Source organism: Salsuginibacillus halophilus, assembly GCF_003014715.1.
Taxonomy (GTDB): Bacteria; Bacillota; Bacilli; order Bacillales; family Marinococcaceae; genus Salsuginibacillus; species Salsuginibacillus halophilus.
This window is the reverse complement of record NZ_PYAV01000003.1, coordinates 1-115,343: the sequence shown is the minus strand read 5'-3', so window position 1 is coordinate 115,343 and position 115,343 is coordinate 1. Positions and strand designations below refer to the sequence as shown.

General features: G+C 46.2%; 117 protein-coding genes, 2 riboswitches and 1 other annotated feature (1 of these 120 running past the window's edge). Of the genes, 19 read left to right on the top strand and 98 right to left on the bottom strand.

Going from position 1 to position 115,343, the window contains the following annotated elements; translation table 11 throughout:
- The 46 genes from B0H94_RS03365 to yhfH all read right to left on the bottom strand — a co-directional run.
- A protein-coding gene (locus B0H94_RS03365) for a tetratricopeptide repeat protein (RefSeq protein ID WP_106587834.1) crosses the window boundary here: on the bottom strand, positions 1 to 1,248 show its 5' portion. 144 nt of this gene lie to the left of the window's left edge; only the first 1,248 of its 1,392 coding nucleotides appear in the window; it begins with the start codon at positions 1,246 to 1,248; the stop codon falls past the left edge of the window.
- 830 nt (positions 1,249 to 2,078) lie between these two features.
- Positions 2,079 to 3,371 (bottom strand): 3-phosphoshikimate 1-carboxyvinyltransferase, encoded by a 1,293-nt coding sequence (gene aroA, locus B0H94_RS03360; protein WP_106587833.1) that lies wholly within the window; start codon positions 3,369 to 3,371, stop codon positions 2,079 to 2,081.
- Positions 3,372 to 3,388: 17 nt separating this feature from the next.
- Positions 3,389 to 4,495 carry a prephenate dehydrogenase gene (locus tag B0H94_RS03355; protein WP_106587832.1) on the bottom strand — a complete coding sequence of 369 codons (1,107 nt, stop codon included), beginning with the start codon at positions 4,493 to 4,495 and terminating at the stop codon, positions 3,389 to 3,391.
- A gap of 30 nt (positions 4,496 to 4,525) precedes the next feature.
- On the bottom strand, positions 4,526 to 5,635 hold the full coding sequence (hisC, locus tag B0H94_RS03350) for a histidinol-phosphate transaminase (RefSeq protein ID WP_106587831.1): 1,110 nt from the start codon (positions 5,633 to 5,635) through the stop codon (positions 4,526 to 4,528).
- 3 nt (positions 5,636 to 5,638) lie between these two features.
- Positions 5,639 to 6,466 (bottom strand): tryptophan synthase subunit alpha, encoded by an 828-nt coding sequence (gene trpA / locus B0H94_RS03345; protein WP_106587830.1) that lies wholly within the window; start codon positions 6,464 to 6,466, stop codon positions 5,639 to 5,641.
- Entirely contained in the window at positions 6,463 to 7,668 is a 1,206-nt protein-coding gene (gene trpB, locus B0H94_RS03340; protein ID WP_106587829.1) for a tryptophan synthase subunit beta, read from the bottom strand. Before trpB ends, trpA begins: the two co-directional genes overlap by 4 nt.
- Positions 7,646 to 8,302: a phosphoribosylanthranilate isomerase gene (locus tag B0H94_RS03335; protein ID WP_106587828.1), complete on the bottom strand. Its 657-nt coding sequence runs from the start codon at positions 8,300 to 8,302 to the stop codon at positions 7,646 to 7,648. Before B0H94_RS03335 ends, trpB begins: the two co-directional genes overlap by 23 nt.
- Positions 8,283 to 9,065, bottom strand: a complete 783-nt coding sequence (gene trpC, locus B0H94_RS03330) for an indole-3-glycerol phosphate synthase TrpC (RefSeq protein WP_106587827.1) — start codon at positions 9,063 to 9,065, stop codon at positions 8,283 to 8,285. The genes B0H94_RS03335 and trpC overlap by 20 nt, the downstream gene beginning before the upstream one ends.
- A complete protein-coding gene (gene trpD, locus B0H94_RS03325; protein WP_106587826.1) occupies positions 9,055 to 10,083 on the bottom strand; it encodes an anthranilate phosphoribosyltransferase in 1,029 nt (342 codons plus the stop codon). The genes trpC and trpD overlap by 11 nt, the downstream gene beginning before the upstream one ends.
- Positions 10,084 to 10,100: 17 nt before the next feature.
- Positions 10,101 to 11,591 carry an anthranilate synthase component I gene (trpE, locus tag B0H94_RS03320; protein ID WP_106587825.1) on the bottom strand — a complete coding sequence of 497 codons (1,491 nt, stop codon included), beginning with the start codon at positions 11,589 to 11,591 and terminating at the stop codon, positions 10,101 to 10,103.
- Between the two features lie 191 nt (positions 11,592 to 11,782).
- Entirely contained in the window at positions 11,783 to 12,142 is a 360-nt protein-coding gene (aroH, locus tag B0H94_RS03315) for a chorismate mutase (RefSeq protein ID WP_106587824.1), read from the bottom strand.
- Position 12,143: 1 nt separating this feature from the next.
- A complete protein-coding gene (gene aroB / locus B0H94_RS03310) occupies positions 12,144 to 13,232 on the bottom strand; it encodes a 3-dehydroquinate synthase (protein WP_106587823.1) in 1,089 nt (362 codons plus the stop codon).
- A complete protein-coding gene (gene aroC / locus B0H94_RS03305) occupies positions 13,229 to 14,407 on the bottom strand; it encodes a chorismate synthase (protein WP_106587822.1) in 1,179 nt (392 codons plus the stop codon). The genes aroB and aroC overlap by 4 nt, the downstream gene beginning before the upstream one ends.
- Before the next feature lie 106 nt (positions 14,408 to 14,513).
- Positions 14,514 to 15,305, bottom strand: coding sequence for a CheR family methyltransferase (locus B0H94_RS03300; RefSeq protein ID WP_106587821.1), 792 nt, complete (start codon positions 15,303 to 15,305; stop codon positions 14,514 to 14,516).
- Positions 15,306 to 15,422: 117 nt separating this feature from the next.
- Entirely contained in the window at positions 15,423 to 15,866 is a 444-nt protein-coding gene (gene ndk / locus B0H94_RS03295; protein WP_106587820.1) for a nucleoside-diphosphate kinase, read from the bottom strand.
- Between the two features lie 138 nt (positions 15,867 to 16,004).
- Complete coding sequence (hepT, locus tag B0H94_RS03290; protein WP_106587819.1) at positions 16,005 to 16,976, bottom strand: heptaprenyl diphosphate synthase component II; 972 nt, start codon at positions 16,974 to 16,976, stop codon at positions 16,005 to 16,007.
- A 53-nt stretch (positions 16,977 to 17,029) separates the two neighbouring features.
- Positions 17,030 to 17,737 carry a demethylmenaquinone methyltransferase gene (locus tag B0H94_RS03285; RefSeq protein ID WP_245893889.1) on the bottom strand — a complete coding sequence of 236 codons (708 nt, stop codon included), beginning with the start codon at positions 17,735 to 17,737 and terminating at the stop codon, positions 17,030 to 17,032.
- 5 nt (positions 17,738 to 17,742) lie between these two features.
- Entirely contained in the window at positions 17,743 to 18,537 is a 795-nt protein-coding gene (locus B0H94_RS03280; protein ID WP_181315235.1) for a heptaprenyl diphosphate synthase component 1, read from the bottom strand.
- Positions 18,538 to 18,653: 116 nt separating this feature from the next.
- Complete coding sequence (gene mtrB / locus B0H94_RS03275; protein ID WP_106587816.1) at positions 18,654 to 18,872, bottom strand: trp RNA-binding attenuation protein MtrB; 219 nt, start codon at positions 18,870 to 18,872, stop codon at positions 18,654 to 18,656.
- 28 nt (positions 18,873 to 18,900) lie between these two features.
- Positions 18,901 to 19,485 (bottom strand): GTP cyclohydrolase I FolE, encoded by a 585-nt coding sequence (gene folE, locus B0H94_RS03270; protein WP_106587815.1) that lies wholly within the window; start codon positions 19,483 to 19,485, stop codon positions 18,901 to 18,903.
- A gap of 631 nt (positions 19,486 to 20,116) precedes the next feature.
- A complete protein-coding gene (gene spoIVA / locus B0H94_RS03265) occupies positions 20,117 to 21,598 on the bottom strand; it encodes a stage IV sporulation protein A (protein WP_106587814.1) in 1,482 nt (493 codons plus the stop codon).
- A gap of 116 nt (positions 21,599 to 21,714) precedes the next feature.
- Positions 21,715 to 22,467: a hypothetical protein gene (locus B0H94_RS03260; RefSeq protein WP_181315234.1), complete on the bottom strand. Its 753-nt coding sequence runs from the start codon at positions 22,465 to 22,467 to the stop codon at positions 21,715 to 21,717.
- Positions 22,468 to 22,494: 27 nt separating this feature from the next.
- Positions 22,495 to 22,695 (bottom strand): DUF2768 domain-containing protein, encoded by a 201-nt coding sequence (locus tag B0H94_RS03255; RefSeq protein ID WP_106587813.1) that lies wholly within the window; start codon positions 22,693 to 22,695, stop codon positions 22,495 to 22,497.
- 117 nt (positions 22,696 to 22,812) lie between these two features.
- On the bottom strand, positions 22,813 to 23,085 hold the full coding sequence (locus tag B0H94_RS03250; protein ID WP_106587965.1) for a stage VI sporulation protein F: 273 nt from the start codon (positions 23,083 to 23,085) through the stop codon (positions 22,813 to 22,815).
- A 55-nt stretch (positions 23,086 to 23,140) separates the two neighbouring features.
- On the bottom strand, positions 23,141 to 24,175 hold the full coding sequence (locus tag B0H94_RS03245; protein ID WP_106587812.1) for an NAD(P)H-dependent glycerol-3-phosphate dehydrogenase: 1,035 nt from the start codon (positions 24,173 to 24,175) through the stop codon (positions 23,141 to 23,143).
- Between the two features lie 11 nt (positions 24,176 to 24,186).
- Positions 24,187 to 24,831, bottom strand: coding sequence for a glycerol-3-phosphate 1-O-acyltransferase PlsY (gene plsY / locus B0H94_RS03240; protein WP_106587811.1), 645 nt, complete (start codon positions 24,829 to 24,831; stop codon positions 24,187 to 24,189).
- A 129-nt stretch (positions 24,832 to 24,960) separates the two neighbouring features.
- Complete coding sequence (der, locus tag B0H94_RS03235; RefSeq protein ID WP_106587810.1) at positions 24,961 to 26,274, bottom strand: ribosome biogenesis GTPase Der; 1,314 nt, start codon at positions 26,272 to 26,274, stop codon at positions 24,961 to 24,963.
- 86 nt (positions 26,275 to 26,360) lie between these two features.
- On the bottom strand, positions 26,361 to 26,963 hold the full coding sequence (locus B0H94_RS03230) for a YphA family membrane protein (protein ID WP_106587809.1): 603 nt from the start codon (positions 26,961 to 26,963) through the stop codon (positions 26,361 to 26,363).
- 98 nt (positions 26,964 to 27,061) lie between these two features.
- A complete protein-coding gene (gene fni, locus B0H94_RS03225; protein WP_106587808.1) occupies positions 27,062 to 28,090 on the bottom strand; it encodes a type 2 isopentenyl-diphosphate Delta-isomerase in 1,029 nt (342 codons plus the stop codon).
- A 12-nt stretch (positions 28,091 to 28,102) separates the two neighbouring features.
- A complete protein-coding gene (gene rpsA / locus B0H94_RS03220; RefSeq protein ID WP_106587807.1) occupies positions 28,103 to 29,257 on the bottom strand; it encodes a 30S ribosomal protein S1 in 1,155 nt (384 codons plus the stop codon).
- Positions 29,258 to 29,339: 82 nt separating this feature from the next.
- The gene (locus tag B0H94_RS03215) at positions 29,340 to 29,945 is read right to left on the bottom strand and encodes a lysophospholipid acyltransferase family protein (RefSeq protein WP_106587806.1); all 606 of its coding nucleotides are present in this window, start codon (positions 29,943 to 29,945) and stop codon (positions 29,340 to 29,342) included.
- Positions 29,945 to 30,622: a (d)CMP kinase gene (gene cmk, locus B0H94_RS03210; RefSeq protein ID WP_106587805.1), complete on the bottom strand. Its 678-nt coding sequence runs from the start codon at positions 30,620 to 30,622 to the stop codon at positions 29,945 to 29,947. Before cmk ends, B0H94_RS03215 begins: the two co-directional genes overlap by 1 nt.
- An 85-nt stretch (positions 30,623 to 30,707) precedes the next feature.
- Positions 30,708 to 31,421 (bottom strand): flagellar brake protein, encoded by a 714-nt coding sequence (locus B0H94_RS03205; RefSeq protein ID WP_106587804.1) that lies wholly within the window; start codon positions 31,419 to 31,421, stop codon positions 30,708 to 30,710.
- A gap of 172 nt (positions 31,422 to 31,593) precedes the next feature.
- Complete coding sequence (gene ypeB, locus B0H94_RS03200; RefSeq protein WP_181315232.1) at positions 31,594 to 32,958, bottom strand: germination protein YpeB; 1,365 nt, start codon at positions 32,956 to 32,958, stop codon at positions 31,594 to 31,596.
- A 14-nt stretch (positions 32,959 to 32,972) separates the two neighbouring features.
- The gene (gene sleB / locus B0H94_RS03195; protein WP_427909925.1) at positions 32,973 to 33,914 is read right to left on the bottom strand and encodes a spore cortex-lytic enzyme; all 942 of its coding nucleotides are present in this window, start codon (positions 33,912 to 33,914) and stop codon (positions 32,973 to 32,975) included.
- Positions 33,915 to 34,446: 532 nt separating this feature from the next.
- Positions 34,447 to 37,896, bottom strand: a complete 3,450-nt coding sequence (gene metH / locus B0H94_RS03190) for a methionine synthase (RefSeq protein WP_106587802.1) — start codon at positions 37,894 to 37,896, stop codon at positions 34,447 to 34,449.
- Entirely contained in the window at positions 37,893 to 39,737 is a 1,845-nt protein-coding gene (locus tag B0H94_RS03185) for a bifunctional homocysteine S-methyltransferase/methylenetetrahydrofolate reductase (protein WP_106587801.1), read from the bottom strand. Before B0H94_RS03185 ends, metH begins: the two co-directional genes overlap by 4 nt.
- A 22-nt stretch (positions 39,738 to 39,759) precedes the next feature.
- The gene (locus B0H94_RS03180) at positions 39,760 to 40,881 is read right to left on the bottom strand and encodes a methionine biosynthesis PLP-dependent protein (protein ID WP_106587800.1); all 1,122 of its coding nucleotides are present in this window, start codon (positions 40,879 to 40,881) and stop codon (positions 39,760 to 39,762) included.
- A gap of 252 nt (positions 40,882 to 41,133) precedes the next feature.
- A riboswitch (SAM riboswitch) is annotated at positions 41,134 to 41,233 on the bottom strand.
- Positions 41,234 to 41,301: 68 nt separating this feature from the next.
- The gene (locus B0H94_RS15085) at positions 41,302 to 41,466 is read right to left on the bottom strand and encodes a hypothetical protein (RefSeq protein ID WP_181315231.1); all 165 of its coding nucleotides are present in this window, start codon (positions 41,464 to 41,466) and stop codon (positions 41,302 to 41,304) included.
- Between the two features lie 148 nt (positions 41,467 to 41,614).
- Entirely contained in the window at positions 41,615 to 42,592 is a 978-nt protein-coding gene (locus B0H94_RS03175) for an asparaginase (protein ID WP_106587799.1), read from the bottom strand.
- Positions 42,589 to 43,581, bottom strand: a complete 993-nt coding sequence (locus B0H94_RS03170; RefSeq protein WP_106587798.1) for a YpdA family putative bacillithiol disulfide reductase — start codon at positions 43,579 to 43,581, stop codon at positions 42,589 to 42,591. Before B0H94_RS03170 ends, B0H94_RS03175 begins: the two co-directional genes overlap by 4 nt.
- A 23-nt stretch (positions 43,582 to 43,604) precedes the next feature.
- Positions 43,605 to 44,873, bottom strand: coding sequence for a Glu/Leu/Phe/Val family dehydrogenase (locus B0H94_RS03165; RefSeq protein WP_146139904.1), 1,269 nt, complete (start codon positions 44,871 to 44,873; stop codon positions 43,605 to 43,607).
- 247 nt (positions 44,874 to 45,120) lie between these two features.
- Complete coding sequence (locus tag B0H94_RS03160) at positions 45,121 to 45,693, bottom strand: adaptor protein MecA (RefSeq protein ID WP_106587796.1); 573 nt, start codon at positions 45,691 to 45,693, stop codon at positions 45,121 to 45,123.
- Between the two features lie 97 nt (positions 45,694 to 45,790).
- A complete protein-coding gene (locus tag B0H94_RS03155) occupies positions 45,791 to 46,711 on the bottom strand; it encodes a MerR family transcriptional regulator (RefSeq protein ID WP_106587795.1) in 921 nt (306 codons plus the stop codon).
- A gap of 57 nt (positions 46,712 to 46,768) precedes the next feature.
- Positions 46,769 to 47,566, bottom strand: a complete 798-nt coding sequence (locus B0H94_RS03150) for a metallophosphoesterase (protein WP_106587794.1) — start codon at positions 47,564 to 47,566, stop codon at positions 46,769 to 46,771.
- A gap of 68 nt (positions 47,567 to 47,634) precedes the next feature.
- Positions 47,635 to 47,763 (bottom strand): protein YhfH, encoded by a 129-nt coding sequence (gene yhfH, locus B0H94_RS03145; RefSeq protein WP_106587793.1) that lies wholly within the window; start codon positions 47,761 to 47,763, stop codon positions 47,635 to 47,637.
- A 200-nt stretch (positions 47,764 to 47,963) separates the two neighbouring features.
- On the opposite strand from yhfH, the gene B0H94_RS03140 reads away from it, so the two are divergent.
- Together B0H94_RS03140 and B0H94_RS14960 are read left to right on the top strand one after the other, a co-directional pair.
- Complete coding sequence (locus tag B0H94_RS03140) at positions 47,964 to 48,179, top strand: hypothetical protein (protein ID WP_106587792.1); 216 nt, start codon at positions 47,964 to 47,966, stop codon at positions 48,177 to 48,179.
- Positions 48,180 to 48,983: 804 nt separating this feature from the next.
- Complete coding sequence (locus B0H94_RS14960) at positions 48,984 to 49,196, top strand: hypothetical protein (protein WP_146139903.1); 213 nt, start codon at positions 48,984 to 48,986, stop codon at positions 49,194 to 49,196.
- Between the two features lie 62 nt (positions 49,197 to 49,258).
- Here the strand turns inward: B0H94_RS14960 and B0H94_RS03135 are convergent, their stop codons facing one another.
- The 3 genes from B0H94_RS03135 to B0H94_RS03125 are packed head-to-tail and all read right to left on the bottom strand — an operon-like array spanning position 49,259 to position 52,105.
- Positions 49,259 to 49,492, bottom strand: coding sequence for a hypothetical protein (locus B0H94_RS03135; protein ID WP_106587791.1), 234 nt, complete (start codon positions 49,490 to 49,492; stop codon positions 49,259 to 49,261).
- On the bottom strand, positions 49,485 to 51,029 hold the full coding sequence (locus B0H94_RS03130; protein WP_106587790.1) for a RecQ family ATP-dependent DNA helicase: 1,545 nt from the start codon (positions 51,027 to 51,029) through the stop codon (positions 49,485 to 49,487). Before B0H94_RS03130 ends, B0H94_RS03135 begins: the two co-directional genes overlap by 8 nt.
- Positions 51,030 to 51,031: 2 nt before the next feature.
- Complete coding sequence (locus B0H94_RS03125; protein ID WP_106587789.1) at positions 51,032 to 52,105, bottom strand: YpbB family protein; 1,074 nt, start codon at positions 52,103 to 52,105, stop codon at positions 51,032 to 51,034.
- A 271-nt stretch (positions 52,106 to 52,376) separates the two neighbouring features.
- On the opposite strand from B0H94_RS03125, the gene B0H94_RS03120 reads away from it, so the two are divergent.
- Together B0H94_RS03120 and B0H94_RS03115 are read left to right on the top strand one after the other, a co-directional pair.
- On the top strand, positions 52,377 to 52,625 hold the full coding sequence (locus tag B0H94_RS03120) for a ferredoxin (RefSeq protein WP_106587788.1): 249 nt from the start codon (positions 52,377 to 52,379) through the stop codon (positions 52,623 to 52,625).
- Between the two features lie 64 nt (positions 52,626 to 52,689).
- A complete protein-coding gene (locus B0H94_RS03115) occupies positions 52,690 to 53,181 on the top strand; it encodes an inorganic diphosphatase (protein WP_106587787.1) in 492 nt (163 codons plus the stop codon).
- Between the two features lie 526 nt (positions 53,182 to 53,707).
- Here B0H94_RS03115 and B0H94_RS03110 read toward each other — a convergent pair.
- Entirely contained in the window at positions 53,708 to 54,742 is a 1,035-nt protein-coding gene (locus tag B0H94_RS03110) for a M14 family metallopeptidase (protein WP_106587786.1), read from the bottom strand.
- Between the two features lie 112 nt (positions 54,743 to 54,854).
- Positions 54,855 to 55,077, top strand: a binding site (T-box leader).
- A gap of 146 nt (positions 55,078 to 55,223) precedes the next feature.
- On the opposite strand from B0H94_RS03110, the gene serA reads away from it, so the two are divergent.
- Complete coding sequence (serA, locus tag B0H94_RS03105) at positions 55,224 to 56,795, top strand: phosphoglycerate dehydrogenase (protein ID WP_106587963.1); 1,572 nt, start codon at positions 55,224 to 55,226, stop codon at positions 56,793 to 56,795.
- Between the two features lie 700 nt (positions 56,796 to 57,495).
- On the top strand, positions 57,496 to 59,376 hold the full coding sequence (gene htpG, locus B0H94_RS03100; RefSeq protein WP_106587785.1) for a molecular chaperone HtpG: 1,881 nt from the start codon (positions 57,496 to 57,498) through the stop codon (positions 59,374 to 59,376).
- Between the two features lie 17 nt (positions 59,377 to 59,393).
- Here the strand turns inward: htpG and B0H94_RS03095 are convergent, their stop codons facing one another.
- From B0H94_RS03095 to B0H94_RS03045, 11 genes are all read right to left on the bottom strand, one after another.
- Positions 59,394 to 59,837 carry a helix-turn-helix domain-containing protein gene (locus B0H94_RS03095; RefSeq protein ID WP_106587784.1) on the bottom strand — a complete coding sequence of 148 codons (444 nt, stop codon included), beginning with the start codon at positions 59,835 to 59,837 and terminating at the stop codon, positions 59,394 to 59,396.
- A gap of 71 nt (positions 59,838 to 59,908) precedes the next feature.
- A complete protein-coding gene (locus B0H94_RS03090) occupies positions 59,909 to 61,006 on the bottom strand; it encodes a Ger(x)C family spore germination protein (RefSeq protein ID WP_106587783.1) in 1,098 nt (365 codons plus the stop codon).
- Positions 60,993 to 62,099: a GerAB/ArcD/ProY family transporter gene (locus tag B0H94_RS03085; protein WP_181315230.1), complete on the bottom strand. Its 1,107-nt coding sequence runs from the start codon at positions 62,097 to 62,099 to the stop codon at positions 60,993 to 60,995. The genes B0H94_RS03090 and B0H94_RS03085 overlap by 14 nt, the downstream gene beginning before the upstream one ends.
- Before the next feature lie 14 nt (positions 62,100 to 62,113).
- Positions 62,114 to 63,634: a spore germination protein gene (locus B0H94_RS03080; protein WP_106587781.1), complete on the bottom strand. Its 1,521-nt coding sequence runs from the start codon at positions 63,632 to 63,634 to the stop codon at positions 62,114 to 62,116.
- A 114-nt stretch (positions 63,635 to 63,748) separates the two neighbouring features.
- A complete protein-coding gene (locus B0H94_RS03075) occupies positions 63,749 to 64,339 on the bottom strand; it encodes a cob(I)yrinic acid a,c-diamide adenosyltransferase (RefSeq protein ID WP_106587780.1) in 591 nt (196 codons plus the stop codon).
- Positions 64,340 to 64,360: 21 nt separating this feature from the next.
- Positions 64,361 to 65,089 (bottom strand): class I SAM-dependent methyltransferase, encoded by a 729-nt coding sequence (locus B0H94_RS03070; RefSeq protein ID WP_106587779.1) that lies wholly within the window; start codon positions 65,087 to 65,089, stop codon positions 64,361 to 64,363.
- Positions 65,086 to 66,888 (bottom strand): ATP-binding protein, encoded by a 1,803-nt coding sequence (locus tag B0H94_RS03065; RefSeq protein WP_106587778.1) that lies wholly within the window; start codon positions 66,886 to 66,888, stop codon positions 65,086 to 65,088. Before B0H94_RS03065 ends, B0H94_RS03070 begins: the two co-directional genes overlap by 4 nt.
- A complete protein-coding gene (locus tag B0H94_RS03060) occupies positions 66,888 to 67,607 on the bottom strand; it encodes a response regulator transcription factor (protein ID WP_106587777.1) in 720 nt (239 codons plus the stop codon). Before B0H94_RS03060 ends, B0H94_RS03065 begins: the two co-directional genes overlap by 1 nt.
- A gap of 146 nt (positions 67,608 to 67,753) precedes the next feature.
- Positions 67,754 to 68,956 carry a c-type cytochrome biogenesis protein CcsB gene (ccsB, locus tag B0H94_RS03055; RefSeq protein WP_106587776.1) on the bottom strand — a complete coding sequence of 401 codons (1,203 nt, stop codon included), beginning with the start codon at positions 68,954 to 68,956 and terminating at the stop codon, positions 67,754 to 67,756.
- A gap of 3 nt (positions 68,957 to 68,959) precedes the next feature.
- Positions 68,960 to 70,639, bottom strand: coding sequence for a cytochrome c biogenesis protein ResB (resB, locus tag B0H94_RS03050; protein ID WP_106587775.1), 1,680 nt, complete (start codon positions 70,637 to 70,639; stop codon positions 68,960 to 68,962).
- Between the two features lie 217 nt (positions 70,640 to 70,856).
- Positions 70,857 to 71,597: a pseudouridine synthase gene (locus tag B0H94_RS03045; protein ID WP_106587774.1), complete on the bottom strand. Its 741-nt coding sequence runs from the start codon at positions 71,595 to 71,597 to the stop codon at positions 70,857 to 70,859.
- Between the two features lie 242 nt (positions 71,598 to 71,839).
- Between B0H94_RS03045 and B0H94_RS03040 the strand changes: the two genes are divergently transcribed.
- The 3 genes from B0H94_RS03040 (at position 71,840) to B0H94_RS03030 (ending at position 74,479) form a co-directional block, all read left to right on the top strand.
- Positions 71,840 to 73,174, top strand: a complete 1,335-nt coding sequence (locus B0H94_RS03040) for a YjiH family protein (protein ID WP_245893886.1) — start codon at positions 71,840 to 71,842, stop codon at positions 73,172 to 73,174.
- Between the two features lie 55 nt (positions 73,175 to 73,229).
- Positions 73,230 to 73,733, top strand: a complete 504-nt coding sequence (locus B0H94_RS03035; RefSeq protein WP_245893885.1) for a GNAT family N-acetyltransferase — start codon at positions 73,230 to 73,232, stop codon at positions 73,731 to 73,733.
- Between the two features lie 212 nt (positions 73,734 to 73,945).
- Positions 73,946 to 74,479, top strand: coding sequence for a hypothetical protein (locus tag B0H94_RS03030; protein WP_106587773.1), 534 nt, complete (start codon positions 73,946 to 73,948; stop codon positions 74,477 to 74,479).
- A gap of 55 nt (positions 74,480 to 74,534) precedes the next feature.
- Here the strand turns inward: B0H94_RS03030 and B0H94_RS03025 are convergent, their stop codons facing one another.
- Complete coding sequence (locus B0H94_RS03025) at positions 74,535 to 75,197, bottom strand: haloacid dehalogenase type II (RefSeq protein WP_106587772.1); 663 nt, start codon at positions 75,195 to 75,197, stop codon at positions 74,535 to 74,537.
- A gap of 12 nt (positions 75,198 to 75,209) precedes the next feature.
- Positions 75,210 to 75,722: an acyl-CoA thioesterase gene (locus B0H94_RS03020; protein ID WP_106587771.1), complete on the bottom strand. Its 513-nt coding sequence runs from the start codon at positions 75,720 to 75,722 to the stop codon at positions 75,210 to 75,212.
- 185 nt (positions 75,723 to 75,907) lie between these two features.
- Between B0H94_RS03020 and B0H94_RS03015 the strand changes: the two genes are divergently transcribed.
- A complete protein-coding gene (locus B0H94_RS03015; RefSeq protein ID WP_106587770.1) occupies positions 75,908 to 76,099 on the top strand; it encodes a hypothetical protein in 192 nt (63 codons plus the stop codon).
- A 105-nt stretch (positions 76,100 to 76,204) separates the two neighbouring features.
- On the opposite strand, the gene B0H94_RS03010 is transcribed toward B0H94_RS03015, so the two are convergent.
- The 9 genes from B0H94_RS03010 to B0H94_RS02975 form a co-directional block, all read right to left on the bottom strand.
- Entirely contained in the window at positions 76,205 to 77,518 is a 1,314-nt protein-coding gene (locus B0H94_RS03010) for a helix-turn-helix domain-containing protein (protein ID WP_106587769.1), read from the bottom strand.
- Between the two features lie 15 nt (positions 77,519 to 77,533).
- Positions 77,534 to 78,772: a M20 family metallo-hydrolase gene (locus tag B0H94_RS03005; protein ID WP_106587768.1), complete on the bottom strand. Its 1,239-nt coding sequence runs from the start codon at positions 78,770 to 78,772 to the stop codon at positions 77,534 to 77,536.
- Complete coding sequence (locus tag B0H94_RS03000; protein WP_106587767.1) at positions 78,773 to 80,098, bottom strand: amidohydrolase; 1,326 nt, start codon at positions 80,096 to 80,098, stop codon at positions 78,773 to 78,775. It abuts the gene before it with no gap.
- A complete protein-coding gene (locus tag B0H94_RS02995) occupies positions 80,095 to 81,297 on the bottom strand; it encodes a M20 metallopeptidase family protein (RefSeq protein ID WP_245893884.1) in 1,203 nt (400 codons plus the stop codon). The genes B0H94_RS03000 and B0H94_RS02995 overlap by 4 nt, the downstream gene beginning before the upstream one ends.
- Before the next feature lie 36 nt (positions 81,298 to 81,333).
- Positions 81,334 to 82,881 (bottom strand): AbgT family transporter, encoded by a 1,548-nt coding sequence (locus B0H94_RS02990; protein WP_106587765.1) that lies wholly within the window; start codon positions 82,879 to 82,881, stop codon positions 81,334 to 81,336.
- A gap of 214 nt (positions 82,882 to 83,095) precedes the next feature.
- A complete protein-coding gene (locus tag B0H94_RS15400; protein WP_282432528.1) occupies positions 83,096 to 83,224 on the bottom strand; it encodes a hypothetical protein in 129 nt (42 codons plus the stop codon).
- Positions 83,225 to 83,271: 47 nt separating this feature from the next.
- Positions 83,272 to 84,978, bottom strand: coding sequence for a thiol reductant ABC exporter subunit CydC (cydC, locus tag B0H94_RS02985; RefSeq protein ID WP_181315229.1), 1,707 nt, complete (start codon positions 84,976 to 84,978; stop codon positions 83,272 to 83,274).
- A 4-nt stretch (positions 84,979 to 84,982) separates the two neighbouring features.
- Positions 84,983 to 86,701 (bottom strand): thiol reductant ABC exporter subunit CydD, encoded by a 1,719-nt coding sequence (cydD, locus tag B0H94_RS02980; RefSeq protein WP_106587763.1) that lies wholly within the window; start codon positions 86,699 to 86,701, stop codon positions 84,983 to 84,985.
- Between the two features lie 235 nt (positions 86,702 to 86,936).
- Complete coding sequence (locus tag B0H94_RS02975; protein WP_106587762.1) at positions 86,937 to 87,833, bottom strand: glycine betaine ABC transporter substrate-binding protein; 897 nt, start codon at positions 87,831 to 87,833, stop codon at positions 86,937 to 86,939.
- Between the two features lie 247 nt (positions 87,834 to 88,080).
- Here B0H94_RS02975 and B0H94_RS02970 point away from each other — a divergent pair, with 247 nt between their 5' ends.
- Entirely contained in the window at positions 88,081 to 88,320 is a 240-nt protein-coding gene (locus tag B0H94_RS02970) for a hypothetical protein (protein ID WP_106587761.1), read from the top strand.
- A gap of 44 nt (positions 88,321 to 88,364) precedes the next feature.
- On the opposite strand, the gene htpX is transcribed toward B0H94_RS02970, so the two are convergent.
- From htpX to B0H94_RS02925, 9 genes are all read right to left on the bottom strand, one after another.
- Positions 88,365 to 89,273, bottom strand: a complete 909-nt coding sequence (gene htpX / locus B0H94_RS02965; RefSeq protein ID WP_106587760.1) for a protease HtpX — start codon at positions 89,271 to 89,273, stop codon at positions 88,365 to 88,367.
- 66 nt (positions 89,274 to 89,339) lie between these two features.
- Positions 89,340 to 89,633, bottom strand: a complete 294-nt coding sequence (locus B0H94_RS02960) for a hypothetical protein (RefSeq protein ID WP_106587759.1) — start codon at positions 89,631 to 89,633, stop codon at positions 89,340 to 89,342.
- Between the two features lie 27 nt (positions 89,634 to 89,660).
- Entirely contained in the window at positions 89,661 to 90,203 is a 543-nt protein-coding gene (locus B0H94_RS02955; protein WP_106587758.1) for a GNAT family N-acetyltransferase, read from the bottom strand.
- Between the two features lie 15 nt (positions 90,204 to 90,218).
- Positions 90,219 to 91,388: an aminotransferase class I/II-fold pyridoxal phosphate-dependent enzyme gene (locus B0H94_RS02950; RefSeq protein WP_106587757.1), complete on the bottom strand. Its 1,170-nt coding sequence runs from the start codon at positions 91,386 to 91,388 to the stop codon at positions 90,219 to 90,221.
- Positions 91,378 to 91,725: a hypothetical protein gene (locus tag B0H94_RS02945; protein WP_106587756.1), complete on the bottom strand. Its 348-nt coding sequence runs from the start codon at positions 91,723 to 91,725 to the stop codon at positions 91,378 to 91,380. The genes B0H94_RS02950 and B0H94_RS02945 overlap by 11 nt, the downstream gene beginning before the upstream one ends.
- 234 nt (positions 91,726 to 91,959) lie before the next feature.
- The gene (tlp, locus tag B0H94_RS02940; protein ID WP_106587755.1) at positions 91,960 to 92,196 is read right to left on the bottom strand and encodes a small acid-soluble spore protein Tlp; all 237 of its coding nucleotides are present in this window, start codon (positions 92,194 to 92,196) and stop codon (positions 91,960 to 91,962) included.
- A 72-nt stretch (positions 92,197 to 92,268) separates the two neighbouring features.
- The gene (locus tag B0H94_RS02935) at positions 92,269 to 93,003 is read right to left on the bottom strand and encodes an SDR family oxidoreductase (protein ID WP_106587754.1); all 735 of its coding nucleotides are present in this window, start codon (positions 93,001 to 93,003) and stop codon (positions 92,269 to 92,271) included.
- Between the two features lie 79 nt (positions 93,004 to 93,082).
- Positions 93,083 to 93,799 carry a class I SAM-dependent methyltransferase gene (locus B0H94_RS02930; RefSeq protein ID WP_106587753.1) on the bottom strand — a complete coding sequence of 239 codons (717 nt, stop codon included), beginning with the start codon at positions 93,797 to 93,799 and terminating at the stop codon, positions 93,083 to 93,085.
- 193 nt (positions 93,800 to 93,992) lie between these two features.
- Entirely contained in the window at positions 93,993 to 94,304 is a 312-nt protein-coding gene (locus B0H94_RS02925; protein WP_106587752.1) for a hypothetical protein, read from the bottom strand.
- A gap of 345 nt (positions 94,305 to 94,649) precedes the next feature.
- On the opposite strand from B0H94_RS02925, the gene B0H94_RS02920 reads away from it, so the two are divergent.
- The 4 genes from B0H94_RS02920 to B0H94_RS02910 are packed head-to-tail and all read left to right on the top strand — an operon-like array spanning position 94,650 to position 98,250.
- Positions 94,650 to 95,027 (top strand): MerR family transcriptional regulator, encoded by a 378-nt coding sequence (locus B0H94_RS02920; RefSeq protein ID WP_106587751.1) that lies wholly within the window; start codon positions 94,650 to 94,652, stop codon positions 95,025 to 95,027.
- 2 nt (positions 95,028 to 95,029) lie between these two features.
- Positions 95,030 to 96,103 (top strand): class I adenylate-forming enzyme family protein, encoded by a 1,074-nt coding sequence (locus B0H94_RS02915; protein ID WP_345789029.1) that lies wholly within the window; start codon positions 95,030 to 95,032, stop codon positions 96,101 to 96,103.
- Between the two features lie 12 nt (positions 96,104 to 96,115).
- On the top strand, positions 96,116 to 96,550 hold the full coding sequence (locus tag B0H94_RS15445) for a class I adenylate-forming enzyme family protein (RefSeq protein ID WP_345789028.1): 435 nt from the start codon (positions 96,116 to 96,118) through the stop codon (positions 96,548 to 96,550).
- Positions 96,547 to 98,250, top strand: coding sequence for an acyl-CoA dehydrogenase family protein (locus B0H94_RS02910; RefSeq protein ID WP_106587750.1), 1,704 nt, complete (start codon positions 96,547 to 96,549; stop codon positions 98,248 to 98,250). The genes B0H94_RS15445 and B0H94_RS02910 overlap by 4 nt, the downstream gene beginning before the upstream one ends.
- Positions 98,251 to 98,525: 275 nt before the next feature.
- Here the strand turns inward: B0H94_RS02910 and B0H94_RS02905 are convergent, their stop codons facing one another.
- The 5 genes from B0H94_RS02905 to B0H94_RS02885 form a co-directional block, all read right to left on the bottom strand.
- On the bottom strand, positions 98,526 to 99,398 hold the full coding sequence (locus B0H94_RS02905) for a DMT family transporter (protein ID WP_106587749.1): 873 nt from the start codon (positions 99,396 to 99,398) through the stop codon (positions 98,526 to 98,528).
- Positions 99,399 to 99,506: 108 nt separating this feature from the next.
- Entirely contained in the window at positions 99,507 to 99,806 is a 300-nt protein-coding gene (locus B0H94_RS02900) for a hypothetical protein (protein WP_106587748.1), read from the bottom strand.
- 110 nt (positions 99,807 to 99,916) lie between these two features.
- On the bottom strand, positions 99,917 to 100,456 hold the full coding sequence (locus B0H94_RS02895) for a spore maturation protein (protein ID WP_106587747.1): 540 nt from the start codon (positions 100,454 to 100,456) through the stop codon (positions 99,917 to 99,919).
- 20 nt (positions 100,457 to 100,476) lie between these two features.
- Positions 100,477 to 101,070 carry a nucleoside recognition domain-containing protein gene (locus tag B0H94_RS02890; RefSeq protein WP_106587746.1) on the bottom strand — a complete coding sequence of 198 codons (594 nt, stop codon included), beginning with the start codon at positions 101,068 to 101,070 and terminating at the stop codon, positions 100,477 to 100,479.
- 4 nt (positions 101,071 to 101,074) lie between these two features.
- Positions 101,075 to 102,181: a D-alanyl-D-alanine carboxypeptidase family protein gene (locus tag B0H94_RS02885; protein WP_106587745.1), complete on the bottom strand. Its 1,107-nt coding sequence runs from the start codon at positions 102,179 to 102,181 to the stop codon at positions 101,075 to 101,077.
- Positions 102,182 to 102,301: 120 nt separating this feature from the next.
- Between B0H94_RS02885 and B0H94_RS02880 the strand changes: the two genes are divergently transcribed.
- Positions 102,302 to 103,000 (top strand): DUF421 domain-containing protein, encoded by a 699-nt coding sequence (locus tag B0H94_RS02880; protein ID WP_181315228.1) that lies wholly within the window; start codon positions 102,302 to 102,304, stop codon positions 102,998 to 103,000.
- A 5-nt stretch (positions 103,001 to 103,005) separates the two neighbouring features.
- On the opposite strand, the gene spoVAE is transcribed toward B0H94_RS02880, so the two are convergent.
- From spoVAE to B0H94_RS02860, 4 genes are read right to left on the bottom strand one after another with little or no spacing between them, the layout of a single operon-like run.
- Complete coding sequence (gene spoVAE, locus B0H94_RS02875) at positions 103,006 to 103,356, bottom strand: stage V sporulation protein AE (protein ID WP_106587743.1); 351 nt, start codon at positions 103,354 to 103,356, stop codon at positions 103,006 to 103,008.
- A complete protein-coding gene (gene spoVAD / locus B0H94_RS02870) occupies positions 103,353 to 104,378 on the bottom strand; it encodes a stage V sporulation protein AD (protein ID WP_106587742.1) in 1,026 nt (341 codons plus the stop codon). The genes spoVAE and spoVAD overlap by 4 nt, the downstream gene beginning before the upstream one ends.
- Positions 104,378 to 104,833, bottom strand: coding sequence for a stage V sporulation protein AC (spoVAC, locus tag B0H94_RS02865; protein ID WP_106587741.1), 456 nt, complete (start codon positions 104,831 to 104,833; stop codon positions 104,378 to 104,380). Before spoVAC ends, spoVAD begins: the two co-directional genes overlap by 1 nt.
- A 6-nt stretch (positions 104,834 to 104,839) precedes the next feature.
- Complete coding sequence (locus B0H94_RS02860; RefSeq protein ID WP_106587740.1) at positions 104,840 to 105,247, bottom strand: hypothetical protein; 408 nt, start codon at positions 105,245 to 105,247, stop codon at positions 104,840 to 104,842.
- Positions 105,248 to 105,348: 101 nt separating this feature from the next.
- On the opposite strand from B0H94_RS02860, the gene B0H94_RS02855 reads away from it, so the two are divergent.
- Positions 105,349 to 105,885 (top strand): hypothetical protein, encoded by a 537-nt coding sequence (locus tag B0H94_RS02855; protein ID WP_106587739.1) that lies wholly within the window; start codon positions 105,349 to 105,351, stop codon positions 105,883 to 105,885.
- 762 nt (positions 105,886 to 106,647) lie between these two features.
- Here the strand turns inward: B0H94_RS02855 and scpB are convergent.
- Together scpB and B0H94_RS02845 are read right to left on the bottom strand one after the other, a co-directional pair.
- Entirely contained in the window at positions 106,648 to 107,220 is a 573-nt protein-coding gene (gene scpB, locus B0H94_RS02850) for an SMC-Scp complex subunit ScpB (protein WP_106587738.1), read from the bottom strand.
- A 1-nt stretch (position 107,221) separates the two neighbouring features.
- A complete protein-coding gene (locus tag B0H94_RS02845) occupies positions 107,222 to 107,986 on the bottom strand; it encodes a segregation and condensation protein A (RefSeq protein WP_106587737.1) in 765 nt (254 codons plus the stop codon).
- A 165-nt stretch (positions 107,987 to 108,151) separates the two neighbouring features.
- Between B0H94_RS02845 and B0H94_RS02840 the strand changes: the two genes are divergently transcribed.
- On the top strand, positions 108,152 to 108,691 hold the full coding sequence (locus tag B0H94_RS02840) for a DUF309 domain-containing protein (RefSeq protein WP_106587736.1): 540 nt from the start codon (positions 108,152 to 108,154) through the stop codon (positions 108,689 to 108,691).
- A 14-nt stretch (positions 108,692 to 108,705) separates the two neighbouring features.
- Here the strand turns inward: B0H94_RS02840 and B0H94_RS02835 are convergent, their stop codons facing one another.
- The 6 genes from B0H94_RS02835 to B0H94_RS02810 all read right to left on the bottom strand — a co-directional run bounded on the left by B0H94_RS02835 (position 108,706) and on the right by B0H94_RS02810 (position 114,651).
- On the bottom strand, positions 108,706 to 109,083 hold the full coding sequence (locus B0H94_RS02835; protein WP_106587735.1) for a GNAT family N-acetyltransferase: 378 nt from the start codon (positions 109,081 to 109,083) through the stop codon (positions 108,706 to 108,708).
- Positions 109,084 to 109,164: 81 nt separating this feature from the next.
- Positions 109,165 to 109,632, bottom strand: a complete 468-nt coding sequence (ribH, locus tag B0H94_RS02830) for a 6,7-dimethyl-8-ribityllumazine synthase (protein WP_106587734.1) — start codon at positions 109,630 to 109,632, stop codon at positions 109,165 to 109,167.
- A 30-nt stretch (positions 109,633 to 109,662) separates the two neighbouring features.
- The gene (locus tag B0H94_RS02825; protein ID WP_106587960.1) at positions 109,663 to 110,856 is read right to left on the bottom strand and encodes a bifunctional 3,4-dihydroxy-2-butanone-4-phosphate synthase/GTP cyclohydrolase II; all 1,194 of its coding nucleotides are present in this window, start codon (positions 110,854 to 110,856) and stop codon (positions 109,663 to 109,665) included.
- A 46-nt stretch (positions 110,857 to 110,902) separates the two neighbouring features.
- Positions 110,903 to 111,550, bottom strand: a complete 648-nt coding sequence (ribE, locus tag B0H94_RS02820) for a riboflavin synthase (protein ID WP_106587733.1) — start codon at positions 111,548 to 111,550, stop codon at positions 110,903 to 110,905.
- A 4-nt stretch (positions 111,551 to 111,554) separates the two neighbouring features.
- Positions 111,555 to 112,646 carry a bifunctional diaminohydroxyphosphoribosylaminopyrimidine deaminase/5-amino-6-(5-phosphoribosylamino)uracil reductase RibD gene (gene ribD / locus B0H94_RS02815; RefSeq protein ID WP_181315227.1) on the bottom strand — a complete coding sequence of 364 codons (1,092 nt, stop codon included), beginning with the start codon at positions 112,644 to 112,646 and terminating at the stop codon, positions 111,555 to 111,557.
- Between the two features lie 168 nt (positions 112,647 to 112,814).
- A riboswitch (FMN riboswitch) is annotated at positions 112,815 to 112,962 on the bottom strand.
- Between the two features lie 63 nt (positions 112,963 to 113,025).
- Positions 113,026 to 114,651: a methyl-accepting chemotaxis protein gene (locus B0H94_RS02810; protein WP_106587731.1), complete on the bottom strand. Its 1,626-nt coding sequence runs from the start codon at positions 114,649 to 114,651 to the stop codon at positions 113,026 to 113,028.
- Positions 114,652 to 114,811: 160 nt separating this feature from the next.
- On the opposite strand from B0H94_RS02810, the gene B0H94_RS02805 reads away from it, so the two are divergent.
- Positions 114,812 to 115,018, top strand: coding sequence for a YwbE family protein (locus tag B0H94_RS02805; RefSeq protein WP_106587730.1), 207 nt, complete (start codon positions 114,812 to 114,814; stop codon positions 115,016 to 115,018).
- Positions 115,019 to 115,343: the final 325 nt, after the last annotated feature.

The following is a 115,343-nucleotide window of genomic DNA, read 5'->3' as shown; positions in this document are numbered from 1 at the left end:
TGCATCTTCGAGAAACGATGGAGACGCCTGCTGAAACGCTTCAAGCGCTTTAGACACGTCATCCTCCTCAAGGTGAGCCCGTGCCTCGTACCAGCTGAATAACGGAGCGTCCTCACTCATTTCCCGCAAGTAGGAAACCAGCTCAAGCACACCTTCTGCGTCTTCCTGGTTATCAAGGGCGCTAAGCAGGCTTAATGCGGCATCAACATTGCCTGGGTTCATAGATAAAGCTTCACGCAGTGAAGTTATTGCTGCTTCTTCGTTTCCGAGTTTCAACTGAATTTTTCCGGCTTCTGCATACAACGCATCGTTAAATTCGTCAACCCGCATGCCGTCCTGACAAACCGCTAATGCCTTGTCAAACTGTTCCTTACCTTCATAAGCACGCGCTAAAAATGGATATAAACTTGCATACTCGTAATCAAGGTTACGCAGTTCTTCAAGCTGTTTAACCGCGGTTTCGTAGTCACTAATCTGCAGCGCTGTATAGCCGTAACCAAATAACGCATTTAACTCCGTTTTTTCAGCCAGGCCGTCCTCATAGTATTTCATCGCTTCTTCAAACTGGCCTGTTGCACTATAAGCTTCTGCAATTCGTAAGTAAATTGAACTTTCAGGGTGCTCAAAACCGTGTTGCTCTGCCTGCTTTAAAAAGGGGATACTTTTTTGATAGTCGCCGCGCTCTAAGTAAAATTCGCCGAGCCCTGCAAGAAGAACCGGCTCTTCCGGTGCGCTTTCAAGCGCGTTTTTCAGTTTCTGCTCCGCAACTTCTTCAAGCCCTTGCAGCTGATACAAATCGGCAAGGAGCATCTGCGCTTGAATGTAGCTTTCGTCTTCTTCAGAAATTTCAAGCAGCCACTCGATCGCTTCATCTTCTTCTTCAAGATCAATGGAGAGCTCCGCTGCCAGTATATAAAGCTCACCTTCGTCTGGATAATCCATCAGCAGGCGCTTCACAAGCCTTGATGCTCGCCCGGCGTGACCAAGCTGCTGATAAATCATCGCAATATCATACATCTCTTGGTGATCAGCTTCACTTTCAAGCCGTTCAAGTTCCTCAAGTCCTTTTTCTACCTCACCTTGTTCAATCATTTTCACTGCTTTTTCGAGCGCTTCCACAACCAAAGCCCCTTTCTTGTGCCTCGTACGCATATTTTCAAACTGGCCTGCACTAGCAGATGTCTGTTGAAAATGTACTTGATGCAGAGCCGCCACGTCAAGATAAGGCGATTGCGCACCTACATACAAAAAAAGCCCGCTTGTAAGAAAACGCTTACAAAGCGGGTCAGTCAAAAGTACTGGCAAGTTCACTCAATAGGAGTAGAGAAACCATACGCTACATATTATTATAGCGCTTTCATATAAAATGTCAACGTTTTGCTGACGATTTTCCAGCGTATGTTATGTAACGTTGCAACATATATGCCCTGTCATGAGTGAACCCACCCATGACAGAGGCTGCATATGTGATAAACATACAACTTTTCAGCGTGTAGACAAACTTTTAAGAAAAGCGAAGGCTGACGTCGCTTTTCAGCGGACGCTTGCACCCGGAGGGCACAAGTGCGACATCGGTTTGATCGGCGCTAACGCTTGATCTCACCGTGTCTTCTTAGCCCCCGTCACCGACTCAACTTCCTCGGCAGAAAGTCACTGCCTGCAGGATTTTCGGCTCGCGCTGTTCCTGGTGGCGTCGCCGCCGACGCTTGTCAGCCTTATGTAGTTTGAAGGTCACCAATTGTAAAGATTCTTTTGATTAAGCAATATCTACATGAATCCTTTTCATCATGACGCTTTATGAGTGATCAAACGAACCATATACAAATGTAAAAGTGACCGAAACGAAAGACGGCGACTCCCAGAGGATCAAGCGCAGGCCTCGGGAAAGCCTCCGTCGGTAGTGTTGGTCACGTTCATAATTCGGTTTTTATCCTCTTTATGCAACAGCCCGGAACTTGAGGAAGTAAGCTGTCCATAAATGTTTGGCTTTATACTTTGTCAACAGTCTGAAACATACAATGTTTCAATAATTACTGTTTTTTATATCAACAAACCTTTACTGCACCTCAAGCACTATCTTAAGAATCCGTCCGAAGCGATGTTAAATCTTCAAAAAATAATGGATAACTAACAGCTGCTGCTTCACTTTCATGAATGCGCGAAGGTCCATCTGCAGCAAGCGATGCCACCGCCATAGCCATCCCGATTCGATGATCACCATATGTTTTTGTGTCAGCACCTGTTAAAGGGGTCGGACCATCAATGATCATTCCGTCTTTAGTTGCTTCAATCGATGCACCAAACTTTTTCAATTCCTGAACAACAGTATCGATCCGATTTGTTTCTTTAACTTTCAATTCTTCAGCATCTTGAATGACAGTACGGCCATTTGCCTGTGTCGCAAGAACTGCAAGCACTGGAATTTCATCAATTAGCCGCGGAATTAAAGCCCCGTCAATCGTTGTTCCTTGAAGCTCACTGCCGCGGATCACAATGTCAGCTGCTGGTTCGCCGCAATCCGTTCGTTCATTGATGATTTCAAAGTCTGCCTCCATCGCCGTAAGTACATCAAGAATGCCTGTCCGGGTCGGATTAATCCCTACGTTTTCTAACGTCACTTCGCTTCCTTGAAGCATCGCTGCAGCAGCAAGAAAGAAAGCAGCTGATGAAATATCACCTGGAACATTCACATGCCGAGCGCTTAAAGACTGACCACCTTTAAGCGAAACCGAGTTTTCATCGCGGTACAACCGAACACCAAATGCTTCAAGCATCCGTTCAGTATGATCACGCGAGCGAAACGGCTCAGTCACTTCAGTTACACCCTCACTTTGCAGGCCGCACAGTAAAATACTTGATTTCACTTGTGCACTTGCGATTTCTGAAATCCAGTGGATGCCAACTGTATGTTGGCCTTGAATGGAGAGCGGCGTATATTTGCAGTTTTTTCGACCGCGAATGGAAGCCCCCATTTTCGTAAGCGGATCTGTGACGCGTGTCATCGGACGGCGGGCAATTGAGGCGTCACCTGTTAATACGCTGTGAAATGGACAGCCTGCAAGAATGCCTGCCACTAACCGAGCTGTTGTCCCGGAGTTACCGACATCTAGAATTTCTGCCGGCTCTTGAAGCCCTCGGGTTCCACGGCTTTCTATTGTGACAGTATCTTCATTTTGTTCAATAGAAACGCCAAGTTTACGGAAAATATCAATTGTACTTAGACAGTCTTCGCCCGGAAGAAACCCTTGTACTGTCGTTTTACCTTCAGCAAGTGATCCGAACATGACCGCACGGTGCGAGATCGATTTATCACCAGGCACCACCCGTTTTCCTTTCAACGCTTCTGCCGGATAAATTTCTTCTACAGCCACAACAATCCCCCCCCTTTTTAATCTAGCTGATTTGTTTCATACATTTCACTTTCAAGTAATTTTTGTGCCTCTTTACGATCTTCATCTGTCCGAAATGTGAGTCGGAGAACACCGGTAATGTCATTTCGAGTTTCTAATATTTGTAAATTAACAATGCTAATTCGTTCGCGGGCAAGAATCCCGGTCACATCAGAGATCACACCTGGGTGGTCGGGCACATCAACATATAAGTCATAAAATGAAGGAAGTGCCCCTTTTTCCCGCGGCGGTAGGCCGTCACGATACGTTTTTGCACGGGCAAAAAAATCAAACAAGGCTGTTTCATCACCTGAAGCAATTAACGTCCGCATATGCTGCATCTGCTTTTGCCATTGATCTAGTAAGTCCAGTAAAGCCTCCTGATTGTGCAGCACAATATCGCGCCACATCGGAGGGCTTGCTGAAGCAATGCGGGTAATATCACGAAATCCGCCGGCTGCAAGCCGTGCAGTTAGCGGGTCTTCTTGGGCCACACCTTCTACTTGATGAACGAGGCTTGAGGCAATTAAATGCGGAAAGTGACTGATCACACCAGCTAATTTATCGTGCTGCTCAGGTGTCATCTCAATAAATTGCGCTTTCGTGCCTTTCAACCAATTTTGCAGCTGAATCACTTTACGCAGCGGTGCACCATCTTCAGGGTCAGGGGTTAAAACGTAGTAAGCATTTTCAAACAAGTGCGTTTTTGAAGCCTGCACACCTGACTTGTGAGAGCCTGCCATCGGGTGACCGCCGATAAAGTCAACTTCCTGGTCTTTAAACACTTTTCCGTCCTGCACAACTTTCGATTTTGTACTGCCTACATCGGTAATTAACGCTCCGGGCTTTAAATTCATATCAGCAAGCCGGTGGATGAGCGCAGCTGTCTGGGTTACAGGCACACTTAATATAATAAGGTCTGCATCTTTGGCACCTTCTTCAATATGTTCAAATGCTTCATCTACAATTTCTAATGATACAGCCATTTTCCGAGCTTCCGGCTGGAGTTCGACCCCTGTAACAATCACGTCGTGCTCGTTTCGGATCGCAAGCGCAAGCGACCCGCCGATCAACCCGAGTCCGGCTATACAAACTTTTCGTGCCATCTACCGTGTCCTCCTCGCTCTTAACCTGCGCTATCTCTGTGCAGAACTTTCAGCTTTTTCATGTAAGAAAGCTTTGAGTGCTGACTGAAAATGTTCCATCTCCTCATCTGTGCCAATCGTCACCCGGATACATGTCGGAAAACCTAGCGCTTGACCTGAACGAACGATAACGCCGCGTTCAAGCAGTGCTTGAAATACCTCATCACCATCAAAGCCAGTATCAAGCAGTAAAAAGTTGGCTTCACTTGGATAGTAGGAAAGGCCGTTTTCTTTTGCGAAATTCATAAGCTCATGCTTATTTTTTAATGTTTTCTCTTTGCAGTCATGAATAAATGCTTGATCACGCCAAGCAGCACGAGCTGCTTCCTGGGCTAATGCTGTCGTATTAAACGGTGGACGGATCGGGTCCACCTCCTGCATTAACTTGGCCGGTCCTATGCCAAAGCCAAACCGGAGCGCAGCAAGGCCATATGCTTTTGAAAACGTTCGTAAAAGCACTAAATTGTCATAAGTACGCAACAGCTGCAGTGTATCTGGGTAGTCTTCTGCCTCTACGTATTCGATGTACGCTTCATCACTTACAACAAGAACATCACTCGGCACGCGTGCAAGAAAAGATGCAAAAGCTTCAGCGTTAATATAACCGCCGGACGGATTGTTTGGATTGCACACCCATACAATGCGGGTATTTTCATCAATCGCTTCAAGCATGGATTCTAAATCATGATCACCTTCAACGAGCGGAACTTCACGAATTTCTGCACCTTCAACAATGGCGTTATGTTTGTATTGTGAAAATGTCGGTACAGCCATCACCGTGTTTGTACCTGCGTCTAAGTAAGCGCGGCAGAGCATTAAAATCACTTCATCTGAGCCGGCCCCAAAAAGCAGCTGCTTTTCTTCAACACCAAGACTTTCTGCCAGCTCTGTGCGCACCGCCTGCGCATACCCGTCTGGATAGAGGGCAGGCTTAGCAGCAGCCGCCTGCACAGCCTCCTGTACGAGTGGAGATGCACCAAATGGATTTTCATTCGACGCAAGTTTAAAGACTTGGTCTAAACCATACGCCGCCTTCACTTCTTCCATCGGTTTTCCCGGCTTATACGGGGAAAGGCCGGTCAACTGATTTTTTAATTTCATACGTTACGTCACCTCATCTTTCATCGGGGTCATGGTTACAAGTGAGACGGCGAGCGCTTTAACTTTTTCAAGTGCTTCAGGCCGGGTCTCAGGTTCTCTTAACTCTTCTTCAAATTGTGCGATGATACGTACAATCGCACTCCCAACAATCACGCCATCCGCTGCACCTTCCAGGGCTTTAACGTGTTCCGGTTTAGAAATGCCGAATCCGGCCGCTGCAGGTACCGGACTCACTGCTTTCACTTCCTCAATAAACGCACGTGTCCCTTCAGCGAGCTCATCACGAGTTCCGGTAACACCAAGGCTTGAAACAATGTATAAAAAGCCTTGGGCACCTTGAGCGATCCGCTCGATTCGTGCTTTTGACGTAGGTGCGACAAGTGAAATCAACTCAAGGCCGTGTTCATTCATTGAAGTTCGCACGACTTCACTTTCTTCAAGCGGAAGATCTGGAATTAATAAGCCGTCTGCTTCGTTTTCAGCAGCTGCTTTTGCAAACGTTTCTAAGCCCATTTGATACACTGGATTGTAATATGTGAAGATCACAACAGGGATATTTAATCCACGCTCCCTCATTTTCGGAACGAGGGCGAGCGCCTTCTTTAAGGTCATTCCTCCGGCAAGAGAACGTTCTGCTGCTTCTTGAATGACCGGACCATCTGCAAGGGGATCCGAATACGGAATCCCAAGCTCTAAAATATGCGCACCGGCTTCTTGAAGGGTTAAAGCCGTCTCAATCGTCGCTTCTTCATTTGGGTCACCGGCCATAATAAATGGAATAAACACCGGGTACGCGGCATTCGCTGCGGCTTTTTCAATTGAAGTATTCATGCCTCGGCCTCCTTTTGAGAGCTGATCCGGTCATTCATCGTCTGTACATCTTTGTCCCCGCGTCCGGATACACAAATGACAAGCGTTTCAGACGACTCCATAGCTGCAGCTTTTCGTGCAGCAAGTGATACAGCGTGGGCCGTTTCAATCGCTGGTAATATCCCTTCAGTCGAAGCTAACAGCTGCACTGCCTCAAGCGCTTCCTCATCTGTTACAGCTGTATATTCAGCCGCCCCGCTGTCAGCTAAATGGGCGTGCTCCGGTCCAATTCCCGGGTAATCGAGCCCGGCAGAAATCGAATAAGGCTCGGTAATTTGGCCGGCCTCATCCTGCATTAAAAAGGTGAGTGAGCCGTGAATGACGCCGGGACGCCCTTTTGAGATCGTCGCTGCATGATTTGGAGTATTAATTCCTTCACCGGCAGCTTCTGCCCCGTACAGCTTCGTTTTCTCAGCGAGTAACGGGCTGAACATGCCAATTGCATTGCTCCCGCCGCCTACACAAGCAACTGCCGCATTCGGCACATCTCCAACAGCTTCAATCATCTGCTGTTTCGTTTCCTCGCCGATCACACGTTGAAATTCACGTACCATTTCCGGATAAGGGTGCGGACCAACGACAGAGCCGATTAAATAAAACGTATCCTCGACGTGTGTGACCCAGTACCGGATTGCTTCATTCGTTGCATCTTTTAATGTCCGGCTGCCGCTTTCAGCAGGGATGACTTCAGCGCCAAGGAGCTCCATACGAAACACGTTTAATTTCTGCCGCTCCATATCTTCAGCACCCATAAAAACTTTACATTCAAGGCCAAGGCGGGCACATACCGTTGCCGTCGCCACCCCGTGCTGACCGGCGCCGGTTTCAGCAACAATTTTTTCTTTACCCATACGTTTCGCTAACAAAGCTTGTCCGATCGCGTTATTCAGCTTGTGTGCCCCGGTATGAAGTAAGTCTTCGCGCTTTAAATAAATGGCAGCGCCGCCGAGCTTTTCGGTTAAACGCCCTGCATACGTAAGTGGTGTTTTTCGGCCGGCGTATTCCGTTAACATATGGTGGTATTCCTTCATAAACGCTTCGTCTTGAAGGGCGTGGCGGAAGGAGCTTTCAAGTTCCTCAAGTGCTGCCATTAATGTCTCTGGCACAAACTGTCCGCCAAACCGTCCATAACGGCCGAATTCATCTGGATAGTTCACGTTCATACGCTCTCAACCTTTCTTCAAGCGCCTTCATCCGGGACGCTGATTTCATCCTGTTTTCTTCAATACCACTTGATACGTCAATACCAGGCGGGTGATAAGTTAAAAGCTGATCTACATTTTCAGGCGTAATTCCGCCAGCAATTAAAAGTGGGACACCAAACCGCTTTGCTTCATCTCGGTAGCAGGGCACCGCCTCCCAGTCAAACTGTTCTCCTGTCCCACCCCAGCCGTTTTTTGAATACGTATCGATAATAAAGCCATCAGCAATACCAAAAAACGGGGCGAGCACATCCCTTGCATCAGTTTCTGAGCGGTGATGCAACGCTTTATAAACTTCAACACCAAGGGCCTTCACCTCAGCTGCAAAAGCTGGTGACTCTGTACCATGTAGCTGCACAATTTGAAGTGGAACCGTCTTTAAGACTTGTTCAACCTCTTCAAGCGTCGGATTAACAAACAGTCCACAAGCAGAAACAGAAGGTGCTTTTTGCAGCCATAAGCGTACGTCTTCTTTTTTAACCTGGCGCCTGCTGTCAGCAAAGACAAAACCAAGTAGATCAGCATTGTGCGATACCGCCTGCAAGACGTCGTCTTCCTGCATTAAGCCGCACATTTTAAACGTCGGGCGAGCCATGACCAGCACCTCCCCGCAGCGAAGCAACCGCGTCTGCCGGATGCTCGTGCGTCACGAGGGCTTCACCGACAAGCAGTCCCTGCGCACCGGCGGATGCAGCCCGAGCTGCATCATCACTCGTATGAATGGCGCTTTCGCTAATAAGAAAAACGTCTTCAGGGACGTAAGGAGCCACCTCTTCAGTTACAGAAAGTGAGGTCTCAAACGTTTCAAGGTTCCGGTTGTTCACCCCGATGAGCGGCGGCTGAAATTCACGGAGAACTTCTTGCAGCTCTTCAGCGTTATGCACTTCAACTAATGCCTCCATCCCGAAACGCTCTGCTGCCTCGTGCAGTGATTTCAACTTTGCCGGCGAGAGCGCACTTGCAATTAAAAGAACAGCGTCTGCTCCGATCCGGGCACTCTCTTCAATCTGGACTTCTTCTAAAATAAAATCTTTACGAAGCACCGGTAAATGGACGGCTTCTTTTACTGCTGTTAAATCCGCACGCTTGCCATGAAAATACGTTTCATCGGTTAAGACTGAAACCGCCTGCGCTCCGCTTTCTTCGTAGAGGCGGGCTTGTGATACCGGATCAAGATTTTCATTGAGCGAGCCTTTCGAAGGCGAAGCTTTTTTCACTTCAGCAATTAAGCCAACCCCGTATAACGCCGCTCCTTCACGAAGCGAGGTTAACAAAGGCTGCTTTTCAAACGTTCTTTCCTCAGGAAGTTGAAGCGTTTCAAGTTCTGTTCGTTTCGTTGCTAAAATTTTAGTAAGCATTGATATTCCCCGCTTTCTTCCGAAGTTGTTCAACGTAGGCAGCTGTTGTACCGTCTTTTAAGGCACGCGCTGAAAGCTCGTACCCTTCTGCCAGCGTACGCGCAGCGCCGCCTACATAAAGAGCCGCTCCTGCGTTTATGGCTAAAATATCCTGCACTGCACGATCAGCCCTGCTATGAAACGCATGATCCAGGATTTCTGCGCTTGCTTTTTGGTCTGCAGCTTGGACCGCTTCAAGCGGGGCGGTTGTTGCTCCGAGCGCTTCCGGCGTAACTTCATATTCAAATACGTTGTCACCAGCAACCTCTGTTACATACGTTTTCGTACTGATCGTCAATTCATCCAACCCATCAGCTCCGGTAACGAGCAAGGCCCGCTTTGTACCGAGCCGCTGCAGCGCTTCAGCCATTTTCCGCCCATACATCCGGTCGAACACACCAATGACTTGGGCTTCAGCTTGAGCCGGGTTCGTTAACGGACCTAGCAGATTAAAAATGGTGCGAAAGCCGATCTCTTTACGCGGCACAGCAGCATGTTTCATCGCTTCGTGATAAAGGGGGGCGAACAAAAAAGTCATGCCACTTTCATGCAAAGCTTTTACCGCTTCCTCCGGATTTGTTTCAACAGGCAGCTTTAACATTTCAAGCACATCGGCACTTCCGCTTCGACTTGAAACGGAGCGGTTACCATGTTTAGCAACTTTTAACCCAAGGCTTGCTGCTGTTAACGCAGCCCCGGTGGAAATATTGAACGTTGAAGCACCATCGCCTCCCGTACCGCATGTATCAATGACACCCGGCAGGCCGTGCTCAATTTGAAGGGCATGGGCTCGCATCGACCGGGCAAAGCCGGTGAGCTCATCTACCGTCTCCCCCCGGGTGCGCATTAAAGCCACTACAGCCGCAATCTGACTCGGGGTTGCCTCACCTTGCATGATGGCATTCATCACTTTTTCTGCGTCGGTTTCACTTAACGTTTCCTGCTCAACTAAGGCGTGCAGCACCTTTTCAATACTCATCTCAGCTCTTCCTTTCTTCATTCAACTTCATGCTTTGGCTCAAAAGCCTGCTCAGCTGTCTCAATCGCTTTAAATAAAGCTTTAGCTTTATTTACTGTCTCCTCATATTCCATCGCCGGATCTGAATCTGCCACAACGCCTGCCCCTGCCTGAACGTAAGCTGTGCCATTTTTAATAAGCACGGTGCGGATCGCGATACACGAGTCAATATTGCCGTCATAGCCGAAGTAGCCGATGCCACCGGCATAAATACCGCGCCGCGTAGGTTCAAGCTCCTGTAAAATTTCCATTGCCCGCACTTTCGGTGCCCCAGAAACTGTACCGGCTGGAAACGAGGCGGTTAAGGCTTGTAACGGATGCATGTGTTCAGCAAGTTCACCAGTTACTTTCGAGACAATATGCATAACGTGAGAGAAACGTCCAATTTCAAGCAGGGTCGGCGTGTTCACGCTGCCGTAAGCAGCCACCCGACCGACATCATTTCTAGCTAAGTCTACGAGCATGTAATGCTCTGCCCGCTCTTTCTCATCATTCATCAGCTCTTCTTCTAAAGCAAGGTCCTCTTCTTTGGTTGCGCCGCGTTTTCGGGTGCCGGCAATCGGATGAATCTCTACCTGCTGATCCTGCACTTCAACGAGGCGCTCCGGCGAACTGCCGACAATTTCAACACCGTTAATCGTTAAATAAAATAAATACGGCGACGGGTTCACCATACGAAGCGCCCGGTACACCGAAAACGCTGATACGTTCAACGAACGTTCAAACCGCTGCGAGAGCACGGTTTGAAACGTATCCCCTTGATGAATATATTCTTTGATTTTTTCAACATCAGCTTCAAACTGCTCGCGTTCATAATTCGAAGTTACTTTGGAAAAATCAATATCTGCCGCTAAATCAAGCGGCGGTGTTCGCTGCATAACAGCAGCAGGTGGTTCACTTAATTTTGCAAGTACCCGGTTCACTTCTGCTTCAGCTGTTTCTGCATCAGCTGGCGTTTCTGCGTAATGAATGACAGTGACTTCTTTTTTCGCGTGATCATAAGCAATCAATGTTTCGCAAAATAAAAATGTCACCGGCGTTTTCGGCTCAGCATTCGCACCATTCTGCAGTCGTGGCTCAAAATCTTCCACCGCATCATACGGTATCGTACCAACAGCTCCGCCTTTAAACGGAAGTGATACTGAAGCCGGTGCCGGATCAATCCACTTCATCGCTTCTTCAAAAACGGCTGCAAGATCAGCACCTATGGCACAGCACTTGTTGTTCTCATCAAAAAGTGCGTAACCACCTTCGTCTGCTTCAGTTAACGTATAGCGCGGATTTAAGCCGATGAACGAAAACTGTGCCCAAGGTGAAGTATCATCTTTACTTTCTAATAAATAAACAGCTTCACGCTCGACACTTTGAAACATGCCGATCGGCGTAAGTTCATCAGCAAACATCTTTGAGGCAAACGGTACCGTTTTGTACTGTTCTGCTTGCGCTTGAAATGTTTCGTATGTTGTCATCTTTCCACCTCATCTCAATTTCGAAAGCATCAGTGGAACAAAGAAACACCCGGCGCGAACGCATCCGGATGCTTTTACCTCTGCATCTTTCAATAGCAAAGGCTCCGCTGATCTTTCGCTCTCCTTCTCTCAACTCAACTACACGTGTTCAGCTTCGTTTGCACGTATCCTATCGTTTCAGCTGCTTCGTGTCAATTTATAAGGTCCGGCCGAAGCTGAACCGCATCTTTATGATACACGTGGCAAATATCTTCCTGCGGCCGGTCATCATTCACCGTCATCATCACTCGAATGCAGCGCGGCAGGCTGTTTGGTACTGGGATTTCTGTGGCACACATGACCGGAACATACGACCAGCCTTCAAGGCTCCGAGTCGCTTTTGCCGGAAAAGCCGCAGTTAAATCTGTCGTTACTGTAAACCATATGTGCACAACATCTTCTGCTTTAATGTTATTTTTTTCAGCCATGTCACGCAAAACTTCTTCGGCTGCTGTTAAAATCGCGCTGCTTTCATTCGTTTCTGCTGTTGTTGCTCCTCGAATTCCGCGCATATTACCTCTTCCCCTTTGGCTCACTCATACATTTCAGTAAATCCTCATCTCGTACCGGCACCTTGATCGGCAGCCCGGTCTCTTCTAAAAGCACCATTCTTACTTCGGCAGCTTCGGTTTTCTTATCTTTTTTCATCGCTTCAAGCAAAGCCTGCGGATCAAACTGTTGAAATAACCACGGTTCGTACCCGAAGTTTTTCAACCAGTCTGCTTCGACTTCAGGATCCAGCCCTTGATAACCGAGGTGCCGAGCGACTGTCATTGCATAAATCATACCGGATGCTACAGCTTCACCGTGAGTCACTTTGCCATAACCAAGGTGTTTCTCAAGCGCATGCCCCATCGTGTGCCCAAAGTTTAAAAAAGCACGCACACCGCTTTCAAACGTATCTTCACGAACAATACCTGCTTTTACATGAATGGAACGGGCTAAAATTTCTGATAAATCAGCCTGCTTTAAATCTTCCATCTCTTGCACATGTTCTTTCAACCAGCTCAAAAATGCCGGACGCTGAATATAACCGTGTTTTACAGCTTCGCTGAAGCCAGAGCGCCACTCTTTTTCCGGCAGCGTCTGCAGCATGGACGTATCATAAACGACGCCGGCCGGCTGATGAAAAGCACCGACCATATTTTTACCGAGTGGATGATTGATGCCTGTTTTACCACCGACACTGCTGTCATGGGCAAGAAAAGTACTCGGCATTTGAATAAATGATATCCCGCGCATGTACGTTGCAGCAATAAACCCTGCCAAATCGCCAACGACGCCGCCGCCAAGGGCGAGAATAACAGAGTTTCGGTCTAATCCATGTGTTAAGCAGGCGGTTAAACCTTCTTCATACCAACTGAAACTCTTTGCCTGTTCACCAGAAGGCACTATGAAAGAAGACACCGGCGTTTCTTCCGGCGCTGCTCTGATGACATCATCAAGATAATGCGCCGCAACTGCATCGTCGCTAATCACCATGATCCGTGTCCACTCACTTTGCCACTCATTTGAAAATAAGCGGGGCCACTTAAAGCGCAGCCCCTCGTCAATATTTACTTCGTAACGAAAGTTTTCACCTGTGATTTCAACTGTTTTCATTCGTCATTGCGCACCCTTTCATGGTGTGCTTGAACTGATTTTTGCAGCACATCCATTCGGTCGCTTTCAAACGTACGCGAAATTTCTGCAGCAATCTCCCATGCCACAACATGTTCAGCAACGACAGAAGCAGCAGGTACAGCACAGCTGTCGGAACGTTCAATACTGGCATTAAACGCCTCTTTTGTTTCCACATCAACACTTTGTAAAGGTTTATAAAGCGTCGGTATCGGCTTCATAACTCCCTGCACCACTACTGGCATGCCGTTTGTCATACCGCCTTCAAATCCACCGAGATTGTTCGACTTTCGGTAATAGCCGTTTTCTTCGTCATAAGCAATTTCATCATGAACCTGGCTGCCAGGAAGTGATGCTGCTTCAAAACCAATCCCGATCTCCACGCCCTTAAACGCATTAATGCTCATAACCGCACGAGAAATGTTTGCATCTAATTTGCGGTCATAGTGGACGTGGCTCCCTAATCCAATCGGCACACCTTCAACAACTGCCTGCACGACGCCGCCGATTGAGTCACCTTCAGCTTTTGCATCATCTATTGCTTCTTTCATCTTTTCTTCCGCAGTTTCATCAAGACAGCGGACGTCAGATGCTTCCGTACGTGCTTGTAAATCTTTAATAGACGAATAGGAGGTTTCTTCAGCTTTAACGCCGCCGATTTCAAGCACCTGCCCTGCAACATCAATGCCTAAGTGGGCAAGGAACTTTTTCGCAACAGCACCGACAGCTACCCGGACCGTCGTTTCCCGGGCCGAAGAGCGCTCAAGCACATCGCGCATATCGCGATGCCCGTACTTCAATGCACCGTTTAAGTCGGCATGGCCTGGTCGCGGGCGGGATATACGCTTACGCTCAACACTTTTAGCATCATCTTCTTCAAGAGGACCGGCGCCCATCACTTTTTCCCAATGCTTGAAATCGTCATTTTCCACAACGAGCGTAACTGGTGCACCTGTCGTTTTGCCGTGCCGCACACCGCTTTTAATTTCAACTGTATCTGTTTCAATTTGCATGCGCCGACCACGCCCGTAGCCTCCCTGGCGACGGGCGAGTTCTTGATTAATATCTTCAGCCAGCAGTTCCATCTGCGCCGGCAAACCTTCAATGATCGCAGTCAGCTGCGGACCGTGCGATTCTCCTGATGTTACGTACCGCATAAATATCTCTCCTCCAAATATGAACCTCTCTGTTTCTTTAACGCTTTTATGCACTAAATCATAACATATTTCATTTCTCTACGCATCCCGGTTTTAGCCGGACCGTTTAAATTTTTTGATAAAAAAACGTATCCAAGGTACGAAACCCATAAGCTTCTGGATTAAAAATCTGCTCGGTGCTGCCGACAAACAATACACCACCGGGCTTAAGGGCTTTACAAAACTCGTGATAGACATGCGTTTTTGCCTCTTCTGTAAAGTAAATAAGTACATTGCGGCAGACGATGAGATCATAACCGCTGCCGTAATTGTCAGCAAGTAGATTATGACGTGAAAAATTGACGGCTTGTTTTACTTCATCTTTCACCCGATACCCTGAAGCTTCTTTTTCAAAGTATGTTTGAATCGAATTCGGACCGAGTTCTTTCAGCGATTTGTCAGTATAAAAACCTGATCTCGCTCGGTCAAGAATGCTATTATCAATATCGGTTGCATCAACCTGGATGGCAGAAAGCGGGAAGAACTTATTCATCATCATCACGAGTGTATAAGGCTCCTCCCCGCTGGAGCACGCGGCTGACCATACTTTCGTCTGACGGTTGTTCTGGACAATTTCAGGCATGATTTTATTTTCTAAAACGTCCCACCGCTGCGGATTGCGGTAAAATTCCGACACATTAATCGTCATCCGCTCTAAAAATTTACTTAAAAGCTCAGGGCTGCTCTCAAGACCTTCTTGAAAAAAATCTCGAAAAGACTGAAAACCGTGCTTTTTATAAAAAGAAGTCAACCGCCGTTTCATCTGCGCTTCTTTATATAGCGAAAGGTCGATGCCCGTTTTTGCATAAACACGTTGAATGAACTGCAAATAATCCTGCTCTTCTGAAGTATCCGCCATTGACAAACCCTCTCTTCACTTAATCTTTTTCCATTATACAATAGTTTTTGCACCGGAAACAGACGTTGCCAATAACGAAAAAAGCCGCCCCTGAATGATCAGGAGCGGCTTTTTGCCTTATACCCAGCTGTTAATATCTTTTTTGTAGCTTAAGATATCGCTTTCATTAAAGAATAAACCAATTTCACGCTCAGCACTTTCTGGTGAATCCGATCCGTGAATGACATTTTTAGCTACCTCGACCCCGTAGTCACCGCGGATTGTACCAGGCTGTGCCTCTGCCGGATTTGTTGATCCCATCATTGAACGGGCTGTTTTAATAACATTCTCGCCTTCCCAAACCATTGCAAATACCGGCGCGGAGGTGATAAAACCGACAAGCTCTCCAAAAAACGGCTTATCTTTATGCTCACCGTAATGCTCTTCAGCAAGTGCGTTAGATACGTCCATAAGCTTAGCTGCTTTTAACGTATAGCCTTTCTTCTCAAACCGCTGAACGATCTCACCAATCAAATTCCGCTGTACGCCGTCTGGCTTTACCATGATAAATGTTTGTTCCATATGTATCCCTCTTTCTGCTTAAATTGGCATAACCTTCTTGAGTATAGCAAACCCTTTCATATTACACAACATTGAAAATAGTATCATATATTCAAAAATTGAATGCGTTATCATTTTTGGTTGAATAGATGCCGGCGCTTAATAACTGCGCCGGCCAATATAATGTGCAATATTCGTTAATGACGTGCGCTCCTGCGTATCCGGCAGTTCTTCTAAAGCAGCATACGCTTTTGCTAAGTACTTGCGGCTTAATTCTTTCGCGTAGCTGATACCCCCGCTCTCATTCACATCACGGATCAGTTCACTCAAGCCCGCCTCATCCGGCAGCGTACCGGCAAAGGCTGTTTGCACGCGCTGTTTCACTTCAGGGTCATGATGCATGGCATATAGTGCAGGCAATGTTACATTCCCCTGCCACAAATCTCCACCTGCCGGCTTGCCGAGCTCTTCTTCTGTACCTTCAAAATCCAGAATATCATCGGTAATTTGAAAAGCCATCCCAACGTTGTAGCCAAAATCATATAAATGACGCTGATTTTTTTTGCTCGCCCCAGCCGCCATCGCACCAAGTTTACAGCTCACTGCAATGAGCAGTGCCGTTTTACGTTTAATCCGGCGCAAATACATGCGAAGGTTCTGCTCCCAGCTGTATTGATCACGAATTTGTTCAATTTCGCCAATGCACATGTCCATGATGGCATGAGAAATTGTAAAGTGAATATCCGGGTCATCAAAGTTGGCTGTCTGCTCCACCGCTTTGGCAAAGATATAATCTCCGGCATACATCGCCACTTTGTTATCATACTTCGATTTCACTGTTTCCCGCCCGCGGCGCATCGTTGAATCATCAATGACATCATCGTGAACGAGCGAAGCCATATGAATGAGTTCAAGCGGCGCAGCAATATGTTTAATTTCTTCAATATCATAGCGGCCAAACTTTGCAGCAAGCAAGACAAAAACCGGGCGGATTCTCTTTCCCCCGGCTTTCAGCAAGTTAACTGAAGCATCGCGCAGGATTGGATGCTCCGCTGTCACGGAGCGCTCAAGTTCTTCTTCAATTCTTTGAATATCGGCTTGTAAATATTCGTATAAATCTGCAAGCTTCATTAAGTTCACCTTCGCCTCATTGCATAATCCAGCTTACAATTATGCTCATCTTTTTACACCTCTGGTTTATACGCAAAGTGTGCCGCAGCAGCCCCGCCGGCAAACGATGTGTACCATACGTTTTGAAAACCACCAGCTTCAAAACGAGCTTTTAATGCGTCTTTATCCGGAAACGACATTGTTGATTCCTGCAGCCATGCATACTCATCATAGCTTTTTGCAAACATGCGGCCTAATAACGGCATCACCCGTTGAAAATACATATTGTATACCTGCTTATAGCCCGGGACCTCCGGCTGCGATGTCTCAAGACAAACCGCTTCGCCCCCGGGCTTAAGTACGCGCTGCATTTCTTGAATGACCTGATCCATATCCGGTACATTCCGAAGACCAAATCCGATGGTCACCGCTTCAAATGAGTCATCCGCAAAAGGAAGTTCCATAGCATTACCTACGATCAGCTCCACCTGTGGCAGAGCCTCATCACGAACTTTCTCTCGACCAATATCGAGCATGTTTTCAGAAAAATCGAGCCCGACAACGCGACCGTTTTGTCCACACGCATCAGCTAATGAAAGGGTCCAATCGGCGGTACCACAGCACACATCTAGGGCTGCGTCCCCCGGTTGCAGCCGCATCCACTCCATAACGCGCCGACGCCATGCTTTATGTCGTTGAAAGCTGATAATGCTGTTCATTTTATCGTATTGTCCGGAGATGCGTTCAAACACTTGGTGTACTTTTTCTTCTTTTGTCGTCACGCGATTCATCCTTTACTTGCAGCGTTAGATGCTGCGATTAATTCATCAATCCGTGCAGTAACATCTTCATTTAACAACGGCGCTGCTTTTTCCCGGTAATGCGCGAGCTCTTCGATAAACGCCAGTTCAAGGTCAGCCAGGCGGGCTTCCACGGCCTGTCCATCTCCGGTCGGCCAGGCAGCAGCTTCCTGAACTGCTGTTAAGAGCGGACATTCTCCACCACAGGAGTAAGTCGCTTTTGCTGCATGAACTTTTTTCAAGCCTAGAAACGCCTCTGCGGTTTCACCGAGAACAGCTTGATTATAATACGCTGATAAATTTTTCAACAAACCTGCCTGAATTTCACGAACGAGCGACGCTACCCCATTTAAAGTCGTCTCTTCTTGCTGGTGCAGCCGCATTTTTTGTTCATTAATATGTTGAATGGAGCGACTGAATACTTGTACAACTTCTGTATCTTTCAGCTTTGCTAAGAAATAAAAATACAAGCTGCTGAAATAATCTCCCGCTAGTACGGTCAACTGCCGCCTTTTTCGCATTTCGTCCGTTGACGTGTCTTGAAGCGTCACTTCCTCATGCATATCCAGGGCAGCCTGCACTAAGAGCGCAGATAAAATGCGTTCACGCTTTTCCTGTACTTGCATATCTTTCGTGCTAATAATGTTTTTTAAAAATAAAATATGGTCACGGTCAGGCTCCGGTTCTGTAATATGCGCGGCTACATACGGGTGGTGCCGCCATGCACGAAACTCAGCCTCTAAGTCAGCCGTATCCATCGTTTGAACTGCATTCGTTTTCATTCCTACGGTCCTCCAAATTCTGCCGCCTTTCCAGCCGCGGCCGACATCCATCCGTTCCATTCGAGCACTTTCATTATAGCATATCGGCCGCCGGGCTGAAATACGGTTCGTCCGGGTTAATCTTCGGTTTTCATTTCACCGTGGCTCGTTTGAACAACCGCTTTTCCCCGAACCTTTACCGCGGATGTATGTTCTGTAAATTGGGCAATCATAATCTCACCGCGGTCAAGCTTTTCAGAATGGTGAAAGCGCGTGTCCGAACCGCGCGTCAAACCGATCACATTCACACCATCTTCTTCAGCTTTGATCACAAAAAAGTCCTGCTCTCGACTCATAGCGACTCCCCTCTTTCTCCTCTTCAGTTTAACCGCCGGGCTTGGAGTTACGGTCTAAAAACGCTAAAACTTCCGAACGGGCGGCAGCATCTGTTTCAAAACTTCCTCTTACCGCTGACGTAACGGTTACAGCACCAGGTTTTTTCACCCCACGCATCGTCATGCACATATGCTCTGCTTCAACTACGACCATAACGCCGTGCGGTGCTAAAGTTTCCCGGATCGCTTCAGCCACAGAGGAAGTGATTCGCTCCTGCAGCTGCGGGCGGCGGGTGACAGCTTCTACTGTCCGGGCAAGTTTACTTAACCCTGTGACTTTTCCATCTTTTGGTATGTAACCGACATGAGCATGACCGTAAAACGGGACTAAATGATGTTCACACATCGAATAAAATGGGATATCTTTTACAAGAACAAGCTCTTCATGATCTTCACCAAACACTGTCATTAAGTGCTCTTCAGGTGATTCATACAGACCTTGAAAAACTTCTTCATACATTTTAGCAACTCTTTTTGGTGTATCTAACAGCCCTTCACGGTCCGGATCTTCTCCGATGCCTTCAAGCATCATCCGTACCGCCTGCTGGATTTTTTCATGGTCGAAACTGCTCAAGAGCTTCCCCTCCCAAACTGCGAATTGTAATCGTTGAAAATTTTAGCATAGCCCGCGGCTAAAAGCAAAATGAGCGCATTTTATGTATGTTATGGAGTGAAAAGTCAGCTTCTGTACACACTTTTGAAAAGTGAAGGCTGACGTCACTTTTCGGCGGATGCTTGCCCAAGGCACGGCCTCAATTTCCTCGGCAGAAGCACACTTCCTGCAGGATTTCCGGCTCGTGCTGTTCCTGGTGGCGTCACCGGTGCTCGTCAGCCTGACATGATTTCAATATAACAAAATACGCAGCTTTCATCTTATAAAAATGAAACGTCGTAAACAGCGTCAGTGAAATAGATCAATGAGTTTGTCATCCTATAACACGACTGTAAGAAAGGCTTTTTAAAGTGTAATTGTTTTCGCACACGATATCTTCTAAGCTGTGATGTTTTTTATTTACATACAATTCTCTTAAACATCACTTAGAAGAGCAGTTGTAATCAGCAGTTTTTTACGCGCCGGCCTTAAATCATGGGAAGCGAGCAGTAAGCTGTTCGTGAATTTAAGAATTTGTACTTGAGCACCAGTCTTCAGCTTGCTAAGTATAACTTAACAAGCTGAGTTGATGCAGACGTATTCAATTTGTAACTTATAAAATAATGGCGATTAAACCGCCGGATCCTTCATTAATCATACGCTCAAGCGTTTCTTTTAATTTATAGCGTGCATTTTCCGGCATAAGCGATAACTTGGCTTGAATCCCTTCGCGGACAATTGAATTCAGCGAGCGGCCGAAAATGTCTGAATTCCAAATCGAGAGCGGATTCTCTTCAAAATCCTGCATTAAATAGCGGACAAGTTCCTCACTTTGCCTTTCTGTGCCGATGATAGGTGCAAACTCTGACTCTACATCAACTTTAATCATATGAATTGATGGCGCAACAGCCTTTAAGCGGACCCCAAACCGTGAACCTTGTTTAATAATCTCCGGCTCATCAAGGCTCATGTCTGTAACGGCTGGAGCTGCGATACCATAACCGGTCTGCTTCACCATTTTCAGCGCATCCGAGACTTGGTCATACTCATCTTTTGCATGAGCAAAATCCTGCATTAACTGCAGCAAATGATCCCGCCCGCGAATTTCGACCCCTACCACTTCTTTTAAAATCCGATCGTACAAGTCATCCGGGGCAAATAAATCAATGTCTGCTACACCTTCACCCATTTCGATACCAGCAAGACGTGCATCTTCAATACACTCAAAATCTGAGGCAAACTGCCCGACAACCCGGTCCACATCCCGCAGACGCTTAATATCTTTCACAGTTTCGTGAACTGATGTTTCATATTCTTTGCGCAGCCAGTGATCTTCACGAAGTACCATCACCCAGCTCGGCAAGTTCACATTCACTTCATGCACCGGAAACTCAAATAATACTTCGCGTAGTACACCGTGAATGTCATGCTCGGTCATACTTTCCACACTTAATGCTAATGCAGGAATGTCATACGTTTCACTCAACTCACTGCGAAGGTTTTCTGTGTCCGGATGATGCGGGCGTACAGAGTTAACAATGACAATAAACGGCTTACCGACTTCTTTTAACTCTGCAATTACTCTTGCCTCTGCTTCAACATAATCTTCGCGCGGAATATCACCGATGGACCCGTCAGATGTTACCACCACGCCTAGCGTGGAATGTTCTTGAATAACTTTTCGGGTTCCGATTTCAGCAGCTTCTTGAAATGGGATCGGCTCTTCAAACCACGGCGTACTGATCATTCGCGGCCCTTCTTCATCTTCATATCCTTTTGCACCTTCTACGGCATAGCCGACACAATCTACAAGACGCACATTCACATCAAGACCTTCGTCCACGCTCAAGGCAACAGCTTGATTAGGGACAAATTTGGGCTCAGTTGTCATAATTGTGCGGCCGGCAGCACTTTGCGGCAGCTCATCCTGGGCCCTCTCACGTTCAACGTCACTTTCCATCCGCGGCAGCACCACATGTTCCATAAACTTTTTAATAAATGTCGACTTTCCCGTTCGCACCGCTCCGACAACACCTAAGTAAATGTCGCCGTCGGTACGCTGGGCAATATCTTTAAACACATCGGTCTTTTCCACCTGCGTTCCCCCTCCCATCTTAATGCACCGGCTTCTGCCACCTATGCCAGACAGTAAAGTGTATGATGTTGTCCATGTGTTATGACTACCACGGACATAAAAAACCTCTCAGCATTTTACGGCTGAGAGGTTTCATCGAGGTCAGGACCTTCTACACTTTCTGGTTCATAAGAGCTGTAAGCAAGTTCACCCTCATCTAATTCATAAGGGACAGAGAACATCGGAATGAATGGCTCATTTTCGAGCAGGATTTCGCGGAGGTCATCATAATCATCAACAGATACCTCTTCGTGTTCAAGTTTTTGATAAATGTCCGGGGCATAATCTACGATTACCTCACCGTGCTGATTCACCCTAAGCGGCAGCGGGTTGCCTGAATACGGACTCTCTACCGACGCTTCACTTACCGACAATGAATCTTCATCTACAGCATAAACATTCTCACCTAGCGCATCCTCAAGCGGCGCAAAATCATTGGCTTGAATGTAGCGGTTTACTTCCTGCTGAAACGATTGAATGTCGTCCATCATGCTTAAGTCCATAACTTTTACTTCCGGGTTTTCTTGAACGTCAATCAGCATGTACTGATAAATTCCGCCTTCTTCAAAACTGTTCGGTGGCGGCTCTGCCAAATACCGCGGCACAAGCTCCCGAAAGTTAACAACATAACGCTCTAACTCCGGTGTATCCGCATCCCGGTTTTGAAGCGGAAGTACACCTTGATCGTCTTGATATTGATCTACTGCTGCCTGCACTTCCTCAAGCTGCGTATCGTGCGGCACGCTGCTTTCGCTGCTGCCGGGGTAAAAGCAGCCGGCAGTTAAAATTAAAATAACGAAAGCAAAAGCTGCTTTATACATGAACTGCATCGCTTCTCACCTCAGCTTTCACCGCCGTTAATAATCGGCGGTCGGTCCTTGTATAACAATAATAAACGTAATAATGCCGGCAATCACTAAGCATACAAATGAGAATGACATTACAATAAACCGCAGAATACCACTTAGTTTTGACTTGCCGAACAACGCTAGTACAACAGATACAAACATTAAACCTAAACCAATAAATGAAAACCACATATTTTCAAGCGGTGTCATCGACCATCCTCCTTATCGCGCTACATTATACCATATGTAACCGGTTTTTGTTCATCAAGTTCAACAAGCCGTCAAATTTAAAAACCGCTCCAGGTTAAGGAGCGGCCCTAAGCTGTTTTAGTCTTTTGGAAAAAGCGACGACAGGGAGTTAAAGTCAAGCGGTACATCTTGGTTTAAAATCGCTTTGACGAGCTGCTCTTCTTTTTCTTTTGAAACCGGTACACCAGCAACCCGGCTCACATCGTGAATTAAACGACGCACGGTTTCTTCGTTCTGCAAATCTGCATCATTCACTGCACCGGCCAATTGAAACAAATCATCCTGGTCTACGTTCGTTTTTGAATGAATTTGGTCAAATACATTCTTGTCGTTTTGATGGCGCACGGCCATTCCCCCTTTTTCAGCATTCAGCATATCTTATGCCCTTCTGCTGAAAAAGTGTATGTTACTGCGTAGAATTTGACGGGCCGAGATCCTCAACTTCTCGTTTTTTCACGCGGCCCATCAACCGTTCGCTCGCTTCTTTTGGATCCAAGCCATTAAACAATACTTCATACAAGGCATCTGTGATCGGCATCTCAACGTCATATGAGGCGGCTAGCGACTGAACTGCTTTTGTCGTCTTCACCCCTTCAACGACCATTCCCATTTGTTCAAGCACATCATCTAAACTCCAACCTTCACCTAACATGCGTCCGCACCGGAAGTTACGTGAATGCTCGCTCGTGCAGGTAACGATTAAATCGCCAAGCCCGGAAAGTCCGGAAAATGTCAATGGGTCCGCACCAAGGCGGCTCCCGAGCCGGGTGATTTCTGCTAAGCCACGCGTCATCAAAGCTGCTTTCGCATTATCTCCGTAATCAAGGCCGTCAGTCATACCGATACCAAGGGCAATAATGTTTTTTAATGCTCCACCGAGTTCAACACCGATCACATCCGGATTTGTATACACGCGAAAGTGCTGGGTCATAAATAAATCCTGGGCTTCTTCCTGATGCTTCAATTCAGCTGAGGATACTGTAACGGTCGTTGGCTGCCGTTCACTCACCTCTTCAGCATGACTTGGACCGGAAAGGACAGCGATCCCGCGCACGGTACGTTCTTCGAGCTCTTCTTCCATCATTTCACTAACCCGTTTTAATGAACCTGGCTCAATGCCTTTTGTAGCGTGGATGAGCAGCACCGGATGTTGAACCACGCCGTTTAATGTCTGCATCGTTTCACGTACTGCACTTGTCGGAACGACGGAAACGACTGCATCAGCTGTGGAAGCTGCTTCTTGAATCGAGCTGGTTGCTTCGAGTTGATCAGGCAGGCGGCGGCCCGGGAGATAGGCTTCATTTGTTTTTTGCTCATTAATTTCTTGCACTTGTTCTTCCCGCCTCGCCCATAGCTTTACCTTATGACCATTATCACACAATACGACAGCGAGCGCTGTACCCCAGCTGCCCGCACCAAGCACTGCTACAGATGCTGGCATGCGACCCCTCCTTACGATGATTTTTTACCTAACTTACTTTCTGTACCGCGCAGCAAACGTACAACATTTGTCCGGTGTTGATACACTAAGAGCACACCTACTGCCACGCTGAACCAGAAGTACGGCGGCGGATGATCGTAATGCGACATCGTAAACCATAATACCACCGGTGTGAAAACGCCAAAAATGAGTGATCCTAAGGAAACATACCGCGTAACGATAATCGCGGCAATCGCCGCAAGACCGACATAAATCGCCGGGAAAAATACGAGTGAAGCCACAACACCGACAGTTGTTGCTACCCCTTTACCCCCGCGAAAGCCGTAATACACTGGCCAGTTATGTCCAAGAATCGCCGCAAACCCAGCAAGTGCCGGAGCAAGACCTTCCGTGGCCACAGCCGGGAAAAGTGTCGGAAGTACAGCCATCTGTTCAAGTCCGCGCGCAATCCATACTGCTGCAATTCCTTTAATAATATCTAAAGATAAAACGATAATTGCTGGACCGGTACCCAGGATTCGCATTGTATTTGTCGCACCTGCGTTACCACTTCCAGTCGTTCGTATATCAATTTTTTTCACTTTCTTTGTAATCTCATAACTAAAGCTTACGGCACCGAGTAAATACGCAAGCAATACTGCGATTACAACATCCATCGGCTCCCCCCTATCTTTACAAAGCAGCAGATTAGACATCAGCCCAATTTTCACCGCACACCTTTCTATCTCTGCTTAAGTGTTAGTACGGCGCGGGCTTGTCCTGATCTTCACCCTTTAGCGCTGAAACTAATCGTTTTTCTTTCGAGCAAGCAGCCGAAGCGGTGTACCTTCAAGCTGAAACGAACGTCGCAGCGTATTTTCAAGAAACCGCTCATATGAGAAGTGGAAAAGTTCCGGATCATTCATGAACACTGTAAATGTCGGTGGTGCAGTCGACACTTGTGTAATGTAATTAATACGCAGTCGCCGCCCTTTATCCGATGGTGCCGGGTTTACAGCTACAGCATCCATAATGACTTCATTTAAGATATGCGTTGGCAGACGCATATTATGATTTTCCGCAACTTCCTTTACTTTCGGAAGGATATGCTGCACACGAGCACCTGTTGCTGCTGACATAAACAAGACCGGTGCATAAGTTAAAAATTGAAACTCTTCACGAAGCAGCTCCGTATACTGCTTCATCGTCCGACCATCTTTTTCAACCGCATCCCATTTATTAACGACGAGCATAATTCCCCGGCCTTCATCGTGGGCAAGTCCAGCAATTTTTTTATCGTGCTCAATAACTCCTTGCTCACCATCAATGACAACAATGGCAACATCGGAGCGCTCAATAGCTTTCATAGCCCGCATGACACTGTACTTTTCTGTGTTTTCATATACTTTTCCACGCTTACGCATACCTGCTGTATCAATTAACACATAATCTTGACCGTCTTGGTGAATCTCTGTATCAATAGCATCGCGCGTCGTTCCTGCCATATCACTTACAATCACCCGTTCTTCACCAACAATCGCATTTACGAGCGAAGATTTACCAACGTTCGGACGCCCAATCACTGCGAGCCGGATCGTTTCTTCATCATAAGGATCATCATCTTTTTCCGGGAGGTGCTTAACAATCTCATCTAAAAGGTCACCAAAGCCACTTCCGTGTGAACCAGAGATGGCAACCGGTTCGCCGATCCCTAAATTATAAAACTCATAAACGAAATCCTGCATCTGCCAATTATCAAGTTTGTTCACACCGATCACAACCGGTTTTCCAGCCCCTCGTAAAATCCGGGCAACTTCTTCATCAGCCGGTGTAATCCCTTCTCGACCGTTTGTAGCAAACAAAATAACGTCTGCTTCTTCAATCGCAAGCTCTGCCTGCGAACGTACTTGTTCAATTAAGGGCTCATCTCCAGTATCGATGCCGCCGGTATCAATTAAGTGAAACTCTTGGTTCACCCAGTCTGCATTTCCATAAATCCGATCCCGGGTTACACCTGGCGTATCTTCTACGATGGCCATGCGTTGACCGATGATTCGGTTAAATATTGTTGATTTACCAACGTTCGGACGACCGACAATGGCCACAGTTGGTTTTGTCATTTAAACCCCTCACTTTCTCCTATATCACACACACCTGTTGACACTATACCTTGTGAACGTACGAAAAGAAACCCTGCACTTAAAAATCACTGGGCTTGCTTGTAAATCTCAGCTGGTATGCTTTCATACCGCTGCTTAGGATTTGCATTCAACCAACTTATACTTGACTGAAGCATATATAGACCGAACGCGCTGTAAGCAGCCGTATGTAAAAATAAAAACGTACTGCCAAGTTGCATCGTTTCAGTTAAAGGTAAAAGAAGTACAGCCGTTAAACTCTCTCCAGCCCACAACGATAAAAATAGTATAATCCAAGCGCTGCCTTCACTTTTGCTGAACGTAAAAGAAAGAACGCATAAAAATAATGCAATCATTACTGCAGGCGGACCGTAAAACACAGCCGGGCTGTGAAACACTGTAAGTACGCCTGCTGCATATAAAAACACACCTGCACTTGAAGCTAGAAATGAAACGTGCTTCCCTTTTCGACCTAAACTTAAAATTAACGTAAGAAATATTACAACATAAAGCCCGTTTAATTCATAAATCAACCCGAACTGTAACTGAAAAGCACCTGTACTTATACATATTAAAAGGACAAAAGCTTGGATGGTACGTTGACTGCCTTTACGACTAAAAAACGTAACAAAGACCCATAAGCACCAACTTACCGCATAATATATCAACACTGCTCGATCGCCTGCCTCCACTGCACATGTATTTGTACAAGGATTGCCAAATTACAGACGAAAAAACCGGGCGGAGACGAAAATCTCCCCCCGGCTTTTTAACGCAAACCGCGTTCACTCAGCCAGTGATGTGTACTTCCTTGAACGACAAGAGGCGCTTGCTGTAATTCATGCAGGTCTTTTGCGCCGACAGCCGTCATTAAATATCGCAAAGTGCCGTGCATACGATTAATCGACTCAACTGCAGCATCGACCCCGCCGCTTTTTACTGCCTCGAGGATGCGTCCAGCCATGCCGCAGGCGTTTGCACCAAGCGCAACCGCTTTTCCTACATCTTCTGCATTCCGGATCCCACCGCTAGCAATAATATCAGCTTCGTTTGCTCCTGATCGAGCTTCGATTACAGAGGCCGCTGTAGAAAGGCCCCAGCTTTCAAAAAACGTGAGCGGCTCATCACGGCGCACGTTTTCAATCGCTGCAAAGTTCGTACCTCCGTTTCCACCGGTATCGATCACTTCTACACCAATTGAAGCTAATGTGCCGGCCGTCTCATGTGAGATACCAAAGCCTACTTCTTTCACAATCAGTGGAACTGATACAGATTCTTTGATCGCTCGTAAACGCTCTACAGTACCGCGAAAATCACGGTCCCCTTCAGGCATTACGAGCTCCTGGATCGGGTTAAGATGAATCTGCAATGCGTCTGCGGCAATCATGTCGACAGCCTGTTTTGCTTGTTCAGGTTCTGCTTCACTGCCAAGATTCGCAAATAGCAAACCCTCCGGATATGTTTCGCGCACGACTTCATAGGTCCGGCGCTCCTTAGTATCCTTTAGAGCAGCCATCTGTGAACCGACTGCCATGGGCAGCCCTGTCATTTGACAAGCCCGAGCAAGTGAGCGGTTAATCTTTTCTGTTTCCTCACCACCGCCGCCGGTCATTGCATTCACAACGATCGGCGAACTTAAATGAAGTCCGCCGATCGTTGTGGAAATATCAACATCGTTGAAAGCAATCTCGGGCAGACTCGTATGCACAAAGCGAACATCTTCAAATCCGTTTGTTTCTTTACGACTGCCTGCTACGGCGTGAGCAATATGATCGCGCTTTCGTTCAGCTCTACTCACGTGGCAAACTCCTTAATCCCGGTATTTTTTCAACTGATCGCCGATCAAGTCACCCATAGAGAAGGTGTTATGATCTTCTTCAGGCGATTCATATTCTTGTTGAACTTTCGGATCTGGTGTTTGCTCATCTTCAAGCTCGCGGATGCTTAAAGAAATACGCTGCTCTGAAGGGTTAATGTCCAGCACTTTGGCGCTGACAGCCTGACCTTCTTCAAGTACTTCATCCGGTGTACCGATATGACGGTTTGCAATTTGAGAAATGTGAACGAGCCCTTCAACTCCTGGCGCAAGCTCTACGAAAGCACCAAAGCTGACGAGGCGCTTCACTTTACCGTCAATAATGTCACCAGGTTCAATTTGCCCTTCAATCGTTGTCCAAGGTCCAGGTACAGTATCCTTAATCGACAACGACACGCGCTCATTATCAGGGTCTACTGCAAGAATGCGAACATTTACAGAGTCACCTTCATTTACGACTTCACCTGGTGTCTCTACACGGTGATGCGCCATCTGGGAAATGTGAACGAGTCCATCTACACCGCCGATATCAACGAAAGCACCAAAGTCTGTTAAGCGCTGTACAGTACCTTCAACATCATCGCCGATATTCAACGTTTCAAGCAGTTTTTTCTTTTCAGCATCAGCTTCTGCATCAAGCACTGCACGCTGGGAAAGAATCAACTTGTTATCGCTCGGATCGAGTTCAACAATTTTCAAGCGCAGGGTGCGGCCCTGGTAATCGCTGAAGTCTTCTACGTAATGACGCTCAACAAGCGAAGCCGGAATGAAACCGCGTACACCAAGGTCAACAACAAGACCGCCTTTAACGACTTCAGCAACTTCAGACTCGAGAATTTCACCCGCGTCATATTTAGCTTTCAACTCATCCCAAGCGTGCTCTGCAATTGCTTCGCGGCGGGATAAAACGAGTTCATCGTCTTCGACTTTTGTCACTTTCAGTTCAATTTCGTCACCTTCAGCAAGGACATCTTCAACTTTTTCAACATGCAGGCTGGACAATTCGCTGATTGGCACAACCCCATCAACTTTATACCCTGCGTCCACATAAGCCTGCTTATCTTCGACTTTTGTCACCTTAGCACTTACTAAGCTTCCGACAGCAAGCTCCTGCATTTCGTTAATTTCATTGTTCATTTCATCTACCATTGACAACTGCCTCCTTCTTCGTCACTGCCCTATAAGGAACAAAACTGTTATTTATTTAATTCTAATTCGGTGAGAATTAGAATTATTCACGCTCTTCAATGTACGGTGTGTCTCCGTTTGCTTTCACATGTGCAATGTGGGCCATAATTCGCTCTGTCGCTTCGCTTGAAGAACTTTTGCCTTCGCGAAGGTCATCCATTGGAATCGGCCGGCCGTAAATGACTTTAATTTTTGCAAACGGCCGATATTTGCCGACAACGGCACAAGGAACAACCGTAGCATCGCTGCGTGTCGCGAAAAAACCGGCTCCGGCCAAACCTTCGCCGAGCTCTCCGGTTTTACTGCGTGTACCTTCCGGAAACATGACAAGTCCTTGGTTTTCTTTCAAAACCCCTAAGCCTGCCTTCAGCGCCTGGCGGTCTCCGCCGCCACGTTTAATGGGTACAGCACCGAGGGCGTGAAGCAGCACACCAAACGGCTTGAAAGAAAAAAGTTCACCTTTTGCAAGAAACGCCATATGCCTCGGAAGAAAAGCACCAACAAGCGGCGGGTCAAGGTTGCTGATGTGATTTGAACAAAGCAGCACCGGACCGCTCTCCGGCACGTTGTGCTTACTAACAACAGTTACCCGGAAAAACGTTTTGAAAAACACCCTGCAAACAAATTGACCAAATTTATATATATTCATCAGGGGGTCTCCCCTAACTGGCGGAGAAGTGACTCAATTTCAGCAACAACGTCTTCAACCTGTTGATTTGTTGTATCAATTTCATATGCATCGCGAGCTTTCACAAGCGGCGCGATAGTCCTGTTGGCATCTTGTTCGTCCCGCCGGCTGATCGCCTGCTTGATTTCCTCAAAATCTGAAGAAATTCCTTTTTCCACATTTTCTTCGTGACGGCGTTTCGCCCGCTCATCAACAGAAGCCGTTAAGAAAACTTTCAATTCTGCATCCGGCAGAACGTGCGATCCAATATCGCGCCCGTCGAGAACCGCTCGCCGGTTGGCAGCAAGCATCCGCTGCTTTTCTGCCATCATACGCCGGACTGCTTCGTGAGCAGAAACTTCTGAAACGGCTGCTGTCACTTCTGGAGTACGCACACCTTCTGTCACTTCCGCGTCATTAACATAAACGCGGGGTGCTTCTTCATTTCCACCAAGTTCAAGCTTGATACGTTCAAGCAGCTGAGTTAACTGCTCTTCATCGTGTAGCGGAAGGTCTTCCTGCAGGGCTTTCCATGTTAAAGCCCGGTACATTGCCCCTGTATCCACATAAAGGTAGGATAGCCTACCGGCAAGCTGCCTTGCGACTGTACTTTTTCCGGCCCCTGCTGGACCATCGATTGCAATATTTACTTTGTCCATGCATCCACCTCTTGCTTTTTAACCTATGTAGCATACTATAAATTCAGATTATCACAGCAAGCTCCGAAAAACAAACGAGGCGGTATTAGCGCCGGCCGGATTTTACACGTTTAGAAGCCATCTGTTTTTCTAAACAATATTCGATGACCCGTTCTTGTTTCTTAGAACTGATATCGATAAATTTGACTGACAGCTTTCGGTCCTCCCGCCCTTCACCAAGAGGGGTAACCCGTACAATCCGGGCTACAGCTCGAATGTATTCGACCTGACCGTTTTCCATATGAATAACAAGCCAGAGGATCATCTCCCCCTCTGTTGCAACCGGCTGCTTAGGTGGAATGTAAAGCGCGGCGCCTCCGCCGCTTAAATCAATGGTTTTTGTCGCGAATGGCTCTGCCTCTTGAGCAAGTGGATGCAGTGCTGCATTGACTTCAGTAAACACCCGGACATAATTGCGGCGCTGTATACGTGCATATTTTTTGCGTCCTGGATCATGTAAAAGCAGTGCTTGGACACTCGTATTTGCCTTCCCTTGAATTTCAGTATCAAAAGTGTACACAGCTTGGTCTTTTCCGATAAACCACGCTCTTACCCCTGTCCCTTCAAAGAAATAGCCGGTTTCTTTTGTATCTTCACGGGTCGGTTGTTCGATGACAAAATGCTCATCTGTATGATCCACCAAACGGGCATAAAAACGAACATATGATGACGCTAGCTTTTCTCCTGTTTTCACATTCCAGGTTTTTAAAGCTTCTCCAACTTCCATTTCTAAATACAGCGTATCCCCAATCTCAATCATTTAACTCTCCCCTTTAACTATGACAATTCACCGTTTCCTATGCGTTATTTCAATGCTTGTTATTTTTTAACTTGTGCGCTCACGACTCAAGTCGCGAGCTTAAACTTCCACAATACAATTATCACATGTTAAACAAAAAAGAAGAAGCCTTTTGCCTCTTCTTTTTTGTCATTTAATTTGCTGAAGCACCGTAAACTGGCTCGGCTTCAGGGAGCTTATCGACGCGCTCTTCAGCCCCGGTTTCAGCGTTCATAAATATACGGAAGCTGTCATCTCCTTTAGTTCCAATAAATTCGTACGTTAACACGAGCTCGTCCTGCTTGTCTTCTACAACAGCAATATGGCTTTCTTGAACATCAATATCTTTATGCATGCCTTCAGCTGCTTCTTCCTCTGAAATTTCAGGTTCAGTTTCAAAAGACGCATCTTCATGGGCTAAAAACTCGATGGCTTGGTATCCATTCACTTTACCGTCTGCAAGCGACACTTCTACAAGTAGATCAAACGGATACATACGCACCCCGTCGATCACAGGGACAAATTGAAACGCTCCTGTATGGTTGTACTGTTTACTATCCACAAGTGCTATCTCTTTTTCAACGCGTTCATCTATAAACGCTGCTGCTTTTTCTGAAGCCTCGTAAAGACTTATCGTTTCCTCGTGTGCACCAGATGCTTTTTCACGCATAAACCAAAGCGGCAGACCGCCTTGCTTTGTGACATCCATCATGTAAACACTTGAACTTTCCGGATCTTGGATTTCAAGTTGATAACCAGGATAAGCTGCGCCATCGCCGAGTGATTCGATGGTTACTTCAGCACGGTCATTGATATCGAGAAAATTTAAAGCTTTTTGTTTTGCTTCATTTTGAGATATCTCTTCTTTTCCATCTAACACATCAGCAAGTGCATCTTCTTCATTACTTCCAAACGGACCAGAAGCTGCGCCTTCATTTTCTGAAAAACCTTTCACGTCGTGATTAACCCGTTCGAAGTTAACCATAAGCGGACTTTCTGCCTCCGGTCCCCCGTTTACAGCCTGCGCTTCAACATCCACCCAGCTAATTTCCTGCTGCATCGCTTCAGCTTGCAGGTGCCGCATACCTTCTTTTAATTCTCCTGCTTGTGCATAAAAGTTTTCAAGTGCTTGTTCCTCTTCCGATTCCATTGGCCCATCTTCGCGGCTTTGAATGGCGCTTTCATAACTGAAAGATCCAAGTTCATTTAAAAACCGGTCTGTTTCTTGAAGTGGGAGTGCCCCTTTAGGAAGCTGGCCCACTTCTGCATGTGCCTGTTGAGATAGACGCCACACTTCTGCTAAAGAACCAGAGCGTGATTCTGCGCCGTTTTTCGCAAGGGCCGCCCCAAGCTCACCTTCTAATTGATCAATATGGTACACAAAATCATGAAAGGCTCTTTGATAACTGTTTTCTTGCTGCAGGGCAAAACTTTCTTTCGCTTCATGCGTTTGGTACAGCCATACGCCTGCAAATGCAAGCAGTACAGCAAGCACGCCGATGGCTGCGTTCTTTCCCACAAATCCCACCTCCGTTATTCAGCAAAAATGTGCTTGCCGATTTGTTTAATTTGCGGACGCGACCAGATCCAGTCGGACTCCGCTGTTTCAGGGTTAAAAAAGTAAAGTGCTCCACCGGTTGGGTCTTGGCCGTTAATCGCGTCAAGAACAGCCTGGCGTGATTCTTCATTCGGCTCAAGCCAGATTTGACCATCCATAACCGCCTCAAACGCCAGCGGTTCAAAAACAACGCCGTTTACAGTATCAGGGAATTCATCGCTGTTCATCCGGTTGATAATAACGGCTGCAACAGCCACCTGCCCGGTATACGGCTCACCGCGTGCTTCACCATGCACGGCATTAGCAAGCATTTGAATATCATTATCCGAAAATCCATCAGGAACATTCATTGCTTGATGGATGTCCGCTTCCCCGTCTTCCTCTGTCACTTCTTCGTCTGCTGCTTCATTCCCGCCGGTGTCAGGGGGTTCTCCTTCGTCTCCCTCACCTTCAGGGGGGGACTGGTCACCTTCTGCAGGCGGCGCGGATTCTCCTGTTCCGCCACTTCCTGTATCAGGGGCCGGACCTTTTTGGTTTTCAAGCGGCGTCCCTCCGTAATGCGTAAATGAGCGACCTTCTTGAAGCATCCGCTGTACGAAAGCTTCATCATAAGAAGTAGCTTCAACTAAACGATCTTTCATCTCATTTCCAACCAGTCCGTCAACTTCAAGTCCAAATGCTTCTTGGAAATTGCGAACTGCCCAGTACGTCCCCCAGCCATACACCCCATCAATTGTACCTTCGTAATACCCGTTATACTGCAGCCGTGCTTGCAGTTCCACAACGTCGTCTCCGGTTGCCCCTCGTTGAATCGTCTGCTCGGAAAAAGCATCAACTGTCGCTGCCGGAAAGCTGAGACAAATGACACCACTGCAGATGATGATCAACCGGACGGTTGTTTGCAGCATCTGTTGCATACAAGGGCCTCCTTTACAGCTTTTTCGTGCTTACAGCTGTTTGTAGTTTGAAGCAAAAGCTTACATTTATACAAAAAACCTCCCATGTCATTTCATGGGAGGGAGGCAGGGCGCCGACAAAGTACGAAACTTAACATTAACTTACAACTTACTGCTCCAACCGCCGTGGGCCGCTGAACCATAAACGTGAACTTCACTTCAAACGGACGCTTTCCCGCGGCTGTCTCAAAAGGTTTACAAACATTCGATTTAAGAAAAAGGCACAGGAAATATACGATACTCCTGCAGGAAAACGGGCAGCTGAATCCCCCGCATTGAGCAGGTTTTTCACGTGTAAGCTGATACGCCATCCGGCGGGGCGGCAAAGCAGACACGGCGAAACCAAGCGTAAGCGCTGATTGAGTCGATGTCGCACTTGTGCCATTAGTGAAAGCGTGTAATTTCTTGTGCCTATCATTTAAACCATATCTTACGAGACAGCCTCTTCTCAAAATTCGTTTGCTGAAGTTTTTAAAGCTGTATGCAACTGATGTTAACGAGCGGCTCCAACGTTAAAGTAACGGGCCTCAGGGTGGGCAAATACCATGGCTGAAACTGAAGCTTCAGGTTCCATCATATATTCATCCGTTAAGCGGACGCCGATCTCTTCTGGTTCAAGCAGACGGAAAAGCTTCTCCTGATCCTCTAAATTTGGGCACGCCGGATAACCAAACGACACGCGAATGCCTTGATACTTTGCCGAGAATCGTTGTTCCATCGTCATATCAGGCGAATCTGGAATTTCCCAGGCGTCACGCATCATCTGGTGGACGTGTTCAGCAAAGCCTTCTGCAATTTCTAATGCTGATGCCTGCACAAGATGGCTGAATAAATAATCGCCCTCTTCTTTTGCCTTTTCTGCTAATTCCCTGACGCCTTGGCCGGCTGTAACAGATAGAAAGCCAACATAATCCATCTCGCCGGACTCACGGCTTCTTAAAAAGTCAGCGAGACACAAATGCGGCGGCTCAGGCTGGCGCGGAAAACTGAAACGCTCGAGCACCTTTTCGCCTGACGCATCAGCATACACTAAAATATCATTGCCGTCGGCCTGCGCCGGAAAGAATTGATATTTGCCGTGGGCCTGCATAATCCCTTCAGCTTTAATACGGCGAAGCAGCGCATCAACTTCATCTTTTAACTTGAGCGCTTTTTCATCTTCTTGATGTAACAGCCGGCTTACTTTGCCTTGTAAGCCTAGGTGCTTACCTAACAACATCTGCAAGTTGATGTAAGGCTCAATGTGAGCGATGCTGTAGTTTCTTAAAATGTGTGGCTTTGTATCCCGCGGCTTGTGCACTGTAACGTCTTGGCGGATATCTGAACGCGGCAGAACTTCATCTTTCGCAGGTGCTGCAAGCGCAGGGGTGGCACTTTTTGAGGCTTCTAGCTTTTCGTTCGTTTCTTCAATAAGCTTCTCACGTTCTGTCGGTTCCGCAAGCCGGTTGGCAATCTCTAAACCGTTCATCGCATCTTTTGCGTAAAGTACGAGCCCTTCATATTCTTTTGCGATTTTTTCATTTGTGAAGCGCCGCGTTAAAGCAGCACCACCGACAAGTACCGGAATAGAAATGTCTTGGTTTTTTAAATCCTGGGCTGTGAGCACCATTTGCTGAGCAGATTTCACGAGCAGACCGGAAAGACCAACCGCATCCGGTTGTTCACGGTCAATGGCTTCAATTAACTCGTTTGAAGTAACTTTGATGCCTAAGTTCACAATTTTAAAGCCATTGTTGGATAAAATGATATCCACTAAGTTTTTCCCAATATCGTGAACATCACCTTTCACTGTAGCTAGTAAGATCTTACCTTTACCGCTGTCGTCCTCTTTTGCTTCCATGTGCGGCTCTAATTGAGCCACGGCTGCTTTCATTACTTCTGCACTCTGCAGCACTTCAGCCACGATTAATTCGTTGTCATTAAACAGCTGGCCGACCCGATCCATCCCGTTCATGAGCGGCCCATTTATAATTGAAAGCGGCTCATCGTAACTTGCGAGCGCTTCTTCAATATCTTTTTCCAGTCCCTCTTTTGTTCCCTCTACGACATATTCACCGAGCCTGTCTTCAAGGGGAAGATTGGTTTCCACCGTTTTTTTCTCTGCCTTTTTACCACGGTAAAAGGCTGTGAATTCAGCAAGCGTCGCTTCGCTTGTTTCATACAGCAGCTTGCGCGCGAGCTCTTTTTCTTCATCCGGTATGCTTGCGTAACGCTCAAGCTTCTCAGTATTAACAATCGCATAGTCTAAGCCTGCATTTGTACAGTAATACATATAAGCCGCATTTAACACTTCACGTCCGACCGGCGGAAGACCGAAAGAGACGTTACTCACGCCGAGAATGGTCGTACATTCAGGCAGTGCTTCTTTAATTAAGCGGATACCTTCAATTGTCTCTTCTGCTGAACCGATATAGGCTTCATCTCCTGTGCCGACAGGAAAGACGAGCGGATCAAAAATAATGTCGCTTCCTTGAAGCCCGTACTTATGAACAAGTAAATCATACGAGCGCTTTGCAATTTCAAGCTTCCGCTCCCTAGTAACAGCCATACCCTCTTCATCAATCGTGCCGACAACAACTGCCGCTCCGTAATCGCGTAAAATCGGCGCAAGTGCTTCGAAGCGTTCTTCACCATCTTCAAGGTTGATCGAGTTAACGATGGCTTTACCTTGAGAATACGTGAGTGCCATCTTTAAAACATCTGCATCGGTCGAGTCAATCATGAGAGGCACTTTCACTTTATTAACAACATAACTCAAAAACTTCTCCATATCCTCGTACTCATCACGGTCCGGATCAGCCAGACAGATATCGATCACGTTCGCTCCTTTTTTCACTTGCGCACGGGCGATTTCTGAAGCTTCCTCGTACTTTTCTTCGGTGATTAACCGTTTAAACTTACGCGAGCCAATCACATTTGTACGCTCCCCGACAAAGATCGGTGCCATGTCCTCTTCATAAATGAGCGGCTCGATGCCGGAAACCGTGTGGCCTGCTCCTTCGGAACGTTCACGAGGTGCATAACGTGACGCTACATCCTTCATGACTTCAACGTGTTCAGGCGTTGTGCCGCAGCAGCCTCCAATCACATTGAGCCAGCCGTTTTCAGCGAACGTTTCAAGCTTTTTACCAAGGGAGGCCGGCGACTCATGATAATGCCCTTCCTCATCCGGCAAGCCTGCGTTTGGGTAACAGTGGACAAACGACGTAGCAAGATCAGAAAGCGAACGCAAGTGATCCCGCATAAACTCCGGACCTGTGGCACAGTTTAAACCGACAACTGTTGGATTCATATGTTCAAGGGAGATATAAAACGATTCAATCGTCTGCCCGGCTAACGTTGTACCCATCGGCTCAATTGTGCCGGAGATCATCATCGGCAGTTCATATCCACGTTTTCGAAAAGCACGATCGATCCCAATATAAGCAGCTTTGACGTTACGCATATCTTGACTTGTCTCAAGGAGAAGTATATCTGCCCCGCCATCCATCAAGCCGAGCGCCTGCACTTCATACCCGTCAGCAAGCTCTTCAAACGTGGCACCGCCGGTAACCGATAAAGATTTCGTCGTCGGACCCATCGCACCGGCAACAAACCGTGGATGGTTATCCGTACTGAACTTATCCGTTTCTGCTTTAGCCAGTTCTGCTGCTTTCACATTCAGTTCATAGGCTAAATGCTGCAAATCGTAGTCACTTAAAACAATTGGCGTGGCACCGAATGTGTTTGTTTCAATAATATCTGCACCCGCTGCCAAATAATCGTAATGGATTTTCGACACAACTTGAGGTGATACTTCATTTAAATATTCATTACACCCGTCATATGCTTCACCGCCGAAGTCTTCAGGTGAGAGGTCTGCGTTTTGCAGCATCGTACCCATTGCCCCATCTAAGACGAGGATTCGTTTGTTCAGCTCCGTTTGAAATACGTGTTCGCTCATGAAGTGACATCCTTTCGACCGGCTTGTGTTTCTTTAATATAGCGCGTTAGTTCTTCAGTTAGTTCATAACGGAGAAACGGTGTGATTAAATACACGCCGTTAAAATATTTTAAAGCTTCATCGATTAAATCCTTTGCTAACTGCAGCCCCGTTTCTGCGCTTTTTTCACGATCTTCACCGCAGGCAGCCATTTGTTCGCGCACTTCATCCGTTAACTTAATCCCGGGAACTTCGTTATGCAAAAACTCCGCATTGCGGCTGTTAACAAGCGGCATAATCCCCATAAAGAATGGTGTTGATAAATGTTTGGTTGCCTCATAAATGTCTGCAAACTTTTCTTTCTGATACACCGGCTGGGTCATGAAGTAGTCAGCTCCTGCTTCAATTTTCTTCTCAAGCCGGGTAACTGCACGCTCAAGCCCGCGGACGTTCGGATTAAATGCCGCAGCAATAGTGAAGTTCGTCTTCTCACCTAAAGACTTGCCTGAATACGAGCGACCTTCATTCATCTCTTTCATCATTGAAATTAAGTCAAAGCTTGTTAAATCATAAACCGAGGCAGCGCCTGGAAAATCACCGACTTTTGTCGGGTCGCCAGTCACAGCCAGTACGTCCTGCACCCCTAGCGCATGCAGCCCTAAAAGGTGAGACTGCTGCCCGATCAAGTTCCGGTCGCGGCAGGCGACATGCAGAAGTGGCCGTGCGTTCGTTTCTTTTTGAATCATGCTGCCAACGGCTAAATTATCGACGCGCGGCGTTGCTAAAGAATTATCTGCAAGCGTGACTGCATCCGCTCCAGCTTGATGAAGTGCTTCAGCTCCACGAAGGAACTTATTTAAGGATGCAGGCTTTTTCGGCGGGTCAAGTTCAACGATCACAGTTGGTTCTCGTTTCACTTTTTCAGGAAGTGATTCTGCAGTCGAAACCGCAGAAGTCCCTGCCGGCTCTGGAACTGTCGGTACGACAGACTTTTCGGTCACAGGCGTAGCACCTTTTACTGCATCACTTATCGCTTTCACATGCTCCGGCCGGGTGCCGCAGCAGCCGCCGATTAAGCGCACACCTTGTTTATGAAAATCTAAAGCACGTTCGTAAAAGTATGATGGATTTGACTGGTACACAAACCGGCCGTCTTCGTAATCCGGCAGGCTGGCATTCGGGTAAGCTGAAAAATGCGCATTTTGTAAAATTGGAAGTGTTTCAAACGAGCGGAGAATATGATATGGGCCCATACGGCAGTTTACCCCGACAACGTCCGCCCCGGCAGCTTCGAGCCGCTTTAACGCATCTTCAAGCGGAAGTCCACCTTTCATCACACCGACATCTCCAAGTGACACTTGTGCAATCACCGGAAGCTCAGACTGCTCGCGCACAGCCTTAACCACGTTTTCTGCTTCTTTTAAGTCATAAAATGTCTCTAGCAAGAGACCGTCTACACCTTCATTTAAAAGCACATTGACTTGTTCACGATGAGCTTGTTCGACTTCAACCTCACTTACATCCGCTCGCGACAACCCGTAAATGCCACCAATTGTACCAAGGACATACGCTTGTCCGTCAGCAGCCGTTTTGGCAATTTTAACGCCTTGGCGGTTCATTGATTTCACTTCATCTTCTAAACCATGCTTTTCAAGTTTCACCCGGTTTGCTGCATACGTATTCGTCTGCAGCACATCGGCACCAGCTTCAACATAAGCTTCGTGCACAGCTTGTACATCGAGCGGCCGGTTCACATTTAAGGCTTCAAAACTCCCTTCACAACCTCGTTCGTATAGCAGGGTGCCCATTGCTCCGTCTCCGACAAGTACCTGCTCATTTAATGCTTCTTTTAAAGATTTCATGGCTCTTCGCTCCTTCTTATGCTTAGCTCAAACTCAACTTATCTTTTGCTGCTTGCAATGCATGATTTAAATCTGCTGTAATGTCTTCTGCGGCTTCCACACCAACCGACATTCTAAGCAGTTTATTACAAACACCGTTACGTACCCGTACTTCTTCAGGCATATCTGCATGCGTTTGTGTTGCTGGATACGTCATTAAACTTTCCACCCCGCCGAGACTTTCTGCAAATGTAATCAGCTGCAGATGCTGTAAAAGTGGGTCCACAAGTTGTTCATCAGTAACGCGGAATGAAAGCATGCCACCGCGCCCTGCGTACAACACATCCTGGATCAGCTCATGTTTTTCAAGAAAATCAGCTGCTGCTTTTGCATTTGCCTCGTGCTGGCGCATGCGTAAAGCAAGGGTTTTCATCCCCCGGACGACAAGCCATGAATCCATCGGGCTGAGCACTGCGCCCATGCCGTTATGGAAACTAGCAAGCCGCTCACAGATGCTGCTTCCTTTTGCCGCAATTAACCCGCCGACAACATCGTTATGACCGCCAAGATATTTTGAAGCACTGTGAATCACAATATCAGCACCGTCTAAAAGCGGTTGTTGAATGACCGGTGTGTAAAATGTGTTATCAACAATGAATAAAAGGTTATGTTTTTTTGCCAGTTCAGCAAGTGCCGGGATATCAGCTTCCTGCATGAGTGGGTTTGTCGGCGTTTCAATGAACAAGGCCTTTGTACGTTCTGTAATTTCACTAGAAAACGCATGAATATCACGTGGATCACCATAATTAAATGTCACACCCCAGTTGCGCCAACCTTCTTCAAACAAACGATACGTACCACCATACAGATCACTAGATGCTAAAATCTCATCCCCGTAATGAAATAGAGCCATCACCGTTTGAATGGCTGCCATTCCAGAACTTAAAGCATAACCTTGATCTCCGCCTTCAAGGTCGGCAATTGCCTGTTCTAAAATTTCTCGCGTCGGGTTGCCTGTACGAGAATAATCGTAACCTGTAGACTGCCCAACGCCTTCATGACGGTACGCCGTTGACATATAAATTGGAGGGTTCACCGTACCTGTTGTTTTGTCGCTTCGGTTTCCGATTTGTGCTAGTGCCGTTTCTACACGGTAATTTGTCATGTTGTGTTCATCCTTTCCATCGGCATTTCATGTTTTTGACTGCTCGCAAAGCTTTAAAATCCGGATGCACTTTATTATATAGTTGTGAACTTTCCTACAATTAAGTATTTAACAAGCCAAGCACAAGACAAAAAGCCTGCTGAATGTTTTATCACAGTTGCTCTCATCACCTTAACGTAACAAAATGTATTTAAAAAGCCTTCTTCTAATATAAGAAGAAGGCTTCACGTCTGCTTGCGTGGTCGCTCGTTCTTCTTATCTTCCGGCTCACCGGGGGAATTAGCACCTGACTGCTATGCAGCTGGTTGCTGAGATTTCATCGGGCCGATCCCTCCATCTCTCTTGATAAGAATGACGTATCTTGTTTTGATTTTCATACCATACCTTATGTGTCGAAAAAACGCAAGGGGCGCCCCTAATTTATTCAGGGGTCGCCTCGATGTGCAGATCCGTCTCATTACCGCAGACACAACGTTTGAATCCTGTTTCGTATTCACCGTCTGCTTTTTGGCGGCCGCGGAGAATGTACTTTTCACCGCACTGTCCACAACGAATCGTTACGCGGTAGCGTGTTTCTGTAGCCATCGTCTCACTCCTTTGCTCTGGCCAAATGATCAGCTTGCAAAAACTTAGCGAAGGGCGAACCATAAAAGAAACACTTCATATATAAAATTATTTCTTGATTGAGTAATTAATATTACCAAATCCTATGCTTTGTGTAAAACAAAAGGGTTCACCGTTCATCAAACACCGCACGGAGTGCTTTTTCTTTTCGCGAAGCTAAATAAACCAGCAATTTTAACCGTGCTTTTTTCGCATCATAATCCCGACCTAGTACAGCCCCAGCTTGAAGCAGATCATAGGCACTACCTTCATAATCATACGTCGGGTGTACCTGCCCTTCTTCAGCATTGGTTGTTAATACGACTGGCACACCTTCAGCAAGCAGCCGCTTAACAACCGGCACAAATCCAACAGCAATCTGCCCTCGACCGGCCCCTTCGAGCACAAGACCATCGTAAGCGGTAAACAATGCCTCACTGAACAAATCTTCTTCAGCACCGAGGTAAGATTTATAAATCGCAACTTTTGGCGGAGCTTCTGAAATCAGTTCAAAAATATCTTCACGTACCGGCTTTTGAAAAATATAAGGCCGCTCATTATCCATAATACCTAAATAACCGTAGCCGAAGGAATCAAAACCCTGCACATTGGATGCGTGAACTTTTTTAACATACTTTGAGTGATAAATGCGTTCGTTAAATACGACAACAACACCTAGGTTATCGGAACTCGGATCAACCGCAAGTTGAATGGACTGCTTCATATTGGCATATGCATCTGTTCCAATCGCTTTAGGCGCGCGTTGAGCACCTGTAACGATGACTGGGCGCTCATCATGAATCGTTAAATTTAAAAAATAGGCAGTCTCTTCAAGCGAATCTGTACCGTGCGTAATAACCACACCATCAATATCTTCGCGCAGGAGCACTTCTACTTTCTGTTTTAATTGAAACAAGTGATCAGATGTCATATGAAGACTCGGGAGCTGAAACACTTCATAAACATCCAGTGTAATATCTTCTTGTTGTATATTAAGCAGACGCAATAGTTCATTTCCTTGAATCACACCTGAGTCAAGCCTGCCGGAACTACCTTTTGTATCACTTGCAATCGTTCCACCTGTTGTAATTACAGCAACGCGTTTCATAGATTCCCTCCTGCGCGTCCGGCGATAACCTCAGCAATCAGCGGGCCGTGATGCCGTCCGTTTTCAATAAATATTTCGTTTGCATCATTACCAGCTGCAATCACACCAGCAATAAATAAGTTTTTGACGTTTGTTTCCATCGAATCCGGTGCAAACTGCGGACGACCGGTGGTTTCATCTATCTCCACGCCAGATGCTGTTAACAACGCATGATCAGGGCGATATCCCGTCATTAAAAATACAAAATCGCTTGGGGCTTCGTGCGCCTTACCGCCTGTTATATAACTTACTACGTCTTTTTTTATCTCCGTTACGTGAGCATCATACACAAGATTGATCTTTCCTTTACGAGCGAGCGACAAAAATTCAGGTGCGATCCACGGCTTCACATCATCAGGTAGTTGTTCACCCCGGTACAATACGGTAACTTCAGCACCAGCTTTTTCAAGTTCTAAAGCTGCATCAACTGCCGAGTTTTTCCCGCCGACAATTGTTACTTTTTCTTGAAAAAATGGATGTGCTTCGTGAAAATAATGAAACACATGATCTTGTTCTTCGCCAGGAATGTCGGTTTTGTTTGGATTGTCGTAGTAACCTGTAGCAAAAATCACAAAATCAGCATCATACGCCTTGTTTTCACCTGACTTTTTTGATGTATGTACCGCGAAGCGACCGTCTTGTTTTTTTAACACGGCCGTAACGCGTTCGTACGTCTGAATGGAAAGTTGATAACGAACAGCCACTTCTCGGTAATAAGCAAGCGCTTCACTTCGACGGGGTTTTCGTTCAACAGTCGGAAAAGCGACGCTACCAATTTCTAAATTGTCACTTGAGCTGAAAAAGGTTTGGTGTGTCGGATAACGGTAAATCGCAGAAACCACATTTTCTTTTTCAATGATGACAGGATCAAGCCCGGCTTGTTGACAAGCAATTGCCGCTGACAAGCCGCACGGGCCGGCTCCAATAATTACAATTTGCTTTTGCGTCACTTTTCTCCCTCCTTTATTAAGGGTTACAACCAACCGCGGAACCGCGAAGCTTCTGCAGTTTTACGTACACCAATCATATACGAAGCAAGACGCATATTGACTTTTCGGCCGTGAGCGAGTCGGTAAATGTTATCAAACGCTTGAACCATCACATGCTCAAGCTTTTGTTCGACTTCCTCTTCAGTCCAGTAAAAACCTTGATTATTCTGCACCCATTCAAAATAAGAAACCGTGACGCCGCCGGCACTAGCAAGTACATCTGGTACAAGCAACACGCCGCGCTCGTCAAGAATTTTTGTTGCTTTTAATGTTGTTGGACCGTTTGCTGCTTCCACAACGATTCCTGCTTTCACCTGTTCAGCATTTGCTTCAGTAATTTGATTTTCAATCGCAGCCGGCACAAGAATGTCACAGTCTACTTCGAGCAGCTTTTGATTGCTAATCCGATCACTAAATAAGTTCGTAACCATACCGAAGCTGTCACGGCGGTCGAGTAAATAGTCAATATCGAGGCCGTCCTCATCGTAAAGTGCGCCGTGCGCATCAGCGATTCCTACAATTTTCGCACCAGCATCATGCAAAAATTTAGCTAGAAAACTGCCGGCATTCCCAAAACCTTGAATCGCAATACGCGTACCAGCAAGATTCCAACCTTTCTTTTTCGCCGCTTCGCGGATGCAGATGGTTACCCCTTTAGCAGTTGCTGCCTCGCGACCATGTGAGCCACCGAGGACAATCGGTTTACCTGTAATAAAGCCAGGCGAATCAAACTCGCGGATGCGGCTGTACTCATCAACCATCCAGGCCATAATTTGTGAGTTTGTGAACACGTCAGGTGCCGGGATATCTTTTGTCGGCCCGACCACTTGACTGATCGCCCGTACGTAGCCGCGGCTTAAGCCTTCGAGCTCACGAAAAGACATATGGCGGGGGTCGCACACAATCCCACCTTTGCCGCCGCCGTATGGCAGATCAACAATACCAGCTTTTAACGTCATCCAAATACTTAACGCTTTCACTTCATTTTCAGTTACATCCGGGTGGAAGCGTACGCCGCCTTTCGTTGGACCGACAGCATCATTGTGCTGTGCACGGTAACCGGTAAACACTTTTGTAGAGCCGTCGTCCATACGCACCGGAATACGAACCGTGAATAAGCGTACCGGCTCTTTTAATAATTCATAAACTTCTTCTGGATAGCCTAGTTTATTTAAAGCATCGCCGACAACGGTTTGTGTGGAAACTAACAAATCCATATTTTCCGTTTGTTCCTTTGCTTCCTCTTCAGCCATTGGTTTCATTCACCTCGTTCAAAATCTTACGTTTTTACTGCTTCATCGTAAGAGCAGCTGACGCCTTGGTACGTGTAATTGATCCCTTATCATCACCTACTATAAAGAAAAGTGTTCACTTTTTCTACACACATGTTTGAAAAAGGGACAAGATGTTTTAAAGTCACAATCTTTTTAACAGTTTAAGGCAAAAAAAGACCTTCGCCGCGCGTGCGAAAGTCCTGCTGTTTGAATGCCCTATACGGCTTTAAAAAAACGTGGTATACAGCTGGTGCACAGCATATTCCTGCATCAACTGCTTGCCATGTTCTTTTAACAGAACAGGTGAAACAGGCGATGCTTCTCCATATTCAGACGTTAAGGCGATAAAACGATCAAGTGCGACCGGGATTTCAAGACGTTTTGGAAAGTATAAATAAAACATTTGATCTTTAGAATACAACCTCCCACCGCGGATTCCAATGGGATAAAGACTTTGACAAGCCCCGAGCACATCTTCAAATGTTTCAAATTGAAACATAATATCGTGCCGTTCATCAACCATAATATCCATTTCGATATAATCTTCATCGGCATCTTCAACTGGTGCCTTTGAAATATGAACCACCATACCTTGAGCCGGCAGTGCATAAACTTCTACCGACAAAGAGCGGTCCGCTTGAAACCCGAGCTGTTCCGCTTCGAGCACCATGTCTCGAAACAGTTCATGAACGTTCGGCCGATCAAACCATAAATCCTCTTTTTTTAATCCACGCTCTTTTAAATCATCGAAAGTTAAAAACACCTTCACTTGATCTGAGCTGATCTGCTCTAAACGCATCAACTGCCTCCTTTCTCCACAACCCCCTGATTCAAACCTTACAAATTCTCATATCACAATATATTCAACAGCGGATGCTGTCGTGAAGCAAAAAGGCTTACTTCTTTTTTAAATGAACTTTCAATAAATCATTAACCCAGCGCTCCCATTCTTCTTTCGTTCGTCCAATTACGAAGGGAGCCAACCGGCTGCTTACAGTTGCTTGCTGATTTAAGCCATATCCTCCGATTGCAAATGTAACATTAGGGTTTTTCTGCTCTATTTCTTCGATCATCTTCTCCATACGTCGGATATTTCCCTGCATCGTACAGGTGGTTAGCACAACATCAACCCCGGCTTCTTTTACAGCAGATGCAACATCGCTAGGCGGAACCCCCTGCCCGAGATAAATGATCTGCATCCCTTTCTGCTTTAAAAAGATCGAAAACATGAGCAGACCAAGTTCATGTTCTTCACCCGGGGCACACACCGCCATAACTTTTGGCAAATACGGCTGCGGAATTTGCGCCTGCAGCATTGTACCAAGTTTAACGTGTAAAAAGTATGAAGCAAAATGTTCATGAGCGATCGTGATTTTCCCTTCTTCCCAAAGCGCCCCGACATTAACCATAACAGCACCGAGAATTTCGGTAATCACTTTATCTACAGTAAATAAACTAAAGGCTTGATTTAAACATTTTTGAGCTTCATCTTCTTGAAAATGAAGCAGTGCAAAAAGCAGATCGTCTGCTATTCGGGCTGTTTGATCTTCAGGACTTTGCTGGACTTCAGAAACATATGAAATGTTATCTGCTTCTAACAAATCAACAGCTTGACCAATTGTAAAACCCCGATTCACTTTATCAGCAAGCCAGCGTAAAATTGCGACGTGCTCATCTGAATATAAACGGTGTCCAGCATCGTTTCTTACTGGATCAATAATATCGTAACGCCGCTCCCACGCCCTTAACGTCCCAGGTGGAATCCCAAGCATATGAGAGACGGCTTTAATGTTATATTTACCTTCGGCCGTTGACATCAGTCTCCCCCGATCGACTTTTCTTTTAGTATAGAGGAGAGAACGAGTCGTGTAAAATCACAACTCATGGGAAATTTCAATGACATGCATTTCTGCAGGGGCATTGAAACGCACCGGCAGTTTTGTAGTACCAACACCATTTGAAATTAAAAGCTTTGCTCGACCGCAGTTGTACAACCCGCCCTTCCGCTTAAGCCCGATTTTCCCCAGGCGAATCTGGCCGCCGTGCGTATGACCGGCAAGTAAAAGATCGGCTCCGCTGCCCTTTTGTTGATACGCTTCAGCACGCACAGGGTCATGCGCTACAATAACATGGTACAACTTACTGCACCTTTGCATATCTGAAATTTCTGTCGTATAACTTAATCCTGTGAGCTTAACCTGCCCTTTTAAATAGATGGTTTCATTTTCTAACAAATGCACACCTGCATCAGTTACGAGTTTATGTAAAAATGACCTGCCCCGTTTCATATCATGATTACCGGTTACCACATAGACCGGACCTACCTGCGACAAACGGTTCATGTTCGTTACAACACGGCTAAAAGGAGTCGAAACTTCAGCTAAATCCCCACCAATAATAACCCCATCAACCGGAGGCAGCTTTGCGAGCATTCGTTTTGACAAACGCCGGTTATGAAGATCAGATAAAAACAACACCCGCACCACGTCGGTATGACCGTTTCCAAATTGATGATAACGTACACGGCAGTGCCGCGTTTCATAAGCGACCCAGCCCACGGCAATGATACTTAAAGCGAAGAGTCCTATCGCTACATTCATATCAGCGCCCCATTCCCAACGAAAAATCATACATATTTTATCATAACTGATTAAACGTTGAACATGGATCATCGTGTTTACACCCTTTGTTATGTAACAGATGAAACAAATAACGAAAAAAAGCAGCCTCGGTGGCTGCTTTACAAGTTTTTATGCGCGCAGGTTTCACAATCATCAATGTAAGATTCTGCCTGCTCTTTCATTTTGCTTCCACAGCTTCTGCACCGTTTTGGCGGGAGTTCACGGAAAAACTTCATTGCTGGTTCCATCGTTTATTCCCCTTTCGCTTTGTGTTAATAACATTGTATTATAACAGTTGATAAAAAGTCAACTTATTTTACAACAAAAATTTAAAAATATTTCTGTCAATTTATGAACGCGCAAGATATTTGATTCTTTGTGGAATTGCCGGGCTTTACATCTTTCTATATAATGGAGAAAAAGATTAACGTTGTAAGGAAGATGCAGCATGGACTTAACCGTATTTTTATTGGGAACAGCTTCGTTTGGTGTTGGTTTTGTTACACTTCTCGTCCTATTATTAAAGAAGAAAAAATTAACAATCTCATTCGTTTTTATGGGTATAGGGGTCTTCCTTTGTTTTCTCGGTTTACTTCTTGCCGCACCCACTGAAGACGACCCAGAAGACTACGACTTCACGCTGAAAGAAATTCAACACACATAACAAAACCAGCTTGTATAGTAAAGCTGGTTCCAGCGTGTAGACAAACTTTTAAGAAAAATAAAGGCTGACGTCGCTTTTCGGCGGACGCTTGCACCCGGAGGGCACAAGTTCGACATCGGTTTGATCTGCGCTAACGCTTGATTTCAACGTGTCTTCTTAACCTCTTGTAACACCTCAACTTCCTCGGCAGAACATCACTGCCTGCGGGATTTTCGCTCGTACTGTTCGATGCTCCTCAGCCTTGCGTTATTTAACCGTTATGAATTGTAAAGATCTTTTCGACCAAGCAGCAATAGCTACATAAATCCGCTTCATCATGATGCTCCATGAATAAGCAAACGAACCCTATACATCCGAAATGCTAGATGATCTTTAAATTGACAAGTGACCGATGCGAATGACGGCGACTCCCAGAGGATCAAGCGCAGGCTGAAGATCCACTTGTTCGATTGGTAATCAAATCGAACAAGTTAGCTGAAGCCAAGCCCTCGGGAAAGCGTCCGTCTGAAGCGAAGGTCACGTTCATGGTTCAGTTTTTAAGTGGAGCCCGCGGTTCGGAGCAATAAGCTGTGCATGAATTTTAAATTTTGTACTTTGTCGACAGTCTGAAATCCGCTTGTATAACAACCCTCGTTCACTGACCTTCTCAATCTGTTCTAAATCAACTTCATAATGAGGAAATTCATTCGTTCTAAACAAACAGGAATTTTTTAGGTTTAAACATAAGAGTTTCTCATTGAATTTTCACAAAATATTCAGTAAAATAAAAATATATCCTGTTTGAATGATGAACGGAGGGATGCCATGCATACGAAAAAATTAAAACACCAGTCCCTCGTACGAGACGAAGAACTTGGCACGCATTATCAATGGGGGCTGCCTGTTGAGGTTTATTGCCTGCAAACGTTTCAGTCTAAGGCTTTTGGAAGACCACAAGCCTACTCTGCGCTGCATATCACAATTCAAGGAAAGTGTTATCCGCGTAGAAACATTCTTTTGTTCGGGTGTGTGCGTTGATCCTTTTATTTACTTAGATCAACGCACACACCCTGCAGCACCCTTCATCATGATGGCTTCTTTTACAACCACATTCGCCAGACAGGAAACGCTAAAGTAAGTATGACAAACAAAATAAACAAAACGAGAAAAAACCGAACAAACGGAAGGCTCCAACGCACTTTCGTTTTTTTTCTGCCTTGATGCACTTCACGACGCGGAGGAAGTTGATCTACTTCAGTTTTCTGCTTCGTTTTTTGCACTTGCCGGCGCAGTGAGGCGGCCTGATCTTTCGTTTCGTATCGTTCTTCACTCATGACCAAAACCTCCTTTTTCATTCGAACGTTTGTCAGGCAGTAACAATTTTTGCAACCGGCCCTGCCAGCTCAAATCTTCGCGATCCCTTACTTTTTCACTTCCAGGTGGCCAGACAGCCAAGCAGTGATCACAACAAATTGAAGCATCCTGCAGCACCGTCTCCTCGTTAAAGTGGGCAAGCAGTTTTTGGCGCCTGCATCCTGTAAACAATATATAAGCCTTCACCTCTTCAATTTGGGCTTCTTTTTCCTTCCTCCGTTTCATTATCCGATCACTTAACTCGCGAACAACATTTTCAACAGCAGGCCTAGAGAGCTGCTTCATTTCATTTGTTGAATGAAAACACCCTGCTTTAAAGAGCTGATACACAACATAACGCGCCTGCACCTCTGAAAGACCGATCCCTTGAGCCTGCTTTTCCACTTCAGTTAAAAGCGCCCCGTGCAAGGAAGTGTCTTCAAGTAACATGCGTGCTGCTGCTGGCGGAGGAAACTCGCCCAGCATCATATCATGCGGTAAATTCTCATCGCCGGGTGCATACAAAACCACCGCTGCACTATCTTTACCACTTCGTCCGGCACGCCCGATCTCCTGCATATAACTTTCAATATTTGAAGGCATGTGATAATGAATGACAGCTGCGACATCAGGCTTATTGATGCCCATACCAAACGCGCTCGTGCAAATGACAACATCCAATTCATCCGCTAAAAACTGAGCTTGAATATTCTGCCGGTCAGCAGCGTCCATTCCTCCGTGGTAATAAGCCGTCCGGAGGTTCAATGCTTCAGCTGCCCGTTCGGCAAGTGCTTCAGCCCGGCTGCGGCTCATCACATAAACGAGCACCGGGCGTTGAAAATGATGCAGTATCGTAAATAAGCGTGTCTGCTTCTCTTTCTCATCCATCACACTTTCTCCAAACAATCGAATGTTTGTCCGATCCAAGGAAAACAAATGAATCCGGGCGTTTTCTTTCATACGAAGCGCTGTATAAATGTCTTCACGGACCGCTGGCGTAGCAGTAGCGGTTAATGCTAAAACCGGCGGTCTTCCAAAGACTTCAAGCACGTGCCCGAGCATTTGATAGTCCGGACGAAACTCATGGCCCCACTGTGAAATGCAGTGGGCCTCATCTACAGCAACAAACGATAACTTTTGATGTTTCAAGAGACGCTGCATCCACGGCTGCGACAACATTTCCGGCGATAAATATAATAGCTTTAAACTTTCAATTGCATGAAGCCGGACTTTTCGTTCTTGTTGGGATAAACCACTGTGTAAACAGACCGCCTGCTTCATACGAAAAGCACGCAGTTCCTGCACCTGATCCTCCATTAAAGCAATTAACGGTGAGACAATGATTGCAAGCCCATCAGACAGCAGCGCAGGAAGCTGGTATAACAACGATTTTCCGCCACCCGTCGGGAGCACTGCGAGACAGTCACGTCCGTGCATGACATCTTCAATAATGGCTTTTTGACCCGGCCGAAAGTTCTCAAAACCAAAAAATCGGTGCAGTCCTTCTTCAAGTGACATTCTCACCGCTTCATCTCCTCTCCTGTTGATAATGCAAGCCGCAGCTGAAAATAGCTCACTACCTGCCCGGACGCCTCAATCGCTTCTTTGACCGCTCGCAGCTTTTTCGTTTCTAAGTCATTCACCGTCTGCCGGACATGTTCAACAATTTGTGGAGACACATATTCATATAAAGGAAAATCATCTGCTTCCCCGGCAATCTCTACGAAATGGTCCTCAACCGTTCCATTTTTCAAACCACGATGTGCTGAAATTTCTGTTAAATTCATTCCTTTTTGTAGCAGCCGATACGTTTGTGATGCCGAATAAGTCAGCCGGGGCTGCGCTAAAATATCAGCGGCAAGTGAAGCAAGTAAAGGATAGTCTCCAGGGTCTTTCGTTAACGTTTGGAGAATAAAGTGCAAAGCATTCAGCCATTCGATTTTCACCCTTTCTTCTTCAAGATTAAGCGAGACCGCAAGCTGCCCGAGCGTACGTCCTGACATTCCCAAGCCACTTAACCTGCCCGCAGCTGACGCTGCAGAAGAAGCCGGCAGCTCTTGAAGCATTCGTTCCAACTCGCTGTACAAATTCGCTGCGAGTTCTTGATATGTAGAGCGCTGCCCTTTAAGCCATGCCTTGATATACTGCTGAACTTGTGCGGACCCTTCCGCCGGACGAAAGCTTGTCTCTTTGGCAGCTAAATGAGAGAGCGTATGTACAGCTAAATGGAGGCGAGGCCAAAAAGCGCGAGAGCCTGCTGCAAAGCGCCATCCGTTAACAGCAGCAGGAAAAGGCTGATCTTTTTGATACATTTGAAGCTGTGCCCGACCGGCAGGTGTAACGCTGTACATCCCTTCTTCCTCAAGTGCAAGCCAACCGGTTTTTAGAGCGGCATCAATCTCAGTGTAAAATGCAGCTTCACGCCAATGCGGATAGATGTGAAACCAGTGATCAAGATGAAACCAACGTGCATCCTGCAACGTTTGTGCAGAGCGTTTGCCGGTGACGATATGATAAACGGAGCGCGGTGTTCGAAATGTCTCAACTTTTTCGAGCATGTGAAGGAGGAGCATGGAACTAAAGCGGGTCTGCATGACGGGCACATCCTTTTTCGCGGGGGTTCGAACAGTTTTTTTAAGTTTATCATGACCGGGGATACAAAAAAAGACTGAAGCACCAGCGTTACAATCTTATAGAAAATGACGTTTAAAGCTTAATTTTACCGGATATCACATGAAAAACGAGAGGAATTCAAAATGGCACTGTTGAAAAGTTGCAGTTTTCGGCATACAATATGACTGAGAACGAAAAGAACTACACCTGCAGCCCAGGTTGATTTAACTGCTTAACAGGAGGTATTAAAAAATGGCGAAATATACAATTGTCGACAAGGATACGTGCATCGCCTGCGGCGCGTGCGGTGCAGCAGCGCCGGATATTTACGACTATGATGATGAAGGTCTGGCTGAAGTGATCCTTGATGATAACAAAGGAACAGTTGAAGTGCCGGATGACCTGCTCGAAGACATGGAAGATGCTTTTGAAGGTTGTCCAACAGACTCCATCAAAATTGCAGACGAACCGTTTGACGGTGACGCACTAAAATTCGAATAGACGCTCGCAAAAGCCCGTTTTCAAGGCGGGCTTTTCGGATGTACATACTGAAGGAGGAAGCAAAATGGCTGAAAACAAAATTGTAGATGCAATTGTAGAAATCCCAACAGGCTCTCAAAACAAATACGAATTTGACAAAGAAAAAGGCGCTTACGTTCTTGATCGGGTTCTCTTTTCTCCAATGTTCTACCCAGCAGAATACGGCTACTTAGACAAAACACTCGCTCTGGACGAAGATCCACTTGATATTCTTGTACTTGTCAATAACCCAACGTTCCCAGGCTGCATGATCGAATCCCGTGTGATTGGTTATTTAAACATGGTGGATGATGGCGAAGAAGATCAAAAACTGCTCGCTGTACCGACAGAAGACCCGCGCTTTGAGAATGTAACTTCGTTAAATGATATTCCTCAGCATAAGCTTGAAGAGGTTGCTCATTTCTTTAAGACGTACAAAGACTTGGAAAATAAAACAACTGAAATTGGTGCTTGGGAAGATGCAGAAGCTGCCGCAAAGCTTGTTGAAGACTGCATTGACCGTTACAACAACCAATAGTAAAAAGGCCTCCAATTTTTGGAGGCTTTTTTACGCAGCGGGTATACAAACTTTTAAATAAAGCGGGGGCTAACGTCGCTTTTTCGGCGGACGCTTGCCCCAGGCACGGCCTCAACTTCCTCGGCAGAAAGTCACTGCCTGCGGGATTTTCGGCTCGCGCTGTTCCTGGTGGCGTCGCCGCCGATGCTTGTCAGCCTTGCGTTATTTAATGATCATGAATTGTAGAGATCTTTTTGATCAAGCGATATCTACATGAATCAATTCTTAATGACGCTTCATAAGCAATCAAACGAACAATAAAATTGGAAATGATTGATAATGCGCAAATTTAAAAGTAACCGATACGAAAGACGGCGACTTCCTGAGGATGGCCCAGCGGCAAAGCAGACACGACAAAATCAAGCGTTAGCGCTGATTGAGTCGATGTCCCAATTGTGCCATTGGTGAAAGCAAGTATATTTACCATGCCTATCATTTTAATCATATCTTATGGGACAGCCCCTTTTACGTACAGACGTCTAAAAGCTTATTCTTCATTTGCAAGCTGTAGTGCTTCATAAACGAGCCGTCTGCCGTGGATCCACATGTTCGGAAAAGCCGCAAACGGAAGCGGGTTCTCTCCACGACCCATTTCAATCGTAAATCCCGGCTTCTCAAACCGGTCAATAAACCAATCTTTAAAGCCTGCATAACTATCTGCCTGACGGATCGGCCGGTAAGCACTCGCCTGAGCGAGCCTTACCGCCCATGATGCACTTTCTGCCGGCTCTTTCTGCCGATACCCCCAAAAAATTTCTTCACCTTGGGAGTGAAAAGCAAGCACTGCATCCGGCTGAATCTCTTCCACCCATTGATACACTGCTCTTGTTTCAGGCTCCGTTAATGGTGCCTTTCCACCGTAATGCTTCGGTGCTGCCGACTGAGGGCTTGTATAAGCTTCACGCTTCCACCCTGCCGGCCATTGATGATTTAAATCCACACCGCGTATGTTCGCCGTCCAGTGATCAAAAAACGGTACGCCGTCATTGATCGAAAGAACTTCGTTTTTGTATGGATGACCGGGATACACCCCTTCCTGCACGAGTTGAATGCCATCTGGGTTTACCATTGGCAGAACTGAAACCTCTACACCATCATAAGTGCTCTCGTTTTTAAGCAGGTCTTCAATCATCCGAATAAGAAAAAGGGATGTGTGCCATTCATTTGCGTGCCATCCCGCGCTAAGAAAAATTTTTTTGTTTCCTTGACCGAGCTTGATCAACTCAAGCGGCCAGCCCAGGACAGATGCGCCGATGGACTCTGTACGAACGTTAGCGTATTCCTTGTTCTGTAAGTTTTGCATCCATATCTTTAATTCACGCGGACCGAACTCTTCTACGCATTCATAAGGGGCCGCTGTACGCTTTCGCCCACGCTTTGGCGGCTTCAGTTTTTCTCCTGGGATTAAGTATCCTGGTGTGCGAAGTTCAAGTTCTTCGTTTTCATCCAACCAAGCATTCACCGTCGTTCCGTAAAAAACGGCGAGCTTAGCCAGCGTGTCACCATGCTGCACCGTATACATGGAACCCCCCCTTTTGAGACCCTATGAGAAAAATCTCTTTGACATGACTTTTAACATTGACACCTGTACTGCAGTATGATAAATTATCAGACAATAACAATATGCTGTCAGCATAAAAGTGATGAGGAAGATGTTTTCTTTTCTCCGCTTCTAACAGAGAGCCGGTGGCTGCTGTAAACCGGCAGAAGTTGAATTGAAACGAGCACTTCTGAACTGATTTTCTGAAATAAGATGTAAGAAAATCCGGCTGAACCGTTATCCTGTAAGCGCAACGCTTTCTTGAGGCAGCTCCAGCTGCAAAACGAGGGTGGTACCGCGGGAACCCCGCCCCTCACGAGTTCAACTCGTGAGGGGCGTTTTTATGAAACGCTTTCATATATATGCGTTTTTTAGACAAAGATGAGTTGAGAAGGAGTGGAGTCGTATGATGCAGGTGAATGCAAACCCTACAACGAACAAAACCGAAGGAGCCGATCAAGCGATGTATAACATTTTAGTTTCCGACCCAGTTAGCGAAAAAGGTCTTGCCCCACTTGTAGGTGATGATAATTTAAACGTCACCATGGAGAATGCGGCAAATGCAGGTGATCTTTCGCAATACGACGCACTGATCGTACGCAGTCAGACGACCGTTGATGCAGCTCTGCTTGAACAGCTAACAAATGTCAAAATTATTGCAAGAGCCGGTGTCGGCACAGATAATATTGATGTGGATAAAGCGACAGAGCAAGGCATTGTCGTTGTAAATGCACCTGATGGTAACACCATCTCTACAGCAGAGCATACATTTGCTATGTTAATGGCAGCGAGCCGCAACATTCCACAGGCAAACGCTTCAATTAAAAATGAAGAATGGAACCGTAAAGCATTTCAAGGCCGCGAATTGCGCCATAAAACGCTAGGTATCGTCGGATTCGGTCGGATCGGCGCTGAATTATCCAAACGTGCGAAAGCATTTGAAATGGATTTACTCGTTTATGATCCATTCTTAACAAAGGCTCGGGCGGAAAAGCTTGGGGTTGAAAGTGTAGAACTTGATGAAGTGCTCAAACAAGCAGACTACATCACAGTACACACTCCACTGACAAAAGATACACAAGGTCTGCTCGGCATGGAGAACATCGGTAAAACGAAACCGGGTGTCTTCTTGTTAAACTGCGCCCGCGGCGGGATCGTTGATGAGGAAGCTTTAAAGCATTACTTGGATAACGAACACATCAGCGGCGCAGCCCTTGATGTGTTTGAAGAAGAGCCTGTGACAAATACTGAACTCGCCTGCCACCCTAACGTCATTGCAACCCCGCACATCGCAGCTTCAACGCAGGAAGCGCAGATGAACGTGGCCGTGCAGGTAGCTGAAGAAGTACGCAACTTCTTAAATGGACAGCCGGCACTGAACTCCATTAACTTACCAGCAATGTCAAAAGAGCGCTATGCAGAAGTTCAACCGTTTTACGACTTAACGCGTAAGATGGGTAATATTTTGTCCCAGTGCATGAAGTCACCAGCGCAAGAAATCGAAGTGAATTACGGCGGTGATGTAGCAGACGTTGAAACATCCATCTTAACGAGAAGCTTAGTTGCCGGATTTTTAGGATCGCGGATTGATGCACCAGTCAACGATGTAAATGCTTCCTTGACTGCAAAAGAGCGCGGAATCACATACGGCGAAAAACAGCTGCACAACGCCTACGGTTACGCTAACATCGTTCATGCTGTTGTTCACGGTGATCACGGTTCCTTCTCACTACAAGGTACGTATGTGAAAGAATACGGACCGCGCATCGTCAATATTAATGGCTTTAATGTTGATTTCTTCCCGACAGGTCACTTAATTTATATTCAACACAGCGATCAACCCGGCGTGATCGGAAAAATGGGTCAGCTTCTCGGTGAAGAAGGTGTCAACATTGCAACAATGCAGGTTGGACGGCAGACTGAAGGCGGCGACGCGATTATGATGCTTGCCGTCGACCGCGAGCCAACCGAGCACGTCGTTCAAGTGCTTACCTCAATTGACGAAATTTATAAAGCCGACAAAATTGAAGTATAATACTGAATCCCCGCGGTTCAGACTGTCGACAAAGTAAAAAAAACCGAAAAATGAACGTAACCGGAACGAAAGCGGACGCTTTCCCGAGGGCTTGGCTTCAGCTAACTTGTTCGATTTGATGGTCAATCGAACAAGTGGATCTTCAGCCTGCGCTTAATCCTCTGGGAGTCGCCGTCTTTCGTTTCGGTCACTTTTACATTTAAGATCATCTATTATTTCCAATGTATAGGGTTCGTTTGCTTATTTATGAAGCATTATGTTGAAACGGATGTGGCTTTTGTCTTAATCAAAAAGATCTTTACAATTCATTACGATCAAATGACGCAATCCTGATGTGCCTCGGCGACACCTACTTAGAACAACGAGTGAGAAAATCCCGCAAAGCAGCAGTTGTCTGCCAAAGAAGTTGAGGCGGTACAAGAGGCTAAGAAAACACGGTGAGATTAAGCGTTAGCATAGATCAAACCGATGTCGCACTTTCTCCCTCCGGCTGAAAGCGTCCGCCGAAAAGCGACATCAACCTCCGCTTTTCTTAAAAGTTTGTCTATACGTAAAATCCCCGCTGTTATTTGGCGGGGATTTTTTCATATTAATTGACATCAAAAGTGTTTCACGTACAATATAGAATTGAACAGTTTAGCAGTCTTCTGTTACGAGTGCTAAACGAAACATCAATGAAACAGTTGAAGGAGTGACGGACATGGAAACAAAAACGTTTCAAGCTGAGTCGAAACGACTGCTCGAGCTCATGGTGAATGCGATTTATTCGCAGAAAGAAGTATTCTTGCGCGAACTTATTTCAAACGCAAGTGATGCTATCGACAAAATGTATTATCAAGCTTTAACAGATGATGCTGTCACGTTCGACCCTGAAGACTACTTTATCAAAATCGAAACCGATGAAACGAACAGAACGTTAACCATTCGTGATACAGGAATCGGGATGACAAAAGAAGAACTTGAAACCAACCTCGGTACCATTGCTGAAAGTGGTTCACTTGCCTTCAAAAATGAGAACGAAATTGAAGATGGCCACGACATCATCGGCCAGTTTGGTGTCGGCTTTTACTCTGCATTTATGGTCGCACAAAAAGTTGTTGTGGAAACGCAGAGCTATCACGCTGACGAAGCTTACCGCTGGGAGTCAGAAGGTGTAGAAGGCTATACAATTGAACCTATCTCAAATCGGGAAACCGGCACAACCATTACCATCTACTTAAAAGAAAATCATGAAGATGAAGCATTTGATGAGTTTTTAGAAGAAGACCGACTTCGCAGCATCATTAAAAAATACTCAGATTTTATCCGCTATCCAATTAAATTGGACGTCACTGTGCAGCATGCAGCTGAAGATGATGAGGGTGAAACCGTAGAAGCGGTCGAAGAGAAGACCATTAACAACATGATCCCGATCTGGAAGAAAAACAAAAGCGAATTAACGGATGAAGATTATACAAACTTTTATCATGAAAAACGTTACGGCTTTGATACGCCAGTCAAACACATGCACATTAATGTTGACGGCACGATTCGTTATAACGCCATTCTTTATATACCAGGCCAAGTGCCGTTTGATTTCTATACAAATGAGTACGAACGAGGACTTGAGCTATACTCCAACGGCGTTTTAATTATGGAAAAATGCAGTGACCTTCTCCCTGAATATTTCGGGTTTGTCAAAGGGATGGTCGACTCTGAAGACTTATCGCTTAACATCTCAAGAGAAATCTTGCAGCAGGACCGACAGCTGCAGACAATCGCTAAAAATATTAAAACGAAAATTAAAAACGAACTTAAGCAAATGCTTAAGAATGAACGTGAAGCTTATGAAGCAATGTTCAAGCAGTTCGGTACACAATTGAAATACGGAGTTTATACTGACTTTGGTCAAAATCAAGCGGATTTAAAAGACTTGATCATGTTCTACTCTTCTCGTGATGAGTCGCTTATCACCTTGCAGGAATACGTTGAACGGATGCCTGAAGACCAGCCTTACATTTACTATGCTGCCGGTGATTCGATCGACAAGGTGAAAAAGACACCACAGGCAGAGCGCGTGCTTGATCACGGCTACGAGCTGCTTTATTTAACTGAACAAGTGGACGAGTTTGCCATAAAAATGCTCGGTTCGTTCGAGGATAAAGAGTTCCGCAGTGTTGCCGGCGGTGATCTTGGGTTAAGCGAAACGGAGGAAGATTCGTCAGCAGAGCAGGAGACGAAGGAAAACGAAACTTTGTTTACCGCTATGAAAGAAGCTCTTAACGGCAGCGTAACCGATGTTCGTGCTTCCAAACGTTTGAAATCTCATCCTGTCTGCTTAACAGCTGAAGGTGACATTTCAATTGAAATGGAAAAGACACTGCAGGCGATGCCTGAAAACCAAGGCATTCAAGCAGATAAAGCGTTAGAGATTAACGCTGATCATGACGTTTTTGCGAAATTGAAAGATGCTCATGACAACGGTGAAAATGAACAGGTACAACTTTATACAAACGTATTATACAATCAAGCGCGTTTAATTGAGGGGCTCCCGCTTGAAGACCCGGTTGCCTTCAGCAACAACGTCGCAAAGTTGTTCTAATATTAACAAGCGCCGGTTTATATACCGGCGCTTGTTTCATATAAACTATATTCAAGCTGAGCAGGCGGCCAAACATATTCAAGCACTAAAGCAATTTGACTGCTTTCAGGCTGCAATAAAAACCCCCGCCCTTTTTCTGTTAGCTGATAATACTTGCCGTCGCTTTGAAGCCATCCTTCTTCAGCAGCTACTTGATGAAAAAATTCATACAGCTGCACATCTGAAGGCTTTGCCCGTTGATTGGGAAGCATTTTTACACCAAAGGCAGCTTCAATCCCCACCCAAAACCGCCGGTGCAGCAAACCATCACCATCGTGACGTATGGTGTCGTGACGTGAAATCTTATACAATACACTTACAAAAAAACGTCCGAGCCACGCCTCTTCCTCCCGCGCTTGTTGGTTCAACCACTGTAAAAGCCCAGCAGGAACATTCACATGATAAGCACCCGTATTGCACATACGCACACGCCTTTCATTGATATTCCACCTTCATTCTACCACAAAAACTGACATAACTCCGGTTGAAAGTTTTATTCAATGGCACCTGTTTGGATCACCTGCATTTTAACATCAACATCAAAATTAAAATTTTCATAAAGGGTATCATAATACATCTCTGCATTCCAATCGCGGGTTTGGCTTCGGTATTTTTCCCCAAAACCGATTGGATCGACCCCCTTTTCCTGTAAGGTTTTCACAAGGTTCTCCATGTCGTCTTTCACTTCCCGTTTCACCGTTTTTTCAATCGCAGAAATCAACTTAGGTTCATCTGTATTTGTTTCTCCAGTAAAATCGGTTAATACACCCTTTAGATCAAGTGAAATTTCATAATGCGTTCCGTCTTCATTTACCTTGATCCTTCTCTTTGAATCAATTTGGTCGATAAGTGCTTGTCCGGAAAAAGGACCTTCTTCAATATTAAAAATCTGGGTCCCTTCTTTTGACCCACTTAAAAGCAATTTTAATAAAAACGATTCTTTTAAATCGAGCGTATGAACAAGCTTACCTTTCCCACTTGTAAGTACACCGATGCCTTGAACAGCCGGATGATCATCTATCGTTGTCATTAATGGAAGTACTGGGTCACGGCCATCACTATACAACGTAAACAAAAAACGGTGCAGATCTGTATGAGGAATATTTTCATGCTCCTGATTTTGATCAATCATTTCTGAAATCATAACGCCGGCACGTTCTTTATCCCTGTCACGAATGGTCTCAATGACATCTTTCGTATTCACATCAAATATCGCTAAGTTTAACCGATAACCAATTAATGGATCACGGTAGAGCGGCTCTACGATGTGTTCTAAACCTTTTTCAGCGTAATCATCTTCAATAATCACTGTTCGGATCTGCCCGTAGCTAACCGGTCGTTGTGACCGCATATTTAAAAGTGTTTTTGCTTCTTTCAATGTACTTGAAGTTGTGCTTAACGCTTTCGTTTCCATCAAACTTTCCTCACCTTGTTCTAAAAACACAGGGAAAGTAACCGTTTTTTCAAAACCATCCTCTCCTGCATCATCTACAGCAATTGTTTGAACTAAAGCAATTTGATCTATAATTTCAGTGTGGACACACGAAGTTAATATAAGTAAAAAAACGAGAACGCACTTAGTTCGTTTCATTTCTGCGCCCTCCTTTTAACCACCGTTTTAATTGATGAATGATGAATAAAAACGGCAAGTAACCAATTAAGATATAAAGGCCGAACGTCGAAACGGCATTGTTAAATGTTTCAATACCTTGTCGATCCGCGAAAAATGTTGGAAGCGTGGCGAAAATCGGCAGCATAACGTATAAAGCGGTGCGTTGTCGAATTGAAAAAATTCGCTTCACCCCTCGTGAGGATGCCCATAAACATAATGCAATATTAGGGGTGACAACGATCAACCAAAGAAATAACCCGACGTATTCAAACCGTTCAATAAACGGAAACTCAACAATTTTTAACATCGTTAACGTCGGCCAGATTAACCGTTCTATTTGCATTTCACTATAAAAAAGTAAGCTGACAACCATCACACTAAAATATATATAAACTGTCGCTGCGTGACCCATCTGCGCCCATTTATGTGATAAGCGCGCACGTTCAATGAATGGATAAGCCATTAATAATAATTCTGGTCCTATATAAGCTAGAATGGTTTCTTTAGCCCCTAAGGCCACCTCTTGAAAGTTATGTTGAAGAATTGGTAAAATGTTGTTAATTTCGGCATACTCGAGCGGAAGATACAAAATGATAAACAATCCGGATGGAAACAACACACCAAACACACACAAACCGGCAACTAAGCGAAAACCACCATTTAACGCAAACCAGAAAAAAACCGCTGCCAGTACGCTTAGCACCCACGTTTGTAAATCGTAAAACACCCAGACTTGCAGCACTTCAATAAAGGTACGTAAAATAACAACAGCTACAACAAAAAAATATATCATTAATATTAGTGACAACGCATTACCGATCAAGCTTCCAAACAATAACTTGTGAATCGTAACAATATCTGCTTCGTACGTATTTAAAATTATATACATCAACCAAATTGAAACACTCACTCCAACTCCCGCAAACAGCACGGACATCCACGCATCATAACCACTTGCTTCCATGACCACGCGCTGAAATCCGAGCACCCCAACCCCGATCTGCATAGCGTGAACAAGAAAAAACGCACTAAATGGGGGCGTTTGTACATACTTCGGTGGTTGACTGCTCATCATTTCAGCTCCTCTCATTGATAAAACTCATCAATATCAGGTGATTTCTGTCCTTGACGTTTATGCTTTTGCGGCCCACGAAACCGGCGTTTTGGGCGGGTGTATTGCGGGCGGTCTTTGAAGAAACTAAACGGCAGGCGCAGCACTGCATCTTTCCAATCAGTAAGCCGAAGTGGAAAAAACGGCTCTAAATAAGGCCGGCCGAGCGAGGTTAATTTCATTAAATGAATAACTGTAAACATTAACGTTACAGCGAGTCCAATTAATCCCATAAAAGCTGTAGCAAGAATGAACGGAAAACGAAGAATACGAATCGTGTTACCCATTTGGTATACAGGCGTGGTGAATGAAGCAAGGGCTGCAAGCGCAACTACAATTAACAAAATATTGCTCGTTAAACCGGCTTCAACTGAAGCCTGCCCGATAACAATCCCACCTACAATGCCGATCGTTTGACCAACTTTTGACGGGAGTCTGGCACCAGCCTCGCGCAGCAATTCAATTGTAAATTCTAGAAAAAGCGCCTCTATTACAGGAGGAAAAGGAATATTCGAACGAGATGCGACAAGTGTTGCAAGTAAATCTTTCGGGATCATTTCGTAATGGTACGTGAGAACAGCGACATAAATCGGTGTAGCTAAAATGGAAAAGGCTACCGCCCCAAACCGCAGAAAACGAATAAACGTTGCTACATACCAAGGCAGGTAGTAATCCTCTAAAGACGAAAAAAATTCCAAAAGTGTTGCAGGTGCCGTTACAGCTTCCGGTGAACCTTCACTTATAAATGCAATTTTCCCCTCAACTAATATTGCTGCCACCCGGTCAGGCCTCTCTGTGTTCACAAACTGCGGAAACAACGTAAGTGTCTTATCTTGAATCATTTGAGCCAGCTGGTTTGTATCCTGGATATGGTCATAAGTCACATCTTGCAGCCGCTGGCGCACTGTTTGTAAGTTTTCTTCGTTTACGACCCCTTTTAAATAAATAATGGCAACATCAGTCTGTGTCGTCGTTCCAACACGCATCTTTTCGACTTGAAGCTCTGCTACTGGAAGTCGTTTACGAATTAAAAATAAATTTGTATCAAGCCCCTCAACAAAACTTTCTTGAGGTCCTGCTACGCTGAATTCAACTTCCGGTACATTGATTTCTCGTTCATGTTCAACTTTTGCCGGGCAAAGCCATCCACTGTTTTCACCGTTATGCCTGCGAATGAAAATATAGCCTCGTGCTAAGTGATCCAATATCCGATCTTTGTCCTGCATGTATTGAGATTCTGCGGTCCAAATCACTTCTGCGGCTTCGTTCCAGTTCGTGTTACCTGCTAACTTTAGCGGAGCTATCACTTGTTCGGATAATGTTTTCTTATCTATTAAAGGATCGTAATACGAGAGCACAAATGAGCCGTGGTTTGTTTCAACGACATACTGTTCAAAATCACCACTCGCCTTTTTCAATTTTTCAAGGTGTTCTGCAAGCGTTTTGTCTGTCTTTTTTTCACCTTTGTTGCGGTAAAACCAGCGTCTCACATCCATCAGCTCCGCATAACGTTTTTATATAGTGTGACAGACTGAAAAACAAACTATGCGCTTTACACATAAAAAACCTGCCCGCTATGCGGACAGGTCGTTCACTTTCACTTTTTTGATTTATTTTTCGTTATCTGTTGACGACTTTTTCGACGTATGAAAAACGACAGCACTGCGTTCATATTCGACATCTTTGACATTTTGACGCGCATTTACAATGCGGGCCGCTGCAAAGAAGTAATCTGACAGACGATTTAAATACTTCATCACTTCTAAATTTGTCTCTTCTTCTTTTAAGAGGGCGGTAACAATTCGCTCAGCACGTCTTGCAATGGTCCGGCTCGCATGTAGATGTGCGCTTGCTTTTGAGCCTCCCGGCAAAATAAACCTTTCAAGTGCCGGAGCTTCTTCCGTGTACGCATCAATTCGTTTTTCAAGCGCTTCAATCATTTCGGGGGTAACTTTTTCCGGTACCCCATCTTTAATTGTAGCAAGATCACTTCCGCAGTCAAACAGTTCATGTTGAATGTTGATCAGTTCCTGCGCCACATCCGGAGTCAATTCAACGTCGAGTTCAGCCGCTGCTAAACCAACGAAACTATTTAATTCATCCACTGTACCGTAAGCTTCAATGCGGATGTCGTCTTTATCTCGGCGGCCACCGATGATGGATGTCTGTCCGTGATCTCCACCCTTAGTATATAACTTCATATAACCCCTCCTTATTCACTCTTACATTTTCACCGCTGTATAAATTTGTCTCGGTGAGCTGCCAGGATGAAAAGACGTACCTTCATAATTACCGTACACAGCTTGGATTGTAAATCCGGCTGCTTGAAGCATCGATGTTACAGCTGTCTCGTCATACAGCTTAACCCGCTCCATATATTCCCGCCTGCTTTCACCTTCTTGTACAATGATATCCTTAATCACATACCCGTTTTCAACCCGCCGAGATTGCTTTACTTTCATCCCGTCAATCTCCTGCTCATCTTCAGGCACAAGGTTTGCTTTAACGTGAGCTGGATTTAAATAGTCAAACATGAATTGTCCGCCAGGCTTTAAGGCTTGATAGGCATGATGAAACACTTGTTCATTTTCTTCGTCTTCAGTGAAGTAACCAAAACTTGTGAACAAACTAAAGACCGCATCCATTTCGTTTGTAAACGTCGGTTGGCGCATATCTTGACGCCGGTACTGTACTGGAAGATCTACTGTAAGCTCGATAGCTTGTTTTAATAAGGCACTTGATAAATCGACACCTGTAACTTCAAGACCCCGTCTTGCCAGCCAGCGGGCATGTCGACCATTACCGCATGCAAGATCGAGCACTTTCATACCAGGCGTTAATTGCAATGATTCAACGATTGTTTCAAGCTCGCGCGCCGCCTTTTGTTCATCGCGATGTTGATAAATTCGTAAATAATCTTCTTGAAAGCTTTCCTGATACCATGCCTTCATCCTTCGTCCTCGCTTTCTAAACTATGCTGCGCCTGTGCAAGCGGAAGCTGAATTCGAAAAGTAGTGCCTTCACCTACTTTACTGTGCACGGTAATTTCGCCGAAGTGGTGTTCAACAATATTTTTCGCAATTGCAAGGCCCAGTCCTGTCCCGGAGCGACCGCGTGTTCTTGCTTTATCAGCTTTATAAAAGCGCTCAAAAACAAACGGCAGATCTTCTTCTGGAATCCCGTCGCCTGTATCTGTCACTTCCAGACGTACGCCTTCTTGAACCGCTTCTGATTTTACATTGACCGATCCGCCGGCTGCTGTATGACGAAAGGCATTTGAAATTAAGTTCGTCATCACTTGTTCAAGACGATCAGCATCGGCAGTCATCACCGGCGCTTCTGGATCGTGCTCATGGGTTAAATGGATACCTTCTTCTTTTGCCAAGTTGCTGAATTTACGCTCCATTCGACTTAGAAAAGGTACCACTTCAATCTCTTCAATATTTAACTCGTTATGACCTGCTTCCATCCGGGCTAGATCAAGGAGCTCGTTAACAAGACGTCCCATCCGCTGGGACTCATCATAAATAATTCGGCCAAGTTCTTTACGTTCTTCTTCTGAAGCTGCCATATCATCGATAATGGCTTCACTGTAGCCTTGCAGCATCGAGATCGGTGTACGCAGTTCATGACTTACATTTGCAATAAAATCTTTGCGAAGTTTATCGTGCTGTCTTTCTTCTGTCATATCGCGAATGACAGCTACAACACCGCGCACGAAATCTTTGTCATACAGCGGTGTCATAACAATAGCGTAGCTGCGCCCCTGCACGTCAAATTCAAGCGCCTGCTCTTTTTCCTGCGCTACAACTTTTTGAAACAAACGGCGTACATCTTTTGGGATCTCGCTGCTTTCTGTTTCACCGTTTTCAAACCCGTAAGCCTCGATGAAACGATCTGCCGGCGGGTTCGTTACAACGATCGATCCTTTTCGATCTAACGTAATCACGCCATCAGCCATACTTGAAAGAATACGGGAAAGCTGCTCTTTTTCATGGTTCAGCATATTAATATGCCGGTTGAGCTCTCTGCGCATCCGGTTGAAAGCATTGGCAAGCTGTCCGATTTCATCTCGCGTTAAAATTGGTACTTTCGTGTCGAACTTTCCTTCAGCAACTTCAAAAGTTACCTGCCGCATCTGCCGAAGTGGCGCAGTAATTCGTGTTGATAAAAAGAAAGCAAAAAACGTCGTAAGTACAATAGCAATCCCGGCAGAAAGCAGAATAATCTGCTTTGTCTCACTGCGGGTATCTTCTAAGTGCGCAAGCGATTGATATACAAAGACCGGGCCGTAAACGTCTGATGCCGTATCCACATTTGCGCCGACGATTAACACATCCCGTTCATTTGCCCCTTCATCCGAAACGCGCGAAATTGCATGACTTTCCCCAGCAAAAACAGGAGCTAAGTCTTCTTCTGTCGTGAAAGTGTCTGTTGAAAGGCGCACGCCGCTACGATCCATTGTGCCGCTTTCCCAGAACACTTCCCCTTCTTCAAATACGACAACTTTCATATCAAATGAGGCGGCAATGTGTTGAATCGTTGCCAGCCCTTGGGCATTATGGTCATACCCTTCCAAGACTGAAACGATAAGTTCGGCATGATTGGTAAGCTCTTCTTCTGCTTCTGTAATGTGAAAACGCTCAAAAAACTGTACTAAAAGTACGGCCACAATCACAAGAACGACAGAAACTAAAAGTAAGATTGTCATCCAAAGCTTACCAACCACACTTCGAAAGAACCTAAACATTACTCGGTTCCCACCGCACGAAACTTATAACCTACACCCCAAACGGTGGAGATCATCTGGCCGGCTTCTTCCGACACTTGATTCAACTTCTCCCGGAGCCGTTTAATATGCGTGTCCACCGTGCGTAAATCTCCAAAGAAATCATAGTTCCATACATCTTTTAACAGCTGTTCACGTGAGAACACTTTATCCGGTGCCTGTGCCAAATAATGAAGGAGCTCATACTCTTTCGGCGTAAGACCGATCTCTTCGTCCTCAACTAGTACGCGGTGAGCATCATTATCGATGGTTAAGTGCGGAAAGACGAGCACATCTTTCGCATTCGTTTCAGTTTGTAAAAATTTCGTTTCTGATGCACGGCGGAGCAGCGCTTTTACACGAAGAATTACTTCGCGCGGGCTGAATGGCTTTACGATATAGTCATCGGTCCCGGCCTCAAATCCTTGGACGCGGTTCGCTTCTTCTCCTTTTGCTGTCAACATAATGACCGGGGTCGCTTTTGTTTCACGAAGTTCCTCACAAACTTCGACCCCGTCTTTATCCGGCATCATTAAATCAAGAAGAATTAAGTCATAATCAAACTCGAGCGCTTTCTCAAGCGCCTGTTCACCGTTTTCCACCTCATCAACCAAATAACCTTCACGTTCTAAATACATCCGCAGCAGCCGACGGATCCGCTCTTCATCATCTACGACTAAAATATGTGCTTGTTCCGACATTGCTCTACCTCCTACTCCAATGTAAATCGTCCCTTATTTTAGTTTTGAGTATAACACGCAGACATCCGGCTATAAACGAAACTGCTTCTACCGAAACTAAAAGGGAAGCCAGCCCCATCTAACGGAACTGGCCTGCATGAAAATCTTTATGCATAAGAATGAAGCCCGGCAATGACTAAGTTGACAAAAATCAAATTAAACATAATGATCATAAAGCCGATCACAACAAGCCAGGCTGACGGCTCACCATGCCAACCGCGCGACAGGCGCAGATGCAGGTAGCCTGCATAGAACAAGAATGTGATTAACGCCCACACTTCTTTAGGATCCCAGCCCCAGAAACGTGTCCAAGCAATTTGTGCCCAGATCATTGCAAAGATCAACCCGCCGAGCGTAAAGATCGGAAAGCCGATCGCAACCGCACGATAAGCAAGTTCATCTACTTTCTCCGGATCCACTTTACGAACTGCCGGCTTCAAAAGGGCACTCACCCTTCTGCGGAAAACAAGGCGTAAAAGCCCATAAAGTACAAGTCCAGCAAGAAGTGCCCACATTACAGAGTTCACATCACCTGCTTCAAGCCATTCAGGAAGCTCAATTAGTGGTGCCATCGCGCCTTCTGTCATAACTTCGCCTTCACTCGGTCCGAAGATCGGCGGCAGATGATAATCCATCACATCTTGATACGTTTCACCATCTTCAAGGGGCGCAGCGTACTCAATCTCCGACTCATAACCGGCAAAATTAAACGCATTTGTCACAATAACGAAACCAAGTACCGATAAGAGCCCATACATAATAAACTCCAGCCAAAATGTGCGCTTGTTTTTTCGATCCTTTGAAACATCAATGGTGCGTACAAGATAAATTAACCCAGCTACAAAGCTGATGCCTAAAATTCCCTGGCCTAGTGCGGTTGTCAGTACGTGGATCTCAAGCCACACCGTCTGCAGCGCAGGAATTAATGGTTCAACTTCCTGCGGGAAGATGGCAGCATAAGCAATAATTAACATGATGATCGGCATTGCAAACAAACCTAAAATGGTCGAACGATACATCGCATACAAAATGACAAAAGCAATGCCGATCGCAATTCCTAAAAATACAGTGTACTCAAACATGTTACTTACCGGGGCATGACCTGCGGCTGCCCACCGAAATCCAAAGTAACCTAAGGCAAACAAAACGCCTATGATTGACATAATAAAACCGTACGTTCCCCACCGGTTCACGTAATCTCCACTACTGTTTTTAAAATTTTTCCCGGTCGCTGAAACAGCAAACAATACCGTTGCTGCAAAGTAGCAGAAAAACGCCACCATCAGTAGGTTTTGACTTAATTCAGCCATACATTAACGGCCTCCTTTATCCGCTTCACCTGTATCCGCACGATCATCAGCGGAGGCAGACTGCTTTTTGCTTTCTTCTTTTTTAACAATTTGATCTTCCGGCGATTCAATATCCGTTCCATCAATCGCTGCGTTTACGTCGCGCTTTAATGACTCCCAGTTTTTATTTGTGTGACCTGCAACATAAAAACCATCATCACCGCGTTTTTGCAGCCAGATCCGGCGGTGCGTCCAGTAGGAGCCTTGAATTAGACCAATCATGAAGATCGCTCCACCGGCCATGAGAAATGGCAGCGTTAAATCTTTTCTTACAGTAAGTGCTGTTACATGATTTGTATCGATCCCGGCAAAGCTGACGTTATACACCGGGTCTTCAGTAACAGGATGGTTTTGCTGAATACCGACGAAACGATGCTCCGTTCCTTCAACTTCAGGTCCGTCAAACGCAAAAATAAACGCCGGATTATCAGGAATGCTTGAACGTGTCGACGGCTCATTATCATCGTCAAAATAAAAGTCTGGGAAGTAGCTGTGAATTGTTACCTCACGTTCATCATCAATTTCATAGCTGTCTTCAGGGTCAAACAAATTGACGGTAAAATCACCATATACTTCGCCTGTTTCTTCACTTTCAAGTTCAAAGTCCATTTCATAAAGCTCATTGAGTTTATAATCCACTTGATAAATGGAATAGGAATCGTAGGTCAATGGATCGTTAACTTCAATATCGTGTGATTTCACTTTTTGTTGTTCACTATCCACCCCGACAACATTGCCATCTACACGTTCATACAAAACGGCTTCTGTACGGTAAGTCTCAGTGATTGGACCTCCGCTGCGTTCTAAAGCTTCTGCATACATTTCATCGTCTTCATCGTAAGTTTCCATCGTAAAACCTTCGCTCTCTAAGTAATACTGGCTATCTGTGCCTGGGAGGGGCACTGTATCACCGTCACGAACCCAAACGTTTTCATCGACATACATCCCCGGAAAAATGCGGAGCATAGCGCCGGTAAGAAATAAAACTAATCCGACGTGGTTGACATAAGGTCCCCAACGGGCGAAGCGGTTTTTTTCGGCTACGAGATTCCCGTTTTCTTCGGAGATGTTATACTTCTTCTTTTTTAACCCTTCTTTCACAGCTTCATACGTCGCATCTTGAGAAGCTACATCGCTTTCGCCAAAAATACGCTGACGGCTTAGAAAGCTTTTGTGCCTCGTAACGCGCTGATTTTTTAACGCCCGGTACAAAGGGACGACCCGGTCAATACTTGCAATAATTAACGATGTCGTTAATGCCGCAAGCAGTGCAATATACCACCAGGAGCCGTACAAATTATGAAATCCGAGTGTATAAAAAATCTCGCCGGCAATTCCATACTCTTCTCCGTAATACTGGGCAGGGTCTACGTTTGGCGGAATAAACATTTCTTGCGGAAATATCGTTCCGAAAATCGAAGCAACGAGGATTAAAAAGATAATCCAGATCCCTACTTTAACGGAAGAAAAGAAATTCCAAACTTTATCCACCACAGAACGGTTGTACGTTTGTGAACGGCGGGCTACCCCTTCGTAGCGCATATTTAAAAGCTGCTGCTGTTCTTTTAACGGTTTGCCGCAGCGCTCACAAAGCTCTGTTCCATACGGGTTTTGGTGACCGCATTCACAGGTGACTTTTTCCATCAGTTAACACCTCTACTTCACGTTTCGGATCCAGAAGGGATCAGCTGCCAAGCATAGACATCACTGTGCTGTTCCGGTACGTGACCCGGATCCGTCCGACTTTGAGCACAGCGTTAGAGGCATTTTTATCATCTGATCTACCTTTAATGCCTGCCTCTTCTTTAGCTTATCCACATTCGTTTCTCCCCCATTATAACGAGGGAGATACCGGCGTGGGTCAGCTTTTTTTTGAAGGTTTCGTGACAGCACTTTCTCGAAGCTGCTGCACTTCAATCGGTTTTAACGGGCGTGATTCACCAGCGTTTAAGCCGTCGAGCGTTAAAAATGCGTACTGTTCTCTTTTCAACTTTACAATTTCATGATCAATCGCTTCAAACATGCGGCGCACCTGCCGATTTTTACCTTCGTGCATCACGACTTCAATGATGGATGTATCTTTCTTTTTATCCCCTGTTTTAAACTTCACTTTTGCTGGAGCCGTTTTCCCATCTTCAAGTTCAATCCCACGCTCAAGCTGTTTTAACTGCTGCGGTGAAGGTTTACCTTTCACTTTTGCAATATACGTCTTAGGCACCCGGTTTTTCGGATGCATGAGCTCATTGGCAAATTCACCATCATTTGTCAAAATCATTAACCCGCTTGTTTCATAATCAAGCCGTCCGACAGGAAAGATGCGTTCCTTTACCTCAGGGAAGTAATCAACCACTGTCGTTCTACCGCGGTCATCGTTCGCTGCCGATAATACCTTTCTCGGCTTATAAAATAAATAATATACCGGGGCTTCCCGATCAAGCGGGACGCCATCGACGGTTACTTTATCTTTACCCGGACGAACTTTTGTTCCGAGTTCTACCACCGTTTTATCATTGACTTGAACACGACCGTCTTCAATCAATTTTTCTGCTTTACGCCTTGATGCAATACCTGCCTGTGCAATCACTTTTTGTAATCGTTCCATTATCTTCACCTCATCGACCATCATACGCCTTGTAGGGCGGTTTCTCAAGAAAGGAAAATGCATTCTAGGCCTTAAATTTGTTTCAGCGACAAAAAAACGTCACTTATACCGTCTTTTTATAAGTCAACCCTTGCTAAACTGTTCATTTCCTTATACGTTAAATAAGGATGTTTTAAAAGGTTCTAAATCGATTTTCAAACCGATTAGCGCTATCGCTATATCATAGAGAGGAGAGAAACTCATTGAACGCCAAAACGATTGCAACCTTTAAACTGATTGGTTTTTCACTTATCGGGATTTTCTTATTTATGGTTCCGCTGCAAGTTGGTGGAGACATTTTAATCCCTGTCGCTTTAGCGGCTGAAACATTGGAAGGATGGCTCGAACCATGGCTTCCGGCGCTTGTAACTGTAACGATCACCTTGTCTGTGCTCGGCACCCTCATTGTTAAAACGGGTGTGTACCGGCCCGGGGAACACAGCTTCTTACATGCTTTGTTTCAAGTAAGTGGATTTTGGATGGCTGTCCGGATCATCGGTATGGTCTTTGCGCTGCTTGTTTATTTTGAAGTTGGACCAGAAGCTGTTATTCAAGAGTTTACCGGCGGGCTCATGATGCACGACTTACTACCACTTTTATTTACGATCTTCTTATTTGCAGGTCTACTTCTCCCGCTTTTATTAAATTTCGGCCTGCTTGAATTTTTCGGTGCGCTTTTAAACCCGATCATGCGTCCACTTTTCACCTTGCCGGGACGCTCATCAATTGATTCATTAACCTCGTGGCTTGGTGATGGAACAATTGGTGTTCTTTTAACAAACCAGCAGTATGAACAAGGTCATTACACGGCGCGCGAAGCTGCAGTCATTGGTACCACCTTTTCTGTTGTTTCCATCACATTTACGATTGCGATTCTTGGTTACCTAGATATCGAACATTTAATTCTACCATTCTATGGAACTGTGCTTGTTGCAGGCTTTATCGCTGCGCTAATCATGCCGCGGATTCCCCCGTTATCCATGAAAAAGAATACGTTCGCATCTGGTGTGAAAGCTCCTGCAAAACCGCGTGATTCACACACATCCCCGGTGATTGTCACCGGCTGGCAACAAGCTTTAGATCGAGCTGAGCAGGCAAGACCCGCTGCTGTACTGAAAGGCGGATTAAAAAATGTCGCTGATATGTGGCTTGGCGTACTACCTGTTGTTATGGCATTTGGTACAGCTGCTGTTGTTCTTGCAGAAGAAACAGCCTTTTTCACCATTCTTGGTCAACCGTTTGTTCCATTATTGGAACTTATGCAGGTTCCTGAGGCAGCAGCTGCGAGTGAAACGTTGTTAATCGGCTTTGCTGATATGCTCTTACCTGCATTGATCGGGGCTGAAATCTCAAGTGAAATGACCCGCTTTATTATTGGTTGTTTATCTGTCACTCAGCTGATCTATCTTTCTGAAGTAGGTGGACTGCTGCTTGCAAGCAAACTACCGGTAAAGTTTTTTGATCTTGTCATCATCTTTCTTGAGCGTACCTTCATTACGCTTCCGGTCATTGTTTTATGCGCACATCTTCTATTCTAATTCAAGCACAGCATAGTTAAACTCAACATTAAAGAAAGTTTTTAGGTGATTTTTTGTGAATCATGCAATATTGATCGACACCTTGCACCCTGTTGACTGGCAGCAAGTAAAACGTATATATGAAGAAGGCATCAGAACCGGCAATGCCACGTTTCAAACAGAAGCTCCTGACTGGGAGACATGGAATCATGCACGTACACCCTCCTGCAGGCTGGTGGCACGTAAAAACGACGAGGTTTTTGGCTTTGCAGCATTAAGCCCTGTTTCAAATCGCGATGTTTATCGCGGGGTGGCTGAAGTGAGTTTGTATGTTAGTGAAGCTGGGAGAGGTCAGTATATTGGTCATACCCTTTTACAATCATTAATTACCGAAAGTGAAAAACACGGCTTTTGGACATTACAAGCCGGCATCTTTCCAGAGAATACACCAAGCCTTCATTTACATTTCAAAAATGGTTTTCGCGAAGTGGGAAGGCGGGAGCGCGTTGGTAAAATGGGCGGTTTGTGGAGAGACACAATATTGTTAGAAAGAAGAAGTGACAACGTCGGACTACATTAAACTTCAAACTTAGGCATGTAATGGACCTTCACACTTCGTGAGGGTCTTTTTTTCAGGTGAGAAAAAGAAGAAACCCTTTAATTGTGTAACCTTTTTTGGTTTTAAATTATCTTATGTGGACGTCTGCTTCCATTTCTTGTGTTTAGCCTTTTCGAAATTCGGTTATATCTTAAAGGGTGAGCACAGCAGAAGAAATGCAGGAGGAGAGCAACATGTTAAGTAATTATGAAATTGAGGCAATTAACGAATATATGTTTATGGAGCGGCTCGATTTGTTTGCTGTTCCTGATGTCGTACTATTTCTACCGGATGGAGACGCTACATTAAGCGAACAACTTCATATATTTTTCAAAGATAAAGAACTTCCATACCTTTTTATACCTGAAACAGAACTAAATAATCGACATATCCGAACTACACTTGCTCCATGGGAAGAAAAAGAGCGGCTGAAAGTTATTTCCGGGCAGTCTTTTCTCGCTGCTGCCTGCCGCATGACAGCTAGAGCGGCTGATGCTGAAAAAGTTTTACTCGCAGCTGCTGAGCACGAACTGCGCTTACCCTTTATTGAAGCACGTATGCGGCTTCGCGAAAACCAGCGGCTCGATGTACTTCCCATGCAGTCCGAAACCGGCTGGACGAAAGAAACATGGAGCGGTGAAGAAACAGCAGCCCGCTATATGAAAAGTAAATTAAAAAAGGCCGATCAGCTGCTCAAAAAAGCTGTGAACGACCCTTCATACCATTAATAAAAAAGATGACCTTAAAGCGGTGCAAGGTCATCTTTTTTATGTCGCAGCCCTTTTACCAAACCCAGCGAAGCAAGCCGTCAAGTTCTGTCATCGTGTCATCTGGCGTAAAACCTGCAAATTCAAACGGCCCGTTCCCGCGGTTGACCCAAGCCGTTTTTAACCCTGCTGTATGTGCACCAAGAATATCCCAACTGTTGCCTGACACAAACAAAGCTTCTGAAGGTTTAACGTTTAATGTCTCTAGTGCATAAATGTAAGGTTTTTCGTTCGGTTTATATACTTGAATATCATCTGCGCTGATGATGTGATTTACATATGGTGCTACAGTTGAATGCTGCACGAGCGGCTCCAGCATATCTCTTGATCCGTTTGAAACAACGGCAAGCTGAAAATCTTTGAGCCGATCAAGCACCGGGGGTACCTCTGGATAAACCGCAAGCTTTTTATATGCTTCAAGACAACTAGCAGCTTCAGTTTCTGTTAACGTTTGTTCATATGCAGCTGCTGCATAATAGAGTGCTTCTTCCGTGATCTCGGAAAATGGCTTGTACGTCTCAGTCAGCTGACGTAAAAACGCATGTTCCACTTGTTTTTTACGCCAAAGTGCACCAACAGCTTCACCGTGGCCAGGGGCAAAATGATTAATTTGTTCGTCAATTGAGCGTACATTAAACAAGGTGCCGTAAACATCAAACATGAAACACTTAATCGTCATATATGTCCCCTCTTATTCCCAAGGTTTATTGACCGTAATAAAGTTGGCAAGCTCTTTACTTTCATTTCGCCGCTGTTTACGAACATCAGACCGGCCGGCGCCTGTTTCATACAACTTTTTCTCTTCCTGTGTTTCTGGAATCACTCCCGGAACATTTACAGGTTTACCGTCAGACCCTACTGCCACAAACGTTAAAAAGGCAGTTGCTGCAATGTTACGTTCACCAGTTTCTAAGTTTTCTGCCGTAACTTTCACAAACACTTCCATAGACGTCTTGCCTGTCCAGCTCACAAATGCTTCTAAACATACAGAATCCGTCGGTCGGATCGGATGTAGAAAGTCAACAGAGTCCGTTGAAGCGGTGACTACTTCTTCCCTGCAGTGACGGCGGGCTGCAATCGAGGCTACTGCATCCACCCGTTTCATTAAAATACCGCCAAATAGCGTTTGATGATTATTTGTATCGTGCGGCAGCACCAAATCGGTCTGCACGACGCGAGATTCAATAACTTTTCGTTTGTCCATGTCCGCCACTCCTTTTCCATGTTTGAAGATGCTTTAGATTTTATAACATTCCCCTTTTTGTTCTTTCTTAATCTTATGGTATAATTCAGTTTGCTTTCACTTTCCGAATGGGAATATCAACTGTAAGCGTACCGTTTTTCCACGGAAACTTTGAACATTTTCACTAATAAGTGAGGTGCTTAAGAATGTCTGATGAACTTGAAGAACTCTCCGGTACATTTGAAATTGGTCAAACCGTTTATTATCAAGGTGAAGAAATGACCGTCATTAATGAACTTGAACGTACCCTCGTTTTAGAGTACGTCCATTTCGTCCCGTTGAGCGAAGATGATCACGAACGCATTGTTGTCCGTAAAAATAAAGTAACACTGCAATAATGCGTTCATAAAAAGCTGTCCGGCATCGCCGGACAGCTTTTTTATGAAACAAAAGAACGCGGCTTCACACGCTCCATGCTACGATTCATCTTCACTGCTAGACTATTAGGCTTCTTCTTCAAATCGGAGCCGATATACTTTCCGCGGACGTCCGCGTGCTCCTGCTTCTTCTCCCGCAAGCTCCGCAAGGCCTGTTTCTTCTAAGCGCGTTAGTACACGTCTTGCGTTACGCTGTGAACTATTTAACCACCTGGCAAGATCTTGAGGTGAAACAATCGCCTGGTCATAATAATCTGCAAGTGCTGCAACTTTTTCAACAAGCATCGGACTAATCAAAGCCTCCGCCCGGTTTTGATGAGCAGCTGCTGTTAACCGCTGTTTTCGGTAAGTAATATCCGTGGTATCTGCCTGCCATTCATTAATTGTTTTATCTTCATCAACGGTAACAATCACTTCAGTTACACCAGGTGCTTCAAGCTGCAATGCCTCACGAGCGTGAAACTCCGCTTCTCCTGCCGTTCGTCCGAAACCAATTCCGGCTTGTGCCGGCAGCTCACTTTGAACATGGGCATCATGCAGCGCTTTAAACAACCCGCTCCGGTTCGCTTCAACCATGCCTCGTGTCGTATAAATAAAATACAATCCATCACCCATCTGTATGAATGACCCTTGGAGCAGCTCTGCCGCCTGTAGCAGCCACTTCTTGAGTTCAAGCTCTTTATGGTAACGGGCATATGCAGTTACCTCCGGCGGTGCATTACGAACAACAGTTTCAGCTGTAACCGCCACAAGTGCCACCTGTGCTTTACGAAATGAAGATGAATACAGATGCTCGCGAATGTATTTTAAAATAATCTGCATCGAATGCACACTTGGTACAACACGGTAAACAGGTACGCCTTTTGCCTTTAAGTCATCAGCCACCTGCTGCAGACAAGTAAAAGCTGCTTCTGTTTCTCCTTGAAGATACAGCTGTTCATGATAATTCGTCACCGCTTCCGGCGGCACGTAGCCCGAAGTTTCATAAGCAGCAACTTGCAGTTCATGATTTAAATGGTACGGCTGAAGCGCTTTTGTCACATCAGTTTCATTCATCGTGTCAATTGAAATGTTTTGAATCAATTTTTTATGATGGTATTGAGCTTCAAGCAGCCGTCCAAGCAAGTTGGAGCCGTGCAGTTCCGGATGACTGGCACGTGTTTGATCGATAACGCCATGCTGTAAAACGTAATCATACGGTGCTGGCCCAGTAAACAACCAATGGTCTACAGCTGCATCGTTCTCGGTGACAATTTCCGCAGCTTCTTCCGTTGATTCATAGGTGAATGTCACAAGCTCGATACCTTTCACAGCCTCCACAGCTTCTGCAACAGTCTGGATGCTATCAGCAGGGCCAGCTACGCCAAGCGTAATGTTCATCTTTTTCCCCTCGCCTTACTGCACGTTTTTCAAATAACCTGCCAGCACACGTGTCCCTCGTTCAATATCTTTTACGCTAGCTAATTCAGCAGGGTGGTGGCTCACACCGTCTTTGCACGGAATAAAGATTAAACCTGATGGCACTTTCTTTGCCATATTCATCACATCATGTCCGGCGCCGCTTTCCATCACATAAGGCTTAAAACCACACGCTTCAACACTAGATTGTAAGGCGTTTCGGACATGATCATCTAATGGCACAGCTGGATTGTCCACCAGCACGCTTTGTTCAACAGTGATGCCACGCTTGTGTGCAAGCATTTGACAAAATTCAAAAATATGTTGTGCCGCCTCTTTTTTCTTATCATTATCGACACTTCGAATATCAACGCCGAGCTCAACCGTTCCCGGGATCACATTCATCACATTGGGTAAAGCTTGAATCGTACTCGCTGTCGCAACGACCGGCGGATGACTTTTCTCTGACTGCCGTCTTCCTTCAGCTTCAACGTACTGAATCACTTCAGCAGCTGCAGCTAATGCGTCTTTACGCTCGGCCATCGGTGCTGTTCCTGTATGTCCTGCCTCACCTTGAATTGTCAGTTTAAGCCGTGTTGGGCAAGCAATCGCAGTTACAACACCAATTTGAGCTTCCGCACGCTCAATCCGCATACCTTGTTCAATATGCAGTTCGATAAAGGAGTGCAGCTCATCACGAGAACGCTCTGCTTTTAAAATTTCTGCAAACGAAAGGCCGCGCGCTTCTACCGCCTCTTCAATGGAAACCCCGTTTTTATCTTTAACATCTTTTTGGGCCAGCAGCTCTTCTGCACCGATCATCGCCTTACTGCCAACCGTAGACACCCCAAAGCGGGCCGACTCTTCAGAAGCAAAGCAGATCACTTCCACCGGCCGGCTTGGCTGCACTTTTTCATCTTGAAGGATTTTTACAGCACCCAGGCCGGCAAGCACACCAACAACACCATCGTAGCCGCCGCCGCTTTCTACCGTATCTACGTGAGAGCCGACAGCAACCGCTGCACCTGCAGCGCCTTCTGGTGTCCACCGTGCAATCCGATTTCCTGCTTCATCCATTCTAACATGCATACCAAGTGATTCAGCGATGGATTGAAAAGCGTCTATCGCTTCCCACTCTTCTTCTGTATAGGAAAGGCGGTTAAAACCTTCAGTTTCTTTGGCCATATCTTCTGTTACATTGAGCATCTGTAGCTTTTCATTTAGCCAATCCTGCATTTATGTCACCTTCTTATCATTTTCAGCTTGAAACTGTCTGGCTGCAAGTAAGTAAGCAAGCACGCCAGGCGCAAAGGAAGCTTCGTCAATATCAAACGTCGGTTTGTGATGACCACTTTTCAACCCGGTGCCAATCACCATATATACTGCTTCACCACCACGTTCCTGCACGCGGTTCATCATGAGCGCGGCATCTTCTGAAGCATTGACCGGCCAGCTGTCATCCACCCTGTGGATCATTGAACTGCCTTCTGCTGCTTTTTTCATCCGCTGTTGCCAAACAAGGTCACAGTCTGCCGCTTCGCCCTGCCCGACTACTTCAAGCTCTGCAGTTACCCCGTACAAATGTGCACAAGCTTCTACGCGCCGTTTAACTTCAGTAAACATATAATCATTTAACTTTGAGTTTTCCCCGCGCGTCTCACCTGTCAGTTCCGCCGTTGACGCGACAATATTGCGGCCTTCACCTGCTGTAAGCGTGCCGGTATGCACCCGGGTCACTCCTTCGCTGTGCGGTGGGATTTCTTGTAACTTTAACGCCATTGAAGCTGCTGCAGCTAAAGCATCTCGGCCTTCTTCAGGTTTCGCTGCAGCATGAGCCGACGTGCCCTCAACGTTCACATTAAACTTCGTTGTCGCTAAAAACTTGGACGCTGTCGCCGCGATCACCCCTGGCGCTTCATCCTTTAAGCCGATGTGCGCTGCGATAAATGCATCCGCTTCATCCACCCAGCCTGCTTCAACCATAGATTTTGCCCCGCGGCTTCCTTCTTCTGCCGGCTGAAACAATAATGTGAAACGTCCGTTAAACGCTCCTTGTTCTTCCTGCAGCGCCTTCGCAACACCCAGGCCCATCGCCGCATGAACATCGTGACCACACGCATGCATAGCACCGGGGATACTTGAATGAAATCCTTCAGCAAATGGAAGGTGCGCCTCTGTTTCAGCCTCTTGAATCGGTAAGGCATCAATATCGAAGCGATAAACGATATGCGGCCCCGGCCGGCCGGTATCCAGCTCAGCTGCAAGGCCTGTGAAGCCGCCGGCCATTTCTTGGAGCAGTTCTTCAGCTACACCATAATCCTGTGCGCGGTGAATCGCCTCTGCTTCTTCTTTTTCACTGGCAAGCCCCATACGTGCTGCATCATTAAGTAGTTCGCGGCCGAGCGTGATATTGTAGCCAAGTTCTTTAAGCGCTTCATACAGACGATACGTTGTGACATACTCCGTCCAGCCCGTTTCCGGGACTTGGTGGAACGTTCTGCGCCATTGTCTGACATCAGGTTCAATTTTTTGAACATAAGCTTCCAAGCTGCTTAAACTCACACATTTTCCCCCTTACGCTGTAGTGCATCCAGGCTCCATTCTACAGTGTGCATGAACTGTTTAACCCCGTATAAAAGAGCTTCTTCTTCAATGTGAAATGATGGATCGTGCAAAGGTTTTGGCTTTTTCACCGATGGATCTGTTATGCCGAGCCAATAGTAAACACCTGGATAGTGCTGTAAAAACCTGCCGAAATCTTCACCGCCGAGGCTCGGGCGTACGTCAGGAAGTGCCTCTTGTCCGTACGAGTGAGTAATTGCGTTTTTGATAACGTCTGTGAATTCAGGATCATTTACCGTTGCCGGATACCCATCCATGTAATTAATAGAAGCTTCAGTTCCTAATGCTTCAGCCGTTGAGGTGACTACTTGGTGAAACCGGGCCTTCACGTTTTCTTTCACTTCATCATCAAGTGTGCGAACCGTGCCTTCAAGCACAGCCTCACGTGGAATGACGTTGTAACGTTCACCAGCTTCAAGTTTTCCAACGGTAATCACTGCTGCATCCTGCGGGTCTGTGTTTCTGCTTACAATCGTCTGCAGCGCCTGAGTAATCTGAGTCGCTGCGACAATAGCATCTACACCTTGGTGCGGCATGCTTGCGTGTCCTCCGGCTCCATTTATAACGATCCTGAACCGGTCGGAGTTACCCATGACCGGTCCGCTTTGTACACCAAACGTACCTACCGGAAGATCAGGCCAGACGTGCTGGGCAAATACTGCATCCGGTGGGTACATTTGAAACACACCTTCTTCGAGCATTTTTGCTGCACCACCGACCGGGGCATCTTCTTCTGCCGGTTGAAATACAAATAATACCGTTCCGTCAATTTCTTCTTTGTATTTGGCAAGCTCTTCAGCCGCTGTTAAAAGCATGGCCGTATGCGCATCATGCCCGCACGCATGCATCACACCTTGTTTTGTTGAAGCAAAATCTGCTCCTGTAGCCTCTGTAATCGGAAGCGCATCCATATCAGCGCGCAATGCAATGACCGGAGACGTCTGCTTTCCTTTTAATACACCTAGCACTCCATACCCTCCGATGCCGGTCGTTACTTCTAAACCTGCATCGACGAGAACGCGGGAGACCAGCTCAGCTGTCTCCCGTTCCTCACCACTTAATTCTGGGTATTGATGCAGATGGCGTCGAAGTTCGCGGGCGCGTTGAAAAAGCTGCCCTTCATCGATTGAATCAAACATCATGAATACTCCTTTGTTTCCGCTCAATTTTCTTTATTACAAGTGCATGTCAACACCAGGGCCGATCGGTAGACCGAGAAGCGACCAGATAATAAGCATGACAGTCCAAATGCTTAAGAACAACAATGCATATGGCAGCATGATGGCAAATAATGAGCCAAACCCTGCACTGTTATCATAACGCTTCATAAACGCTAAGACCATCGGCACGTATGGATTGAGCGGCGTAATAATATTTGTGGATGAATCTGCAATCCGGTACGCCAGCTGCACAAACGCTGGATCGTAATTGATGTAGTAAAACATCGGAATAAAGATCGGTGCCATTAACGCCCACTGTGCCGAGCCGCTGAAAATAAACATGTTTAAAACAGCTGCAAGGGCAACGAAACCGACAATGACCGGCAGTCCGGTGAAGTCCATGCTTTCTAAAGCATCGGCCCCTCCGACAGCAATCAAGCCGCCAATGTTTGTCCAATCAAAGTAAGCGATAAACTGAGACGCTGCAAAGATTAAAACAATGTAGCCGGACATATCTTTCATCGCACCGGCCATATATTCCGGAATATCTTTTGTTGCAGTAATCGCTTTAACAGTTACACCGTAGACAACCGCTACGGTAATAAAGAAGAATAAGATTAACGGTACAATATCCGAAAAGAACGGAGAATCAACAACTGCACCATCTTCACCGCGGAGCACCCCGTTTTCCGGTACGATTAAGAGGCTGACGCCAATCAGATAAAGGGCACCTGCAATGGCTGCGTTACGCAAACCACGGTTTTTCTCCGGCGTAATCTCTTCCATTTCCTGATTTTGAATATCTTCGTCACCTTTAGAAGGATCATACTTACCAAGACGTGGTTCAACGATTTTTTCAGTCACAAATACACCAACAACCATGAGCATGAGGACAGACGGAATCATAAAGAAGTAGTTATCAACCGGCGTCACTTGGGCGGTTTCATCAATTGGCGCAATCACTTCTGATGAAATACCAGATAAAAGTGCATCCGTTCCTGCAATAATAACGTTCGCCGTAAATCCTGCACCCACTCCGGCAAAACCTGCAGCCATACCAGCAAGTGGATGACGACCGAGCGCGTAGAATACCATCGCAGCAAGAGGCGGTACAATAACAAACGCTGCATCTGAAGCAAGGTTACCAACAACACCTGTGAAAATGATTGCAAAAGTCACAAAGCGCTGTGGTGCGTTTAATATTGTTTTCTTCATGAACGTTTCAATCAAGCCTACTTTTTGCGCCAGACCGATACCAAACATCATGGCAAGAACGAGCCCGAGCGGGGCAAAACCTGTAAAGTTATCAAGCATTGAAGATATCATGTAGCGAAGCCCGTCGCCTGATATCATGTTTTGAACAGCAACAGTTTCGCCACTTTGCGGATCTTCATAGGACATACCGAGCATATTGAATACAAATGATAAACCGATAATGATTAGTGCCAAGTAAACAAACAACATGAACGGATGGGGCAGCTTGTTCCCCCCTCGTTCTACAATATCAAGAAACTTGTTGAAAAAACCTTTCTTTTCTGAAGATGTCTGCTCTTCAGCTGCCATTGTAACACCCCTTTTCGGAAATTGTCTTTTAATGTTCCTTTAATAAGAAAGTTACCATAGTTCGATGGCAAAAATAAAGGCTTTTTTCGAGATTTTCAAAAAATTACGTCAGAAAATTTACCTAAACTTCGACAAAAAGCGACGAAATCCCTATGATTCCGCCGCTTGAGCGCCCAGATATTTTTATGTTGCTTAACTTGCATTCGACTTTACTTTAATCTGCCGGCCGGTTTGGACCTTTCAGCTTTTTATCGCCGGCCTTAGGGACTTTCGCTTCGTGGGATATCTGCTGTTCATTTTTCTTTTGTTCAAATGAACGACCATCAGTAACTTCTTTTTTCATGAGTTCCCCTCCTTTTCGGACATTATTTTGTCCGAAAAACAGAAGCATTATGCTTGCAACATGTTTTTTTCCACTTGTTTCATTTCACAAAGCGTACCGCCGCGCGTCATGAGATCTATATAGGTGCCTTCTTCAACAACTGTACCATCTTGAAGGACAACGACGTGGTCTGCATCTTCAACCTCTGATAGTTCGTGGGTAACCCAAACGACGGTCCGCCCTTTTGTACGCTCTTTTAACTTAGCTTTCAACTTAACACGAGAGGCCGGATCAATCCCGGTAAGGGGCTCATCAAGCATCCAGAGCGGTGCGTCATGTAAAAACAACCGTGCGAGCGCAAGTCGCTGCCGCTCTCCGCCGGATAAGTTTCTCCCCTGCTCCTCAACTACGGCATCAAGTGAAAACTCTCCTGCTTCAGCGTCTTGAAGTGCCTTCAATAATGCTTCATCAGTTACATCATGTTCACGCAGGTTTAAGTTATCTCGAATCGTGCCTTGGAAAAAGGCGTGCTCCTGCAAACTAACATTTGTCATTTCCCATAATGATTCAGGAGAAATATTTTCTGCTGATTGACCATGAATTTCAACACGCCCGTCTGTTGCTGTTAAAACACGTAACAACACATGTAAAAGCACCGTTTTTCCAGCACCGCTTGCGCCAACTACCGCTGTATGACGCGCGGCCGGAATTGAAGCATTAGCTTGATCAAGCGCCGGCAGCGTTTCACCAGGATAATGAAAGCCTGCTTTGTGTAATGTAAATGAAGGTGGATCAGCACTCATTGCAGTTTGTACAGTACTCTCTTTATCTTCAGTCACATCATGCAGGCGTCCGGCAGCTTGAGCAGCTTGGTGAAAATGATACGGAAACACGCCAAGGGGCTCAGCCGTTTCGAAGGCAACCATTGCAAGTAAAATTAACATTGCAATATACACACCACCAAGCTCACCAGCAGATGCTTCAAATCCTGCAATGGCAGTTACTACCCAAACTACTGTAAATGAAACGAGGAGCTGCCACGTTTCCTGCTGGCGTAAGCTTCGTTCGGCACCAGCTGCAGTTTCACTGTACTGCTTACTCGTTTCTTTTAAATTTGAAATATGATCATCAAGCTCATTTGCCATAAAAAGGTCTGTTCGTCCATGTAATACATCTGCAGCCTCAGTCATAAGACGCCCCCGGGCTTGTTGAACCTGATCATCGCGCCTGCGCAGACGCCAAATGCCAAGCGCCGGCATAACAAGCAGTGTAACGATAAACGCTACGGCTACAGCTAGTGCCTGCCATAGTGAAAACACACTGTAAAAAGCGATAACAAAAAGCATTACGACAGTAAACAATAAAGGTGGGTACAACACACGTAAAAAGTAGTACTGCAAATTCTCAACATCAGCAGTTACTCGATTGAGAAGTTCACCTTTTGGGTAGCGGTTAAACAACCGGGGAACTTCCGGAATTAAACGACTGAAAAATGTCGTCCGCAGCCGCTTTAATATCATAAACGTCGCATCATGAGAGACGTAGCGCTCCACATAACGTGCTCCTGCTCGTAAAAAGCCGAGCAGTTTAATGAGAACAATAAAGATCGTTAATATATAAATCGGTGTCTCTAACGCAGCAATAGAAATCAAATAGCCGCTTGCTGAAAATAGACTGACCCCGGCAAGGCCTGCAAACAATCCGAAAGCTAGCGTCATCCATACCGTTTTTTTCTCCTGCAGCACGAGCGACGTAATGTCTTTCAGCTCCCGCATGACCTCACCTTCCTTCCTTTGTTGAGAACAATTGTTGATAATTTTCACATTCATTCATTAACTGCTCGTGCCTTCCCACTGCTGTGGTTTTCCCTTTTTCAAGGAGGACAACTTCATCAGCTGTCTGGACAGTCGTCATTCTATGCGCAACAGTAACAACAGTAGCGTTTGCTGAAAGCTTTTGCAGGGTCTCTTTTAAGGCAGATTCTGTCACAACATCAAGGCCTGTACCTGGCTCATCAAGCAGTACAAGTTTCGGTTTTTTCACGAGCGCTCGCGCTAAAGCAATCCGTTGCTTTTCTCCACCGGATAGCCCTCTTTCTCCTTCACCTAACAACGTTTCTTCTTTTTGAGGCAGACGCTCGACCCACGCGGTCAGCCGCACTTGGTCGAGAACCGCTTGAAAATCTGCGTCACTCACATTGTTTTCAGCACCCATACAAATATTATCCTTCACAGACGCGCGAAAAATGTGTGGATCTTGTGTAACAAATGCGGTTTGATTTAAGCGCTCGCTTTCTTCAATTTCATTTAACTGAACGCCATTGTAAAGCACATCGCCGGCGGATGGTTTTAAGATTCCTGCTGCCGCTCGCAACAATGTGGATTTTCCGCTGCCGCTTGGCCCGACAACTGCGACTGACTTTTCTGCGTCTACATGTAAAGAAATATCTTTTAATACCGCAGTGTCAGCTGATGGATAAGCTGCGTGCATTGATTGAAAAGTTAGGGAAGGTGCTTGATCAGGTACGCTTTTACTTTCATATCTTTTCGCACTTTCATCAGGTTGAACAAGCTGGTCTTCAATCACTTCAGCAGCACCTGCACTTCCTTTACCACTATGAAATGCACTTCCAAGTTGACGGAACTGGGTATAAAACTCCGGTGCCAGAACAAGCACGAAAAAAGCGGTAAAAAACGTCAGTTGGTCAAACAATGCTAAACGAAGCCCGACTTCAATTGCCACAAGCCCGATCCCGATCATTGAAATCAACTCAAGCATAAACGAATTCATAAAAGCTACTTTTAATACTTGCATCGTACGATCACGAAAGTTTTCACTTGCACGGCCCACATTTTCAGTTTCTCGTTCTGCGCGTTGAAACAGTTTTAAGGTTAAAAGGCCTTGCACCTTGTCGTAAAACGTGTTGGAAAACTGCTGAAGCTCTGACACGAGCTCCTTTGACTTTTTCTCTGTACGGCTGCCAATAACAGCCATCGCAAATGGTATAAACGGCGCGGTAATGAGTAAAATCAACCCTGATATTACATTTTGACTAAAGACAACAATTAAAATAAGGAGTGCTGTACCTGTTGTCTCGATCATCTGCGGGTAATAGCGATGAAAAAACGGTCCAGTTTCATCAACCGCATCAAGCAGTGTCGACAGCCTGCTCCCTGTTTCTTGTCGATAAAAAAGCGGTGTTTGCCTAACCTTCTCCAGCATCTCGCTGCGTAATGAATTTTTAGCCTGCTTTGCCATCAAACTTCCTAAACTACCTTTGACATACTGTGATCCGATTCGAACGAGCAGAGCGAAAGCGAGCAGTATAAGAAAGGGTTGGACTGCTTGAAACGATACTTGTTGAAGAAAAATATCATGAACGAGGCGTACAACGGTATAAGCCTGCAAAACAATGGCAGCTGCATAAACGATCGTATTTAAGCCTAGCAGTAACTGTATGGAGCGAAACTGGCGCGCTGTCTCTTTTAAAAATTTCATCAGTCACCGTCAGCCTCCCTTTCGAATTGAGCATTTAAATTAAATACGTGAAATATTTCACATTCAAGGATACCATATAAACGTAAATATGCGGAAGTGAACCCTTTTTGAACTTCAAGGACATAAAAAAAAGACCGCTGTAAAGCAGCCCAGACGTCGTACATATGAAGAAGGTGGCCTGTCTTAACACAGACCACCTCGTTTATCTTTGTCTTCAAATTTGAGTTAGCAAAACTTAGTCAATCTCGAGCCATTCATCAACAAGCTCACGGTTGTCATCGATCCAAGCTTGGGCACCTTCCTGGGCATCATCAGCTTCATTAATTTCAGCCATTAATGCACCAAGGGTCTCGTCATCAAAAAACATATTGTTCAAATACTGCACAACTTCTTCATATTCTTCTTCAAATCCGTCACGTGAAATATAGACGATATCATCGCCATCGCCGTACACATTTTCCGGATCTTCTAAATATTTAATGTCATATTCAGCTAATACCCAGTGCGGGCTCCACATCGTGACGACAATCGGCTCCTCACTGCTGTACGCACTGTCTAGTTCTGAAATCATCGCTTGTTCAGACGACGTTTGCAGATCCAAGTCTAAATCGTAAACTTCCTGCACTTCTTCTGTCGTTTCAACAAGTGAGGAGCCTGGCTCAATACCCATAATCGTTTCATCAAGCTCTTCAGCGTAATCATTTAAATCCTCAAGTGAATTAAGGTCTTCCATGTATTCTGGCACAGCTAAACCTAACACTGTACCCTCGTACCACTCGTCTTGAATATCAAAATCATCACCGTATTCATCGATATGATGCTGATCAGTTGTCGGCAGCCATACTTCCATACCGATATCAACATCGCCAGAAGCAACGCCGGCAAAAAGCGGTGCTTTCTCCATGTTGCTCATCTCAACATCATAACCCTCTTCTTCCAATAGAATGGCCCACATGTTGGTCACAGCAATATTTTCGGCCCAGTTGTTATAACCAATTTCTACTGAGCCGCCGCTTTCAGCATTACCATCATCTTCACCATTTGAATCGTCGCCGTCTGCATCCCCGCACCCGGCTAATATTAAAGTGCCTGCCAATACTGATGTTGCGGTTGTCCGTTTCCAAGCTCTCATGCTCCAACCCCCGTTGTTAACAAAATTTAATGTTTACATGATAATTTTAACATACTAAAACGATTTTTGCAGATTTTTGGGGAAATACCGAAAAGAAAGGGGTTATCTACTGTAGTGAAAACTTCCTATTTTCAGAAATCAGATTGCATTTTTTCTACCTTCGAAGTAAAATGTAAAATAACAAAATTCCACTACCTTCCATATAACATGCAGTAGAAAGATAGACTTTGAAAAAGGGGTCATGTACATGTCTACGAATGAAACAACCAACCAAAGTTCTGTTTACGGAAAAACAATGCGCGCTTTTGATCAATTTCATGCTGGCCAAACCGTCTACCTTGAAGAAAAAGAATGCTCGATCATTGCAGAATATGAGCGCTCCATTGCAATCGAATTTGTTGACTTTCCATTCCCTGAAGAAACGGAGCGCTTTCCACATGCGCGTACCGTTGTCAAAAAAGAAAAAGTACAAATTATAGAACACTAAAAAAGAGCTGCCCTCAATCATGGGGGCAGCTCTTTTTTCTTTAATTAACGCGCTTCTAACCGGCGGATTCGCTCTTCAAGCGGCGGGTGGGATGAAAACATCTGCGCCATGCTGCGTTTATTGTTAATCTTAAGCGTCTGCACTGCTTCGTCACTATCATCCACCCGGTTGACATGCTGCTGCAAGGAACGAAGGGCATGTGCCATCTTATCTTTTCCGGCAAGATCCGCCCCGCCTTGGTCAGCGCGGTATTCTCTGTAACGTGAGAACCACATGACGACAATACTGCCGAGAATTGAAAATAAAATTTGAAACACGATGGCAGAGAGAAAACGAACCATCGTCTGCATTTCAGAACGAACGAGTCGGGATACGAGAATCGCCGCAATACGGGAAAAGAAGACGACGAAAGTGTTCACAACCCCTTGTAGAAGCGTCATTGTTACCATGTCGCCGTTCGAGACGTGGGCCACTTCATGCGCAATAACACCTTCTACGGCATCGTCATCCATCGACTGCAGCAACCCGCTCGATACAGCAACGAGCGAACGTTTCTTTGTCGGACCTGTCGCAAATGCGTTGACCTCATTTGACTGATAAATCCCCACTTCCGGCATATGCATCATGCCGGCCGCCCGGGCATTTCTGTGTACTTTATCAACCACTGCCTGTTCTGCCCGTGACAAGTTATCTTCAGGGTTTAATACTTTTACTTTATGCACTTTCTTTGCAATAAAGCGGGACATTGCTAAAGAAATAAACGACCCGGCAAAACCGACAACTAAGCTGAAGACGAACAAGTTCATATACTCAATCGTTGCCAAACCACCAGTCGTATCGGTTTGAAACGATCCGTCAATATCTGTGAAAGCTAAAATTAACCCCCACACAATCATAATGGTCAACAAAACAAATACGTTTGTTACCACCAATAGTAAAATCCGCTTCCCCAATAGTTTCTACCTCCCTGTTTAAGCTGCCTGCTTCATTTTAGGCTGAACTTTAGAGCTTTGCAAGACCTACGTCTGTGCCTGTGCTAAAACAGCAGCCATCATAAAACCAACGAGAAGCGATACGATAAATGCTGTATAAGCCCATGGTTTTGCCTCCGGATTCGGCCGTACCGCTTTATTTACTCCTTTCATAAATGCATAAATCCCGAAAGCAAAAAATAAAGCGCCAAAACTGAAAAGAGCCCATAACGCAAAGTTAAAAATCATATAAATAATATAGCTGTATACTGCAAAGCCGAACCCTAAAATACCAGCAAGGGTTGAAGTATATTTAATCGTTTGTTTATCTTGTTTGGCCAAATGGATCTCCCCCTTAAATGTAAATTCTTAACTCCTCCACTCCGATGCGAGCGTGCTGTACACGACATGATCCAAAAACGTACCGTGCACATGTTCCACCCCGCGGAGCGTTCCTTCTTTTACAAAACCGAGACGCTCCGGTACAGCCAGGCTGTTTACATTTTCCACTGCCGCACGAATCTCCACCCGGTACATGTTTTCAGAATTAAAAGCTTCCGTTGTTAATGCAGCAGCTCCTTTTGTTGCAATGCCCCGGCCTTGAAATTCAGGAATGAGCCAGTACCCAATTTGGGCGGTTCGGTGCTTTTGATCAAGCTGATTATACCCGGCAACACCACACATCATACCATGACAGTAAATGATGGCAGTCAGCACATTTCCTTGAGCGAAACCTGTTAAACTTTGTTGTAAGTAATTCGCAGTATCTTCTACTGAAGTCATCTCATCCACCCACGGTAAAAAAGTGCGTAACTCGCCTCTGGCGTGGTCAATGATGGTAAATAACGCTTCAGCGTCCCGGACTGTGCCAAGCTTCAACGAGATCTCTTCATCTACGAGTAAATAAAACACCTGCCGCCCCCTCTTTTACCAAAGCTGTAATGCTTTTAACCTTCGTGCAGCTTCTTTTAAATCAACTTCCGGCGCTAACAAAGCTGCCCGGACGTAACCTTCACCGCCTTCACCAAAGCCGCGCCCCGGTGCAAAAACAACACCTGCTTCCTTAAGTACTTTATCTGCAAACGCTTCGCTCGTCCAGCCCTCAGGCAGTTTCAGCCAGGCAAAAAAAGAGCCTTCCGGGGCTGTGACTTGCCAGCCGGCATCGTGCAGTGCATTCATAAACACATCGCGCCGCCGTTCGTATAAAGCGCGTAAGGCAGCTATTTCTTCATCTGGCCCTTGTAACGCTTCAGCCGCTGCTTCCTGCACAGCACCGAAAAGGCTGCAGTGCATATGGTCTTGATACACATTCACAGCTTCAACAACTGAAGCATTACCAACCACAAACCCGACGCGCCAGCCCGCCATATTATAAGTTTTCGATAAAGTTAAGAGTTCAACGCCACTTTCTTTTGCGTCAGGCGTTTCTAAAAAGCTCGGCGGCTGATGCCCATCAAAGCCAATCGCACCATAGGCAAAGTCATGCACAACACAAAGCTCATGCGTTTTTGCAAAATTAACGGCCGCTTCAAACGTCTCCGGGCGCACGACCGCCCCTGTAGGGTTGTTCGGGTAATTCATAAAAAGCATCCGGCTTTTCTTGGCAGCTTCATGAGAAAGTTCATGAAATGCCGGCTGAAAGTTATTGTTTTGATCAAGTGGCAGCGAATGCATCACACCACCGGCAAGCGCGATACCGGATAAATAATCAGGATAACCCGGGTCAGGGAGCAGCGCGCCATCCCCTTCATTTAATAAACATTGCGAAAGCTCAATAATGCCGGCCTTTGCACCAAAGGTAACGGCGACTTCAGTTTTTGGATCAATATGTACACCGTGCTTCTCTTCATAATAACGGCTGACCGCTTCTTTTAAGTCCGGCAGCCCGCGAAACGAGGCATAGCGGTGATGCTCAGGTTTGTCCGCTGCGTTTTGTAAAGCCTGCACAATCCGCTCCGGCGTTGGCTGATCAGGGTTTCCTTGTCCCAAGTTGATCACATCACCGGTTTCCTGCTGTTTTTTCGCTGCTTTTTTTACAAGCGAGGCGAAAAATTGTTCAGGGAGCCGCTCGATCCGCTCAGCTCGTTTAAATTCCATTGTCCGACTCCTTCTCAGCCCGGGCTGCAACAAAAAACTTCTCAGCTTCAGCAACAAAAGTTTCCCAGTCGGAAAACCCTGTGGCGCTTTGTATGGCACGATTTAATTCAGCTTTCTTTTCGTCACTTAATTTTTGAACATCAGCCAATATATCAAGTTCCCCGGGAAGGTGCTCAAACATGTCATCAACATCCGTCCACGGGCTGTATCGGCTTAAAAAAGCAGGACTAAATAACACGCTTTCATCGATTTCACCTTGTTCGACGAGGTGACGCGCACCGGCTTCTAAATTGTTTAGATGATTCATCCACTGCTGCGCTTCAAAAAATCCACCCATCGAGTGCTCACCCTTTCATTCATACTCTTGTTCTTATTTTAGCACTTTCGCCGGCGCTTTGGCATCTGAAAACAAAGGTATAAGAAAAATGCGAGATGAAGCCTATGCTCTACCGGGACAAGAACGTGCCTCGCCTCCTCCTAAACGTGCCTCGCCCCCTCCTAAACGTGCTTCGCCCCACCAAGCGTTCCGAGCAAGAAAAAACCGCCGCGCGTGAGCACGACGGTTCTTTCTTTATTTACAGCCGCAGCCGTTTTGATGTTTTGCTTCGTCTTTCATTTCGTTACGTAAGCCTTCGACACTTTCTTCGCGTCGTTCATTTTTTCCTTCAATTTGAGCGCGTTGTTCTTCACTGATCTCTTCACGGTGGGCACGTACGTAATCTTTCGCCTCATCGCGGTTATCTAACGTATGATCAATAATATCCTTAATGCGCTCCGGGTTGTTTTTACGCTCCTGCTCATTCTCCATGTGTCTTCATCCCCTCCCTTGGTGGATTCATCATTAGTATGACCTCAACGAAGGGAAGTATGCACACAGAAATTAGCCTCGAAGCGGACGCACCGTTACTTCGTTCACGTTGACTGAACGCGGCTGGCTTACCGCATAATGAATCGCATCCGCAATGTCATCAGCTTTTAGAAACGGCATGTCCATGCTTTCAAACCGTTCGACAATATCTTGATCAGTGATGTGCGTTGCAAGTTCTGTTTCTACCGGTCCCGGGGAAATATTGGTTGTGCGGATGCCGTGATGGGTGAGTTCTTTTTCCATCCCCATTGAAAATGCGCGTACGGCGAATTTTGTGGCGCTGTACACCGAACTTGATGGCATCACTTCCTGCCCTGCAACTGAAGAAACGTTAATGACGTGGCCGTTCTGTTGTTCAATCATTGCCGGAAGAACTGCATGAACGCCGAAAAGGACCCCTTTAATATTGACATCCACCATGGTTTCCCATTCATCCACGTGATCTTTTTCTAACATGGACAAAAGCATCACACCGGCGTTATTTACGAGAACATCTACTGTGCTATAGGCTTCTTTCGCCTTTGCGACAGCACCTTCAACTTCCGCCCGGTTTGTAATATCTGCTGCTACGGCAATGGCCTGACCGCCAGCACTAGTGATTTCGTTAACCAGTTCATCAAGACGTTCTTTGCGGCGGGCAACGAGTACAACATTTGCCCCGTCAGCTGCGAGGCGCTTCGCTGCTGCGGCACCGATTCCGCTGCTTGCACCTGTCATCATTACGGTTTGATTTTGAAGATTCGCCATCTTTGATCACCTGCTCTTTCAAATTTTCGTGCAGGTTAAATTGTACAAGCAATCGATACGGCTGAAAAATAAAACGGCTTCAATGCAAAAGTGGCCGCTTCACCAGTGCGCGGATCTGTTTGGCGTTGACAGTGATCGCACACCCGTCGCGGCGAATTGGAAATGTGACAGGTTCAATGGTTAGTTTCAGCCTGTGCCAGTTTTGATATGCTACATTAATCAAGCTTAAAGCATCTGCTGCATCAATATTTGTTTCAAATAATGCTCGGTACGTTTCTCCAGTTTTCTGGATGGTTTCAGTTGCTTCAGTGTTCATCGCAAGTACGTTTGTGCCTCCAAAACTAGTGCCTTCAGCCATACGGTGCAGCAGCTTATGCAAGTGCCTCGGGCTTGCCGTATGTTCTAAAGAAGCAAATGCCATGATCAAGTCCCAGCTTTTTGGGGTGATTGTAAAAGCATCCTGGTCTTTAACTTCCCACCGGCAGCGTGGTGAAAGACCGGTATCTTTTGCATATTGCTGTGCAGTTTCAACCGCTGAATTTAAAAGGTCTACACCTGTGCCCCGTGCCTTAGGAAATTGCTTTAAAACAGGGAACAAATTACGACCCACCCCGCACGCTAAATCAAGTACCTCGAATGCCGATTCCTGGGGCTGGGATTGAATCCAAGCAGTTACAAGCGAGTCCGGCCGTTCAAGCCAGGTGCCTTTTTCATATACATGATGAGCTGTGTAATACGCGTGATGATAATCGGCTTCTGCTTTACGTATCGCAGAAATTTGTTCATCCTCAAGCATCGCTGTCACCTCGAGTGATCACATTGATTACAGTTTAGCCAGCAACATCCGCTTTCATACAGCTGCTTCTGTAACAAATTTACGCACGATATAAAAAACGAAGACACCGGAATAACCGTGCGCCTTCGTCTACTCATAAAGTGTCTTTTTGTTCAAATTATTTGTAGTCAATGAGAATTCCACCTTTGTTAATTCAGCTCGCTTTGAAACGTTTCACGCCTCTGACGTGCAAATGTTCAAACGGAGAAGCACCAGCGATGGATAGCTTGATCGGTTTATTTTTTTGACGCACACCTTGATGTACATAAACAAGTGTACCGTGGAAATGATGGCATTCATAAAATGATGGATCTGCCGGCTGCTCTAAGCTGGAGCGTGTATCAAATGCGGTTTGATTCACAATACCAGTGCCCGGCTGGTACGGATCAATCGTTACAATGCCTCCTCTTTTCATGATCCATGCCCGCGTTTTGTCGTTCATATCGATTTGCTTTGTATCCTGCATCTTTCATCCTCCTAATAACTTGTTATTAGATGTATTCCCAAGATAAAGGGAGGAAAAACGTTTTAAAATAATTTCATTTGATTTCATGACGATTTTTGATAAATATCGGCTTCTCATCGGAATTAAACTAGAATATTTCGTTCAAATCTTATGAGGCCGATTTTCTCAAATGCCACGCTTAATTCCCCTGCATCCGCGCATGAATCCACTCACGCCGCGCATCAATCCACTCACGCCGCAGTTCATCTTTCACGCTGCGCAATTTGTTGTTGTTCGGTGATTGACTTTACGTTGACGTTAACGTAAAGTCAATTTGTAAAAAAATTCAGTCACGAGGTGCGTAACATGCAATACACCATTTCCGATCTCGCCGCACAATTTGATATTAGTACACGCACCATCCGCTACTACGAAGAAAAAGGGCTGCTCACCCCTGAACGTGACGCTCAGGGACAGCGATTGTACCACCGTAAAGACCGGGCACGGCTGCAGCTCATTCTGCGCGGAAAAAGGTTCGGTTTCAGCTTAGAAGAAATTGAAGAAATGATCACACTGTTTGATGAAGACCGGAGCGGTAAAAAACAGCTTGAGGTAACTGTTGCCTATGGTGAAGAAAAAATTCAGGCGTTAAACGAACGAATTGAAGACATGGAGGCGCTGCGTAATGAGATGCAGGAGCTTCATAAAGATTTTCAAAAACGATTACAAGCATTGGAGGACTAAACATGACAATTTCAAATTGGATTGCTCAAAATGCCTTGAAATACCCTGAATCCCCAGCGCTTATCCTTGGTGAACATGTCACGACTTATGCTGCATACAATGACGAGATTAACCGGCTCGCGGCTGGTTTACAGGCACTTGGCGTCAAAGTTGGTGACCGGGTTGCGATTTTCATGCCAAACACACCTGAATTTGCTAGCGCCCTTCCGGCCATTCACCGAATCGGCGCCGTGGCTGTTCCCCTTAATGCGCGCCTGACGACTTCTGAACTTAACGACATCCTTACGCACGCGGAAGCTAAAGCGATCCTTGCTCATGAAGCGTTGATGGCTACCGCAAAAGACATTGCCATGCCGGATGGTTTCATCAAAATCACTACAGCTGCTACTGATCAAAACTGGCACGCCTTTCAATCCTTAATTGATCAAGCGCCACCTGTACCTGAGCTCCCCGATATTAACGATGATGACCTTGCCACCCTGCTGTATACTTCCGGCACGACTGGTCAACCGAAAGGGGTTCGGTTTACGCACCGCAGCATTCAAGCGGTCAGTACAATGATGGCGGTGGAAACCGAAATGAAACCGTCGTCGCGGATGCTTCATATGATGCCCCTTTCGCACTCGGCACCGCTGCACTTATTTTTCGCCGCCGGTATGATGACCGGGGCGAGTCACGTATTTCATCCTACATTCACGCCGGATGCGCTGCTTGAACAAGTTAAGCTTCACCGCCCGACTCACTTTTTCGGCGCTCCGGTAGCTTACTTAATGACAGCCGGACACCCGGCGCTGAAAGATACAGATCTCAGCTCGGTCAACTGGTGGGTGTACGGAGGTGCACCGCTTGGCACAAAAGAGGTGGAATGGGTGCGCAGTCAGTTTAATACCGATCGTTTTCTCGGGGTATACGGATTAACCGAGGCTGGTCCAAGCGGCACGCTGCTTACGCCTGAAGAACACGGTGAAAAGTCCGGAAGTATTGGGGCCCGCGGTGCGCTTGGTGCAGCTGTTGCGCTGTTGAATGAAGACGGCGATCATGTAAGCCCTGGTGATGTAGGTGAAATTGCGCTTTAAGGCGAGTGCTTAATGCAAGGTTATGAGAAAAACGAGGCGTTAACCGCTGAATCATATCAAGGTGACTGGCTGTTAACAGGTGACATGGCCATGCAGGATGACGAGGGTTATTTATGGGTCATCGACCGGAAAAAGGATATCATCATCTCCGGCGGCGTGAACGTGTATCCGAGAGAAATCGAGGACACGTTGAAAGAACATCCAGTGGTGCAGGATGCTGCTGTGATCGGCGTACCGCATGATACATGGGGTGAGAGTATTCACGCTTACGTCGTAGCCACTGAAGCATTAACTGAACCTGTGACCGCGCTTAGATCATTTCTTGAAGGCAGGCTTGCCTCCTATAAGCTTCCACATGAAGCGACAGTTGTTGATGACTTGCCGCGAAATCCAACCGGTAAGATTTTAAAAGGTGAACTCCGAAAAATGAAGGAGGAAGCAAAATGAGCCGACATGCAAAAGACGCGACTTCTGCAACTACAGAACAAAAGGAACAGAAACAGTCCGCAAACCGATATTCAGCTGATCCCCGACTAGCCGGGATTTTACAAGCGTATCTTGAGGAAGACTTTTTTTCTTATGCTGATGAAGCGCTCTCCTCTTTCGCTGATCAACTCGATGACGTGGATACCCGGGCTGCTCACACGGATGGCGCCGGTGAACCGCAGCTTATTCGCTATAACAAATTTGGTGAAGAAGTTTCCGAAGTGTGGGTGAATGAAGGGTACCAAAAAACGGTTGCGGACATGTACGACACAGGGATTGTAGGTTACGTGCATAAACCGATTCCTGCACTCGGCCGGCCGGGCAACTACCATTATTCTTATGCTCAAGGTTATCTTCTTTCACAAGTTGAGCCTGGATTTTACTGCCCAGTTACGTTAACGATGGCAAGCGCCTACCTGCTTGATGCTTATGGGGACGAAGATTTGAAGGCGAAATACTTGCCACACTTTACCGCCACAGGCGACACTGAGCTTTACGAAGGAGCGACGTTTTTAACCGAGCGCCAAGGCGGATCTGATGTAGGTGCAAACGTCGTTGAAGCTGTCAAAGCAAGTGATGGCTACCGGCTGCACGGTGAAAAGTACTTCGCCTCAAATGCCGGCATGTGCGGAGCAGCGATGGTGCTTGCTAGAAGGGAAGGTGCTCCTGCCGGCTCGAAGGGGCTCAGCTTGTTTCTTGTGCCGTGGGAAAATGAGGATGGCCGCGTGAACGGCCTCCGGATCCGCCGCTTAAAAAACAAGCTCGGTGTTAAAGCTGTACCGTCTGGTGAAGTGGAATTCACCGGCGCCCGCGCCTACTTAGTCGGCGAGGCTGAGCAAGGCTTTTATTACATGATGGAAGCCTTAAACTTATCACGCGTATGTAACATGGTGGCTTCTCTCGGGATTATGAAGCGCGCTTATGATGAAGCGCTCAGCTATACCCATCACCGCGAAGCTTTTGGGCAGAAGCTAAGCGATTTCCCCATGGTCCGAGAGCAGCTGATGCACATGCTCGCTCGTCAAGAAGTGCAGCTTAGTGCTTCATTTCAAGCCATCGAGCGATTTGATCGGGTGATGCGTACCGGCGATTACACAAATGAGGACGAAGTGCTTAACAGACTGTCGATCGCCTTGTTAAAAATGCATACCGCAGAAGAAGCGATTCACTTTTCCCATGAAGCGATTGAGCTGCACGGCGGTAACGGCTATATCGAAGACTTTGTCACCCCTCGGCTTTTACGTGATGCGCAAGTGCTCACCGTTTGGGAAGGAACAGCCAACATTCTTGGCCTAGAGCTGCTTCGACTGTTGAATCGTTACGAGGCGGATACGTTATTCGCAAGCGAAGTCGAAGACATGCTTAGTTTAGCACCTGAAGAGATGCAGAACGAAAAAGCATTCGTCTGGGAAAAACTTGTTGAAGTGCGTACCTTTGCTGACGAAGTGAAAACAGCTGACGAAGCCGCCCAAACGTTTCACGCGAAAAAACTTGCGAAACAAATGACGAACGTTCTTCTAGCTGCAGCCGCGCTCTCTGATACGACCCACGGCGACAGACGAGCGCAAATAATCGCACGTATCTTCTTAGAAGCAACTTATCCGGAGAGCGGCTTTGTCAGGGAACCAGCTTCACTTCAACATTTTGCTGACCTTGTGTAATTCCATCATTTCATACACGAGGTGAGCATCCGGCTTCTATAGGTCAGTTGGTGTCTCAAAGAGCTTCGCAAAAGCATTTCATCTATAAGGGTGACGGCTTTACAGTCGCTAAATCATATACTGCCTTCATTAAAAAACATCCATTTCATGCTTGCGGCTTTCGTTGCGCTACAAAGAATGTTGTAGAAAAAATGAACAGCTGCAAGCACCTCTATGTATCATAGCCAGCATGTCAGCCATCGTTTCTCTAAACGCCCCCGTATTCTGTCTGCGATTCATTGTCGCATAGCTAAAATCACACCTGAAACGGCGATTGCGCCGCCAACGATTTGTGCGGCTGTAATGGCTTCGCCTAAAAACAACACCGCGCCGATCATCGTAAAGACCGGCAATAAATTTAAGAAGACGCTTGCTTTGGAAGGACCGACTGCAGCAACAGCTCGTGTCCACAACATCAAAGCGACAACTGATGGAAAAATGCCTAAATACAACAAGCCGGCGATCAGCTCAGGTTGAAACAATCCTTCCGGAAGACCGCTCGACCACCCGACAAATACAAACGGAATTAAAAGCAGGTTACCGAAAAAAAGCATCACAACCATCGCCCCAAGCAGGGGAAACTTATGGTTATGTTGTTGAATCAGTAACGTGTAAAACGCCCAGGAGATTACAGCCATGAGCATAATGAAATCGCCTCGGTTAACAGCCAAATTGACAAGCACTGTAAGTGAGCCTTCAACCATGACCCAGACCGCACCGATTAAACTGATGAAAACGCCTAATACTTGCTTGCGTGTTAAACGTTCCTTTAAGAAGATGTAGCCTAAAATCATGGCAAACACCGGTGTGGTTGCTTCAACTATGCCAGCATTTGTTGATGACGTGTAATTTAAAGATAAATAAACGAGTACATTAAAGGTTGTGATCCCGGTGATCGCATATCCCATTAATGGAACCCAGTTATGTTTAAAGCTCGGCCATTGTTGTTTGATCTGTTGATAACCAAACGGTAAAATGACGAAAAACGCAATCAAATTTCTTATCAACGCGACAGTCGTTGCCGGCAGCTCGTTCACATATTTTCCGACAACAAGGTTTCCGGAAAACATCATCACAACAACAATTAAAAATATGTAGTACTTCCACATGCTTGATCCACCTTTACATCCTTGGACAACTTCATTTAATACGAGCATAACATAAGGGGGTTGAATACAATTTCACGAAACGTGTTCTCATTAAAAAAAGCGCCTCACTTAGACGCTTTCCACCTCAACACGACGGTGCACAATGAGTTCATTTTCGTCATTTAACATGACTTGTAATGGTGCGTTTTGCATTTGCAGCCCGCGATGAACATAAACGAGTGCTCCTTGATGCTGCTGTGACGTATAATCTGCGGTGAACTTTGGAGGACCGAGCATGCACGCCTGTGCTATTGCAGCCGAGGACTTATCCTGTGTTGTTACCGAGCTGATATGAATCGTAAATATGCCGCCCATGCGCAGCACCCAGGCTCTTGCGCTTGCGTTCATGAAAATGTTTGGCTGCTTCATCCCGGCTCTCCCATCTTCTTTGTTGTATAACTTTCACAATATTTCTCCCCTAATTTCGACAAAAATAAACACATTAATTCATAGCTTTAAAGTTTCATCGTTCAGCTAAGTTACATCGCTGCACCAAACACAAGTGTCACAACGACCACCGCTGCAATAATGCCGCACACATCAGCAAGCAGACCGACTTTTAATGCATCTCCAGCTTTTTTAATACCGACAGCACCAAAATATACCGTTAAAACGTAAAGGGTTGTATCCGTACTCCCCTGCATGGTTGAAGCGAGACGGCCGATGAAAGAATCCGGTCCATACGTTGCAATTAAATCACTCGTTAACCCAAGGGCACCTGTGCCCGATATTGGACGCATGAGCGCAAGTGGTACAATTTCAGCCGGTATACCGACAAGTGCAAGCACTGGCTCAAGGCTTTGAATCAATACTTCCATAGCACCTGAAGCGCGAAACACGTGAATGGCAACCATCATACCGGCAAGAAATGGAATGATCGAAACCGCAAGATGAAACCCTTCTTTCGCCCCGTCAACAAATGTTTCATAAGCAGGCACCCGCCGGCGGGCCGCCTGCAGCAAAATGAGTGTGATTAAAACCGGCAGAAACCACATCGAAACGACTGTCACCCAGCCCATACACCCTCCCCCTTTTTCACTTACGGTGTATGTTTTCGTACACGGCGCCAATGAAAATAACGATCAATCAAAAGCGCCATGACCGTAGAGCAGAATGTTGCGACTAACGTTGTCCCGACTATTTCAGCCGGGTTGGCCGAGTTATAATTCATCCGGATTGAAATGACCGTCGTCGGAATCAGCGTTAAACTGGCCGTATTCAATGCAAGCAGTGTAATCATAGACCGGCTCGGCTCATCACGGCCGCCGTTTAAATGTTTTAACTCTTCCATCGCTTTAATCCCCATCGGCGTTGCCGCATTGCCGAGCCCAAACATATTCGCACTCATATTTGATAAAATATAACCCATCGCCGGATGTTCTTTTGGCACTTCCGGAAAAATTTTTGCCGTCACCGGTGCAAGCATCCGGCTGAGCATCCGTAAAACACCGCCTTTTTCAGCAATGCGCATCACCCCGAGCCAAAAAACTAAGATACCGATCAAGCCGATACAAATGGTGACCGCTTCTTCTGCCCCGGTAAATAACGCTTCGTTAACTTCTTCCATCCTCCCATTTACTGCAGCAAAGACAAATCCGGTGATCAGCATGACTGCCCAGATGACATTAATCATCTGCTCACTCCTTCAGCATCCGTAAAAGCCGGTTGATCCGCTCTAAAAACGTAGGTGGGCTTTCGGCTTCTTCCCGGTAAACTTTCGCTTCTGCTACCACTTCACCGTCAAGCATAAACTGCCACCTCCCCATGGAACCATCGCCGCGGTGCGCCATGTCACGTTGAGAGAAGCGAATAAATTTTGAGGTTAATTCTGCTTGTTCTTCCGCATTTAATGGATACGTAACCTGATCGTGAACGTAAGCTTCTTCCTGCAGCTCTGCACTTAACACCGGCTGTTTACCAGGTTCAGCTAGCGTTATCGGCTGAAATGCTGCAAACGCGGTTTCAAACATTTGAATGTGGTCATTCCAGTCACTTGGCGCGTTTAACGTAACCGCAATCAGTTCTGTATCATTTTTTTCTGCGGTTGACACAAGTGTCCGCTTCGCCCGCTTTGTGTAACCTGTTTTTCCACCGGTGGCATGCTCGTACAATCCAGTGAGCAGTTTATTTTTATTCTTCCAGGAATGGTCCCACGCCTCCCGCTCATTCGGTGCTGAATGATGCGTTGTGCCGGAAATTTCACGGAACTCTTCATTATTCATCGCGTAGCGGGTCAATAACGCCATATCAAATGCCGTTGAATGATGTTCTTCGTGATCATCAAGCCCGTGTGGATTTTGAAACCGAGTACCCGCCATCCCGATCTCCTCAGCTTTTTTGTTCATTAAATAAACAAAGCCATCAAGCGTTTCACCGGCGTGTTCTGCAATCGCAACCGCTGCATCATTACCAGAGCGAAGCATTAAACCGTACAACAAATCTTCAAGTTTCATTTCATCTCCCGGTTCTAAATATAATGAAGACCCTTCTGTACCGGCTGCGTTTTGTGAGATTTGAACCATATCATCAATCTCTGCCTCCTCAAGGGCAACAACAGCTGTCATGATTTTTGTAATGCTTGCAATCCGCATCTGTTTTGTTTCGTCTTTACCGTACAAAACCCGGCCGCTCTCCTGCTCCATTACTACGGCAGATTCTGCGGACACTGCTGATGCTGTTTCAGCCGGCAGTACTGCAGTATAGATAAGAAGTAAACTAAGTAAGCACAGCGCTGTAGTTTTCATCGACGACTCCTTTTGTGTGGCATGAGTTAGTAGCATTGTATGTATCAACGGACAAGTTATGCCCGTCTTAAACCATGCAAAACCGGGCAGACTAAAAGCAGCAAAAAGGAGGTAATGGCTATGCTTGAAGACAATTTGCTCATCCTCGGACGTATCATAACCATTTTCCCTTTGCTGCTTGCTGCTGCCATATTTATGGGTAAACGTTCGATTAGCGAGCTGCCTATTTTTGATTTTCTCATCATTTTATCCCTCGGTTCTGTCACCGGGGCAGACATTGCCGATCCGTCAATCTCACATACACATACTGCATTTGCGATTATTGCCATCGCCTTGTTACAAAAACTTGTCGTAAACGGAATGCTCCGGATGTCTTGGTTAAAAAAACGAATCACGTTTTCACCGACGGTTGTGATCGAAAACGGCGTTCTTCTTGAAAACAGCCTGAAATCAATTCATTACAGTGCGGAAAATATATTGCAGCTTCTCCGCGCCCAAGGGATTTTTGATATCCGCGACGTGCAAACGGGAGTGCTTGAAGGTACAGGAAGTTTGTCGGTAAAGCCATATGACAATGCGCGCCCGCTTCGTTTTCAAGATAAAGCTGATGCTCCGGCGGTTACAGTCACGACGTATCCAATCTTTGTTGACGGACGCTGGGCAGAAACGACACTACAGTCGTTAGGACTTTCCAAACAACATGTGGAAAATACGCTTGGGCGTTCTGTCGATCAATCATTTATCGTTTTTGCTGGAGAAGACGGCAGTTTGTTTATGTCACCTAAAGACGCACAACCGGTACAGCCGTTTCACCATTAAAAGATTTAACCTTTCGCACGGAAAATAAGGGCTGCAATAAAGCTGAATATAATCGCTGCAGAAATACCTGCACTTGTCACCTCAAAAATTCCGGTTAATATGCCGATCCAGCCGTTTTCATCAGCTTCCTGCATCGCTCCGTGGACGAGGGCATTACCGAAACTTGTAATCGGTACGGTTGCACCAGCTCCGGCAAAATCAATGAGCCGCTCGTACAACCCGACCCCATCAAGCACCGCTCCGGCAACAACGAGCGAAGCCATCGTATGAGCAGGTGTAAGTTTAAAGATATCCATAAGCACCTGTCCGACGACACAGATGAGCCCGCCAACAATAAAAGCTGTAATAAATGTCATGCGCCTCCCCCTTTCGGCTGCTCAATCACAACAGCATGGGCAATGCATGGAATCGTTTCTCCCTGCTGATAAGATACCGGCGACAAAAGAGCACCTGTAGCTGCGATTAATACTTTGCTTAAATTGCCGCTTTCAAGCCCTTTTATAATATGGCCGTACGTTACTGCCGCCGAGCAGCCACAGCCGCTTGCACCGGCATTGACAGGCTGATTCTGACTGTAAATCATGAGCCCGGCATCCTGCAGTTTTTCTTCAGGCATATCGATCTTTTTTTCGGCAAATAAATCAAGGGCAAGCATGCGTCCGACCCGTCCCAGATCTCCGGTTAAAATGAGGTCATAATCGTCTGCTGTTGTATGAAAATCTTGAAAATGTTGATCAATGGTGTCCACTGCAGCCGGTGCCATTGCTGCTCCCATATTGAAAGGATCTGCAATACCACGGTCGATCACCCGTCCAATCGTTGCTTTTGTTACAACTGGACCTTGCTTACCGTTTGGCGCGGCGATCACAGCCGCACCAGCAGCTGAAGCAGTCCACTGCGCCGTTGGCGGTTTTTGCGCACCGTATTCTGTCGGATAGCGGAACTGCCGCTCCATCGCCGCATTGTGACTAGAAGTCCCACACAGCACCCGATCTGCTCCGCCAGAAGCAACGGTTAAGGCAGCGAGTGCTAAACTTTCCATCGATGTAGAGCAGGCGCCAAACAAACCAACATACGGAATGCCGAGTGTTCGCCCGGCAAACGTAGTCGAAGTCATTTGATTCGTTAAGTCACCGGCGAACAATAAATCCATATCCGAACCAGAAAAATCACCGTGACGGAGCGCTTCTGAAGCTGCTGTTTCAAACAGCTTCTGCTGCGCTTTTTCAAAGGAGTCCATCCCCATATATAGATCATCAAATAATATATCAAACGCCTCGCGCATACTACCGGCGGCTTCAAACGGTCCACCAGCCGTACCGGAAGCCTCAATCACCGGCGCCGGCGAATAACTGAAACTCTGCTTTCCAGTTTTCATTACAAGATGCCTCCTTCAACCAGCAGCATGCGTATAATCGCGACAATAAATGCGGCCACCGTTCCAAACACGATCACCGACCCGGCAAGCTTAAACATATTACCTCCAACACCGAGCACAAAGCCTTCGGTACGGTGCTCAATTGCAGCACTTGCCATTGAGTTTGCAAACCCTGTCACCGGTACAGCACTGCCGGCCCCGGCAAATTGCGCGAGCTTATCGTACACCCCGAGACTCGTTAACAACACGGAAGTAATAATAAGTACAGCAAGTGTTGGATCTCCGGCCGTCTGCTCGTTAAAATCAAAAAAGGTAATAAAAAAGAGCTGGATCGCCTGACCGATCGTACAAATGAGACCACCCACCCAAAAAGCGTGCAGACAGTTTTTCCAAAATGGACGTTTTGGCGCCCGGCTGTCGGCCAGTTGTTGATAGTACGACTTATTGTTAGCCATGATGATCTATCCTTTCATATGTTCATCGACTGCTGTCAGCTCTCGAATCGTTTCTTTTTTTGTGATATCCCCTTCATTGACACGGGCTTCTAACCGAGAAAGCAATTGCCAAACTTTAAGATCCGTGGAAAAATGAAAAGAGATGTTATCATCAAACGCATCTGACAACGCCATTGTAGCCTCTTTTCTAACTTCTGGAAGTTGCAGCCTGTAACGGTGCGCTACCTCAGCACTTACATAAACCTTATTTTCACAACTGACCGCTCGCGCTTCTGTCACTTCGTGAAGCGCTTCAACTGCGTTGGCGGCTTTATGTGCGTGCCCCTGCCCGCACTGATCTTCTGCAGCTTCACCTGTTGCTGCAAACATAAGCGTGAAAACAGCTGCTGCAAGTAAAACTTTTATGTGACCCAAGAAACAACACCTCGCTTTTTGACATGTACTGCCTGTTAGTGTCACCGCTTCTTGAAGCATTATGACCTGTGGAAACGATTGGTTAAGAAAGGAAGGATTTTTTGGAGGAAGTGATTACGGCACTGCTCGCTCTATTTCTCGTTTTATTTGTTTTCGCCGCCTGGCGCATCGCAAAGCAGCTGCGTGAACTGCACTACACCCAGAGCCAACTGCTCGTAGAAGCTAAAAAATTGGTACAAAACAGCGAATTTTTATCAGAAGCTGAAACAGAGCGGCATCAAGACAACTTACGGCGCTTTGTGATCAGCCGTGCCTTAGAGGCGCGCGAGGCTGTAGAAAAGCAGACGGCTGAACTCCGTCCGCGGGCTGTTGAGAACGTCCATATAAACAATGGATTGACGCGCGAGGAATTACTTGAAGCGTTCACACCAGAGGAAGCACAAGCTGTGCAGCAATTTTTTAACGCCACAAAGCACTACATCGAAACTTACTGGAAAACAGACCGCGGGCATTTAAAAACGGTATTTACCGGGCATCCAGATGCCCCAAACGGCGAGGTGCAGTCTATAAAAAAAGCAAGCCGTTCATTATTAAAAACGCTTGATGACCACTTCAGCCGGATGCATCAAACGTCTTAATTATAAATAAGGTTCTGTCCCATAAGATCTATTTTCAATGATAGGCACAAGAAATATACTTGCTTTCACCAATGGCACAAGTGCAACATCGAATCAATCGGCACTTACACTTGATTTCGTCTTATCAGCTTTGCCGCCGGATAGCGCTTCAGCTTGCGTGTGAAAAAACCGTTCATTGCGGGATCTTCAGCAGCCTCGCTGCTCTTCCCAGTGGTGTAAGAAAGAGCTGTGCGTAAAATAAAATACGAAGTCGAACCGTTATAGCGTAGGACGATCCGAACGTGAAGAGACCCACTTTTTAAGATGCCTGCATTTCGGTTGTTATGACGGTTTAACAACGCCTGTCTTGTTTAAAGAATGATCTTAAGATTTTCGCGTTTTACCTATGTGAGCCGATTTTGTAATGACGCTTCATGAGCAATAAAACGAACAATATCCATTGGAAATGATTGATGATCCGTAAATTGAAAAGTAACCGAAACGAAAGACGGCGACTCCCAGAGGGACAAGTGCAGGCTGAAGATCCACTTGTTCGATTGGTAATCAAATCGAACAAGTTAGCTGAAGCCAAGCCCTCGGGAAAGCGTCCGTCGGTAGTGTTGGTTACGTTCATTGTTCGAGGAAGTTGAGGCCGTACCCGAGGCAAGTGTCCGCCGAAAAGTGACGTCGACCTTCGATTTTTTTAAAGTTTATCTACAAGCTGAGGGGATGTCCTATAAGATATACATTAAATAATTTGTTAATAACTTTTGAGACAGCTCCTTACTCTTCTGAAGCAAGGCTTGCAAAAAACAAGTCTGCACTTTGAAAATCGTCTTCATTGTTTTCATTTTCCGGAAGTGGAGGCAGCTCTTCAAGCGAAGTTAAATCAAAAGTATCTAAAAACTGATCGGTCGTGCCGTATAAAATCGCGCGACCACTGCCTTCAGAACGGCCTCTCGCTTCGATTAACCCGCGCCCGACAAGAGACTGCACGGCCTTTTCCGCTTTCACCCCGCGAATATTTTCAATATCAAGACGCGTCACCGGCTGTTCATAAGCAATAATCGCAAGCGTTTCAAGGGCTGCCCGCGATAATGTTTTCTTCTCCGGCGGATTCATCATCCGGCGAATATACGGGGCCGCTTCTTTCACCGTCACAAAGCGGTAGCTGTGCCCGCTTCGATCCATATAAAACCCGCCGTCTCGCTCGTTTACAACCGATTTCAACGCCTCTGCTTCTGCTTCTGCTTCTGCTTCAGAAAGCTCTAACACATCAGCGAGTTCGGGGAGTGTCACACCTTCATCACCGCTGACAAACACTAAACTTTCAATCAACGCTCTTACTTCTGCCACGTTAGCTCGCTCCTTCTTCTTTACGATACATCCATATATCTGAAAAGTTTCCGTCCTGCCGGCATAAAATCTCGCCACCTTTCATTAATTCAAGCACCGCAAGAAAAGAAGCGACAAGTTCTGCCGGCGGCCTTGCCGCAAGCCAGTTCGTAAAGGATACCGGGCCTGTCGAAGTCTTCACTTTTTCACGTACATCCTCAATTTGTGCTTCCACCGTAAACGTATCTGGTTTTACAACCGCCGGCGGTTCATTTGCCTTTTTCAGCCGGTTTTTCGCATTTTGATACGCTTGAATCATATCATAAACCGTGATTCCGCCTACATCCGGCACCGCCTGTTCATCTTCATGCTGAATATAGTCATCCACCTGCGACGGCGCTTTACTGAACTTTTCCATGCGCTCTGATTCAAACGTTTCAAGGGTCCCTGCCGCTTCTTTATACTGCTTATAAGCCGCAAGTTTTTCGGCAAGCTCGCGGCGCGGGTCGTCTTCATCTTCAAGCATCTCATCAGCTTCCATGTCTTCTGCTTCTTCAATCGGAAGAAGCATCCGGCTTTTCATCGCAAGCAACGTTGAGGCCATGACTAAATATTCGCTTGCATAATCAAGGGCAAGCTCCTGCATAGAGTGAATATAGGCCATGTACTGTTCCGTAATTTGTGCGACAGGAATATCATATATATCAACTTCAGCCTGCTGAATTAAATGCAGCAAGAGATCAAGCGGCCCTTCAAAGGCATCAATTTTCACACTGTATGTCTGCATATGTATCGTTCCTTCAATTGCATCATATCCTTATAGCTGATAACAGTTTGTTACAAGCTGATGAGTTTCTAACGGCTGCATAGCTATGTTATAATAGCTGACAATTAGATAACACCGACCATGGATGCATCTATGGCGGTGATTTTGTAGTTAGGAGGTTGCCGATTGGAGCAGTATCCTGAAGCTTATATCGATTATCTCGTTTATTTTCATACAGATCGTGACTTTTTTGAGTGTCACGAAGTGTTAGAAGATTACTGGAAAGAAGCGACGAACAAACAGGAACGGGTCTGGGTCGGTTTAATCCAGATCGCTGTCGGCTTATATCATGAACGCCGCGGCAACACAGCCGGTGCAGAACGCATGATTTCAAGCAGCTGGAACATTCTCGAGAAGCGCCGCGAAGAAGTTGAAGCACTCGGCCTTGATGCAGAAGCCCTGCTTGAAAAACTGATTGAGCGGCTGCAGCACTTGCGCCAAGACGTGCCATATGTTGATATGAACTTACCCATCAACGACCCTGACCTTCAAACTGCCGTAGCGCATAAAGCTGCGCAAACCGGCATCACGTTTGGTGCGGAAACAGATTTTACCGATGACATGATCGTGCATAAACACACCTTGCGCCCAGAGCGTGCCGAAGTGATTCAAGAACGTAAACTGCAGCAGGAAGAAAAAGCAAAAAGACGGCAGGTTCACTCGTAACCGGCCGTCTTTTTTTATTCGCTCGGGGCCTTGCCGCTTTGTTCCTCATCTTTCGTTTGACGCTGCGCTAAATACGGCGCAGTTTCTTCTGTTCCATGCAATTTTACCTGCAGACGCTCTTCCAATGTCTCTACAAGCTTTTTGGCAATGCCTTCATCACGAAAAGACGGATTCACACACAAATGACGCAATTCCACCCGGCCTTCTTCAGGCATATATAAGCCGGCGACAGCGACCATATCTTCTTCTTTCCATAAATAAAGCCGCCACGCATCATCTTCTTCGTAACGCTGCATCGTCTCCTGCAGCGTTTTGACATCTTTTTGCTCCGGTGAATACGACAGAAGCCCCATCGCGATTTTTTTATGCGAAGGTTTATATTTCGTTAACATCCTTCATCATCCTTTGTTCGCAAGACCTTAATCCGCCTGTTCAAACCGGCGTCCGCAGTATATCATACCAGCCGGCGCGACTTAACGAAAGCTTTTCGCAAGATTCGCCATTTCAATTGCAGAAACAGCCGCTTCGCCACCTTTGTTACCGGCTTTTGTGCCGGCACGCTCAATCGCCTGCTCAATGGTATCTGTCGTTACTACACCAAAAATCACCGGCACATTCGTTGAAAGCGAAAGTGAGGAAACGCCTTTTGCCGTCTCGCCGCAAACGTAATCAAAGTGCGGCGTGGAGCCGCGGATCACTGTACCAAGTGTAACAACCGCATCGTATTTCCCACTTTCAGCCATCTGCTTTGCCGCAAATGGAATTTCAAAGGCGCCGGGCACCCAGGCAGTGTCGATCTGATCTGCTGAAACACCGTGACGGCGGAGCGTATCTTCTGCACCTTCAAGCAGTTTGCTCGTAATAAAATCATTAAACCGACCGACAACAATGCCGATGCGAAGATCTGTACCTACAAGATTTCCTTCATATACATTACCCATGTTTAGCCTACTTTCTACAATTGTAAAATTTTAAAAGTGAAGCATGTGACCAAGCTTCGAATGTTTCGTACGTAAATACTTTTCATTGTCCAGGTTATAAGGCAGCTGAATTGCCACCCGGTCCACAACGTGCAGGCCGTAACCTTTCAAACCTGTAATTTTACGCGGATTATTCGTTAACAATTTCATGTTGGAAACACCAAGGTCGCGCAAAATTTGCGCTCCTACACCGTAATCGCGCAAATCCGGCTTAAAGCCGAGCTGTTCATTGGCTTCGACCGTGTCATAACCTTTCTCCTGCAGTTTATATGCCCTTAGCTTATTAATCAAGCCAATGCCTCTGCCTTCCTGCCGCATATACAATAATACGCCGCGGCCTTCATCTTCAATCTGCTGCATCGCAGTATGAAGCTGCGGACCGCAGTCACAGCGGTTTGAGCCAAACACATCACCAGTTAAACACTCCGAGTGGACGCGGACGAGGACCGGGTCTTCCGGGTCAATTTTTCCTTTCACTAATGCAATATGTTCCTTATCATCAATGACTGATGTGTAAGCGTAAGCCTCAAACTCCCCAAACGCTGTCGGTAAAGTGATCTGCACTTCCCGGTTCACTAGCTGATCTTTTTTATTACGGTACTCAATTAAGTCTTTAATTGTAATCATTTTCAGCTCGTGCGTATCAGCGATTTCACGAAGGTCAGGCACCCGGGCCATCGCACCGTCTTCTTTAATAATTTCACAAATCACGCCTGCAGGAGATGCACCGGATAGACGGGCTAAGTCAACAGCAGCTTCAGTGTGCCCTGCCCGGCGGAGTACGCCGCCTTCTTTTGCAACGAGTGGAAAGATATGACCAGGCCGCTGGAAAGCTTTCGGGCCTTCTTTTTCATCAACGAGGGCCCGCACCGTATCTGCCCGTTCGTGCGCAGAAATGCCGGTTGTGTTCGTTTCATGATCTACACTAATTGTAAAAGCAGTACCATTTGGATCCGTGTTATGATCAACCATCGGCGCAAGCTCGAGCGCTTTTGCCCGCGCTTCTGTAATCGGAGCACAGACGAGCCCACGGCCGTGGGTAATCATAAAGTTAATCGTCTCCGGCGTCGCCCGGTCTGCCAGCGCAACAAAATCCCCTTCATTTTCCCTGTCTTCATCATCACAAACGATGACAACCCGCCCTTGCATTAACTCATAAATCGCTTCTTCAATCGGGTCAAACATTTCCTCTGTCATGTCATCACGCCTTTCTGCGGCTTGTTGGCTTCTGCTATAAAAATCCGTAACCGTTTAAGTCTTCTTTCGTTAAACCGGGCTTTGTCTGCGTTTCTTTTACTTCAAGCAGCCGCTCTACGTATTTTGCGAGCATATCGGTTTCAATGTTCACCACATCTTTTGTGCCTTTTTCACCAAGCACCGTCTCTTCTAAGGTATGTGGAATAATCGAAAGTACGAGCTCATCATTTTCAATCCCGAAGATGGTTAAGCTGATTCCATCGACTGCAACCGAACCTTTATAGCTGATATAAGGGGTAAGCTCCTTATCTACTTGAATGTGAAAATACACAGCGTTCGCTTCAGGCGTCCGCTTTTGAATGACTCCGGTCCCATCCACGTGCCCGCTTACAAAATGACCGCCAAACCGGCCGTTTGCCGGCATTGCCCGCTCTAAATTGACGGCACTTCCTGTAGCGAGCTGGCGCAGACTTGTTGCCCGGACCGTTTCCGGCATAACATCCACCGTAAAGCTGTGGCTTTGAAACGAGGTCACGGTTAAGCACACCCCGTTTACGGCAATGCTGTCGCCAAGATGGACATCTTGTAAAATTTTCTCTGCCTCAATAACGAGAACAAAAGATTCGCCCTGCCGGTTGAGCGACTGCACCTTCCCTTTTTCTTCAATAATACCTGTGAACAATTCCTCATTCCTCCCGTTTGCGCGCTGTAATTTTTACATCAGGACCAAGCATTGTTGTTTCTTGAATTTCCATGGCCGGTACGTCGGCTAAAGCTGGCATACCTTTTCCTTTCGATTGCGGAGTTGCCTCACGACCGCCGATGACCATCGGCGCAATATAGGAAACCCACTCGTTAACGAGCTGTTCTGTAACGAAGCTGCCAATTAAAGTGGCGCCGCCTTCAACTAAAACAGACGTGATTTTTTCTTCGCCGAGCAGTTCCATCACCTTGCGCAAATTCGACGCCGGTGATTCATTCAGGCGAAAAATCCGAGCCCCGGCCTCCTGTAGTGAAGCCGCTTTATCCTGCGGCGCTTCCGGTCCTGCAATGATCCATACCGGTGCTTGATCGTCATGGAGCATTTTTGCCTCAAGTGGTGTGCGCAGCATCGTATCTACAATCACCCGGATCGGCGAGTTACCACCGGCAGGGAGGCGGGTCGTAAGTGATGGGTCATCGTGAATGACCGTATCAATCCCAGCCGCAATGGCTTGATGCGTGTGACGAAGCCGGTGACCGTCGGTACGGGCAGCTTCACTTGTGATCCACTGGCTTTCTCCAGTATGCGTAGACGTCTTCCCATCCAGCGATGCTGCTGATTTTACAGTAATGTAAGGTAACCCGGTGCGTACGTAATGGAAAAAAGCCCGGTTTCGTTCGCGGGCTTCACCTTCAAGACACCCGACAGTCACCTCAATTCCTGCGTCTCGTAACTTTTGAATGCCGTTTCCGGCCACTTGCGAAAACGGGTCCTGCACAGCCACCACACAGCGGCTGATTCCTGCTTCAATAACTTTATCCGCACATGGCGGCGTTTTTCCGTGGTGACTGCACGGTTCAAGGGTGACATAAATCGTCGCGCCTGCTGCTTTGTCACCTGCCATATTTAACGCATGGACTTCTGCATGCGCCTCGCCGTGCGCCAAATGCGCCCCCACACCAACAACCGCGCCGTCTTTCACTACAACTGCGCCGACGAGCGGATTCGGGGCAGTCTGGCCTTCAGCACTCGCAGCTAAATCAAGCGCCTGGCGCATATATGTTTCATCATTCAACAAGCTTCCTCCCCCTTTAAGGCTTTATCATCATATAAAAACCCCTCAATCGACTTCAGGATTGAGGGGGAAATCGCTTCATCACGGACGAAAAAAAGATACACGTGCCGAATATCTACAAACCGGCAGAACATACACGTATCGCCGGTTTATTATTGACGTCCGCGGTCATTCCTTCTCCCATCCAGACTTTCACTGTCGGCTCCGGAGTTACACCGGATCCACCGGCTGCCAAAAATGCCAGCCGGGTCACGGACTGAAAAGCATACGCTTTAACACCGCCGGTCGGGATTTTCACCCTGCCCCGAAGGTACCGCTGAAAACTCATTCATTTTTCTAAAACAGTATATCACAGCATAGAAGCAGTTGTGCAAGTAATTTACTCTACCTCTGTTCTGAAGCGCTCCACCATCTGCTGCATCCGCCTTGATTCATCGGCAAGACGCGCGGCTTCCTGCGACATCACTTCTACATGACTTTCTTTTTCGCTTAAGCCGGAAGTGGTATCTTGAATCCCCTTTAAAAATTCATCTGCAATGTTATGAACGTGATGAATCTTCTCCTGCAGTTCTGTCCCATCCTTTGCAAGCTGCTCTGCTTGTGTCCGGTTTTCCTGTACAGAAGTGAGCGTTTCTTCAACTAACGTACTTAACGTTTGAATCGCACCGTCTGCTTCCTGCATTTTTTCCGCACCTTCTGTCATCACGTGCAGGCTTTCATCTGAATGCCGGGCGGCTTCCTGCACTTCACCTTCAAGATGTTCAAGCTTTTGAATGACTTCAGAACTAAACTGATTGGTCGCTTCTGCAAGTTTGCGTACTTCACCAGCGACAACCGCAAAACCGGCACCAGCCTCGCCGGCACGGGCCGCTTCAATCGAGGCGTTTAAAGCAAGAAGGTTTGTCTGCTCAGCAATTTCCGTAATTGAGGCAACGCGGCTCCGCATAGCTGCCGCCTCATCAATGACGGTCTCAAGCCGGCCGCTTGAAGTGCGGGCGGCTTCCTGCATCTTTTCCATCTGCACCCGTGATGCCTGCACAGCCTTTCTACCTTCAGCAGAAGATGAAGCAGCGCCGGAAGAACGCTCTAGTGAGGCGCTCACTTCCTCTTTCACCGCTTCAACACGTGCCATCATTTCATCTACATGTGATGCTGCTGACTGTAGCGAAACCTGCTGATGGCCGGCATCGTCATGGAATTGATGCAGCGTACCGCTTACTTCCTCAAACACCGCGGTGACTTCTTCTGCCTCGCGTTCCTGCTTCGTGCTCACTTCCTGCACCATCGCCGAAGCCTGCGTCATATTTTGGATCATGTTGCGCATGCCAAGCACAACTTTATTCATTTCAAAACCAACTTTGTGAAAGTCATCCTGCCGCTGATTTTGGACCTCTTTTGTTAAGTCCCCTGCCGAAAGGGAACGGGCGGTACTATACCAGGCACGCACAGGCGCAGTTATCAGCCGGTACAATACGAAAGCACATACGACTGAAACGAAGAGTACGATACTTGTTATCGTTAAAGCGCTTCCGCCTTCTGCCCCGACAACAGCGGCCCCAAGATATGCAGAAGCAGCGGGTATCACCGCCATAGCTGTAAATAACGGAAACAAAAACGGCTTTTGCACCGGTCGGCCGAGCCGCAAGTTGACGGACCGGCCTTCACCGTCCACGCCGATCGGTGCAGCCGCATCTAACAGCACTTCACCTGTATTGCGGGTATACTCCTGTACGATCGGTGTCGTTGTTTTTGCCGCATTTAAACCAACATCATCTTTAAAGACGTGACCTTCGCGCAGCCGGTTAGTATGTACAAGGCTGCGGCCGGATGGTTCAACAATTAATAAATATTCATCACCTTCTAAAAGCTCATCAAGTTCTTGCCGGAGCTCATGGCGGGCTTGTTCAACATGGGTATGCGCAAGCCGATCCTTTAAATTTGCTGCAACTTCTTCTACTTTTCGTAAAGCTTCGCGGGCTTTCTTTGTTTCTGTTAACGTCGCCATATTTTCACCACCACCTGTTTGAAAACGAATACATATTTTATTAGATCAAGTATACAAAATTATCTTAATATTTAAAATGATAGACGAAAAATCAATTTCACCGAAATCCTGAATTTTGCCCTCATTTCTGCTAAAGTTAGATTGGAAAGGACGTGTTGTAATGAGTGAAAATGATGGTACGAAACGAACAAATATCGAACCTGGTAAAACGGTGGATGTTGTGCAGAAAGCAGATCAAAGAAGCGGCAAAACGACGCGCGGCACCGTGCAGCAGCTGTTAACGAAAGCGCCAACGCACCCACACGGTATTAAAGTACGGCTGACGGATGGCACCGTCGGCCGCGTGAAACAAGTGATTGAGGAATAATATGAAGGCGAAGGCGCGGTGAGCCGCGTCTTTTTGATATGAGAAGATGAGCCTGCCGGCGTGCGGTCCCTGCCTCTGAGCGAGCGGTCCCTACCTCTAAGCGTGCGGTCTCTACCTCTAAGCGAGCGGTCTCTACCTCTAAGCGAGCGGTCTCTACCTCTAAGCGAGCGGTCTCTACCTCTAAGCGAGCGGTCTCTACCTCTAAGCGAGCGGTCTCTACCTCTAAGCGAGCGGTCTCTACCTCTAAGCGAGCGGTCTCTACCTCTAAGCGAGCGGTCTCTACCTCTAAGCGAGCGGTCTCTACCTCTAAGCGAGCGGTCTCTAC

Excerpts from the sequence above, each read along its gene's own strand:
- B0H94_RS03355 (WP_106587832.1), bottom strand. The coding sequence starts at position 4,495 with ATGGCACGAAAAGTTTGTATAGCCGGACTCGGGTTGATCGGCGGGTCG.
- hisC (WP_106587831.1), bottom strand. The coding sequence starts at position 5,635 with ATGAAATTAAAAAATCAGTTGACCGGCCTTTCCCCGTATAAGCCGGGA.
- trpA (WP_106587830.1), bottom strand. The coding sequence starts at position 6,466 with ATGAATACTTCAATTGAAAAAGCCGCAGCGAATGCCGCGTACCCGGTG.
- trpB (WP_106587829.1), bottom strand. The coding sequence starts at position 7,668 with ATGAACGTGAACTATCCAGATGAATTCGGCCGTTATGGACGGTTTGGC.
- B0H94_RS03335 (WP_106587828.1), bottom strand. The coding sequence starts at position 8,302 with ATGGCTCGCCCGACGTTTAAAATGTGCGGCTTAATGCAGGAAGACGAC.
- trpC (WP_106587827.1), bottom strand. The coding sequence starts at position 9,065 with ATGCTTACTAAAATTTTAGCAACGAAACGAACAGAACTTGAAACGCTT.
- trpD (WP_106587826.1), bottom strand. The coding sequence starts at position 10,083 with ATGAGTATTGAAAAGGTGCTGCACGCCTTAGTTGAGCAGGAAACGTTA.
- trpE (WP_106587825.1), bottom strand. The coding sequence starts at position 11,591 with ATGACAACATACGAAACATTTCAAGCGCAAGCAGAACAGTACAAAACG.
- aroH (WP_106587824.1), bottom strand. The coding sequence starts at position 12,142 with ATGCGCGGAATTCGAGGAGCAACAACAGCAGAAACGAATGAAAGCAGC.
- aroB (WP_106587823.1), bottom strand. The coding sequence starts at position 13,232 with ATGAAAACAGTTGAAATCACAGGTGAAAACTTTCGTTACGAAGTAAAT.
- aroC (WP_106587822.1), bottom strand. The coding sequence starts at position 14,407 with ATGCGGTACGTAACATCAGGAGAATCGCACGGTCCGCAGCTGACTGCG.
- B0H94_RS03300 (WP_106587821.1), bottom strand. The coding sequence starts at position 15,305 with ATGGCGGATACTTCAGAAGAGCAGGATTATTTGCAGTTCATTCAACGT.
- ndk (WP_106587820.1), bottom strand. The coding sequence starts at position 15,866 with ATGGAACAAACATTTATCATGGTAAAGCCAGACGGCGTACAGCGGAAT.
- hepT (WP_106587819.1), bottom strand. The coding sequence starts at position 16,976 with ATGAAGCTTGCAGATTTATACGAATATTTACAAGCCGATATTCAAAGA.
- B0H94_RS03280 (WP_181315235.1), bottom strand. The coding sequence starts at position 18,537 with ATGAAAACGAATGCAGTTCAAACGATGGATACGGCTGACTTAGAGGCT.
- mtrB (WP_106587816.1), bottom strand. The coding sequence starts at position 18,872 with ATGAGTCGAGAGCAGGACTTTTTTGTGATCAAAGCTGAAGAAGATGGT.
- B0H94_RS03260 (WP_181315234.1), bottom strand. The coding sequence starts at position 22,467 with ATGCAGTTCATGTATAAAGCAGCTTTTGCTTTCGTTATTTTAATTTTA.
- B0H94_RS03255 (WP_106587813.1), bottom strand. The coding sequence starts at position 22,695 with ATGACACCGCTTGAAAATATGTGGTTTTCATTTATTGGTTTAGGTTTA.
- B0H94_RS03250 (WP_106587965.1), bottom strand. The coding sequence starts at position 23,085 with ATGGCCGTGCGCCATCAAAACGACAAGAATGTATTTGACCAAATTCAT.
- B0H94_RS03245 (WP_106587812.1), bottom strand. The coding sequence starts at position 24,175 with ATGCCAGCATCTGTAGCAGTGCTTGGTGCGGGCAGCTGGGGTACAGCG.
- plsY (WP_106587811.1), bottom strand. The coding sequence starts at position 24,831 with ATGGATGTTGTAATCGCAGTATTGCTTGCGTATTTACTCGGTGCCGTA.
- der (WP_106587810.1), bottom strand. The coding sequence starts at position 26,274 with ATGACAAAACCAACTGTGGCCATTGTCGGTCGTCCGAACGTTGGTAAA.
- rpsA (WP_106587807.1), bottom strand. The coding sequence starts at position 29,257 with ATGGTAGATGAAATGAACAATGAAATTAACGAAATGCAGGAGCTTGCT.
- B0H94_RS03215 (WP_106587806.1), bottom strand. The coding sequence starts at position 29,945 with ATGAATATATATAAATTTGGTCAATTTGTTTGCAGGGTGTTTTTCAAA.
- cmk (WP_106587805.1), bottom strand. The coding sequence starts at position 30,622 with ATGGACAAAGTAAATATTGCAATCGATGGTCCAGCAGGGGCCGGAAAA.
- B0H94_RS03205 (WP_106587804.1), bottom strand. The coding sequence starts at position 31,421 with ATGATTGAGATTGGGGATACGCTGTATTTAGAAATGGAAGTTGGAGAA.
- sleB (WP_427909925.1), bottom strand. The coding sequence starts at position 33,914 with ATGCAACAGATGCTGCAAACAACCGTCCGGTTGATCATCATCTGCAGT.
- metH (WP_106587802.1), bottom strand. The coding sequence starts at position 37,896 with ATGAGCGAACACGTATTTCAAACGGAGCTGAACAAACGAATCCTCGTC.
- B0H94_RS03185 (WP_106587801.1), bottom strand. The coding sequence starts at position 39,737 with ATGAAATCTTTAAAAGAAGCATTAAATGAGCAGGTACTTGTCGGAGAC.
- B0H94_RS03180 (WP_106587800.1), bottom strand. The coding sequence starts at position 40,881 with ATGACAAATTACCGTGTAGAAACGGCACTAGCACAAATCGGAAACCGA.
- B0H94_RS15085 (WP_181315231.1), bottom strand. The coding sequence starts at position 41,466 with ATGGCTACAGAAACACGCTACCGCGTAACGATTCGTTGTGGACAGTGC.
- B0H94_RS03175 (WP_106587799.1), bottom strand. The coding sequence starts at position 42,592 with ATGAAACGCGTTGCTGTAATTACAACAGGTGGAACGATTGCAAGTGAT.
- B0H94_RS03165 (WP_146139904.1), bottom strand. The coding sequence starts at position 44,873 with ATGGCTGAAGAGGAAGCAAAGGAACAAACGGAAAATATGGATTTGTTA.
- B0H94_RS03160 (WP_106587796.1), bottom strand. The coding sequence starts at position 45,693 with ATGCGTTTAGAGCAGATCAGCTCAGATCAAGTGAAGGTGTTTTTAACT.
- B0H94_RS03155 (WP_106587795.1), bottom strand. The coding sequence starts at position 46,711 with ATGTCAACGGCCGAAGGTAAATATAACATTAAAGCCGTCTCTCATATG.
- B0H94_RS03150 (WP_106587794.1), bottom strand. The coding sequence starts at position 47,566 with ATGATCCATGTTCAACGTTTAATCAGTTATGATAAAATATGTATGATT.
- yhfH (WP_106587793.1), bottom strand. The coding sequence starts at position 47,763 with ATGGAACCAGCAATGAAGTTTTTCCGTGAACTCCCGCCAAAACGGTGC.
- B0H94_RS03140 (WP_106587792.1), top strand. The coding sequence starts at position 47,964 with ATGGACTTAACCGTATTTTTATTGGGAACAGCTTCGTTTGGTGTTGGT.
- B0H94_RS14960 (WP_146139903.1), top strand. The coding sequence starts at position 48,984 with ATGCATACGAAAAAATTAAAACACCAGTCCCTCGTACGAGACGAAGAA.
- B0H94_RS03135 (WP_106587791.1), bottom strand. The coding sequence starts at position 49,492 with ATGAGTGAAGAACGATACGAAACGAAAGATCAGGCCGCCTCACTGCGC.
- B0H94_RS03130 (WP_106587790.1), bottom strand. The coding sequence starts at position 51,029 with ATGTCACTTGAAGAAGGACTGCACCGATTTTTTGGTTTTGAGAACTTT.
- B0H94_RS03125 (WP_106587789.1), bottom strand. The coding sequence starts at position 52,105 with ATGCAGACCCGCTTTAGTTCCATGCTCCTCCTTCACATGCTCGAAAAA.
- B0H94_RS03120 (WP_106587788.1), top strand. The coding sequence starts at position 52,377 with ATGGCGAAATATACAATTGTCGACAAGGATACGTGCATCGCCTGCGGC.
- B0H94_RS03115 (WP_106587787.1), top strand. The coding sequence starts at position 52,690 with ATGGCTGAAAACAAAATTGTAGATGCAATTGTAGAAATCCCAACAGGC.
- B0H94_RS03110 (WP_106587786.1), bottom strand. The coding sequence starts at position 54,742 with ATGTATACGGTGCAGCATGGTGACACGCTGGCTAAGCTCGCCGTTTTT.
- serA (WP_106587963.1), top strand. The coding sequence starts at position 55,224 with ATGTATAACATTTTAGTTTCCGACCCAGTTAGCGAAAAAGGTCTTGCC.
- htpG (WP_106587785.1), top strand. The coding sequence starts at position 57,496 with ATGGAAACAAAAACGTTTCAAGCTGAGTCGAAACGACTGCTCGAGCTC.
- B0H94_RS03095 (WP_106587784.1), bottom strand. The coding sequence starts at position 59,837 with ATGTGCAATACGGGTGCTTATCATGTGAATGTTCCTGCTGGGCTTTTA.
- B0H94_RS03090 (WP_106587783.1), bottom strand. The coding sequence starts at position 61,006 with ATGAAACGAACTAAGTGCGTTCTCGTTTTTTTACTTATATTAACTTCG.
- B0H94_RS03085 (WP_181315230.1), bottom strand. The coding sequence starts at position 62,099 with ATGAGCAGTCAACCACCGAAGTATGTACAAACGCCCCCATTTAGTGCG.
- B0H94_RS03080 (WP_106587781.1), bottom strand. The coding sequence starts at position 63,634 with ATGGATGTGAGACGCTGGTTTTACCGCAACAAAGGTGAAAAAAAGACA.
- B0H94_RS03075 (WP_106587780.1), bottom strand. The coding sequence starts at position 64,339 with ATGAAGTTATATACTAAGGGTGGAGATCACGGACAGACATCCATCATC.
- B0H94_RS03070 (WP_106587779.1), bottom strand. The coding sequence starts at position 65,089 with ATGAAGGCATGGTATCAGGAAAGCTTTCAAGAAGATTATTTACGAATT.
- B0H94_RS03065 (WP_106587778.1), bottom strand. The coding sequence starts at position 66,888 with ATGTTTAGGTTCTTTCGAAGTGTGGTTGGTAAGCTTTGGATGACAATC.
- B0H94_RS03060 (WP_106587777.1), bottom strand. The coding sequence starts at position 67,607 with ATGTCGGAACAAGCACATATTTTAGTCGTAGATGATGAAGAGCGGATC.
- ccsB (WP_106587776.1), bottom strand. The coding sequence starts at position 68,956 with ATGGCTGAATTAAGTCAAAACCTACTGATGGTGGCGTTTTTCTGCTAC.
- resB (WP_106587775.1), bottom strand. The coding sequence starts at position 70,639 with ATGGAAAAAGTCACCTGTGAATGCGGTCACCAAAACCCGTATGGAACA.
- B0H94_RS03045 (WP_106587774.1), bottom strand. The coding sequence starts at position 71,597 with ATGGAACGATTACAAAAAGTGATTGCACAGGCAGGTATTGCATCAAGG.
- B0H94_RS03030 (WP_106587773.1), top strand. The coding sequence starts at position 73,946 with ATGTTAAGTAATTATGAAATTGAGGCAATTAACGAATATATGTTTATG.
- B0H94_RS03025 (WP_106587772.1), bottom strand. The coding sequence starts at position 75,197 with ATGACGATTAAGTGTTTCATGTTTGATGTTTACGGCACCTTGTTTAAT.
- B0H94_RS03020 (WP_106587771.1), bottom strand. The coding sequence starts at position 75,722 with ATGGACAAACGAAAAGTTATTGAATCTCGCGTCGTGCAGACCGATTTG.
- B0H94_RS03015 (WP_106587770.1), top strand. The coding sequence starts at position 75,908 with ATGTCTGATGAACTTGAAGAACTCTCCGGTACATTTGAAATTGGTCAA.
- B0H94_RS03010 (WP_106587769.1), bottom strand. The coding sequence starts at position 77,518 with ATGAACATTACGCTTGGCGTAGCTGGCCCTGCTGATAGCATCCAGACT.
- B0H94_RS03005 (WP_106587768.1), bottom strand. The coding sequence starts at position 78,772 with ATGCAGGATTGGCTAAATGAAAAGCTACAGATGCTCAATGTAACAGAA.
- B0H94_RS02995 (WP_245893884.1), bottom strand. The coding sequence starts at position 81,297 with ATGTTTGATTCAATCGATGAAGGGCAGCTTTTTCAACGCGCCCGCGAA.
- B0H94_RS02990 (WP_106587765.1), bottom strand. The coding sequence starts at position 82,881 with ATGGCAGCTGAAGAGCAGACATCTTCAGAAAAGAAAGGTTTTTTCAAC.
- B0H94_RS15400 (WP_282432528.1), bottom strand. The coding sequence starts at position 83,224 with ATGAAAAAAGAAGTTACTGATGGTCGTTCATTTGAACAAAAGAAAAAT.
- cydC (WP_181315229.1), bottom strand. The coding sequence starts at position 84,978 with ATGCGGGAGCTGAAAGACATTACGTCGCTCGTGCTGCAGGAGAAAAAA.
- cydD (WP_106587763.1), bottom strand. The coding sequence starts at position 86,701 with ATGAAATTTTTAAAAGAGACAGCGCGCCAGTTTCGCTCCATACAGTTA.
- B0H94_RS02975 (WP_106587762.1), bottom strand. The coding sequence starts at position 87,833 with ATGAGAGCTTGGAAACGGACAACCGCAACATCAGTATTGGCAGGCACT.
- B0H94_RS02970 (WP_106587761.1), top strand. The coding sequence starts at position 88,081 with ATGTCTACGAATGAAACAACCAACCAAAGTTCTGTTTACGGAAAAACA.
- B0H94_RS02950 (WP_106587757.1), bottom strand. The coding sequence starts at position 91,388 with ATGGAATTTAAACGAGCTGAGCGGATCGAGCGGCTCCCTGAACAATTT.
- B0H94_RS02945 (WP_106587756.1), bottom strand. The coding sequence starts at position 91,725 with ATGGGTGGATTTTTTGAAGCGCAGCAGTGGATGAATCATCTAAACAAT.
- tlp (WP_106587755.1), bottom strand. The coding sequence starts at position 92,196 with ATGGAGAATGAGCAGGAGCGTAAAAACAACCCGGAGCGCATTAAGGAT.
- B0H94_RS02935 (WP_106587754.1), bottom strand. The coding sequence starts at position 93,003 with ATGGCGAATCTTCAAAATCAAACCGTAATGATGACAGGTGCAAGCAGC.
- B0H94_RS02930 (WP_106587753.1), bottom strand. The coding sequence starts at position 93,799 with ATGCTTGAGGATGAACAAATTTCTGCGATACGTAAAGCAGAAGCCGAT.
- B0H94_RS02925 (WP_106587752.1), bottom strand. The coding sequence starts at position 94,304 with ATGCAGGATACAAAGCAAATCGATATGAACGACAAAACGCGGGCATGG.
- B0H94_RS02920 (WP_106587751.1), top strand. The coding sequence starts at position 94,650 with ATGCAATACACCATTTCCGATCTCGCCGCACAATTTGATATTAGTACA.
- B0H94_RS02915 (WP_345789029.1), top strand. The coding sequence starts at position 95,030 with ATGACAATTTCAAATTGGATTGCTCAAAATGCCTTGAAATACCCTGAA.
- B0H94_RS15445 (WP_345789028.1), top strand. The coding sequence starts at position 96,116 with ATGCAAGGTTATGAGAAAAACGAGGCGTTAACCGCTGAATCATATCAA.
- B0H94_RS02910 (WP_106587750.1), top strand. The coding sequence starts at position 96,547 with ATGAGCCGACATGCAAAAGACGCGACTTCTGCAACTACAGAACAAAAG.
- B0H94_RS02905 (WP_106587749.1), bottom strand. The coding sequence starts at position 99,398 with ATGTGGAAGTACTACATATTTTTAATTGTTGTTGTGATGATGTTTTCC.
- B0H94_RS02900 (WP_106587748.1), bottom strand. The coding sequence starts at position 99,806 with ATGAAGCAGCCAAACATTTTCATGAACGCAAGCGCAAGAGCCTGGGTG.
- B0H94_RS02895 (WP_106587747.1), bottom strand. The coding sequence starts at position 100,456 with ATGGGCTGGGTGACAGTCGTTTCGATGTGGTTTCTGCCGGTTTTAATC.
- B0H94_RS02890 (WP_106587746.1), bottom strand. The coding sequence starts at position 101,070 with ATGATTAATGTCATCTGGGCAGTCATGCTGATCACCGGATTTGTCTTT.
- B0H94_RS02885 (WP_106587745.1), bottom strand. The coding sequence starts at position 102,181 with ATGAAAACTACAGCGCTGTGCTTACTTAGTTTACTTCTTATCTATACT.
- B0H94_RS02880 (WP_181315228.1), top strand. The coding sequence starts at position 102,302 with ATGCTTGAAGACAATTTGCTCATCCTCGGACGTATCATAACCATTTTC.
- spoVAE (WP_106587743.1), bottom strand. The coding sequence starts at position 103,356 with ATGACATTTATTACAGCTTTTATTGTTGGCGGGCTCATCTGTGTCGTC.
- spoVAD (WP_106587742.1), bottom strand. The coding sequence starts at position 104,378 with ATGAAAACTGGAAAGCAGAGTTTCAGTTATTCGCCGGCGCCGGTGATT.
- spoVAC (WP_106587741.1), bottom strand. The coding sequence starts at position 104,833 with ATGGCTAACAATAAGTCGTACTATCAACAACTGGCCGACAGCCGGGCG.
- B0H94_RS02845 (WP_106587737.1), bottom strand. The coding sequence starts at position 107,986 with ATGCAGACATACAGTGTGAAAATTGATGCCTTTGAAGGGCCGCTTGAT.
- B0H94_RS02835 (WP_106587735.1), bottom strand. The coding sequence starts at position 109,083 with ATGTTAACGAAATATAAACCTTCGCATAAAAAAATCGCGATGGGGCTT.
- ribH (WP_106587734.1), bottom strand. The coding sequence starts at position 109,632 with ATGGGTAATGTATATGAAGGAAATCTTGTAGGTACAGATCTTCGCATC.
- B0H94_RS02825 (WP_106587960.1), bottom strand. The coding sequence starts at position 110,856 with ATGTTTGACCCGATTGAAGAAGCGATTTATGAGTTAATGCAAGGGCGG.
- B0H94_RS02810 (WP_106587731.1), bottom strand. The coding sequence starts at position 114,651 with ATGGCGACGTTAACAGAAACAAAGAAAGCCCGCGAAGCTTTACGAAAA.
- B0H94_RS02805 (WP_106587730.1), top strand. The coding sequence starts at position 114,812 with ATGAGTGAAAATGATGGTACGAAACGAACAAATATCGAACCTGGTAAA.